The following is a 115,343-nucleotide window of genomic DNA, read 5'->3' as shown; positions in this document are numbered from 1 at the left end:
ACGTCAGGAACACCGCGGCGTACGTCAGCAGATGGATGTGGTACCAGGTGTCGTACGGCATCTTCCGCCGGACCGGGCCGATCGACACCACGCCGATGACCAGCAGCAGACCGGTGCCGATCGCCGCCTTGCCCATGTCGGGAAGCTGGTTGATGGAGTCGATCGTCTGCTGGACGATGTCACCGAGCGACTTGCCGGCCTGGAGCGCGTACCCCCACATGATGAGGAACACGTGCGCGAACGTCAGACTCAGCGTGTACCGGCCGCTCATCGCGTGCCAGCGCGCCACCCGGTCCGAGCCCACCCGGCGCTCCAGCGCCGGCACCCGGGCCATCTGCAGCACGACGAGCGCCATCAGATAGCCGGCGAGCAGACCGGTGATCCGCCCCGCGTTGAGAATCTTGCTGTCGTTGTCGGCGATGTTCGGCGTATTGCTCCACCACAGCCACAGCACGCCCGCCGCGCCCGCCCATACGGCGAGCAGCAACGGAACGGCGGGGGATCGGCGCGGGCGGATGCGGCGCATCGTCTGGCGGCGGGCGGCGCGTCCGCCTGCGATCGTGGTGGTCACGGTTCCTCCGTGGGGACTTGACCCTGGCGCCCAGAGATACGTGCCTCGACCGCTTTGTGTTCAGAGACCCGCCGAGTCCAGTGCGGACTGGAGTGACTGGCGGTAACCGTCACTCGTGTACGTCGCTCCCGAGACGGTGTCGATGTGCGCGCTCTGCGCCTTCAGCGCCTCGCTGCGCAGCTGGGGGAGGGCGTACGCGTTGATCTGCTGGTCGCGCGGATTGTCCTGGGGGTAGGTCACCGCCGTCACGTCCGTGATCTTCCCGTTCTGTACGGTGATCCGGACCTGGACCGGCCCCCAGCGGGTCTGCACCGGGTCGCCGGTGACGGTCGTGCCGCCCTTGCCCGGGGAGACCGAGCTGCCGGCGGAGGGCACCGGGGACGCCACCGCCGGCTCGGGTGCCGTGTGCGGCTTGAGCGCCAGCAGCATCACCACCGCGGAGACGGTGGTCGCGCTCGCCAGCATGATCCGGCGCAGGGGGCGGTTCTTCTTCAGCGGGTGCACGGCCACGACCTCACCACTCTCACGGCTCTCACAGCTCTCACGGTTCTCACGGCTCTCACAGCTCTCGCTGCTCTCACAGCTCGAACGACTCGTGGTGGATCCGCCGGTCCGGCACCCCGGCGGCGCGCAGGGCCTCGTACACGTCCCGGGCGAAGCCGTGCGGCCCGCACAGGTAGACGTCGTGCCCGGCCAGGTCCGGCACCGCCGCGCGCAGCGACCCGGCGCCCAGGTCCGGGCGCTGCCCCCCGGGCCCGTTGAGCGCGTACAGCACCCTCGCCCCGCGCCAGCGGGCGATCGCCTCCAGTTCCGAACCCAGCGCGAGGTCCTCCGCCGAACGCGCCCGGTACAGCACGGTGACCTCGCCGGGCAGCGTCTCGAACAGCGCCCGCAGCGGGGTGATGCCCACCCCCGCCCCGATCAGCAGCGCCTTCGGTGCCCCGCGCCGGTCGGCGGTCATCGCGCCGTACGGCCCCTCGGCCCACACGCGCGTGCCGGGCCGCAGCAGCGCCACGCGCGCGCTGTGTCCGCCGAGCGCCTTGACCGTGATCCGCATCCGCCCGGCCCGGGGCGGCGCCGACAGCGAGTACGGCGTCGAGGTCCACGCCAGGCCCGCCCCGAGGAACCGCCACCGGAAGAACTGCCCGGCCACCGCTCCGAGTGCGTCCAGCCGCCGCCCCCGCGCGACGACGGAGTACACACCGGGAGCCTCCCGCTGCACGGACTCCACCCGCAGCCGGTGCCGCAGGTTCAGCCGTACGGGGACCAGGACCCGGAACCACAGCACCAGCCCCGCCGCCCCGAGGTAGAGCGCGTACCAGGCGGCCGTGGCCACCGGCCTGCCGTTGAGGTCGTTGCCGAGGGCCAGCTGATGGCCGAAGGCGAGGAAGACGGCCGCGTAGGTGAGGAGGTGGACGTAGTACCAGAACTCGTAGCCGGTGCGACGGCGCACGGCCCGCGCCGAGGTCACCCCGACCGCGAGGAGGATCACCGTGCCGGCGGTCGCCTTCAGCATCTCGGGGTAGTCCAGGACCACCGTCAGCGTCTCGTGGACGATCGACCGGCCGTCCTGGGCCGCGTACCCGGCGAGGATCAGCGCGACGTGCGCCACCAGCAGGCAGATCGTGTAGCGGCCCGCCATCGCGTGCCAGCGCGCCACCCGGTCGGAGCCGATCCGCCGCTCCAGCAGCGGTACCCGCGCCATCAGGGCGACGACCACCGCGCAGGCGTACCCGCACAGCAGCCCGGCGATCCGCCCGGCCCCGGTCAGCCAGCCCGCCGCCCCGACGACCGAGCCGGTGCCGGACCACCACAGGGCGAGCACGGCGGCGGCCCCCGCCCACAGCACGGCGAGCACCGGGCCCGCGGGGGAGCGCGGGGGAACCGGCGCCACCGGGGGTGCCGCCCGCCGCTCGGACACGGTGGTCATGAGGAGCTCCTTTCGCCGGTCAGGGAGCCCACTGTGCGGGGCGAACCTCTCAGACCGCTCTGAGCGGCCGCCCGGCCCGGCCGACTCAGAGGAAACTCAGAGCGACCGCAGAGCCCGATCCGCCCGGCCGGGAGCGATCCTGGAAGCAGCCATGAACACCACCCGCTCCGGCCGCCCCGCGCTCACCCGCCCCGACGGCACCCCGCTGCGCGTCCTCGTCGTCGACGACGACCCCGACCTCGCCGAGGTCCTCTCCGGCGCCCTGCGCTACGAGGGCTGGCGGATCCGCACCGCCGGCGACGGCGCCTCGGCCCTCACGGCGGCCCGGGAGCTGCTGCCCGACGCGGTCGTGCTGGACGTGATGCTCCCCGACACCGACGGCTTCGCCGTGCTGCGCTCCCTGCACGCCGTGAAGCCGGACGTCTGCGTGCTGTTCCTCACCGCCCGGGACGCGGTGGAGGACCGGATCGCCGGCATCACGGCGGGCGGCGACGACTACGTCACCAAGCCCTTCAGCCTGGAGGAGGTCGTCGCCCGGCTGCGCGGACTGCTGCGCCGCGCCGGCATGGCCCGCCAGCAGGAGGAGGGCCCGAGGATGGTCGTCGGCGACCTGGTCATGGACGAGGAGGCCCGCGAGGTGACCCGCGCGGGCGAGCTGATCGAGCTCTCCCCGACCGAGTTCGAACTCCTGCGCTTCCTGATGCGCAACCCGCGCCGGGTACTCAGCAAGACCCAGATCCTCGACCGGGTGTGGTCCTACGACTTCGGCGGCCGCGCCCATGTCGTCGAGCTGTACATCTCCTACCTGCGCAAGAAGGTCGACGCGGGCCGCGAGCCGATGATCCACACCGTGCGCGGGGCCGGGTACGTGCTGAAACCGGCCGCGTCATGAGCCGTCTGCTGCCCCGCACCCTGCGTGCCCGCCTCACCGCCGGCCTCGTGGTCCTGCTGGCGCTCGGCTGCGCGGCGGTCGGCGTGGCCGCGGTCGTGGGCGTGAACGGCTTCCTCACCGGCCGCCTCGACGAACAGCTCGCCGAGGTCGGCAACCGCTTCCCGGCCAGCCTGGAACACGGCGGCGCGCCGCCCCCGGGCCACGACGACCACGACGGCGACGAGCACGGTGACACCCGCCGCCAGTCGGTGGGCACCCTTGGCGTCCGGCTGCTGGACGGCACGGTGACCAACGCCGCCGTGGTGCCGACCTCCGGTGCCGCGACCGCCGGCCCCACGGTCGCCCTGACCGCAGCCGACCGGCGCGCCCTCGCCGCCGTCCCGGTCGACGGCCGATCTCACACCGTCCACCTGTCCACGCTCGACGAGTACCGGGTCCGGGCCACCCGGGGCCTGGACGGGGACGTCCTGATCACCGGCCTTCCGCTGGAACCGGTGGAGTCGACGGTCCACCGCCTCGAACTGGTCGCGGGGATCGTCTTCGGCGTGACCCTGGTGATCGCCGGTGTGGCCGGAGCCCTCTGGGTCCGCTGGTCGCTCCGCCCGCTGAGCCGGGTCGCCGCGACGGCCACCAGGGTCAGCGAACTGCCCCTGGCCTCCGGCGAGGTGGCCCTGCCGCCACGGGCGCCCGAGCCGGACCCGCGCAGCGAGGTCGGACGGATGGCCGGGGCCTTCAACCGCATGCTGGGCCATGTCGAGGACGCCCTCACCAAACGCCACGCCAGCGAGGAGAGACTGCGCAGCTTCGCCGCCGACGCCAGCCACGAACTGCGCACCCCGGTCGCCTCGGTGCGCGGTCACGCCGAACTGGCCCTGCTCCACCCCGGCCCGGTCCCGCCGGAGGTGACCCGGGCGCTGGAACGCATCGCGGCCGAGTCCTCCCGGATGGGCGAGATGGTCGACGACCTGCTCCTGCTGGCCCGCCTGGACGCGGGCCGCCCGCTGGAGCGCCGCCCCGTGGACCTCACCCGGCTGGTCCTGGACGCGGTGACCGACGCGAGGGCGGCGGGCCCCGGCCACCGCTGGAGCCTGGACCTGCCCGAGGAGCCGGTCACGGTCACCGGCGACGCGCACCGCCTCCACCAGGTCCTCGCCAACCTCCTGGCCAACGCCCGCCTGCACACCCCCGAGGGCACCCAGGTCACGGTCACCCTGGAGACGGACCCCGCAGCGACACGCCTCCGCGTCCACGACGACGGCCCCGGCATCCCCGAGGACCTCCAGCCGAGGATCTTCGACCGCTTCACCCGAGCCGACCACCGCCGTACCAAGACGGGCACCGGCCTCGGCCTGTCGATCGTGTCAGCGGTGGCGCAGGCCCACGGGGGACGGGTGACCTTGACGAGCCGCCCCGGCTCGACGACGTTCACGGTCGAACTGGGGGCGACCGACATTCCCTAGGCTCACGGGGTCGGCGGCAGGGGCAGCGGCAGTCCGGGGAGGCCGTCGATGCTGCCGGCGATGTGCTCCTTCGCGCGGAAGTAGGCGTCCAGCGAGGCGTCGTCCTCCCGCGCGAACCGCCTCCCGTGCAGATCCCGGTCCTGTTCGTACGCCATGAGGGGCACCGCGTATCCGCAGGTGTCCCGGACCAGCTCGGCGTGGACGACGATGATCGCCCGCAGTCCGTGCGGGGTGGGGTCGATGCCGGGGAAGTGGCGCAGGAGTTCCTTGAAGCGGGGGTCGTCCCGGAACACCGGCTCCCCGCGGCCGTGCACCCGCACGATGTTCGGCGGCCCCTGGAACGCGCACCACATCAGGGTGATCCGCCCGTTCTCCCGCAGATGGGCGACGGTCTCCGCGTTGGATCCGGCGAAGTCGAGGTAGGCCACGGTGAGTTCGTCGATCACCGCGAACGAGCCCTTGAGGCCCTTGGGGGAGAGGTTGACCGTGCCGTCGCCGGACAGCGGAGCGGTCGCGGTGAAGAAGATCGGCTGCTCCTCGATGAAGGTGCGGAGCCTGCCGTCGATGCGCTCGTAGGTCTTTCCCATGGCTGACGATTATTCGGGAAAGCGTTCACCCGGGAAAGCGATCATCCGGGCGGTGAGCCCGGACATACGGCGGCAGCCGCCCCGGCCGGCGCTTCCTCGGGGCGGCCACCACACCTGTCACGTCACTTGTTCAACGTGCAGGCGGCCAGGACGTCCAGGCCGGTGGGCTTGGCGGCGGTACGGCCGATGGAGAGGGCGATACGGTCGATCGTCGACGCGCGCTTGTCCTTCAGCGGGCCGAGGATCGCGTTCTGCACGAAGTTCGGGCCACCCTGGCCGACCGTGTTCTTCAGGCGGGTGTTGGCCTCGTTGATCTGGGTCTGCAGCAGCGCGAGGTTGCGGTCCACCTCGGCCTTCGCGGTGGCGGGGATCGCCGGGAGCTTCGAGGCGACGTCCGGGCAGGTGATCGTGCCGACCGCGTTCGCGTTGCCCGCGTTGCCGTTGTTGTTGCCGGCGTTCGCGTTGTTACCCGCGTTCCCCTGGTTGCCCTTGTTGCCGGCGTTCCCCTTGTTGCCGTTGTTGCCCGCGTTCCCCTTGTTGCCGGCGTTGGCGTTGTTGCCCACGTTGCCGGCGGCCGCGCCGCCGCCCGCGTTCAGGGCGCAGGGCGCCAGGGCGTCCAGGCCGGTCGGCTTGGCCGCGGTGCGGCCGATCGCCGTGGCGATGCGGTTGACGGTCGCCACGCGCTTGTCCTTGAGGGGGCCGAGGATCGCGTTCTGGACGAAGTTCGGGCCGCCCTGGCCGACCGTGTTCTGGAGGCGGGTGTTGGCCTCGTTGATCTGGGTCTGCAGCAGCGCGAGGTTGCGGTCGACCTCGGCCTTCGCGGTGGCGGGGATCGCCGGGAGCTTCGAGGCGACGTCGGGGCACACGATCGTGCCGGGGCCGGCGGCCAGCGTCTGGGCGTTGGTGCTGCTGCTCTTGGACGACGACTCTCCGGCGAGGGCCTGGTTCACGACCACCGCACCGGTCAGGGCCAGAGCGGCGGCGCCGCCGATGATCGCCACACGACGCTTGTTGTACTTGGGAAGAGCCCTGGACATGCGGATGCCTCACTTGGGTCAGGAGTGGGTTTACAAACGCGGCGCCAGCGTTCAGCCGTGAGTACGGGCAAGCGGTTGCCGTTGTTCAAGGTGACTTCAAAAGTCTTGAGAACTCTTCCAAATTGACGAATCATGCAATGCACTGCATACTCATGCATGACCTTGAGTGCAGCGGTGAGGAGCAACGCAGTGAGCAGCAACAGCGGTGACGTCCGGCTCTGGGGCGGCCGGTTCGCCGACGGCCCCGCCGAGGCCCTGGCCAAGCTGTCCGCGTCCGTCCACTTCGACTGGCGGCTCGCGCCCTACGACATCGCCGGTTCGCGGGCCCACGCGCGCGTGCTGCACAAGGCGAACCTGCTCACCGAGGACGAGCTGACCCGCATGATCGCGGGCCTCGACCAGCTGGAGGCCGACGTCGCCGCCGGCACCTTCGTCGGCACCATCGCCGACGAGGACGTGCACACCGCGCTGGAGCGGGGCCTCCTGGAGCGCCTCGGCCCCGACCTCGGCGGCAAGCTGCGCGCCGGCCGCTCCCGCAACGACCAGGTCGCCACCCTCTTCCGCATGTACCTGCGCGACCACGCCCGGATCATCGGCGGCCTGGTCGCCGACCTCCAGGACGCGCTCATCGGCCTGGCGGAGGCCCACCCGGACGTGGCGATGCCCGGCCGCACCCACCTCCAGCACGCCCAGCCGGTCCTCTTCGCCCACCACGTCCTGGCCCACGTCCAGTCCCTCTCCCGGGACGCCGAACGGCTGCGCCAGTGGGACACGCGCACGGCCGTGTCGCCGTACGGCTCGGGCGCCCTGGCCGGCTCCTCCCTCGGCCTGGACCCGGAGGCGGTCGCGGCGGACCTCGGCTTCGAGCACGGCAGCGTCGGCAACTCCATCGACGGCACGGCCTCCCGTGACTTCGTGGCGGAGTTCGCCTTCATCACGGCGATGATCGGGGTGAACCTCTCCCGCATCGCCGAGGAGGTCATCATCTGGAACACGAAGGAGTTCTCCTTCGTGACCCTGCACGACGCCTTCTCCACCGGCTCCTCGATCATGCCGCAGAAGAAGAACCCGGACATCGCCGAGCTGGCGCGCGGCAAGTCCGGCCGTCTCATCGGCAACCTCACCGGCCTCCTGGCCACCCTGAAGGCGCTGCCCCTCGCCTACAACCGCGATCTCCAGGAGGACAAGGAGCCGGTCTTCGACTCCTGCGACCAGCTCGAGGTCCTGCTCCCCGCCTTCACCGGCATGATGGCCACCCTCACCGTCCACCGCGAGCGCATGGAGGAACTGGCCCCGGCCGGCTTCTCCCTCGCCACCGACATCGCCGAGTGGCTGGTCAAGCAGGGCGTCCCCTTCCGGGTCGCCCACGAGGTCGCCGGCGAGTGCGTCAAGGCGGCCGAGGCCGAGAACAAGGAACTGGACGAACTGACGGACGACCAGTTCGCGAAGATCTCCGCCCACCTGACGCCCGAGGTCCGCACGGTCCTCAACGTCCCCGGCGCGCTGGCCTCCCGCAACGGCCGGGGCGGCACCGCCCCGAGCGCGGTCGCCGTCCAGCTGGCCGAGGTGAAGGCGGACGTGGCGGCCCAGCACGCCTGGGCGACCGCCAAGAAGGCCTGAGCGCCGCCCGGCGAGGGGCGGGGGACCGCGCGCGCGGACCTGGCGCAGCCGCCCCCCGCCGACGCACCACCCGCCGAGCCCCGAGGTGAAGGTCGTCGCAGGCTAGGTTGGTCGGGAGCCGTACCGGACCCGACCGAACGGAGCCTGCGATGCCCTTCGCCCGACTGGCCACAGCGACCACCCCCACCTGCCACATCGGACTGGGCCTCGCCGCGGTCGGCCGCCCCGGCTACATCAACCTCGGACGGGACGAGGACCTGGGGGAGGACCGCAGCGTGGAGGCGCTGCGCACCCGCACCCACGACCTCCTCGACGCCGCCTACGCCCAAGGCGTCCGCTACGTCGACGCCGCCCGCTCCTACGGCCGCAGCGAGGAGTTCCTCGCCGACTGGCTCAAGGCGAGGCCGGACGCGGGCGACGTCGTCGTAGGCAGCAAATGGGGCTACACCTACACGGCCGGCTGGTCGACCGACGCCGAGACGCACGAGGTCAAGGACCACAGCGTGCGGACGTACGACCGTCAGCGCGCCGAGACCGCCCGCCTCCTCGGCGACCGCCTCGACCTCTACCAGATCCACTCGGTGACCCCGGACAGCCCCGCCCTCACCGACAAGGAACTCCACGCCAGGCTCGCGGAAGCCGCCGCCCAGGGCGTCACCGTCGGCTTCTCCACCAGCGGCCCCGCCCAGGCGGACGCGATCCGCGCCGCCCTCGCCGTCACGGTCGACGGCGAGCCCCTCTTCCGTACCGTCCAGTCGACGTACAACGCCCTGGAGACCTCGGCCGCCCCCGCCCTCGCCGAGGCCCATGACGCGGGTCTCACGGTGATCGTCAAGGAGGCCATGGCCAACGGCCGCCTCGCCGGCCCGTACGCCCCGGAGCCGCTGAGGACCGTGGCCGCCGAGGCGGGCCTCGGCTGCGACGCGGTCGCCCTCGCGCTGGTGCTGCGCACCCCGTGGGCCGGCGTGGTGCTCTCGGGTGCGGCCACCGCGGCCCAGCTCGCCTCCAACCTGCACGCGGCGGTCGTGGACCTGGACGAGGACCAGCTCTCCCGGCTCGCCGCGCTGACCGAGGACCCGCAGACGTACTGGAGCCACCGGGCCGCCCTGCCTTGGCACTGACCCGGCGACGCCGCTGCCGAAGGCGCCGACCCGCACCTTGACTCACGCCCCCTGCGTGAGTCATCCATGCCCTCAGTGAGACAATGATGTCTCAAATGGTCTATGGTTGTCTCATGGCCGTCGACCGTGACCACGTACTCCGCAGCGCCGCCGCCCTGCTGACCCGCAAGTCCACCGCCACCTTGGACGAGGTCGCCAAGGCCGCCGGGATCAGCCGCGCCACCCTGCACCGGCACTTCGCCGGCCGCGACGCGCTCGTGCGCGCCCTGGAGGCGCTCGGCATCGAGGAGTGCGAGACCGCGCTGGACGCGGCCCGGCTGGACGAGGGCCCGGCGAGCGACGCCGTGGAGCGTCTGGTGCGCGAGATCGAGCCCGCCGCCGGACTCCTCGCCTTCCTCTACACCGAGAACCAGCTGTTCGAGGGCGAGGAGGTGCACCAGGGCTGGACCCGCATCGACGACCGCATCTCCGCGCTGTTCCGGCGCGGACAGCTCACCGGCGAGTTCCGCATCGACCTCACGCCCGCCTGGCTCACCGAGGCGCTCTACGGCCTGCTGGCCTCCGCCGCCTGGCTGGTGCAGTCCGGCAAGGGCGCCCCCAGGGACTTCCGTCCCATGGTCGTGGGCCTGCTGCTCGGCGGCGCGCTACGACATCCCGCACAACCGAGAGAGGAATCATGACCAGCACCCTGCAGCCGGCGACCACGACCGAGGCGGTGAAGCGTCCGGACCGTTGGCTCGCGCTCTCCGTCCTCGTCCTCGCCGTGCTGCTGGTGGCCGTCGACGCGACCGTCCTCGGCCTCGCGACCCCGTACATCAGCGAGGACCTCCACCCCACCGGCACCCAGCTGCTGTGGATCGGCGACGTCTACTCCTTCGTCATCGCCGGCCTGCTGGTCTCCATGGGCAGCCTCGGCGACCGCATCGGCCGCAAGCGGATCCTGCTCGGCGGCGCCACGGCCTTCGGGCTGATCTCCGTCCTCAACGCCTACGCGACGACCCCCGAGCTGATGATCGCCGCCCGCGCCCTGCTCGGCGTGGCCGGCGCGACCCTGATGCCCGCCACCCTCGCCCTCATCCGCAACCTCTTCCACGACCCCCGCGAACGCAGCCTCGCCGTGGGCATCTGGGGCGCCACCGCCTCGGCGGGCACCGCCGTCGGCCCCATCGTGGGCGGGTTCCTCCTCGAACACTTCTGGTGGGGCTCGGTCTTCCTGATCAACCTGCCGGTGATGGTGGTCCTGGTCCTGGTCGGCCTCAAGACGCTCCCCGAGTCCAGGAACCCCGACCCGGGCCCCTGGGACCTGATCAGTGTGGCGCTGTCCCTGATCGGCATGATCGCCGTCGTGTACGCGGTGAAGGAGGCCGCGAGCCACGGCCTGACCCGGGAACCCCTGACGGCGGCCGCCCTCGGTCTCGCCGCGCTGTACGGCTTCGTACGCCGTCAGCTCACGCTGCCCGAGCCGCTGCTGGATATGCGCCTGTTCGGCAGGCGGGGCTTCAGCGGCGCGGTCCTGGCCGACATGCTGACCGTGCTCGGCATGTCCGGACTGGTCTTCTTCCTCTCCCAGTACCTGCAACTGGTGCAGGACCGACGCCCCTTGGAGGCGGGCCTGGCCGAACTCCCCGCCGCGGTGGGCGCGGTGACGGCCGGTCTGCTGGCGGGCCGCGCGGCGCGGCGCCTCTCGGTGCGCACGGTCGTCTCCGGCGGCCTTGCGGCCATCGGTCTGGCCCTCGCGGCCCTGACCCTGATCGACACCACGACCGGCTACCCGGTCCTCGGCGCGGCCCTCCTCGTGGTCGGTGCCGGCGCCGGCTTCTCCTTCACGGTGACCGCCGACGTCATCCTGTCCTCGGTTCCCAAGGACGAGGCGGGAGCGGCCTCCGCGGTCTCCGAGACGGCGTACGAACTCGGCGCGGCCCTCGGCATCGCCGTGCTCGGCTCGATCGTGACGGGCGTGTACCGGGGTTTCCCGTCCCCGACGGGCACACCGGAGGGTGCGCACGAATCGCTGGGCGGCGCCGTGGAAGCGGCGTCGAGGATGCCCGCGGCGGACGCGGAGGCGATGCTGACCTCGGCCCGCGAGGCCTTCGTCGACGGCCTGAGCCTGGCATCGGGAGTGGGTGCGGCGGTCCTGCTGGCGACGGCACTGGCGGCATGGTTCCTCCTGAAGGAACAGCGCCTCTAGAACGCCGGGCAGGGTTCGCGGGCCAGGGGCGCGGGGAACTGCGCGAACAACCCCACGCACCGGCACCCGACGACGAACCCCTACGCCGCCTTCGCCTTCGTCGCATACATGTCCACGTACTCCTGTCCCGACAACCGCATGACCTCGGTCATCACGGAATCGGTCACGGCCCGCAGCACGTACCGGTCCCGGTCCATCCCGTCATAACGGGAGAACTCCATCGCCTCACCGAAGCGGACCGTCACCCGCCCGGGCCGAGGCATCCCCGCCCCGCCCGGCTGCAACTTGTCCGTGCCGATCATCGCGAACGGGACGACGGGCGCCCCGGTCATCAGCGTCAGCCGCGCGATACCGGTGCGCCCCCGGTACAGCCTGCCGTCGGGGGAGCGGGTCCCCTCGGGGTAGATCCCGAAGACCTTCCCCTCCTCCAGCACCCGACGCCCGGTCATCAGCGCGGCCACACCCCCGCGGCCGCCGTCCCGGTCCACCGGGATCATGCCGACGCCGGTGAAGAACCACGCCATCAGCCGGCCCTTGAGGCTCTTGCCGGTGACGTACTCGTCCTTGCCGATGAAGAAGACCTGCCGGTCGCACACGAGCGGCAGGATCATCGAGTCGATGAAGGTCAGGTGGTTGCCGGCCAGGATGACCGGACCGTCGCCCGGGATGTGCTCCACGCCCTCGACCCGGGGGCGGAACATCAGGCGCATGACCGGTCCGAGCACTGCCTTGATGAGCGCGAAGCGGGACAACGGGCCCTCCGATGCCAAGGAAAAACGGTATGAGTCTGTGCAGGTGAGGACGATACTCGCGGCTCCCCGGGTGACGCACATCGGGTTCACCGAGGCCTTACGCACTGTTGACGTACGTTTACCTGGATGGCGGCACCGCCACCCGCCCGTCACCTGCGCGGAACGAGCGGGGCGACCGCGCGAAACGTCCCCTGCGGACCGCCTTCCCCCTCCCCGAGCGGGCATTCCGACGCCCCGTCACCTCAGGGTCCGCAGCCGCCATCCATCGTCACCCGCGTGTTGGGGCCGACGTCTCCCGACCGTCATGTCCACGCCCCTACGATCGGGCGCACGAAGGACCGACGGCAGGAGGGCCGCAATGGGATCGCAGGACGCGTGGGAGCCGAACGAGCGGATGACGACGGGCGGGACGACCGGACGCCGGGCGCTGCTCGGCGCGGCCGTGCTCGGTGCCACGGGAAGCGTCTTGGGCCTGGCCGGCACCGCCCGCGCCGCCGGGGCGGGCCGCCCCGGCAGAGGAGGGCTCCGCAGCCTCCCGGTGCCGACGATCATCGGCCACCGGGGCGCCAGCGGCTACCGCCCCGAACACACCTTCGGCTCCTACGAGCTGGCCCTCGACCTCGGCGCCGACATCGTCGAGGCCGGCGACCTGGTCCCCACCCGGGACGGCCATCTGGTCTGCCGCCACGAGCCCGAGATCGGCGGCACCACGGACGTCGCCGACCACAAGGAGTTCGCCGACCGCAGGACCACCAAGGTCCTCGACGGCGTCTCCACCACCGGGTGGTTCACCGAGGACTTCACGCTCGCCGAGCTGAAGACCCTGCGCGCGGTCGAGCGCATCCCGGCCAACCGCCCGCACAACACGCTCTACAACGGCCGCTGGGAGATCCCCACCTTCGAGGAAGTCCTGACGTGGCAGGACGAGCAGACCCGCAGGCGCGGCAAGCAGGTCTGGATCTACCCCGAGACCAAGCACCCCACCTACTTCCGCAAGCTGGGCCTCGGCCTGGAGGAGCGGGTGGCCAAGTTGCTGCACAAGCACGGCAAGGACCGGAAGAACTCGCCCGTCATCCTCCAGTCCTTCGAGCCGAGCAGCATCCAGCGCCTGAACAAGCTCGTCGACAACCCGCTCGTGGTCCTGCTGTCCGCCGCGAACACCCGCCCCTGGGACTTCGTCGAGGCGGGCGACCCGCGCACGGTCGCCGACCTGATCACCCGGACCGGGCTGCGCGAGATCGCCGGCTACGCCCAGGGCATCGGCCCCACCCTCGACCTGGTCATCCCGAAGGACGCGAGCGGCAACCTCACCACCCCCACCACCCTGGTGAAGGACGCCCACGCCGTCGGCCTGATCCTGCACCCGTACACCATGCGCAACGAGAACCCGTTCCTCCCGGCGAACTTCCGCAAGGGCACGGGCGCGGACGCCTACGGCGATGTCTTCGGCGCCTTCCGCGCCTACTTCGCGACCGGCATCGACGGGGTCTTCACCGACAACGCCGACACCGGCGTCCTGGCCCGTGAGGACTTCGTCAACGGCTGAGTCCCCGTTGGAGTGACATCCGGCCGTGCGGGCAACCAGCCCGCCCGCGCGGCCGCATCGTCCGGCACATGACGCACGACCCGCTCACCGGCCTGCTCACCGACCTGCGCCCCCTGCTCACCGCCGAGACCGCCGCCGAGGCCCACGCCACCGGCACCGAACCGGGAGACCTGGAACAGGCGGTCTGGCTCCGCCTCCTGGAGCGCCTCGCCACCGACGGCCCCCCGCTCGACCCGCCGGCCTGGCTGCGCCGGGCGGTGCGCGCGGAGGCCCGCCGCACCCGCCGCTCCGCCCGCTTCGAGCAGCCGTACGGGACCGAACCGGCCGACGACCGTGACCGCGGCCCCGAGCGGCTCGCCCTCGCCGCCGCCCGCCGCCGCGCCCTGCGCGAGGCGGTGCGCCGCCTCCCCGGCCGCTGCGCCCCTCTCCTCGAGGCGCTCCTGTCCCCCGAGGAGCCCACCTACCGGCAGATCGCCGGTGAGTTGGGTATCTCACAGGGCAGTATCGGCCCGGAACGTTCCAGATGTCTGGCATGTCTGAGGCGTTTGCTCGCACCGGAGGTTGCGGCCCGCCAAGTGCGGGGATAGGAGTGGAGGACCCCAGGCGATCAGGTGAGCGGGAGGCGTGCGCACATGGGCATGAGCGTGACCATCTCGGTGGCGACCGAGCAGGATGCCGAGCAGATCTTCGTGCTGCAGTACCTGTGTTTCCAGAGCGAAGCCGCGCTGTACGGCAACTACCGCATCGCCCCGCTCGTCCAGACCCTGGACTCGGTCAAGGAGGAACTCGCCTCCGACTGCGTCTACGTGGCACGGCTCGGAGACGAGGTGGTCGGCTCGGTCCGCGGTCACATCACCGAGGACGGTGCCGCCTCCATCGGCCGTCTCTGCGTCCACCCCCGCCTCCAGGGGCACGGCATCGGCGCCCGTCTCCTCCGCGCCGCCGAAGCGGCCCTCTCCGAGGAGCGCGGCGCCAAGAAGTTCCGCCTCCACACCGGCCACCGCAGCGAGGGCAACCTCCGCCTCTACCGGCGGGTCGGCTACGAGACGGTGGGCACGGCCGAGGGCACGGACGGCGTCCCGATGATCGTCCTGGAGAAGGCGGCCGGCGAGTACGCGGCTACGGCTTAGGGGCTGTCCGGGACCGGCGCAGCCAGTACAGCGCGGAGAGCGGCAGCAGTACGGGAATGAACACATAGCCCATCCCGTAATCGGACCAGACCGTCGCGTCCGGGAAGGCCGACGGCTCGATCAGGGTCCAGGTGCCGACCACCAGCACGCCCGCGAGTTCGGCGGCACAGCACAGCTGCGCCGCCCTGCGCGCCGTCTCCCCGCCCCGCACCAGCGAGTACGTGATGAACCCGTACACCAGGCCCGCCACCGCCGACAGCGTGTAGGCGAGCGGCGCCCGGTCGAACTCCGTGGCGATCTGGTACGCCGAGCGCGACACCGCCCCGACCACCATCACGCCGTAGAACCACACCAGCACCAGGCCGGGCCCGCCGATCAGCCGGGCCGGCTTCTCCTGAACGGCCGTCATCTCAGCCTCCCCAGATGTCGTAGAGCCGTACTTCCAGGACCGCGAGCACGACCGCCGACGCGGCGACCGTCACCGAGCCCCACCGCGTCCGTTCGGACAGCGACATGAGACCCGCAGCCGGCACGCACGCGACGGCGCCCAGCAGATACGCCACGAAGATCGTCGTGCCCTGCACCGGCTTCTGGCCCAGGGCCAGCAGCACGATGCCGACCGCCAGCTGCACCAGCGCCAGCACCGAGACCACGGCCATCCCGATGAAGTGCCAGTCCTTCGTCGGCTGGTCACGATGGGCCGCCCAGCCGCACCAGGCGGCGAGCAGCAGCGCGGCGACGCCGGTCACCAGCGTCAGGGCATCAAGCATGCAGCGACCTTATTACGCCGTAATCGGCACCCCGCGCCGGGCCCCGTGCCGTCCGTCGCCCGCCCGGGGCCGTCCACGGCCGTCCGCTACGTCGCCGGGTGTCCACGCTTGTCCAGCATGTGGACAGGCGTTTCCTGGTCAGTACCGTACGTCTGCTTTACTGATGCACATGACCACGACGAGCAGCCGCACCTTTGCGACCGAGGCGAACCTGACGCCCGGCGTGCGCTGTATGTGTCGCATGTGTCGAATGTGCGCCTGCTAGCGGGCCCCCGCACCCCCCCCGAGCCTCCGCTCCGCGCATCCGTCCTCCCCGGGAGTCCCCGGCCAAGGACGTGCCGCGTCCTGAACGAACGCATCCGTGCGCCCGGGCACACCCACGCCCGCGCACTCGACAGTGACGGAAAACCCACGTGATCACCACCACGGCCTTGACCAAGGTCTACCGCTCACGCGGCCGTGAGGTCACCGCCTTGGACGGCGTCGACCTGCACGTCCGCGAAGGCGAGGTGTACGGCGTCATCGGCCAGTCCGGCGCCGGCAAGTCCTCGCTGATCCGCTGCGTCAACCTCCTGGAGCGCCCCACCGCCGGCACGGTCACCGTCGCCGGCCAGGACCTCACCGCCCTCGCCGGCCGCGGACCACGGGCCGGCCGCGAACTGCGGCAGGCCCGCAGCCGGATCGGCATGGTGTTCCAGCACTTCAACCTGTTGTCCTCACGGACCGTCCAGGACAACGTCGAACTCCCGCTGGAGATCCTCGGCGTCTCGGGCAAGGAGCGCTCCCGCAAGGCGCTGGACCTGCTCGACCTCGTCGGACTCGCCGACAAGGCGCGGTCCTACCCGGCCCAGCTCTCCGGCGGCCAGAAGCAGCGCGTCGGTATCGCCCGCGCCCTCGCCGGCGACCCCAAGGTGCTGCTGTCCGACGAGGCGACCAGCGCCCTCGACCCGGAGACCACCCGCTCCATCCTCCAGCTGCTGCGCGACCTGAACCGGCAGCTCGGCCTCACCGTGCTGCTCATCACCCACGAGATGGACGTGGTCAAGTCGGTCTGCGACTCCGCCGCCCTCATGGAGCGCGGCCGGATCGTGGAGTCCGGCACGGTCGGCGAACTGCTCGCCACCCCCGGCTCCGAACTGGCCGCCGCCCTCTTCCCGGTCGGCGGCGAGGCCACCGGCGAGGACCGCACCGTGGTCGACGTCACCTTCCAGGGCGAGAGCGCCACCCGACCGGTCATCTCCCAGCTCTCGCGCACCTACAACATCGACATCTCCATCCTCGGCGCCGCCATCGACACCGTCGGCGGACTCCAGGTCGGCCGGATGCGCATCGAACTGCCCGGCCGCTACGAGGACAACGTCGTACCGATCGGCTTCCTGCGCGAACAGGGCCTGCAGATCGACGTACTGCTCGCGGAGGGCGCCAAGTGACCTGGTCGGAGACGCAGCCCCTGCTGGCGCAGGCCTGCTGGGACACCCTCTACATGGTCGGCTGGTCGACGCTCATAGCCGTCGCGGGCGGACTCCCGCTCGGTCTTCTCCTCGTCCTCACCGACAAGGGCGAACTCCTCCAGAACGTCGTCGCCAACAAGGTCGTCGGGCAGATCGTGAACATCGCCCGCTCGATGCCGTTCATCATCCTGATGGTGGCGCTCATGGGCTTCACCCGCACCGTCACCGGCACGACCATCGGCCGCGAGGCCGCCATCGTCCCGCTCGCCATCGGCGCCGTACCGTTCTTCGCCCGCCTGGTCGAGACGGCCGTCCGCGAAGTGGACGGCGGACTCGTCGAGGCCGTGCAGTCGATGGGCGGCAACACCTGGACCGTCGTCCGCAAGGTCCTCGTCCCCGAGTCGCTGCCCTCGCTCATCTCCTCCACGACCACCACGGTCGTCGCCCTCATCGGCTACTCCGCCATGGCCGGCACGGTCGGCGCCGGCGGCCTCGGCGACATCGCCATCCGCTACGGCTACCAGCGCTTCGAGACCGACCTGATGTGGATCACCGTCGCGATCCTCGCCGTCGTCATCTCCCTCATCCAGTTCGCCGGCGACTGGGTCGCCCGCTCCCTGCACCGCCGCGGCGGCCGCTCGGGCCCCGCCCCGAAGCTGCGGCTGCTCAGGACCCGGGAGCCGGCCGCCGCCGACGTCGGCAAGGTCGCCTGAGCGCACCCCCCCCGAACTCCCCGCACACCCACCGCGGGGCCGCACCACCCCTAGGAAAGGCACTTTTCGTGCGTAACACCGCCAAGATCACCACCGCCGTCCTCGCCGGAGCCCTCACCCTCGGGCTCACCGCCTGCGGCTCGGACAAGGACTCGGGAAGCGCCGGCGCCGACGCCCGGCTGACCGTCGCGGCCACTCCCACCCCGCAGGGCGAGATCCTCACCTACATCAAGGACCATCTCGCCAAGAAGGCCGGCCTCGACCTCGAGGTCAAGGAGTTCACCGACTACGTGACCCCCAACACGGCCGTCCAGCAGGGCGAGGTCGACGCCAACTACTTCCAGCACCAGCCGTACCTCACCGACTTCAACAAGAAGAACGGCACCGACATCGTCGCCGTGCCCGGTGCCACCGTGCACCTGGAGCCGCTCGGCCTGTACTCCCAGGGCGTCAAGAAGCTCGACGACCTCAAGAAGGGCGCCACCGTCGCCCTGCCGAACGACACCACCAACGAGGCCCGCGCGCTGAAGCTGCTGGAGGCCAACGGCCTGATCCAGCTGAAGTCCGGAGTCGGCTACGACGCCACCCCCAAGGACGTCACCGCCAACCCCAGGAAGCTCGTGTTCAAGGAGCTGGAGGCGGCCCAGCTGCCGCGCTCCCTGGCCGACGTCGACGCCGCGGTGATCAACGGCAACTACGCGCTGGAGGCCGACCTCAGCCCCGCCAAGGACGCCCTCGCCGCCGAGTCCGCCAAGGACAACCCGTACGCCAACTTCCTCGCCGTGAAGAAGGGCAACGAGGACGACCCGCGGATCCAGAAGCTCGCCGAGCTGCTCACCTCGCCCGAGGTGAAGAAGTTCATCGAGGACAAGTACGACGGCGCCGTCGTCCCCGCGTTCTGACCGTCCGCGCCGCACGCCACCGCAACCCACGGGGTCCGCTCCCTCACGAAGGGTGGGGACCCCGTGGTGCCGTCCGGCCCCTTCATGCTGCATGCTGGGCAGTTCAGCGGGTCCTGACGGTCCGGTAGGTACAGGACCGGTCGGGCACCGAGGTTTCGAAGGCTACGGAGCGGCTTCATGACGAGCACCTTCCCCACCATCTCCATCAGCACGGAGCGGTTGGTGCTGCGGCCCTTCGACGAGGACGACGTGCCCGCCCTGGCCGAGATGATGAACGACGAGCAGATCGGCGCCTGGACGGACGCCCCGCAGCCCTACAGCCGACAGGCGGCCCACCGCTGGATCACCGAGGACGCACCCGACGAACGCACCGCCGGACGCGGCCTCTCCCTCGCCGTCACCGAGTTCCTCACCCAGCGGCTCGTCGGCGTCATCCAGCTCGCCAGGACCGACTGGCACGTCCGGTCCACCGAACTGTCGTACATCGTCGCCTCCTGGGCCCGCGGCGAGGGCTACGCCTCCGAGGCCGCGCTCGCCACCGCCCAGTGGCTGTTCACCGACCAGAAGTTCGAGCGCATCGAGCTGCGCACGGCCGCCGACAACACCGCCTCCCAGCAGGTCGCGCAGAAGATCGGCTGTATCAGCGAGGGCGTCCTGCGCGGCGCCTGCATAGCGCGGGCCCGCGCCGAGGACGACACCTGGACCGAGGTGCGCACCGACTACATCGTGTGGAGCCTGCTGCCCGAGGACATCGAGGGCGCGGGCGACCAGCTCGCCGAGGGCGGCGGCTTCACCTCGTACACCGACTGGAACTGACCCCGGCCCGACGATCGGGCGCCGGCCCGCCCCGTCCGACCGGGTACCCTCACGGAGCCCGCTGCCTGCGCGAACCCCCGGGAGACTGAGGACGATGGCCGACCGCGTCACCGTGATCGGCTGGGACGGCTCGCCGCTGACCGCAGCGGCCCGCTCGGCACTCGGCGCCGCCACGCTCGTGGCCGGCGCCGCCCACCACCTGGAGCTGCCCGCGGTCCCGCCCGCCGCCGAACGCATCCGCCTGGGCAGCGTGTCCCTCGCCGCGCGCCGGATCGCCGGCCACCGGGGCACCGCGGTCGTCCTCGCCGACGGGGACCCGGGCTTCTTCGGCGTCGTACGCACCCTGCGCGCACCCGAGTTCGGCCTGGAGGTCGAGGTCGTCCCGGCCGTTTCCTCCGTCGCCACCGCCTTCGCCCGCGCCGGCATGCCCTGGGACGACGCCGAGGTCGTCGTCGCCCACCGGCGCACCCTGCGCCGCGCCGTCAACGTCTGCCGCGCCCACACCAAGGTCGCCGTCCTCACCTCGCCCGGCGCCGGCCCCGCCGAGCTCGGTCTGCTCCTGGAGGGCGTGCACCGCACCTTCGTGGTCTGCGAGGAACTCGGCACCGACCGCGAGCGGGTCAGCGTCCTCTCCTCCGACAAGGCCGTCGACCACACCTGGCGCGATCCCAACGTCGTCATCGTCCTCGGCGGCCCGGTGACCGTCGGCGACGGCGGCGGCTGGCTCGCCGGACGCGACCCGGCCGCCGGACCGCGCGGCTGGGCCCTGCCCGCCGAGGCCTACGGCGGCGACCTCGGCGAGGGCGAGTCGGACCTGCTGCGCGCGGCCCAACTCGCCCGGCTCGGACCCCGCGTCGGCGACCTCGTCTGGGACATCGGCTGCGGCAGCGGAGCCTTCGCCACCGAGGCCGCGCGGGCCGGCGCGGCCGTCCTCGCCGTCGACCGCGACCTGCACGCCTGCGCCCGTACCGACGCCGCCGCCCGCCGCCACGGCGTCCAGCTCCAGATCGTCCGCGGCACCGCCCCGCACGTCCTGGAGAACCTGCCCGAGCCGGACGTCGTCCGGGTCGGCGGCGGGGGAGCGGCCGTGGTCTCGGCCGTCGCCGACCGCCGCCCGCAGCGCATCGTGACCCACGCGGCGACCCGCGACGCCGCCGAACGCGTCGGCCGCGACCTCACCGAGCACGGCTACCTCGTCGAGTGCGCGCTCGTGCAGTCCGTCCAACTCGACACGCGGCGCTGGACGGAGACCGAACGGAGCGTCGCGTTCCTGCTCAGCGGGGTTCTTCCGGACCGCCGGACGTGACCCGATTCGCGCTCCCCGTGATCCTGTTGTCGTACCGCTCGCGGTAGGCTGAACGATCGTCGTACCGCTTCCGTTCGCCCGGCTGTTCGTCGGTCAATGTCCGGAAAACGCATCCCTTTTGGGGTGAGCCGTGGTACGGCAGAACCGGAGGGCGCGCAACGTGGCGCAGTCCACAGCGGAGCGACGGAGATCGACCTGTCGCGAGGCGACGACGGCCGGGACAATGCCACTGAATGGCTTTGTCGCTTTTTCGGGCGGTCGTTCGTGCCGCTGGGCACGGACGCTCGTTCTTCACTACGGGGCAACCGGTGCGCCGTTCCGGGTGAGCTGGTCGCAGGAGCACTAAACCGATGGGCGAGGGGTACGCATGACCGACACCGGCCAGGTCCCGGGCGAGGGGCTGCCGGAGAACGCAGGCACGGTGGAACAGCCGGGCGCCTCCGCGCACGGCGCGTACACCTACCTCTCCGAGACCACCGCCGAGGACGAAGACCTGTTGCTGCTGCCGGGCGCCCAGAGCGCCTGGGGCAACGAGGTGGCGCCGCCGGCGCCCGAGCCGGTCGTCGAGACGGTCCACGAGCCCGGCCCGCACGAGCTCTCCGGCCGCGACAGCGGCTCGGTCGACCTCGGTGGCGTACGGCTGCCCAGCCCCGCCGCGCCCCCGCAGCCGGCCCCGCGCCGGCCCCTCCACCTGGGCCCGCCCATCCCCGACGCCTCCGCCAGCCCCGTCCGCTCCCTCGCCGACCGCGGCCCGGCCGGCGCCCCCGTGCGCCAGCCGGCCCAGCCCGCCACCGGCTCCGAGTACCTGGACGTCCCGCCCCTGCGCGAGACGCCCCCGCAGGGGGCCGCGCCCTGGGGAGCCGCGACCCAGGCCCCTTCTCCCGCTCATGCCGCCGCTCCTGTCGCGGCCCCGGAACCCGCGGTGCTCGGAGTCGCCGACGCCGTCGTGGCGCGCGTGGCCACCGAGGCGATCGCCGCGCAGGGTGCACTCCAGGCCGAGGCCGCGTACGGCGGAAACGGCGGCGGCGCAGGCGACGTCGCGCCCCCGCCCCCCGCGGCACAGGTTCCCGGTGCCGCGACCGCGGATGCGGTGCGGATGCCCGCCCCGGCGGCACCGGCCGAGCCCGGCCCGTTCTCCCCGACCGCGTCCGGGGTCGTCGACCCCGGCCAGCTGCTCGGCGCCGCGCTGATCGCCGAGGGCGAGCAGGATGTCGCCGACGAGGTGGTGGAGACGGGGCCGGCCGAGCCGGTGGCCGCGCCGCCCGTCGAGGCGACGCCCGCCCCCGAGCCGCCCGCGCCCGCCGTCGCGGAAGCGGTTCCGGCCGAGGTGCAGGTGCAGGTGCAGGTGCCTGCGGCCAGCGAGACGGCGGTCGCGGCGGAGGTCGCCGAGGCGGCGGTCCAGGCTGCGCCGGAGCCGCAGGCACCCGAGGCGAGCGTGTCCGAGGCGGCCCCGGCTGCCGAGGCGGAGCAGGTCGCGGCGGTGAGCGAGGTTGTTGCCGAGGCCACCAGCGAGGGCGTTGCCGCGACCGTTGCCGAGGCCGTGACGGAGACCGTGACGGAGGCCGTACAGGCTCCGGAAGAGGCCGTATCCGACGTCGCGGAGATCGCGGAGGTCGCGGAGATCGCGGAGGTCGCGGAGGTCGCGGAAGCCACCGGCGCCGAAGTGGTCGAAGTTGCCGAGGTCGCGGAGGTGACCGCGCCCGAGCTGGACGAGACGCCCGCGGCGCCCGAGCCCGAGCCCGAGGCGGAGGAGGCGGAGGAGGCGAGCCCCGTCGAGACGGCGCAGCCGGCCGAAGCACCCGCACCCGAGGCCGAGACCGTCGGGACGGTGTCCGAGGGGCCGGTTCCGGACGCGCCCACGGGGCCGGAAGGGGTCCCCGCCCCGGTCGAGGCGCAGGTCGCCGAGGCCGCCGAGACCGTGGTCCAGGCTCCCGAACCGGCAGAGGCCCCGGCTGCGGCCGATGCCCCGGTTCCGGTCGAGGCCTCCGTTCCGGTCGAGCCGGTGCAGGAAGAAGCCCCAGTGGTGGAGCAGGACTCCCCGGCCACCGAGGCTCCCGCCGAGGCGGCGCAGCCCGCCGAAGCCGGCGTGACGCCCGCCGCCTCCCAGCCCGTCGAGGCACTCACCGCGCCCGCCGCCCCCACCGCGCCCGCCGAGGCCGAGGCGGCGCAGCCCGCGGAGCCGGTCGAGCCCGCCGTGAGCCTGCCCCCCACCCCCGAGGCACCGCAGCCGCAGCCCGAGCCCGTCGCAGAGGTCCAGCCCGCCGACGAGCAGGTGGAGACGGCCCCCGAGGAGGTGGAGACGGCCCCCGAGGAGGTGGAGACGGTCCCCGAGCAGATGGAGACGGCCCCCGAGCAGGCGGAGGAGGCCACCGCGCCGGCCCCGAACGCGCAGCCTGAGTCGCAGCCGGAACTGCAGCCCGCCTCACAGCCGGAACCGCAGGAAGCGGCCGCGGAGCAGACGGAAGCCGCCCCCGAGTCTCCGCTCGCCCCTGCCGTCGCCCATCAGTCGGACACCGCGTCTCAGCTCCCGGACGCCACGGCCCCCGCACAGGCCCGGGAACAGGAGACCCCGGCCGCCGTGGCCGTCGCGGCGACCCCGGCGGAGGCCCCCGCAGAGGCCCCCGCGGAGTCCCAGGCGGCCCCCGCGCACCCCGCCCCGCAGCCGGAGCAGCCCGCGGGCACGTGCGCACCGGTCGAGGGCACCGTGCCGACGGCTCCGCTCCTCGCCCCGGTCCCGCCGCAGGCCGCGCCCGTCCTCACGGAGGACCGGCAGCCCGCCGGGGCACCGGCGGAGGTGCCCCCCGTCGCCGTGACTCCCGAGCAGCCCGCCGCTCCCGTTCCCACCGTCCCCGCCCCCCGCGCGGCCGACCCCGCTCCCGCCCCGGTGACCCCGGACCCGGAGCCCCCGGCCGACGCGCAGGCCGACCCCGACCCCGAGGTCGCGCAGAGCCCGGAGGACCTGGAAACCAGGGCCGCCGACCAGGAAGAGAGCCCGGCCACCGTGGAAGAAGCCAGAGAGTCCACCGGCCCCGCCGCGCCCGCGTACGACGACGCCGAGCGCGAGGCCGTCCTGAAGGTCATGCGCGAGCGCCGCGACATCCGCAACGGCTTCCGCGGCGACCCCATCCCGCACGAAGTGCTCCTGCGCGTCCTGGAGGCCGCCCACACCGCGCCCTCCGTCGGCCACTCGCAGCCCTGGGACTTCGTCGTCATCCGCTCCGCCGACACGCGGCGCGCGATGCACGAACTGGCGATGCGTCAGCGCGACGCCTACGCCAAGTCCCTCCCCAAGGGCCGGGCCAAGCAGTTCAAGGAACTGAAGATCGAGGCCATCCTCGAGACCCCGGTGAACATCGTGGTCACCGCCGACCCGACACGCGGCGGCCGGCACACCCTGGGCCGGCACACCCAGCCACAGATGGCGCCGTACTCCTCCGCGCTCGCGGTGGAGAACCTCTGGCTCGCGGCGCGCGCCGAGGGCCTCGGCGTCGGCTGGGTCAGCTTCTTCGACGAGCGCGAGATGGTCCGCGCCCTCGGTCTGCCCGAGCACCTCGAAGTGGTCGCCTACCTCTGCGTCGGCTACGTCGACGAGTTCCCGTCCGAGCCCGAGCTGATGCAGGCCGGCTGGGCCAAGCGCCGCCCGCTCTCCTGGGTCGTGCACGAGGAGACGTACGGCCGTCGCGCGCTGCCCGGCGAGGACCCGCACGATCTGCTCGGCGAGACCGTCGCCAGCGTCCGCCCGCTGGACGCCAAGGCGCTCGGCGAAGCCTGGGAGCGGCAGAAGCGGATGACCAAACCCGCCGGGGCGCTCGGCATGCTGGAGATCATCTCCGCCCAGCTGTCGGGGCTGTCCCGGCAGTGCCCGCCGCCGATCCCGGAGCCCGCGGCCGTCGCGATCTTCGCGGGCGACCACGGCGTCCACGCCCAGGGCGTCACCCCCTGGCCCCAGGAGGTGACGGCCCAGATGGTCGCCAACTTCCTCGGCGGGGGAGCGGTCTGCAACGCCTTCGCGAGCCAGGTGGGCGCGGAGGTCTGCGTCGTGGACGTCGGTGTGGCCACCGACCTCCCGGCGACCCCCGGCCTCCTGCCCCGCAAGGTGCGTGCCGGCACGTCCGACATGACCACGGGCCCCGCGATGACCCGCGAGGAGGCCAAGCGGGCCATCGAGGTGGGCATCGAGACGGCCCGCGACCTGGTGGCGGCCGGCAACAAGGCCCTGCTGACAGGTGAGATGGGCATCGCCAACACGACCGCCTCGGCGGCGCTGATCTCCGTCTTCACCGGCGCGGACCCCTCCGAGGTCACCGGCCGCGGCACCGGCATCAACGACGAGACCCTCGCCCGCAAGACCGAGGTGGTCCGCCGTGCCCTCGAACTCCACCAGCCGGACCCGGCCGACCCGATCGGCGTCCTCGCCGCGATCGGCGGTTTCGAGCACGCGGCGATGGTCGGTCTCCTGCTCGGCGGCGCGTCCCTGCGGACACCGGTGATCCTGGACGGCGTCAGCGCCGGCGCGGCCGCCCTGGTCGCCCGCGCGATCGCCCCCGAGGTCCTCGCGGCCTGCATCGCGGGCCATCGCAGCGCGGAGCCGGGCCATGTGGCCGCCCTGAACAAGCTGGGCCTGCGCCCGCTGGTCGACCTGGACCTCCGTCTCGGCGAGGGCACCGGCGCCCTCCTGGCCCTTCCCCTGGTCCAGAGCACGGCCCGGGCCATGCACGAGGTGGCGACCTTCGACTCGGCGGGAGTCACCGAGAAGTAGGAGCGAGGAGCACCCGGGACGACGGTTCCGGGTGCTTTCTTGCTGAGCTGAGCCGAGGTGAGCTGAGGTGAGGTGAGGTGAGGTGAGGTGCCCGACGGGCACCTGACAGCGCGCCGCGGTGGTGCCCACGCTGCCCAGTCACCGGACACCTCAGCCGCCGAAACCCCGCCCGCTTAAAATCTGCACGTCAGGGCAACCGCCAAGCCCCGGAGGAGCCGCACCCTCATGGCCGAACACCCCGCCTACCCCGTAGGCCTCCGCCTCACCGGCCGCAGGGTCGTCGTCCTCGGCGCCGGGCAGGTCGCCCAGCGCCGCCTCCCCGCTCTCATCGCGGCGGGCGCGGACATCCACCTCGTGTCCCCCGAGGCGACCCCCTCCGTGGAGGCGATGGCGGACGCCGGCGAACTCACCTGGCACAGGCGCCCGTACGCCGAAGGCGACCTCGCGGACGCCTGGTACGCGCTGATCGCCACCGACGACCACGAGGCCAACACCCACGCCTCGGCCGAAGCGGAGCGCCACCGCGTGTGGTGCGTCCGCTCCGACGACGCCGACCGGGCGACCGCCTGGACCCCGGCCACCGGCACCAGCGAGGGCGTCACCGTCGCCGTCCTCACGACCGACGCCAAGGGCCGCGACCCCCGTCACACCGCCGCCATCCGGGACGCCGTCGTGGCGGGCCTGCGCGACGGCACGCTCGTCGCCCCCCACCACCGCACCCGCACCCCCGGCGTCGCCCTCGTCGGCGGCGGCCCCGGCGACCCCGACCTGATCACGGTCCGCGGCCGCCGCCTCCTCGCCGAGGCCGATGTCGTCATCGCCGACCGCCTCGGCCCGCGCGACCTCCTCGCCGAACTCCCCCCGCACGTCGAGGTGATCGACGCGGCGAAGATCCCGTACGGCCGTTACATGGCCCAGGAGGCCATCAACAACGCGCTGATCGAGCACGCGAAGCAGGGCAAGTCGGTGGTACGCCTCAAGGGCGGGGACCCTTATGTGTTCGGCCGCGGCATGGAGGAACTCCAGGCGCTCGCCGAGGCGGGCATCCCCTGCACGGTCGTCCCCGGCATCTCCAGCTCCATCTCCGTCCCGGGCGCGGCCGGCATCCCGGTCACCCACCGCGGCGTGGCCCACGAGTTCACCGTCGTCAGCGGTCATGTGGCCCCCGACGACGAGCGTTCCCTCGTCGACTGGGCGTCCCTGGCCAAGCTCACCGGCACCCTCGTCATCCTCATGGGCATCGACAAGATCGGGCGGATCGCCGAGACACTGGTCGCGCACGGCAAGCCGGCCGACACGCCCGTGGCCCTGGTCCAGGAGGGCACGACCGCCGCCCAGCGCCGCGTCGACGCGACCCTGGCGACGGTGGCCGAGACGGTGCGGACCCAGGAGGTCAAGCCGCCCGCGGTCGTCGTGATCGGCGAGGTGGTCGCCGTGGGCCCGCGCGCCTAGTCACCCCGGACCCCGGGCCGCCCCCGACCGAGCTTGGCGTAACCCTGGGTAACACAACTCGTTCACAGCCGTTGGCACGACACCCAGGACAAGGCAGTATCACCCTGTGGCCGATCTCATCACCGTTGACGACCCCGACGACCCGCGCCTGCGCGACTACACCGGCCTGACCGACGTCGAGCTGCGCCGCAAGCGCGAGCCCGCCGAGGGCCTGTTCATCGCGGAGGGCGAGAAGGTCATCAGACGGGCCAAGGATGCCGGGTACGAGATGCGCTCGATGCTGCTCTCCGCCAAGTGGGTGGACGTCATGCGCGATGTCATCGACGAGCTCCCGGCCCCGGTCTACGCCGTCAGCCCGGAGCTCGCCGAACGCGTCACCGGCTATCACGTGCACCGGGGCGCCCTCGCCTCCATGCAGCGCAAGCCGCTCCCGACGGCCGCCGAACTCCTGCAGACCGCCCGCCGGGTCGTGATCATGGAATCGGTCAACGACCACACGAACATCGGTGCGATCTTCCGCTCCGCCGCGGCCCTCGGCATGGACGCGGTCCTGCTCTCCCCGGACTGCGCCGACCCCCTCTACCGCCGCAGTGTGAAGGTCTCGATGGGGGCGGTGTTCTCCGTCCCGTACGCCCGGCTCGACACCTGGCCCAAGGGCCTGGAGTCGGTACGCGAGGCCGGCTTCACCCTCCTCGCCCTCACCCCGGACGAGAAGGCGCGCTCCCTCGACGAGGCCGCCCCGCACCGGATGGACAGGGTGGCCCTGATGCTGGGCGCCGAGGGGGACGGCCTGTCCACCCAGGCCCTGGTCGCCGCCGACGAATGGGTCCGCATCCCCATGTCGCACGGCGTCGACTCCCTCAACGTGGGCGCGGCGGCGGCGGTCGCCTTCTACGCCGTGGCGACGGGCCGCCCGCGCGTCTGAGGGGCCGCCGGTCCGCCAGGGGGTGTCTCGGACAGTCCCGCACCGCACCCACGGCGCCGGGCACTCCCTCTCGCCTTCCCCACGCCCCTAGTCCGCGTCGCCCCGGGGAGCGGAAACGTACCCCTGCGCGTGCGGTGGCTGCTGTCGTACGACGCCGTCCCCGCCGCCGAGGCCGCGGGCGGCCCCCTCGCAGCCCTGGACGACGGCGATGCCCAACGCGACCAGCAGTGTCACGACCACGAAGACGAACAGCCGCTGGCGCAGCAGTCGCGGATTGGCGGGCCGGCGCCCGGTACCCGTGTTCCTCGGCCCGGGCCGTCCGGCCCCACTGCGCGGAGCGGGCCGGCTGCCGCTGCCGGCGGGACGGCCGCCGCGCGAGGCGGGTACGGGACGGCTCCCGGAGCGTGACGATGGGGCGCCGCCGCCGCGAGAGGCGCTGCCGCCCCGGGACGGGGCTCCACCCCGAGAGGGGGCCGACCCCCGGGAGGGTGCTCCACCCCGAGGCGCAGGAGTGCCGCCCCCACCCCCGGTCCCGGATCCCGTGCCGTGCCCCGGCCCTTGTCCGGCGCCGGTCCCGGTGCCGGACGGGCCCGGCTGACGCAGGGTCCGCTCCGGATAGCTGGAGTGGCTGAGCCGGCCGGTGGGCCGGTCCGCCTCCGCCGCTCTCGGCACGGGCGGCCGGGCGTCGCCCGTCCCCTGAGCCTCGCGGGCGGCGATCTCCTTCAGCCGCAGCGAGAGATCGAGGGTGCTGGGCCGTTCCTCGGGGTCCTTGGCCAGACAGGCCCGGATCAGCGGGGCCAGCGCGTCGGCCACGCCGTGCAGCTGGGGCTCCTCGTGCACCACGCGGTAGAGCATCACCTCGGAACTGCCGTGCCCGAAGGGGGAGTCGGCCGTGGAGGCGTAGGCGAGGGTGGCACCGAGCGAGAAGACGTCCGTGGCCGGCGTGACGGCGGCCCCCCGCACCTGCTCGGGCGCGAGGAAGCCGGGCGAGCCGACGGCCGTACCGACATGGGTGAGGGTCGAGGCCCCGGTCGCCCACGCGATGCCGAAGTCGATGATGCGGGGGCCCTTGGGGGACAGCAGGATGTTGGACGGCTTGAGGTCCCGGTGGACGACCCCGGCCTCGTGGACGGCGACGAGCCCCTCCGACAGCGCGGCCCCGATCGCCGCCAGCTCGGCGGCCGGGACCGGCCCCTCGTCGTTGACCTTGTCGTGGAGGGAGGGCCCGGGAACGTACTGGGTGGCGAACCACGGCCGATCGGCGTCGAGATCGGCGGCGACCAGACGGGCCGTGCAGCCGCCCCGGATCCGCCGCGCGGCCGACACCTCACGCGCGAACCGCGACCGGAACTCCTGGTCCTCCGCCAGATCGGGCCGGATCACCTTCAGGGCGACGCGCTGCCCCTTCTTGTCGGAGCCCAGGTAGACGACGCCCATTCCGCCCGCACCGAGCCGTCGGTGAAGCCTGAACGAGCCGACGACGCGCGGGTCCTCGCGCCTCAGGCGCATCATCGCCATGTTCATCCCCGCTGCCCGGTCCGTGTGACGTGGCACAGCTTACGTTTCCACGGCCGTTCGCGCGCAGAGGCCGCGCCCTCCGGTCCCGATCGATTGTCCGCGCCGGGCGGGTGACATGAGGAAGGGTCAGAGAGCCTGGGAACAGGCGCCTCTTGGCCGCGCTGTGACCTCAACCACCGGTCGGGGAAGGGTGATTGGATCAGTGAAGGGGGACGGGAGGGAGCGGGCGGTGGGCGCCGCGGACGCGGTGCGCACCTACCGGGTGGTAGCCGGACGGGCGGGCCGCAGGGGGGAGACGGCGGTCCGCCGAGGGGCGGTGGAAGTGAGCGAAGTCACGGACACAGGGGAGAAACCGGCCCGCAGCGGGCACCCCCTCCGGGAAGACCCCGAGACCTGGGACCCGGTCTCCAACCAGGGGAGTACTCCCCACCTCGTGGCTCATCCTCCGGGAGGCCCGGCAATCGGTACGAGGGCATGACGTGCTCCGCCCGCCGCACACCTAGATTTGAGGTCAAGCGGCGGGTGCAGCACTCGTCCCCCGAGGTCAGACACCCGCCGCTGCCAGAACGACCAAGACGGTCAGGAGAGGGACCATGGCCCACACGGCACCGCGCACGCAGTTTCGCACCCGCACGCGCCGTACGGGCCGCCGCCACCCGCTGGTGGCGACGCTGATGGCCCTTCCCCTGGCGGCCCTGCTCCTCGTCGTGTTCGACGGCTGGGAGACGGTGGCCACACAGGCGTCGTCCGTGGGTGTGATGCTGGGGCGCTGAGCGGCGACCCCAGGCCCGGAAGAGCGGTCCGGGCGGGGACATCCATCCATGAAACCCCGTGGGGACGGGGGTGCGGCGGACGGCACAAGATGCCGGCGCAGCTGGGGAGCTGCGCCGGCATTGCTCTGCCCGGACACCGCCGGCATTGCTCTGCCCGGACACCGCCGGGGACGCGACCGGGTGACACCGTCGGGGGGACCCCGCCGGATGCGCTCCGACGCCCCTTCCCCGGCGCCCCCGCGGCTCGGCCTGGGGTGCTCGGCAGCACCCTGCCGGTCCGCTTCCCGGAGTCCCTGCGCTGCCCGGCCGAGCACGCACGCCGTTCGCCCTCCAGCCCCGCCGGATGCGCTCCGACGCCCCTTCCCCGGCGCCCCCGCGGCTCGGCCTGGGGTGCTCGGCAGCACCCTGCCGGTCCGCTTCCCGGAGTCCCTGCGCTGCCCGGCCGAGCACGCACGCCGTTCGCCCTCCAGCCCGGCCGGATCCCGCTCCCGGCGCGCCCGCCGCACGGTGGCCCTGCGCATCGACGGCTCCTTCGGCACCTGGCCGGCATCCGGCGCCCCGCCGAGCCGCGGGGGCACCGGGGGAGGGGACCCCACCGGATGCGCCCCGATGGCTACCCTCACCCGAAAGCCCCATGCTGCCCAGGGAGCCCCGTGACCGCCACCCCCTTGCTCGCCGCCCTCACCAGCCGGGCCAGGGCCACGGCGCACCCGGGCTCCCCGCATCCCCACCGCTGCCCCTGCCCCGACGCCACCCTCGCCGACCGCCCCGACGCCACCGTCGTACGTCACGCGGACACCGTCGCGAAGGCGCACGCCCCCGCCACTCTCGCCGCCGATCTCGCCCCGCGTCTGGCCCTGGCCGCCCGGCACCCGGCCCTTCTCCTCCCGCCCCTCACCCCGACGCCCGTCCCCCTGCACGGCCGCCTCGTCACCTTCTGGCCCTACGGCAGCCCCGTGGACCCCGACGACCCCGACTCCGCCCCCTGGGAGGAGGCCGCCACCCTGCTGGCCCGTCTCCACCGCAGCCCCGCCCCGCCCGGCCTCCCCCCGATGCGGGGCCCGGTCAAGGCCGCCCAGGCCGTGGCCCGCCTCCGGGCGGCCGCCCCGCCCGCCGCCGCCCTCGCCCCGGTCCTGCGCGCCTGGTCCACCCTCCCCGCCTGGGCCCGTGCCGAGGCCCCCCTGCCCGACACCGCCACCCTCTGCCACGGCGACCTCCACCTCGGCCAACTCGTCCGCCATCCCGCGCCCGACGGCCCCTGGCGCCTGATCGACGTGGACGACCTGGGCGGGGGAGTCCCCGCCTGGGACCTCGCCCGCCCCGCGGCCTGGTACGCCTGCGGCCTGCTGCCGCCCGAGGAGTGGACCCGTTTCCTGCGCGCGTACCGCACGGCCCGGGGCCCGGCGGTCCCGGCGGCCGGCGACCCGTGGCCCGCGCTCGACGTCCCCGCCCGCGCCCTCACGGTCCAGACAGCCGCCCGCGCGGTGACGAAGGCCGCGGCCGAGGGCCGGCCGCTGGACGAGGTCGAGAAGTCGCTCGTCGACGCGTGTGCCCGAATGGGTTCGGTACCTCCGCAGTTGCCGTGAAGCTCCGCGAAGTAGGGTGCAACCGACCCCAGCCGGACAGAGTCTGTCCTGGCGGGACGTGAAACAGGACCGACCGGCGAGGAGTTGAGCCGAATCATGCAGTGCCCCAAGTGTCACGGACAGATGCAGACGTACAACCGCAATGGTGTGCAGATCGAACAGTGCGCCAACTGCCGGGGGATCTTCCTCGACTACGGCGAGCTGGAGGCCCTGACCCGTCTGGAGTCCCAGTGGACCCAGCCGGCACCCCCGCCGCCGGCCCCGCAGGCGTACCCGCCCGCGCCGCCCGCTCCGGCCTGGGGCGCCCCGTACGGCGGCCACGGCGGTCATGGCGGCCACGGCGGTGGGCACCACGGCGGCCACCACCGCCACAAGAGCTTCGGCCACATGCTGTTCTCCAGCTGAGCCGGACCACCGGCGCCGCGCACACGACGAAGCCCCCGGCCGTACGAGACGGACGGGGGCTTGCCGGTGTGTGGACGATACTGGGATTGAACCAGTGACCTCTTCCGTGTCAGGGAAGCGCTCTCCCGCTGAGCTAATCGTCCTCGGGACCGCGACCACTCCGGGGAGCGGATCACGAACACTGCGTGCGCGATACTGGGATTGAACCAGTGACCTCTTCCGTGTCAGGGAAGCGCTCTCCCGCTGAGCTAATCGCGCGGGACGGATCCACTGCCTCGCGGCGAAGATCCAGTGGACGATACTGGGATTGAACCAGTGACCTCTTCCGTGTCAGGGAAGCGCTCTCCCGCTGAGCTAATCGTCCTTGGAGGTGGAGACGGGATTTGAACCCGTGTAGACGGCTTTGCAGGCCGTTGCCTCGCCTCTCGGCCACTCCACCAGGAGTGTCGGGGACCGGGAGTCCCCGCTTTCCTTCGAGCGGACGACGAGGCTCGAACTCGCGACCTCAACCTTGGCAAGGTTGCGCTCTACCAACTGAGCTACGTCCGCTTGTCGGTTCCGTTCCGCTCTCGCGGCCCGGCGACGAGTTGAACTCTAGCGGATTCCTGGGCCAGTACAAAAACGCGTTTGTGCAGCGTGCGCCCCTGCGGCCCCGCCCGGACCCGCGCCGGACACGTCCCGGTCGGCCCCGCGTCGTACCGCGGACCTGCTCGGGGTCGTACTGCGGACCTGCTCAGGGCCCCGCCGGGGACATCCCCGAACCGCCCCGTCGGCACCCGACCTAGACTCGACACCGTGCTCGACCTCTCTCCTCTCGCCCGCTTCGGCGGCCGTGTCGCCACCGGCCTCCTGGACGTCACCGACGACCCCGCCGCCCTCGACTCCACCGGTTTCTGGGCGGTCTGCGCGGACTTCGAGGGCCGTGTCGTCTGCGCCCGCTTCGCCGACGTGCGCGACGCACCGGTGCCGGCGCCCGTGCCGGGGGCGTGGCGCGGGCCCGCCGCGGGGGACTGGACGTCGTCGCTCGACCGCGCCGCGTACACCGCGGGGGTGCGCCGGATACGGGAGCACATCGCGGCCGGCGAGGTCTACCAGGCGAACCTCTGCCGTGTCCTCACGGCGCCGGTCGCGCCCGGCGCCGACGTCGACGCGCTGACCGCGCTGCTGGCCCGAGGCAACCCGGCACCCTTTGCAGGAACGATCCGCCTGCCCGGTCACGGCGTGGAGATCGCCACCGCCTCCCCCGAACTCTTCCTCCGCCGCGACGGACGCGTCGTCGAGTCCGGCCCCATCAAGGGCACCGGCCGCACCGAGGCCGACCTCCTCGACAAGGACTACGCCGAGAACGTGATGATCGTGGACCTCGTCCGCAACGACATCGGGCGCGTCTGCGCCACCGGCAGCGTCACCGTCCCCGACCTGTGCGCGGTCGAGAAGCACCCCGGACTCGTCCACCTCGTCTCCACGGTCCGCGGTGAACTGCGCGACGGCGCGGGCTGGCCCGACCTCCTCGACGCCGCCTTCCCGCCCGGCTCGGTCACCGGCGCCCCCAAGTCCAGCGCGCTGCGGATCATCGACGCGCTGGAGACGGCACCCCGCGGACCGTACTGCGGAGGCATCGGCTGGGTGGACGCCGACCGCGGCACCGCCGAGCTGGCCGTCGGCATCCGCACCTTCTGGATCGACCGCGCCGACGGCGTGCTGCGCTTCGGCACCGGCGCCGGCATCACCTGGGGCTCCGACCCCGAGGCGGAATGGCGGGAGACCGAACTGAAGGCGGCACGCCTGCTCGCGGTAGCGTCGGGCACGTACGAGGTGAGGGAAGGGACCCTGAGGTGAAGATCTGGCTCGACGGCACCCTGCAGGACAGCGAGGCCGCCCGCGTCTCCGTCTTCGACCACGGACTGACCGTGGGCGACGGCATCTTCGAGACCGTGAAGGCGACGCACGGGCGCCCCTTCGCCCTGACCCGCCACCTCGACCGGCTGACCCGCTCCGCGCGCGGCCTCGGTCTGCCGGACCCCGACCTCGACGAGGTCCGCGCGGCCTGCGCCGCCGTCCTGGAGGCGAACCCCATGCCGCTCGGCCGGCTGCGCCTCACCTACACCGGAGGCCACGGCCCCCTCGGCTCCGACCGCGGCGACCGGGGACCCACCCTCCTCGTCGCCCTCGGCGCGACCACCCGCCGCCCCGACTCCACCGCCGTGATCACGGTCCCCTGGACCCGCAACGAGCGCGGCGCGCTGACCGGCCTCAAGACGACCTCGTACGCCGAGAACGTCGTCGCCCTGGCCCGCGCGCACGAGGCCGGTGCCTCGGAGGCCCTCTTCGCCAACACCGTCGGACAGCTCTGCGAGGGCACCGGCTCGAACGTCTTCGTCGTCCTGGACGGCGAGATCCACACCCCGCCGCTCACCTCGGGCTGCCTCGCGGGCATCACCCGCCGGCTGACCGTGGAGTGGACCGGTGCCAAGGAGACCGACCTTCCGCTCGACGTGCTGGAGCACGCCGACGAGGTCTTCCTCACCTCCACCCTCCGCGACGTCCAGGCCGTCCACCGCGTCGACACCCGCGAACTCCCCGGAGCCCCGGGCCCGGTGACCGCCAAGGCGATGCGCGTCTTCGACGAGCGGGCCGGGGACGACCTCGACCCGTAGGGCAGGGGTCGGGGGCGGCGCCCGGACGGCGACGCACGGCGCGGACCGGCACCGCAGCCCGGAAAACGGGCTGACTCCGGGTCCCGCGCACGGGTAGAAACCCCCTGATGACCACGACCCTGCGGCCGACCGAGCCGCTTCAGCGCGCTGCCGACGGATCACTCTCCCGCCACTTCCGGGTGTGCGTGAACAGCCGCCCCGTCGGAGCGGTCCGGCTCTCCACCGATCCCCTCTTCGGGCTCGCCGTCGCCCACCTCGACGACCTGCACATCGAGGAGCCGGACCGCGGCCGGGGCCGGGGCGCGGTGGCCGCGCTCGCCGCCGAGGAGGTGGCCCGCGGCTGGGGCTGCCGGCAGATCGAGATCAGGGTGCCGGGCGACTCCGTGGCCGGGCTGCGGCTCGCGACGGCCCTCGGTTACGTCCACCGCAACCGCGGCATGGAGAAGCGGCTCGCCACCGTGGCGCCCGAACTGCCGCGGGGCAGCCGGGCCCGGCCCATGACGGAGGCCGAGTACGGACCCTGGGCGCAGCGCGGCAGCGAGGAGTACGCGCAGGACTGGATCGACCGGGGGGTGCCCGCCGAACCCGCCCGGGCCAAGGCACGCGCGGACTACGCGCGCTCGCTGCCGCAGGGCCTCGCGACGCGGGACGTCCTGATCAGCGTCCTGGAGCACGAGGGCGTCCCCGTCGGCGACCTCTGGCTGGCCTTCACCGGCGACAAGGCGTTCGTCCACAACGTCGAGGCCTACGAGGAGCATCGCGGCCGGGGCCACGGCCGCTCCCTGATGCTGCTGGCCGAGGCCCAGACACGGGCCGCCGGACGACCGGTGCTCGGCCTCAACGTCTTCGCCGGCAACGCCCCCGCCGAGCACCTCTACGCCTCACTGGGGTACGTCACCGTCGGCTACTCGATGTACAAGAACCTGCTCTGAGGGGCCGGCTCCCTCCGGTGATCCCGGACGGCCCGCCTCACGCGCTCCCGGCGAGCAGCCGGTCCGCGATCTCCTCGATGCGCTCGCGGAGCCCTTCCTGGCTCTTGCCGCCGTCGAGCCGCTCACCGCCGATGACATAGGTCGGGGTGCCGGTGACCCCGATCGCCTTGCCCTCGGCCTGGTCGGCGTCCACGATCAGGATGTGCCGGCCGTCGATCAGTGCCGTGTCGAACTCCTCGGCGTCCAGACCGAGTTCCCCGGCGATCTCGACCAGGAGAGGTTCCCCCCGACGGTCCAGTTCCTCGACCCGCTCCAGGACGGCCTCGACGTACGCCCAGCCCTTGCCCTGCTCCAGCGCCTCCTCGGCGGCCTGGGCGCCGGCGAAGGCGTGCCGGTGCTTCTCCAGCGGGAAGTGCCTCAGGCGCGGCTGGAGCCGGTCGCCGTACCGCTCACGCAGGGCGCGCAGATCGCCGAGGGCACTGCGGCAGTCCGGGCACTGCACCTCGCACCAGACGTCCAGGACGACGGCGGCAGGGGCGGACGCGGGCTCGGACACGGAGGCCGGGGAGGAGTCGCTCATGGCGCCAGTCTCCCAGTCGGCGCCCGCCCGCCCCAACCCGGACCTGCGGGGTGCCGACCGGCACCTGCGGAGGAGTCGACCCGGAGATGTCCCTGATGTCCCGCTCGGGGCATGGCCCGGGAGGGGGCCCGAGGTGCACGATGGAAGGGACGAAGCGCCTGCCTTCGGGAGGCGTGCCGTCATGGTGTCCCTGCCCGAGTGAGCCCCGCCTGGAGGACCGGATGATTGCCGAGACCGTCTGTTCCGCCGTCGCCGTGGCCGGCCTGGGCATCGCGGCGGTCACGGCCTATCGCAGGCGTTTCCTGTCGGCCGCCCGCATCGCCGCCTATGCGCTCGTGCCGCTCGGGCTCGTGATGACCGGTGTCGTCCAGTGGCTCGCCGACACCGCCTTCAGCCCGACCGCCTGGGCCGGTTTCGGGGTGCTCGGCTGTGCCTGGGCGCTGTTCGCGACCACCCGCGCGGTGGAGCGCCGCCGGGGCGGCGGCGGCACCAGGAAGGAGCGCAAGGCGGCGGCCCGCTCCGCCCGCCCCGACGCCGTGGCCTCCGGGGCCTCGGCACCCTCCCTGGGCCCGGCGGCCTCCCGCCCGGCGTCGCGCCCCACCGCCACCGACGACTTCAGCGACATCGAGGCGATTCTGAAGAAGCACGGCATATGAAGCCCGCAAGCCTCTGACTCCGCTCGAAACGACACAGTCGGCCCGTCCCCGCGCGGAAACGATCACGGCCTGAAACCGACGTCACGGAATACGGCGAACACCCGCTCAATCCGGGCGCGCTGATCGCGCGGAACGGCCTGCCTGCGCCATCATCGGCCCCGAGATGCTGGACACCAGACAAGGCGACCCCGCGCCGCCTCAGGACGAGCCCCGCGGGTGCCTCTTCGCCCTTTCCCAGCCACCGCTGATGATCTTCCTAGCGGTGATCGGGTGTCTTCTGCTCATTGCGTCGCTGCACGACCTGCTGCTGCTCTGAGCCGTACCCGCGGTACCCGGCGTCACCCGCCGGGCCCGCGTCGGCACCGAGACGCCCTGCGAGCAGGCCGTCCCTGACACCAGCCGTCCCCCACAGGGGTGTCTCCACGGTCTCCACCGGTCTCCACCGGTCTCCACCGGTCTTCTCAGCCGGCCGCTTCCTTGCGGCGGGCCCGGTAGGCGGCGACGTGGAGGCGGTTGCCGCAGGTGCGGCTGTCGCAGTAGCGGCGGGAGCGGTTGCGGGAGAGGTCGACGAAGGCGCGTCGGCAGTCGGGGGCCTCGCAGCGCCGCAGTCGTTCCTGTTCGCCGGACACCACGAAGAAGGCCAGCGCCATGCCGCAGTCGGCCGCGAGATGGTCGGCGACGGACGCACCCGGCGCGAAGTAGTGGACATGCCAGTCGTAGCCGTCGTGGTCGGTGAGCCGGGGCGTGGTGCCCGCCGCGGCGACCAGCTCATTGATCAGCCCGGCGGCCGTTCGCGCGTCACGGGCGGCGAAGATCCCCGCGAACCGCCCGCGGATCTTGCGCACCGCGGAGAGGTCGAACTCGGACAGCACCCCGACGTCACTGATGGCGTGCTTGTGTACGAACTCCGCGAGGGCGGCGACATCCGGCAGCGCGTCCGGGGTGGTCTCGTCCTCGGGCGCGGTGTTCACCAGATCCACCACGGCATCAAGCGCACACCGGGTGTCGTGGGTGATCAGCACGTTTCGCTCCCTGGCCTGGTGGTCGGGCGGGCGCCCGCCGATGCTGGCCGATGGTAGCCGCCCCGAGCGCGGAAGCCACGGGGCTCCCGCCGCGGACTGGCCGCCCAGGGGCCGGGACCGCCGCCCGGAGCGACTCCGGCGCCGCGCTTGGGGGGCCGCACGCGAGCGGGCCCCGGCCAGGTCCCGCACGCGCCGACGCCGCCCCACGGGGGACCGTGGCGCGGCGTCGACGTATTCCCTGTGCGGTTGTTTCAGCCCGAGCCGTCTCCCCGAGTGGACGGCGCCGGGCAGCTCGGTATGAGCCCCGCCCTAGCTTTCCGCCAGGATGTGCGAGAGCTCTTGATCGAGATCGAAGTGCCGGTGTTCCGTGCCGGGAGGCACGGCCGCGTCCGTCCGCTTCAGGAAGGACTCCAGGGCCCGCGCCGGGGCCTCGAGCAGGGCCTCGCCCTCGGGAGAACTGAGGGCGATGCAGACGACGCCCTGACCGTGGCTGCGTGACGGCCAGACACGGACGTCGCCGGTGCCGGTCGGCCGGTGCAGGCCTTCGGCGAGGAGGTCGCGGGCGAACACCCACTCGACGGTTTCCTCGGCTCCGGTGTGGAAGGTGGCGTGCACGGCGTAGGGGTCGGCCGTGTCGTACCGCAGGCCTGCGGGGACAGGCAGGGAGGACTCGCTCGACACAACGAGGCGCAGGTGCAGCTCGCAGCTGACCGTGGTGTTCATAAGCGCCAGGGCCTTTCGCTCAGTGTGCGCTCGGGGATTCGCACGTCGGCGAAATCGACATGCCACCTACGGTGGCGTTGTAAACCCCTCTGAGTGTTTTGCGTGTCTTTACGTAACTCTTCCGGCCGAGAGCCTGTTCGCGAAGTACCACCATTCCGGTGACTGGAATCTCTCGGGTAGGGTCTGGCTGTATGAATACGGGGAGTAACGAGCCTGGCGAGGTAGCCGTGGCGGCGAACGGAGCGAGGACGGGTGAGGCGGGGGAAGGGCCTCAGGACCAGGGGCTCGGCTCCCGGGCGCCCGAGTTCGTCAAGGCGCGCCGCCTGCTGCATCTGAGTTGGCAGGTCGGTGTCTTCGTGATCGGCCTGGCCGTGGTGGTGGCCGGCATCATCATGCTTCCGCTGCCCGGGCCCGGCTGGATCGTGATCTTCGGCGGTATGGCGATCTGGGCGACCGAGTTCGTCTGGGCCCAGCTGGTGCTGCGCTGGACCAAGCGCAAGGTCACCGAGGCGACCGCCCGCGCCCTGGACCCCAAGGTGCGCCGCCGCAACATCATCCTCACCTCGATCGGCCTGGTGATCATCGGCGTGCTCGTGGGTGTCTACGTGTGGAAGTTCGGTTTCGAGATGCCCTGGAACATCAAGGACCAGTGAGCGGCCGCGAGGGCGGGGGAGCCGGGCTGCCGTGGTCACAGGCAGCGCCTGACATGGGGTAATGTTCTTCCTGCGTCCGGGCGATTAGCTCAGTGGGAGAGCGCTTCGTTCACACCGAAGAGGTCACTGGTTCGAACCCAGTATCGCCCACCCCGGATCGTCGGCCCGTCTGCACCGAGCAGACGGGCCGACGTCGTCTCCGGCCACGCGAGCACCCCCCGGCGCATCCCGGCCGCCCCGTGCCTCCCTGCCCTGAGGCCGGCCGCGAGTGCGCCGGTCCAACGCGCACCGCACGTCAGGGGCCCGTCCTGCCGCCTGCGAAACATTCGGACGGCGTCAGCCCGCGCGGCTTCGGAGGACGTCAGTCCGGGCGGCGTCGGGCGGCCTCAGTCCGCACGGCTTCGGACGACGTCAGTCCGCGGGGCACGGCCTCGGCAGAACGACGCGGCCCTGTGAGACAGCCCAGCTCAGCGGCCGCTCAGCGGCAAGCAAGGCCGCCACGCTCACAGCCTGCGGCTCCTCCCGCTCCCCACCGTCCGGCGGACCAGGCCGCGTGCAACCAGCCCACCGGCCGCAGCCCCCTTCGCCCCCTGCCGCGGCCCGGCTCGGGCTGCTGCCCCGGGCAGGACCGGCCGGGGGTGGGCGTCGGAGTCTCGCGGCCCCGATGCTCGGCTGTGGCCCGCGGTGCATGGGCCCAGCCTTCACCCGTGCTCCTGTCTCGCGGGCCCGATGCTCGGCTGCGGCCCGCGCTCCTGTGGGGCACAATCCAGTTGCAGCTGAGCTTGGGCTCTTGCCCTGCGGCCCCGATGCTCGCCCGTGGCCGGCCCCGGGCCCGCGAGCCCGGGCCCCAGCGTGCCGTGCGCTCCTGCTCCGCAACCCCGACGCTGGGCTGTGGCCTGCGGTCCGGGGCGGGCAGAGTCCCAGGTGCTGCCGGGCTCGGGCTCCGCCTCGCGGTCCCCGATGCTTGCGCTGTGACCTGCGGAGCCGGAGGCTCCAGCCCCCAGCGGGCTCCTGCCTCGCGGTGATGGGGATTCGCGATTTCCCCCACAGCTGCTCTTCGTTCCCCACTCGGTTGCTGTGGGCAATGGGGGCCGGGGCCGCCGCTTGTGGAGTGTGCGGCCCGTGTCGGCCGGTCAAGGGCACCTGCGTCGGCGCTACGCGCTGGGCTTCGCCCACCCTGGACAGTCCGCCCCGTCCCTGGACCTGGCCGGATATCGGGCGGCCCCTCCCTTGCGGCGCCCGTCCGCAGGCCAGCGACCAGGTCTGTGCCACCCCCGAGCACGGGGTGGGGAGATTCAAAAGTCCCCATCGGCCCCGATGCTGCCGTCGCCTGCGGTGCAGCCGCCCTCCAGCCGGCCCCCAGTCGGGCTCCCGGTTCGCGGCCCTGATGCTCGGCTGCGGCCTGCGGCCTGCGGCCTGCGGCCTGCGGCCTGCGGCCCAGGGGCGGAAGGCCTCAGGTGCAGCCGGGCTCGGGCTCTTGCCCCGCGCCCCGATGTTCGGACGTCGCCTGCTGCCCAGGGGTACAGCCCCAGCCCCAGTCGGCCGCGGGCTCCTGCCCGCGCCTACGACGCTCACCCCTCGCCAGCGGCCCAGCGACCCCTCCCGGCCCCTCCCGGCACCGGCCCAAGGCCCGGCTCCCTCAGGCCCGCCCCGCAGCCCAGCCCTACCGCCACCCGGCCCCCTCCCTCTCCCCACCGCAACAAATACCCCCACCGCAACCGCACCCCCAACCCCCTCACGCCGCACCCCCAACCCCTGCACCCCCAACCCCCAACCCCCACACTCCCACCCCCAGGCGTGACCGTACGCAATCAGCCCTCCCTCCTCACCCTCTCTCACCCCCACCTCCCACCAGCCCCGCCCACCCCGCAGCCCACCCACTCACTACCTCCACAAGCCGCAAAAACCCCCGCCCGGCCCCCCACCTCCGCCCCTCCACTCCCCTCCACCCTCCTCCGCCACTTCCCCCAACCCGCCCTTCAACCCCGTCACCCCACCCCCTTCCTCCACCCCCACCCCCCACCTCTCCCCGCACCCACCCCTTACCTCCACCAGACAGATTCGCGCCTCCGAGGACATCCGCCTCCCACCCCGCCCCCCCGTCCAACATTCCGAACGCAACCCATCTCACCTGCAACGTCCGTACCACAAGCACAACTTGACGGTTCGTCGGACCCCTCCGCCACCCGGCCCCCGCGCAAGAAATTCCTGTCCGAATCATTGACGCTCCCTCACCCCCCTCGTACCTTTTGCCAGCAAACGCTTTCTTGAAACGATTCATGCAGCGGCCGCGATGCCGCGGGGAGGGCCCGACTGTGGGAACCAGCAGGAATGTTGAGAGGCGAACGATCCTGAAGGCGGCCGGGGCGACTGCGGCGACGCTGGGGGTGGCCGCGACGACCGGGTGCGGTGGCGGCAGCGGTGGTTCCGGGGGCGGGACCGTGACACTGCGTTACGCGTGGTGGGGCGGCGAGCCGCGCACCATCGCCATCAAGAAGAGCATCGCGCTCTTCGAGAAGAAGTACCCGAAGATCAAAATCAAGCCTGAATTCACCGACTACGCGGCGTTCTGGGAGAAGTTCCAGACCCAGGCCTCCGGTGGAAATCCACCGGACGTTTTCCAGAATGCGGTCGGTTTCCTGCGCAAGTACGACAAGCGCGGCGTTCTCATGGATCTCAAGTCCCAGGCGGACGCCGGGAACCTCAGCCTGGAGAACTTCCGCAACGGCGTCCTGGCGAACGGTCAGGTCGACGGCAAGCAGCTCGGCATTCCGGTCGGTGCCAACACCATGGCGCTCGTCATCGACCTCAACGCCTTCAAGAAGGCCGGTGTGGAGGCGAAGTTCGGCTGGACCTGGAACGACTACTTCGACGCGCTGCAGACGATCCAGGACAAGCTGAAGATCGCCGGTGACACCGGCTACTTCGGCATCATGTACCTCTACGACCTGTATCTGCGTCAGAACGGCAAGGCGTTCTTCACCGACTCCGCGCTCGGTTTCACCGAGGACGACCTGACGCAGTGGTGGGAGGACGGCTACAAGCGCGTGAAGGCCGGCCTCGTCGCCGACCCCAAGAAGATCGAGCAGGTCAGCCCCAAGTCGGGTCTCTCGGCCGGGCTCGCCGCCTGCGAGTTCACCTGGGACAACTTCTCCATCCGTTACGAGGGCGAGGGCGAGTCGGACTACGGGCTCGCGCCGATCCCCACCACCGACGGCAAGGACACCGGCCAGTACCTCGGCTCGCTGATGCTCAGCGGCTTCTCCGGGACCAAGCACCCCAAGGAGGTCGCCCAGTTCATCGACTTCATGGTCCACGACCCGGAGGTCGGCAAGATCATGGGCTACGACCGCGGCATCCTCTCCACCACCGAGCAGTACGACGCCTTCGTGCCCACCGACGACAACAACAAGGGCGTCAAGGCGTACGAGGAGGAGGTCGCCAAGGCCGGCGTGCTCGGGAAGATCACCCCGCACCCGTCCGGCGCCGATGTCGTCGAGTCGGCCTTCCTGCGCATCGGCGGCGAGGTCGCCCAGGGCAAGACCAAGCCGGCCGACGCCGCCAAGGCACTGTTCAGCGAGGCCAAGGCGGCGTTCGCGGGCTGAGGGGACGTACCACCATGACGCTCGTCAAGGAAGCGCCCGCGCGCCCGGCCGGGAAACGGTCCGCCGTTCCCGCCGCCGGGCGGCGCGGGCGGCGCCGGGAGAACCTCGCCGGTTATCTCTTCATGTCGCCGTGGATCGCGGGGTTCCTGCTGCTCACGGCGGGGCCGATGATCGCGTCGCTGTACTACGCCTTCACCAGCTACAACCTGTTCACGCCCCCCCAGTGGGTCGGGCTCGACAACTTCACGACGATGTTCCAGGACCCGCGCTGGCAGAAGTCGGTCGAGGTGACCCTGACGTACGTCGTCGTGGCCACCCCGCTGAAGCTGCTGCTGGCACTCGGTGTGGCGCTGCTGCTCGCACAGAAGCGGCGGGGGCAGGGCCTGTACCGGGCCGCGTTCTACCTGCCCTCGCTCATCGGCGCCAGCGTCTCCGTCGGGTTCGTGTGGCGGGCGCTGTTCTCGGACGACGCGATCGTGGACCGGACGCAGAAGATCTTCGGTCTGGACGTGGGAGGCTGGATCGGCAACCCGGACTACGTCCTCTACGCGCTGGTGGCCCTGAGCATCTGGCAGTTCGGTGCGCCGATGGTCATCTTCCTGGCCGGTCTCAAGCAGGTCCCGCAGGAGCTGTACGAGGCGGCCGAGATGGACGGGGCCGGCCCCTTCCGGCGGTTCTGGAACATCACGCTGCCGATGATCTCCCCGGTGCTGTTCTTCAACGTGCTGCTGGAGTCCATCCACGCGTTCCAGGTGTTCGGCTCCGCGTACGTCGTCTCCGACACCCGGTGCGGGCCCGCGGACGCCACTCTCGTCTACACCTGCTACCTCTACCAGAAGGGCTTCAAGGAGGCCCAGATGGGCTTCGCCTCCGCGATGGCCTGGACGCTGGTGGTCGCGGTGGCGCTCGTCACGGCGGTCCTGTTCTGGTCGCAGAAGAAGTGGGTGCACTACGAGGAGGCCGCCAAGTGACCACCGCCACCAGCCCTGTCGCGCGCCCCGCGAACGAGCGGCGGCGCGGCGGCTCGATCGCCTGGCACGTCGGCGCGCTCGCCGTCCTCGCGGTCGTCCTGTACCCGGTGATCTGGGTCCTCGGCGCCTCCTTCAAGCCGAGCAAGGACATCATCGCCAGCCTCGACCTGCTGCCCGCCGAACCGGTCTGGGCGAACTTCTCCGGCCTCGCCGACGGCATCTCCGGCATCTCCGTCAGCAGTTTCTTCGTGAACTCCCTGACGTACGCCGTCCTCGCCGTGGTCGGCGTCGTCCTGTCCAGCTCGCTGACCGCCTACGCCTTCGCCAAGATCCGGTTCGCCGGGCGGAACCTGCTGTTCACGCTGATGATCGGCACCCTGCTGCTGCCGTACCACGTCCTGCTCATCCCGCAGTACGTGCTGTTCCGCAAGCTGGAGCTGATCGACACCCTGGTGCCGCTCGTGGCGGGCAAGTTCCTGGCCGTGGAGGCGTTCTTCGTCTTCCTCATGGTGCAGTTCATGCGCGGGCTGCCGCGCGAGCTGGACGAGGCCGCCCGGCTCGACGGCTGCGGGCACCTGAGGATCTACTGGTCCATCGTGCTGCCCCTGTGCCGCCCCGCCCTGATCACCAGCGCCATCTTCACCTTCATCAACGCCTGGAACGACTTCATGGGGCCGTTGATCTACCTCAACACCCCGTCCAAGTACACCGTTTCGCTCGGTCTGATGATGTTCCGCGACCAGGAGGGCATCTCCGACTACGGCAGCATGATCGCGATGTCGCTGGTGGCCCTGGTACCGGTCATCGCCTTCTTCATGGCCTTCCAGCGCTACCTCATCGACGGCATGGCCACGTCCGGACTGAAGTGAGGCGACTCCCATGGCCCCAGCGCGTGTGAAGCCCCGCCGGACGGCCCTCCTCGGGGGCGAGCGCTTCGCGCTCTTCGCCGAGACGCTGCTCACCGGCGTGTGGATCGCCGTGGCCTGCCTCGGCGTCGTCACCTACCCCGCGGCCCTCGCGGCCGGCGCCCGGCACCTGCGGCGTCGTACCCGCCACGAGGACGGCGGGCTGCGGGAGTTCGCCGCCGACTTCCGCTCCGCCCTGCGTGGCGGCTGGTTCGTCGGAGTCGCCGGCTGGGCGGCGGCGGCCGCCGTCCGGGTGGACGTCCAGGCCGCGCGGGCCGGGCTCCCCGGCGGGCCGCTCGTCGCGGCCGTGGGGCTGTTCGCGCTGCTCGCTCTCGTGGTGACGGGGCTGCGTGCCGCGGCGGTGTGGGAGCCGGGCCGGTCCTGGCGCCCGCTGCTCGCCGAGGCGGCCCGGCGGACCGCGCGCGACCCGGCCGGGTCGTTCCTGCTCGTCGCCGGACTGGCCGTCGTGGTCCTGTCCGGCCGGCTGGTCGCCCCGCTGGCCGTCCCGGTGCTGGGGGCGGTCGTGGCCGCCGCCGTCGCGGTGGAGGAGCGCCGGGGCACCCGCTGAACGCCCGAGGCCGGCGCCCCTGCGGTGGCGCCGCGCCTCTCCCTGTCATGCCCCTGATCAGCCGTCCCCCGTCAGACTCGGGAAAGGAAAGACCATGTCTCCCATCCCCCGCAGGTCCCTCCTCAAGGCGGCGGCCGTCGCCGGCGCCGCCGCCCAGTTCTCCTGGGCGCTCGGCAGCGAGGACGCCGAGGCCGCGCCCCGGGCCGCGGCGGCCGACGCGGATCCGGTGACCCTGGACTGGCTGGAGGGCGGCGGTCTCGGCGCCGCCCCCGGCTCCACGCTCGGCGTGCCCTGGCCGATGGGCGCCTTCCGGGAGGACCAGACCTTCGCGCTGACGGACGCCGACGGCAAGGACGTGCCCGTGCAGTCCTGGCCGATCGCGTACTGGCCGGACGGCTCCCTCAAGTGGACCGCGCACGCCGTCAGCAAGGGCAGCGGCAAGCTCACCCTCGCGGCCGGCACCCCCGCCGCCCCCGACAAGAAGGTCACGGTCGACAGGAGCGGCGGCACGATCGACGTCTCCACCGGTGTCATCACGGTGCGGATCGGCAAGGACGGCGCCTCGCTCATCAAGTCCGTCCGACGCGGCTCCACCGAGATCGCCGGCAACGGGCGGCTCGTTCTGATCCGCCAGCCCGAGATCGAGGACGAGGACCAGGGCACGGTCAGGACCGAGCGCTTCGAGGGCGCCATCGGCGAGGTCACCGTCGAGCAGGACGGCCCGGTCCGCGCGGTCGTCCGCATCGACGGCAAGCACCGCAAGGGCAGCCGCAGCTGGCTGCCGTTCTCCGTCCGTCTGTACTTCTACGCGGGCGCCGACTCCTTCCGCATGGTCCACACGATCACCTACGACGGGAACCAGGAGCCCGGCAAGGCCTCCGGCGACTTCATCCGCGGGCTGGGGGTCCGCTTCACCGTGCCGATGCGCGACGCGTCGTACGACCGTCACATCCGCATCGGCGGCGAGGGCACCGGTCTGCTGAGGGAGGCGGTGAAGGGCGTCACCGGTCTGCGCCGCGACCCCGGTGCCGCCGTGCAGGCCGCCCAGTACGCGGGGCAGAAGCTGCCCGACCCCGCCACCTGGGACCAGCGGGTCACCACCCGTCTGCCGTACATCCCCGAGTGGGGCGACTACACCCTCTCCCAGCTCTCCGCCGACGGCTTCACCGTGCGCAAGCGCACCAAGAAGGGGCACGGCTGGATCGGCGCCGGCGGCGGCAGGCGGGCCTCCGGCTTCGGCTACGTCGGCGGGGCGAGCGGGGGACTCTCCTTCGGGCTCAGGGACTTCTGGGAGCGGCACCCCTCCCAGCTCGACATCCGAGACGCGCACACCGGGGCCGCCGAGGTCACCCTCTGGCTCTGGTCCCCCGAGGCCCAGCCCATGGACCTGCGCTTCTACCACGACGGCATGGGCCAGGACACCTTCGCCGAGCAGCTCGAAGGCCTCAACATCACCTACGAGGACTACGAGCCGGAATTCGGCACCCCCTACGGGATCGCCCGTACCTCCGAACTGCTGTTCTGGGCCAACGAGTCGACGCCGACGCCGGCGCGGCTCGCCGAACAGGTCGAGGCCGTACGGGTCCTCCCGCAGCTCGCCGCCCCGCCCCGGCAGCTCATCAAGGCGAAGGTGTTCGGCCCGGGTCTGTACGCCGAGCCCGACCGCTCCACCCCGGCCAAGGCGAGGATCGAGGACCACCTCGACTTCCTCTTCACCTACTACAAGGACCAGGTGGAGCAGCGCCGCTGGTACGGCTTCTGGGACTACGGCGACATCATGCACACCTACGACACGGTCCGTCACCAGTGGCGCTACGACATCGGCGGCTACGCCTGGGACAACTCCGAGCTGTCCCCGGACCTCTGGCTCTGGTTCGCGTATCTGCGCTCCGGCCGCGCGGACATCTTCCGCTTCGCCGAGGCGATGACGCGGCACACCGGCGAGGTGGACGTCTACCACATCGGCCGGTGGGCGGGCCTGGGCACCCGGCACGGCGTCCAGCACTACGCCGACAGCGCCAAGCAGCAGCGCATCGCCAACACCACCTACCGCCGCTACTACTACTTCCTCACGGCGGACGAACGCGTCGGCGACCTCATGCACGCCAACGTCGACTCCGACGAGACCTTCCTCGCCCTGGACCCGCTGCGCAAGATCCGCACCGAGCCGTACACCCCCGACCGGCACGCCCTGTCGATCGGCTTCGGCACCGACTGGAGCGGCCTGGTCTCGGCCTGGCTCACCGAGTGGGAGCGCAGGGGCCCCAAGTGGGAGAAGGCCAGGGCCCGCGTGCTGTCCACCATGGAGACGATCGCCGCCCAGCCCAACGGCTTCGTCCAGGGCAGCGGCCTGTACGACCTCGACACCGGGAAGTTCGCCGTGGCCACCACCCCGGTGGTCGGTGTCTCCCACCTGTCCGCCGTCTTCGGCCTCAACGAGCTGTGCGCCGAACTGATCCACCTGGTCGACATGCCGGCCTTCGACGCGGCCTACTTCGACTACTGCCGTTACTTCAACGCCACCAAGGCGGAGCAGGCGGCCCGCTACGGCTCCCACTTCGGCACCCTGCTGCTGTTCCAGGGCCACTCCCGCCTCGACGCGTACGCCGCCGTGCAGACCGGTGACGCGGCGCTCGCCCAGCGGGCGTGGACGAAGTTCTACAGCTCCGACGGCTACACGGAGTCCTCGCCGTGGCGGACGGAACCGGTGAGCGGCCCCGCCGCCCTGGTCGCGGGCAGCGAGGCCGCCTGGGTGTCCACCAACGACACCGCCCTCTACGGCCTCGCCGCCATCGAGAACCTGGCCCTCCTCGGCGACAGGATGCCGTAACCGGCGCTCAGTGCATCCGCCCCAGCACCTCCCGCACCTTCCGGACGTTCCGCAGCCGCTGCTCGTACGTCGCCCCGAGGGCGAGCAGCAGCAGTCCGGCCAGGGCGGGAGGCACCCAGCGGGGGAGCGCGTCGGCGGCCTGGACGAGATACGGGGCGAGTTCGTGCAGCGCGTCCAGGACCAGCACCGAGCCGCCCAGCACCAGGAGCGACTGGAGCCGGTGGCGGGCGCCCAGCAGGGTGACCAGCAGCGCGGCCGCGCCCAGCAGCAGAGGCCGCGTCCACTCCGGGTCGCTCCAGGCCGCGGCCAGGCTCGGCACGAGGGTGGCCGCGAGTCCGGGGCCGTACGCCGTCCAGGACGACGCCTCGGGGTCCCGGAGCCGGCGCAGGACGCCCACCAGCAGCGCGGGGGCCGTGACCGGCAGGGTGTACGCCTCCGGGACGCCGACGCGCCAGGCCGACAGGCGCACCCAGGCGGCCAGTACGAAGAGGACCACGGCCGCGTACCCGACACGGCGCCGGTCCGCACGCACGGCCGTGCCCGCGGCGATCACCGCGCACAGGGACAGCACCAGGGCGAGCAAGGGCAGGTCGGGGAGCGCCAGGCCGACGGCGACCAGGCCCGCCACGGCACCCGTGATCTCCACCGCGAGCGTGGTGGCGGGGTCGGCGGTGCGGGGCGCCAGCAGGGCCGCCGTCGCCGGGACCGCCAGGACCAGCAGGGCGATGTGCTCGGGGCGCCACCCGGCCGAGGCACCCACCGCGCAGGCCAGCGCCGTGGCGTAGCCGAGGGAGGCGGCGGCCGGCACCGGGCCGGCCCGTCCGCGCAGGGCGGCCGCCGCGAAGAGGGCGGTCAGCGAGGCAAGGACGGTCAGGGTGGCGGGCTCGGCGGCCAGGGACAGCAGGCCGAGGCTGAGCGAGGTCGCCGCGGCGAGACCGGCGGCCGTCGGCGTGCCCCGCCACAGGAGGGCCGCGACCAGCATCCCGAGCAGCGGCAGACCTGCCGCGTAGGGCAGTTCGAGCGCGGCCGGGAGGGCGATCGCCGCCGCCCACGCCGGCACGAGCGCGCAGGCACGCCACCGCGCGTCGCCGCGGACCGCGAGCAGCGCGGCGACCACGCCCAGGACCAGGGGAGCGGTGGCCGCGTGCGGCGGCCAGAACGCGTCGACCGTGACGGCCGTCCGCGCGTCCTTCGGCGCTCCCGCCCAGACACGGCCCAGCCACGCGGCCGGCCCCAGCAGCGCGACACCCGCCGCGGGCACCGCCCACAGCACGGCGCCGTCCTGCACGGCGTACGAGGCCAGCGCGAGCCCCCGGTGGACCGGCGCCGTGCCCCGGGCGACCGCGAGCAGCGCGATCCCGCAGGCCAGGCACGCGGGCACGACCCACGCGCCGGGCAGCGACACCCGCAGCACACTGCCGGCCGCGGCGACCAGGCACAGTCCGGCCGCCGTCGCCGTGCCCACGGCCGGCCCGGTCACCGGTGCGTACCGTGCGACACCCAGCGCGATCGCCGCCGCGAGCAGGAGGAGCGCCGCCGCACGGGCGGCGGCGGCCGGACCGGACGCGTCCAGCGCGAGCAGGGCGGACGCGAGCACACCGCAGCCGCCCACGGCGAGCGCGCACACCGGCGCGACCCGCCGCAGGGGGCGCGTCGACACCCGCAGCGCGACCACGGCGTCGCCCGCAGCCGTCAGCAGCAGCGCCGCCGTCACCGCGTACGTCCCGCCGTCCGCCGCCACCACCCAGAGGGGCAGCGGGAGTTGGCCGGCCAGGAGGGCGGCCGGACGGGGCAGCCGCAGCCCGCCGAGGGCCGTGCCGTACGCCGCCCAGAGCGCCACGAGCACCGTGGAGGCCAGAGCCGTGTACGTGACGCCGTCCGCCGTCGCGAACGCGGCCTCGTACAGCGCGTAGGCGTCCAGGACGGTGAGGGCGAGGCCGAGCCCCGCGACCGACTCGGCGGTCGAGCGCAGCCCGCGCCGCAGCAGCGCCACCGGCGCGCCCAGCACGGCCAGGGTGACCGCGCCCAGCACCAGGGAGCGGCCCGTGATGCCCAGATGACCCCAGCTGACCAGGGTGAACACCATCGCCGCCACGGTGAGCAGCACGCCGCCGAGCAGCAGCAGGACGTTCTGCACACCGGGTGCGGTGGCCTCCGGGCGGGGGGACGGGGACGGCGGGACGGGCAACGGCCGTACCGGCTGGAGCACGGAGACCAGCCAGGCCCGTCGGGCCAGCAACTGGGCGCGCCGGGCGTCCAGTCGGTACAGCTCGGCGTCGAGGATCCGTAGTTCCTCGGCCGGGGGCGGAAGGGACGTCATGCCAGGAGTGTGGGGCGCGTCACTTCCGCACGGCATGCGTGCGGGTACTCAGAACGTACTCAAATGCCGTCCCGCGGGCCCCGTACCGGCACACTCACCCCATGGACCGGACCCGCTACCGCTTCCTCAGCCTGTGGGCCCTGCCCGCGCCGCCCGCCGCCGTGTACGCCGCGCTGGAACGGATCGAGGACTATCCGCACTGGTGGCGCCAGGTCCGCGAGGTGAACCGGCTCGACGGCGCCACCGGGATCATCCGCATCCGCTCGTTCCTGCCGTACGACATCACCTTCACCGCGCGCGAGACGCGCCGCGACCCGGTGGCGGGCCTTCTGGAGATCGCGGTCTCCGGCGACATCGAGGGCTGGGCCCGCTGGACGCTCACCGCGGGCGGCCCCGGCACCCTCGCCCGCTACGAGCAGGTGGTAGAGGTGCACAAGCCGCTGCTGAGACGGTTCGCCCTGCCCGGCCGCCCGCTGTTTCGGGCCAATCACCGGCTGATGATGCGGGCCGGGCGGCGCGCACTGGCCGCCCGTCTGGAAGCGGTTTGAAGGAAGCGTCCGGGGACCTGTATTGTTCAGTGCGTTCCCGGGCGATTAGCTCAGTGGGAGAGCGCTTCGTTCACACCGAAGAGGTCACTGGTTCGAACCCAGTATCGCCCACCGGGAAAGAGCCGGTCCGCCTGTCGCGGACCGGCTCTTCGCGTATCCGCCCGCCCAGGGGGTGCAACACCCCCTGACTAGGCCGCTGCCGGCAGCTCCGGGCGGACCGGCCAGGACGTGTCCACCGTCTCCGGGTTCCCGCTGCGCGCGAACCACGCCTGCAGACCGCGCGCCTGCGCCGCGAACCACGTCGTCTGCAGCGCGTGCAGCTCCGCGGGGGAGAGCCGCTCCAGCCGCGCCGCGAAGCGCCGGCCCACGGCCCGCACGACCTCCAGCGCGGCCAGCGCGTCCGCCGCCGCGTCATGCGCGTCGGCCAGCGACACGCCGTAGTGCCCGCACAGGTCGGTCAGCGTGCGCCGGCCCTTGCGGTAGCGGTCCAGGTGCTTGTCCAGCACCCGGGGGTCCAGCACCCGCAGCGGCGCCGGTTCCAGCCAGTGCCCGAGCGACGAGGCCCGGTGCCGGCGCAGCTCGCGGTCCAGCAGGGTCAGATCGAACGGCGCGTTCATCACGACCAACGGCCGTCCCGCCGCCGCCTGTTCGGCGAGCAGCTCGGCTATCTCGAACATCACCGGCGCCGGCCAGCGGCCGTTGCGCTGGAGATGGTCGTCCGTCAGCCCGTGCACCGCCGTCGCCTCGGCGGGCACCGGCACGCCCGGGTTCACCAGCCAGCGGGTCACCCGCGGCCGTGCCCCCGGCGCGTCCTGGACGACGAGGGCGGCCGACACTATCCGGTCGGCCTCCACGTCGACGCCCGTCGTCTCCGTGTCGAATGCGGCCAGCGGGCCCTCGTACCAGTACGACATACCAACACAACCCCTCGTTCACCCACGGCAGCTGACGCACCGTCTTCTGCCCGTTTGGTGATACCCGGGCTGTTTGCGCCGTACGCCGGAAGGACACAACAGGAGTACGGGTCTTTGCAGTTCAGCGGCCCGCGGCGGGATTCTCACCGGGGTCCACCCGGCATGTCGTTCGGCCCGTTTCCGGGCATCTCTCTTGTCGTGGAAGGCAGTTGGTCATGGCGATAGCGCAGCCCGAGCGGGGCGGGCTGCTGCCCGAACAGACGGGCCCCCATCGCGGCACACTCGCCACCACCGCCTGCATGGAGACACTGCAGGTCGGGTACTTGCACGCGGTCGCGGCGGCCGCCGGCTGCTCGCTGTCCCAGCCGTTCCCGGACAACGGCATCGACTGGCACGTCAGTCACAGCGCACCCGGGCACACCGTGGACGACGAGGTCACCATCAAGGTGCAGCTCAAGGCCACTTACCAGATACCGCCCGGTCCGCCGGGCCGGTTCTTCTCCTTCACCCTCGACAACGACCACCTGCGCAAGCTCGCCCGCACCCCGGTGTCGGTGCACAAGATCCTGGTCGTGATGATCGTGCCCCGCTCGCAGGACCAGTGGCTGCGCGCCGGGCACGACCGCCTCGACCTGCGGCACTGCTGCTACTGGGTCAACCTGGCCGGCCACCCGATCACCGGGCGGACCCGGACCACCGTGCGGATACCGACCTCACGCATCTTCGACGACCGGGCCCTGTGCGAGATCATGACGCGGGTCGGGACGGGAGGCAGACCATGACCCACCGGCCCCTCGACGAGCCTCTGAGGGCGGTACGCCCGCACCCGGAGGTCTGCTGGGACCGGGCCCCCGAGCCCGGCGAGGTCGACCCGGCCGTCCTCGGCGCCCTGCTGCGCAGGCACGGCTGGCAGCGGCGCGGCGGCGCCGCCGGACGCTACGGCCGCTGGACCCCACCCGGGCCCGGCGCGAGCGGCACGAGTCTCCTCGTGCCCGAGAGCCGGGCCTTCCCCGACAGCGACGACCTGCTGGGCGAGGCCCTCCAGGCGCTCGCCCGCAGCGGCACGCCCTCCGCGCGCGAGGTGCTCGTCGCCCTCGCCGTGCCCAGCGACGAGATCCGCTGGTGGCGCGACACCCCGCACGGACCCGCCGGGGCCGCGCCCTGGACGGTCGAGGAACAACTGCGCGGCGCCGCCCGCCAGATGCTCCTCGCCGGCGCGCTCGCCACCCGCGCGCGGGCCGGCTACTACGGCGCCCGGCACCGCAGGGCCGCCTCCGCGCTGCTCGACCAGGTCCTGGTCGGCTCCGGGACGGGCGGCCGGCGGCTGACCGCCTTCGTGCCGGCCGCCTCGATCCGTCCGCTCGCCGTCCGCCTCCACCAGGCCCTCTACGCCGTCCGCGAGGCCATCGACTACCAGCGGGCCACCGGCGGCATGGACGCCTTCGACGGCGCCGTGGAGGCCGGTGCGAGCCGTGAGCTCACCGACGCGCTGATCGCCCTCGTCCGCGGCACCGAGGGCGCCCGGGTCGGGGTGGAGTGGTCACCGGCCGCCGGAGTGCCCGAGGACTGCGCCGCCACCGACGAGCCCGTCGAGTTCTCGCCCGGCGACCTGCCCGTGCTGCGCGAGGCCGGCGCCCGCTATCTGCGCGAGGAACCCGCCGTGTCCGTGCGGATCACCGGCACCGTGGTCCGGCTGCGCAGGTCGGGGCCGCGCGGCGAGGGCAGCGTACGGCTGCGGGTGCTCGCCGGCGCCGAGATCCCCCACGTCCGGATCACCCTCGACGAGGAGGACTACCGCACCGCCGGACAGGCCCACCTCGTCGGCCTGCCGGTGCGGGTGCAGGGGCGGCTGGAGAGCCGGGGCGGCTTCCGCCGGCTCACCGGTGCCTGCGGCGTCGTACCCGTCCAGGTCGACGACGCCGAACGGGACCGGCTGATGAAGTCCCTCCAGGAGCATCTCGACTTCTTCGAGGAGGCGTGCGGCGGGGAGTACGACGGGGACTGAGGCCGGTGCGGGCCGCGGGGCCCGGTATCTGTTTCGCGGTCGGCGGCTGCGGGTCGGTACGATCCCACTCATGCGCGCGCTCCCGGTATGGCGCCGCACCCCACCTGCAGTCAGGAGAGACCGGTGTCAGACGTCCGTGTGATCATCCAACGCGATTCCGAGCGGGAAGAGCGCACGGTGACGACGGGCACCACTGCCGCCGACCTCTTCGCCGGCGAGCGTTCCGTCATCGCCGCGCGCGTGGGCGGCGAGCTCAGGGACCTGTCGTACACGCTCTCCGACGGCGAGGAGGTCGAGGGCGTCGAGATCTCCTCCGAGGACGGCCTGAACATCCTGCGCCACTCCACCGCGCACGTCATGGCCCAGGCCGTGCAGGAGATCTTCCCCGAGGCCAAGCTCGGCATCGGCCCGCCGGTCAAGGACGGCTTCTACTACGACTTCGACGTCGAGAAGCCGTTCACGCCCGAGGACCTCAAGGCCGTCGAGAAGAAGATGCAGGAGATCCAGCGGCGCGGCCAGCGCTTCGCCCGCCGGGTCGTCACCGACGAGGCCGCCCGCGAGGAGCTCGCGGACGAGCCGTACAAGCTGGAGCTGATCGGCCTCAAGGGCTCCGCCTCCTCCGACGACGGCGCGGACGTCGAGGTCGGCGCCGGTGAGCTGACGATCTACGACAACCTCGACGCCAAGACCGGCGAGCTGTGCTGGAAGGACCTCTGCCGCGGTCCCCACCTGCCCTCCACCCGCCTCATCCCGGCGTTCAAGCTGATGCGCAACGCGGCCGCCTACTGGCGCGGCAGCGAGAAGAACCCCATGCTCCAGCGCATCTACGGCACCGCCTGGCCGTCCAAGGACGAGCTGAAGGCGTACCTCGACTTCCTCGCCGAGGCCGAGAAGCGCGACCACCGCAAGCTGGGCGCCGAACTCGACCTGTTCTCCATCCCCGAGCAGATCGGCTCCGGCCTCGCCGTCTTCCACCCCAAGGGCGGCATCGTCCGCCGGGTGATGGAGGACTACTCGCGCCGCCGCCACGAGGAGGAGGGCTACGAGTTCGTCTACACCCCGCACGCGACGAAGGGGAAGCTCTTCGAGACGTCCGGGCACCTGGACTGGTACGCCGACGGCATGTACCCGCCCATGCAGCTCGACGAGGGCGTGGACTACTACCTCAAGCCCATGAACTGCCCGATGCACAACCTGATCTTCGACGCGCGGGGCCGCTCCTACCGCGAGCTGCCGTTGCGCCTGTTCGAGTTCGGGACCGTGTACCGGTACGAGAAGTCGGGCGTGGTGCACGGCCTCACGCGCGCGCGGGGCTTCACCCAGGACGACGCGCACATCTACTGCACGCGTGAGCAGATGTCGGAGGAGCTCGACAAGACGCTCACCTTCGTCCTCGGCCTGCTGCGCGACTACGGCCTGACCGACTTCTACCTGGAGCTGTCCACCAAGGACCCGGAGAAGTTCGTCGGCTCCGACGAGGTCTGGGAGGAGGCCACCGAGACCCTCCGCCAGGTCGCCGAGAAGCAGGGCCTGCCTCTGGTGCCCGACCCGGGCGGCGCCGCGTTCTACGGCCCGAAGATCTCCGTGCAGACCAAGGACGCCATCGGCCGCACCTGGCAGATGTCGACCATCCAGCTCGACTTCAACCTGCCCGAGCGCTTCGACCTGGAGTACACCGGCCCCGACGGCGCCAAGCAGCGCCCGGTGATGATCCACCGCGCCCTGTTCGGCTCCATCGAGCGCTTCTTCGCCGTGCTCCTGGAGCACTACGCGGGCGCCTTCCCGGCCTGGCTGGCGCCGGTCCAGGCGCTCGGCATCCCGATCGGCGACGGGCACGTGGAGTACCTGGAGAAGTTCGCCGCGGCCGCCCGCAAGCAGGGGCTGCGCGTCGAGGTCGACTCCTCCTCCGACCGGATGCAGAAGAAGATCCGCAACGCCCAGAAGCAGAAGGTGCCCTTCATGGTCATCGCGGGCGACGAGGACATGTCGAACGGCTCGGTGTCCTTCCGCTACCGCGACGGCTCGCAGGAGAACGGCATCCCGTTCGACGAGGCCATCGCGAAGATCGCGAAGGTCGTCGAGGAGCGCGCGCAGGTCTGATCCGGCCGGACGCGGGCCCCCGGGGAGTTCAGCTCCCCGGGGGCCTCTCGTCGTCCGGGCGCTCCCCCTCCAGCGCGAACACCTGGACCAGCCACGACGCGAACGAGCCCGTCACCGCGCCCAGCAGCGCGAGCCCGCACGCCATGAGGCCCACCGCGATCGCCCGGCCGCCGGGCGTGACCGGGACGACATCGCCGTAGCCGACCGTGGTCAGCGTCGCGCAGGCCCACCACAGCGCGTCTCCGAAGCTGTGCATCTCGGTGCCCGGCGCCCCCCGCTCCCGGTCGTAGACGGCGAGCGAGCACGCGAAGCCGAGCAGCACCGTCGTCAGCCCGGCATACGTGATCACGCGCGCGTACAGCGACAGGCGGGGCTCCCCGTGCCGGTGCTGGACGACCTCGTACACCTTGACCACCCGCAGCGGGCGCAGCAGGGGCAGCACGACGACCACCGTGTCCAGCTTGTGCGTGGGGACGAACCGCAGCCCCTGTCCGCTGAGCCGCCAGCGCACCCCGTAGTCGGCGGCGAACAGGGCCCAGGTGAAGGAGAGCACCGCCTTGCACAGGTCCCGCCAGACGCCCGGCAGCCCCTGGGCGAGGACCAGGACCGCGTACATGGCGAGGAACAGCAGCGACGCGAAGGCGAGGGGGATCTCGGTGCGCTGCTCCCAGCGGGCCTGACGGCTGACTTCGTCCATCGGCCCAGCTTCGCCTGCCGGGCTTTTCCCGCAACCCCGGCGACACGCCGCGAACGGGCGAAGCCATATGCTGCCTTGCATGACGAGTGAGCCGGAGCAGCAGATCGGAGTGGGGACGCAGGACGCGTTCCAGCGCCTGTGGACGCCCCACCGGATGGCCTACATCCAGGGTGAGAACAAGCCGACCGGCCCGGGGGCCGGCGACGGCTGCCCGTTCTGCTCGATCCCGGCGAAATCCGACGAGGACGGGCTGATCGTCAAACGCGGCGAGCACGTCTACGCGGTGCTCAACCTCTACCCGTACAACGGCGGCCACCTGATGACCGTCCCCTACCGGCACGTCGCCGACTACACCGAGCTGACCGGACCGGAGACCGTCGAGCTGGCCGAGCTGACCAAGCAGGCGATGACGGCCCTGCGGAACGCGTCCGGCGCACACGGCTTCAACATCGGCATGAACCAGGGGACCGTGGCGGGTGCGGGCATCGCCGCCCATCTCCACCAGCACCTCGTGCCCCGCTGGGGCGGGGACACGAACTTCATGCCCGTGGTCGGCCACACGCGCGTCCTGCCGCAGCTGCTGGCGGACACCCGGAAGATGCTGGCCGACGCCTGGCCCCTGTGACGGTGAGCGCCGTACGGGGGCCGCGGCCCCCGTACGGCGCTCACGCGTCGTACGTGTCGGCCTTGCGCGGGGACACTTCCTGCACGCCGCCGCTCAGCACCGACGAGCGCGAGCTGAACTTCTCCAGGTCCACGTCGTGCTCCTTGAGGACCCGGAACGCGGCCCGGTGCACCGCGCGCAGCACCGGCGTGGCCGTGCGCAGCGCGTCGTCGGCCATGAAGCGGTGCCGCCAGGGCTGGTCGGCCCAGGCGTGCCGCAGGCCGAACGGCTCGGGCAGGCCGATCGAGCCGCCGAGCCACTTCAGCAGCGGCGGGTACCAGCTGATCGTGGCCCGCGCGGCCAGCCGGACCACCTCGTCGGTGGTGACGAGGGGCAGCTTGACCGTCCGCGTCTCCCAGAAGCGGACGGTCTTGGCGACCTCCTTGGTGGGGGCCTCCGGCTTGCTGCCGAACAGACCGTTGACCGGGCCCAGCGCATGGCCGGTCACCTCGATGCGCAGGGTCTCCTTGAGCACGGTCACGGTGACCATCATGGTGAGCACCAGGTCGCCGTTGTACAGATGGGGCCACTGGACGCCCAGGTAGTGCCGGTCGCCGCCGTCGAACTGATTGGCGTTGCAGATGTCCTCCACGGCCCTCGGCTTGACCTGGTAGGCCTCGACGTCGGTCCCCTCGGGCCGGGTGACCTCCTTGGCGCCCTCGCCGACATGCGTGACGATCCAGTGCCGCACCTGCGGCTCGGGGAAGCCACCGGTCTTCAGCCGCTGGCGGTGCAGCACGGTCAGTTCCTCGTGGATGGCCCGGACGACCGTCCAGCTGCGGAACTCGTGGACGCCCTTCACGGGGTCGACCGGTGTCAGCTCCTCCGCCAGGGACCACGCGCCCCAGCGGGTGCCCATGCCGAGTATGCCCTTGGGGCCGGCGTAGAAGACCGAGTTGGACTGCTGCTCGGCGCTGAGCCGGGCCAGGGACTGGCGCAGCTGCTCGGCCGCGGCCTGGTCGGGGCTGGTCGGCACCGCCTCGGGGACCTTCGCGCCGATGCTGCCGCCGGACAGCAGCCCGCCCCAGCGCTCGCGCAGGTCCACCGCCGTGCGCTCGCAGACCCTCTTGGCCAGGAACCAGCCGGCCACCGGGGCCACGACGCAGCCGCGGGTGTACCACCCCCAGAAGCCGGTGAACGGCATCCGGACCAGGAAGATCACGGCGAGGGCGGCGACCGCGACGAGCAGACCGGTGCCGAGTCCGGAGATCCGCTTGTTGTCCGTCTTCGCCATCCCGGCCCGCAGCTGGAAGACGAGCAGCCACACCAGCAGTCCGGGCAGGAAGAGCACCCCGCACAGCAGCATGATGCCGGTCAGCGTGATGTCGCGCTGGCGGCGGATGCGGGAGGCCGCGAGGCAGTGCTCGACGACGACCTGGGGCTCGCTGCCGAAGGACTGGATCAGCGGCTTGCGGCCGACGCCCAGCATGCGGTCGATCACCGCCTGGGAGTACGCCTCACCGAAGTTCGGCCGGAAGATCTTCGCCCACTTGCGGCCCTCGTTGACCGTCGACTGGTGCCATTCGTTGTCGGCCTTCTTGATCTCCTCCATCGGGGTGTCCCGGTACGCCGCCGAGGCGAGCGCGAGCGTCGGGCCCTGCCCCGCTCCGCCCGTCCGGGGCACCTGTGGCCCGAAGAAGTCCTCCACGGTCATTCCCGCCCCCACTCGCCGCGATCCCGCTCCTGCGGCCTTCCCGACTTCCGTACTCCGCACACCTGTTGATCAGGTCATCAGCGTATCCCCAGCCACCGACATCCGTCGGCGGACGACCGAAGCCGCCCGCCGAACCGGAGGAACACCTTCCCCTCTGTTCACTTGAGACTGACGCAGCCTCAACCGCTAACCGGCCGCCGCCTGTTGCCGGACCTTCTCGGCCACCTGCGCGGGCATCGGCTCGTGACGGGCGTACGCGCGGTGGAAGCGCGCCGTGCCGTGCGACAGCGAGCGCAGATCCACCGCGTACCGGCCGATCTCGATCTCGGGCACCTCGGCCCGCACGAGGGTGCGCCCGCCGGCCGTCTGCTCGGTGCCCAGGACCCGCCCGCGGCGCCCCGACAGATCGCTCATCACCGCGCCCACGTAGTCGTCCCCGACCAGCACGCTCACCTCGGCGACCGGCTCCAGCAGATGGATCCGCGCGTCGGCGGCCGCCTCGCGCAGCGCCAGCGCGCCCGCCGTCTGGAACGCGGCGTCGGAGGAGTCCACCGAATGCGCCTTCCCGTCGAGCAGCGTGATCCGCACGTCGACCAGCGGATGCCCGCCCACGACCCCCTTGGCCGCCTGCGCCCGCACGCCCTTCTCCACCGACGGGATGAACTGCCGCGGTACCGCGCCCCCGACGACCTTGTCCACGAACTCGATGCCCGCCCCGCCCGGCAGCGGCTCCACCTCGATCTCGCAGATCGCGTACTGCCCGTGCCCGCCGGACTGCTTCACGTGCCGCCCGCGCCCGGCCGACCGGTCGGCGAACGTCTCCCGCAGGGAGACCCGGTGCGGTACGACGTCCACCTGGACGCCGTAGCGGGCGCGCAGCCGCTCCAGGGCCACGTCCGCGTGCGCCTCGCCCAGGCACCACAGCACCACCTGGTGCGTGTCCTGGTTCTGCTCCAGGCGCATCGTCGGGTCCTCGGCGACCAGCCGGGCCAGGCCCTGCGAGAGCTTGTCCTCGTCGGGCTTGCTGTGCGCCTGGATGGCGAGCGGCAGCAGCGGGTCGGGCATCTGCCAGGGCTCCATCAGGAGCGGGTCGTCCTTCGCGGAGAGGGTGTCACCGGTCTCCGCGCGGCTGAGTTTCGCCACGCACGCGAGGTCGCCCGCGATGGCGTGCGTCAGCGCCCGCTGCTGCTTGCCGAACGGCGCGGACAGGGCACCGACGCGCTCGTCGACGTCGTGGTCCTCGTGCCCGCGGTCGGCCATGCCGTGCCCCGAGACGTGCACCGTCTCGTCGGGGCGCAGGGTGCCGGAGAAGACCCGCACCAGCGAGACCCGGCCGACGTAGGGGTCGGACGAGGTCTTCACCACCTCCGCGACCAGCGGCCCGGCGGGGTCGCACGGCGTCAGCTCGCGCGGCCTGCCGTCGACCGTGGTCACCTGGGGCGCCTCGCGCTCCAGGGGCGTGGGGAAGCCCCTGGTGATCAGCTCCAGCAGCTCGACCGTGCCGATCCCCTGCCGGGCGCCTTCGGCGGCGGGAGCGGCCGCCAGGACCGGGAAGAACGTGCCGCGCGCCACGGCCCGCTCCAGGTCCTCGATCAGCGTCTTGACGTCGACCTGCTCACCGCCGAGATAGCGGTCCATGAGGGTCTCGTCCTCGCTCTCGGCGATGATCCCCTCGATCAGCCGGTTGCGGGCCTCCTCCAGCTCCGCCAGCAGGTCCTCGCCCGGTTCGGACTCCTTGCGCTCGCCCGAGGAGTAGTCGAACAGCTTGCGCGAGAGCAGCCCGGTCAGCCCGGTCACGGGCGCGTGCCCGTCGGGCGCCTGCGGGCCGTGCAGCGGCAGGTACAGCGGGAGCACGGCGTCCGGGTCGTCGCCGCCGAACGCCTGGGCCAGCAGCGGGGTCAGCTCCTTGAAGTCCGCGCGGGCGGCCTCCAGGTGCGTGACGACGATGGCGCGCGGCATGCCGACCGCCGCGCACTCCTCCCACACCATGCGGGTCGAGCCGTCCACGCCGTCCGAGGCCGAGACGACGAAGAGGGCCGCGTCCGCGGCGCGCAGACCGGCCCTGAGTTCCCCGACGAAGTCGGCGTATCCGGGGGTGTCCAACAGGTTGATCTTGATGCCGTCCCACTCGACGGGCACCAGGGAGAGCTGTACCGAACGCTGCTGCCGGTGCTCGATCTCGTCGTAGTCCGAGAGGGTGCCGCCGTCCTCCACGCGGCCCGCCCGGTTCACCGCTCCCGCCGTCAGCGCGAGAGCCTCCACCAATGTCGTCTTGCCCGATCCGGAGTGGCCGACCAGCACCACATTCCGTACGGACGCGGGATGGTCGGCCGCCGTAGCCCTGCCGGCGGCTCCGGGGTGGGTGTGTGCCTTGTCGCCCATTTCTTGCCTCCCGTGCACGGTGAGGTCCTTGGGGGCGCGGGCACGACGGCCCCGCGTGCGATGGCGGCTCCGGCGACGCCCGCGGTCCTTCGAGCTTTCCACTCCCGTCACCCCGCGTCCATACGGCGGACCGCAACCCGGCGGGACGGCCGCGACCGGGCCGTGACCCGGATGCCGTCGTGCTGTGACACTGGGTGCGGGTGCCCGTCCGTCGCACACACACGCGCGTGACTACGATGGGCCAGCCGGTGGCCAGCAGGGGCCGCGCGGCCAACCGAACCTCGGGAAGGCCATGCTGAACAAGTACGCGCGTGCGTTCTTCACGCGTGTCCTCACGCCGTTCGCCGCGTTTCTGATCAGGCGGGGCGTCAGCCCCGACACGGTCACGCTGATCGGCACCGCCGGTGTGGTCGCGGGAGCGCTGGTCTTCTACCCCAGGGGAGAGTTCTTCTGGGGCACGGTCGTGATCACGCTCTTCGTGTTCTCCGACCTCGTCGACGGCAACATGGCCCGCCAGCTCGGCCGGTCCAGCCGCTGGGGCGCCTTCCTGGACTCCACCCTCGACCGCGTGGCCGACGGCGCGATCTTCGGCGGCTTCGCCCTCTGGTACGCGGGCCATGGCGACGACAACGTCCTGTGCGCCGTCTCGATCTTCTGTCTGGCCAGCGGCCAGGTGGTGTCGTACACCAAGGCCCGTGGCGAATCGATCGGCCTGCCGGTCGCCGTCAACGGGCTCGTCGAGCGGGCCGAGCGCCTGGTGGTCTCGCTGGTCGCGGCCGGGCTCGCGGGCCTGCACGCGTTCGGTGTGCCGGGCATCCAGTACCTGCTGCCCGTCGCCCTGTGGATCGTGGCCGTCGGCAGCCTGGTCACGCTGATCCAGCGGGTCGTCACGGTCCGGCGGGAGTCGGCCGAGGCGGAGGCCGCGGCGGCCACGGAGACCACCCAGGTCACGGTCACGGACACCGCGGAGACCACGCAGGGCGCCGACCCCACACAGACCCGGGGGAGCGAGGCCGCGAAGTGAGCCCCCAGGAGCGGCTGACCGACGCGCTGTACGGTCTCGGCTGGAGCAGCGTGAAGAAGCTCCCCGAGCCGGCCGCGGTACGCCTCGGGCAGACCGTCGCCGACCTGGCCTGGCGCAGGCGCGGCAAGGGCGTACGGCGACTGGAGAGCAACTACGCGCGCGTGGTGCCGGACGCGAGCCCCGAGCGGCTCGCCGAGCTCTCGCGCGCGGGCATGCGCTCGTACCTGCGCTACTGGATGGAGTCGTTCCGGCTGCCCGCGTGGAGCGAGGCGCGGATCAGGGCCGGCTTCGCCCCCAAGGACGTCCACCACCTCACCGACGGCATCGCCTCCGACCGGGGCGTCATCCTCGCCCTGCCCCACATGGCGAACTGGGACCTCGCCGGCGCCTGGGTCACCACCGAGCTCCGGACCCCGTTCACCACGGTCGCCGAACGTCTCAAGCCGGAGTCCCTGTACGACCGTTTCGTCGCCTATCGGGAGGGCCTCGGCATGGAGGTCCTGCCGCACAGCGGCGGCAGCGCCTTCGGCACCCTGGCCCGGCGGCTGCGCGACGGCGGGCTGGTCTGTCTGGTCGCCGAGCGCGACCTGTCCGCCTCGGGCGTCGCGGTGGACTTCTTCGGCGACACCGCGACGATGCCCGCGGGCCCGGCCCTGCTCGCCCAGCAGACCGACGCCCTGCTGCTCCCCGTCACGCTCTGGTACGACGACTCGCCCGTCATGCAGGGCCGCGTCCATCCCCCGATCGAGGTACCCCGGTCAGGTACCCGGGCCGAGAAGACGTCTGTCATGACACAGGCCCTGGCAGACGCCTTCGCCTCGGGCATCGCCGACCATCCGGAGGACTGGCACATGCTTCAGCGGTTGTGGCGCGCGGATCTCGACCCCGCGCGTCCCGGTCCCGGGGGGACCGCGTGAGGATCGGCATCGTCTGCCCGTACTCCTGGGACGTGCCGGGCGGCGTCCAGTTCCACATCCGCGACCTCGCCGAGTACTTCATCCGGCTCGGCCACGAGGTGTCCGTCCTCGCCCCGGCGGACGACGACACCCCGCTGCCGCCGTACGTCGTCTCGGCCGGCCGCGCGGTCCCGGTGCCGTACAACGGCTCGGTGGCCCGGCTCAACTTCGGCTTCCTCAGCGCCGCGCGCGTACGCCGCTGGCTGCACGACGGCTCCTTCGACGTCATCCACATCCACGAGCCGACGTCCCCCTCCCTCGGCCTGCTGACCTGCTGGGCGGCCCAGGGCCCCATCGTGGCGACCTTCCACACCTCCAACCCGCGCTCACGCGCGATGATCGCCGCGTACGCCATCCTCCAGGCCGCCCTGGAGAAGATCAGCGCGCGGATCGCGGTCAGCGAGTACGCCCGCCGCACGCTGGTGGAGCATCTCGGCGGGGACGCGGTCGTCATCCCCAACGGCGTCGACGTCGACTTCTTCGCCCAGGCCGAACCCAAGGCCGAGTGGCAGGGCGGGACGATCGGCTTCGTCGGCCGGATCGACGAGCCCCGCAAGGGCCTGCCGGTGCTGATGAAGGCGCTGCCGAGGATCTTCGCCGAGCGGCCCGGTACCCGGCTGCTGGTCGCCGGCCGCGGCGACGCGCAGGAGGCGGTGGCCGACCTCCCGAAGGAACTGCGCGCGCGCGTGGAGTTCCTCGGCATGGTCAGCGACGAGGACAAGGCCCGCTTCCTGCGCAGCGTCGACCTGTACGTCGCCCCCAACACCGGCGGCGAGAGCTTCGGCATCATCCTCGTCGAGGCCATGTCGGCCGGTGCCCCCGTCCTCGCCTCCGACCTGGACGCCTTCGCCCAGGTCCTCGACCAGGGCGCGGCGGGCGAGCTGTTCGCCAACGAGGACGCGGACGCGCTGGCCGAGGCGGCCGTACGGCTCCTGGGCGACCCGCAGCGCCGCGCCGAGCTGAGGGAGCGGGGCAGCGCCCACGTCCGCCGCTTCGACTGGTCGACCGTCGGCGCGGACATCCTGTCGGTGTACGAGACGGTCACCGCGGGCGCGGCGGCGGTGGCCGCCACCGACGACGACCGAAGCGGCCCGGGCCTCAGGGCCCGCCTGGGCCTGGCCCGCGACTGATCGCCCGGGGTGTCGGCGCGCGACCGTGCGGACGGTGCCCGAGGGGGTGCCGATAGCCTTGCCGACCGTGACCGCAACCCTCATCTGGGCCCTCGTCGTCCTCGTCGCGATCGGCCTGTACCTGAGCTGGACGGCGGGCCGCCTGGACCGCCTGCACTCCCGCATCGACGCCGCGCGCGCGGCGCTCGACGCACAGCTGCTCCGCCGGGCGTCCGTCGCCCAGGAGCTGGCCACCTCGGGGGTCCTCGACCCGGCCGCCTCGATCGTGCTGTACGAGGCGGCGCACGGCGCACGGCAGGCGGAGGAGGAGCAACGGGAGGTCGCCGAGAGCGAGCTGAGCCAGGCCCTGAGGGCCGTCTTCGCGGACGCCCAGCAGGTGGAGGCGGTGCGCGAGGCGCCCGGCGGAGAGGCGGCGACCCATGAGCTGACCGAGGCCGTGCGCCGGGTCCCCATGGCCCGCCGCTTCCACAACGACGCCGTCGGGGCCGCCCGCCGCCTGCGCGAGCACCGCAAGGTCCGCTGGTTCCGGCTGGCCGGCCACGCCCCGTTCCCGATGGCCTTCGAGATGGACGACGAGGCGCCCGCCGCCCTCGCCGACCGGGCGGCCTGACGCGGTCCTCGACGCGTCCGGGCCGAAAACGATCCACCGCCTTCCCATTGGCCCTTGCTGCGGACTGTTCCCCTCCCGTTTCCTCGGTGATTGCACAATCCCCTCTTCCCTTTCCAGTGAGGTCACCCGTGTCCACCACCGAGAACCAGGCTCCCGAGACCGGCACCGCGCGCGTGAAGCGCGGCATGGCCGAGCAGCTCAAGGGCGGCGTGATCATGGACGTCGTCACGCCGGAGCAGGCGAAGATCGCCGAGGACGCGGGCGCCGTCGCCGTCATGGCCCTGGAGCGGGTCCCGGCCGACATCCGCAAGGACGGCGGCGTGGCCCGGATGTCAGACCCCGACATGATCGAGGGCATCATCGAGGCCGTCTCGATCCCGGTCATGGCCAAGTCCCGCATCGGCCACTTCGTCGAGGCCCAGGTCCTTCAGTCTCTCGGCGTCGACTACATCGACGAGTCCGAGGTCCTCACCCCGGCCGACGAGGTCAACCACTCCGACAAGTGGGCCTTCACCACCCCGTTCGTCTGCGGCGCCACCAACCTGGGCGAGGCCCTGCGCCGGATCGCCGAGGGCGCCGCGATGATCCGCTCCAAGGGCGAGGCCGGCACCGGCAACGTCGTCGAGGCGGTCCGCCACCTGCGCCAGATCAAGAACGAGATCGCCCGGCTGCGCGGCTACGACAACAACGAGCTGTACGCCGCCGCCAAGGAGCTGCGCGCCCCGTACGAGCTGGTCAAGGAGGTCGCCGAGCTCGGCAAGCTCCCGGTCGTGCTGTTCTCCGCCGGTGGCGTGGCCACCCCCGCCGACGCCGCGCTGATGCGCCAGCTCGGCGCCGAGGGCGTCTTCGTCGGCTCCGGCATCTTCAAGTCCGGTGACCCGGCCAAGCGCGCCGCCGCCATCGTGAAGGCCACCACCTTCTACGACGACCCGAAGATCATCGCGGACGCGTCCCGCAACCTGGGCGAGGCCATGGTCGGCATCAACTGCGACACCCTCCCCGAGGCCGAGCGCTACGCCAACCGCGGCTGGTAGTCCCCGATGAGCACTCCTGTCATAGGCGTCCTGGCCCTCCAGGGCGACGTACGGGAGCACCTGATCGCCCTGGCCGCGGCCGATGCCGTGGCCAGGCCGGTCCGGCGCCCCGAGGAACTCGCCGAGGTGGACGGCCTGGTCGTCCCCGGCGGCGAGTCCACCACGATCTCCAAGCTGGCCGTCCTGTTCGGACTGATGGAGCCCCTCCGCGCGCGCGTGCGGGCCGGGATGCCCGTCTACGGCACCTGCGCCGGCCTGATCATGCTCGCCGACAAGATCCTCGACCCGCGCTCGGGCCAGGAGACGATCGGCGGCATCGACATGATCGTGCGCCGCAACGCCTTCGGCCGCCAGAACGAGTCCTTCGAGGCTGCGGTGGACGTGAGGGGCGTCCCCGGCGACCCCGTGGAGGGCGTCTTCATCCGCGCCCCCTGGGTGGAGTCCGTCGGTGCCGCCGCCGAAGTGCTCGCCGAGCACGACGGGCACATCGTCGCGGTCCGCCAGGGCAACGCGCTCGCCACGTCCTTCCACCCGGAACTGACGGGCGACCACCGCGTGCACTCCCTGTTCGTCGACATGGTGCGCGCGAACCGTGCGGCGGAGTCCTTGTAGGATCTCGGGGGGTCCCCCCGGGCGCTTGAGGCCTGGGGGAGTTCGTTATGGGATGGTTACGCGAAGGAGACAGGCAGATGTCCGGCCACTCTAAATGGGCTACGACGAAGCACAAGAAGGCCGTGATCGACGCCAAGCGCGGCAAGCTCTTCGCGAAGCTGATCAAGAACATCGAAGTCGCGGCGCGCATGGGCGGTGTCGACCTGGAGGGCAACCCGACCCTCTACGACGCCGTGCAGAAGGCCAAGAAGCAGTCGGTGCCGAACAAGAACATCGACTCCGCGATCAAGCGCGGCGGTGGTCTCGAGGCCGGCGGTGCCGACTACGAGACGATCATGTACGAGGGCTACGGCCCGAACGGTGTCGCGGTGCTCATCGAGTGCCTCACCGACAACCGCAACCGCGCCGCCTCCGACGTCCGCGTCGCCATGACCCGCAACGGCGGCTCCATGGCCGACCCGGGCTCGGTGTCGTACCTCTTCCACCGCAAGGGCGTCGTCATCGTCCCCAAGGGCGAGCTGGGCGAGGACGACGTCCTGGGCGCCGTCCTGGACGCGGGCGCCGAGGAGGTCAACGACCTCGGCGAGTCCTTCGAGGTGCTCAGCGAGGCCACCGACCTGGTCGCGGTCCGCACCGCCCTGCAGGAGGCCGGCATCGACTACGACTCGGCCGAGGCCAACTTCGTGCCGACCATGCAGGTCGAGCTGGACGAGGAGGGCGCGAAGAAGATCTTCAAGCTCATCGACGCCCTCGAGGACAGCGACGACGTGCAGAACGTCTTCGCCAACTTCGACGTCAGCGACGAGGTCATGGAGAAGGTCGACGCCTGAGCCCACGCTCACGCTCGAACGGGCCGACGGGACACACCCGTCGGCCCGTCGCGTTGTCAGTGGTACCGGATAGCCTGCACAAACAGATGGTCGAGGGGAGGGCGTGTGCGGGTACTGGGGGTGGACCCGGGACTGACCCGGTGCGGTGTCGGCGTCGTCGAGGGGGTGGCGGGCCGCCCGCTCACCATGCTCGGCGTGGGAGTCGTCCGCACCCCCGCCGACGCCGAGCTGGGCCGGCGCCTGGTGGCCGTCGAGCAGGGCATCGAACAGTGGCTCGACGAGTACCGCCCCGAGTTCGTCGCCGTGGAGCGGGTCTTCAGCCAGCACAACGTGCGCACGGTCATGGGCACCGCCCAGGCCAGCGCCGTCGCCATGCTGTGCGCCGCCCGCCGCGACATCCCCGTCGCCCTGCACACCCCCAGCGAGGTCAAGGCCGCCGTCACCGGCAGCGGCCGCGCCGACAAGGCCCAGGTCGGCGCCATGGTCACCCGGCTGCTCCGGCTCGCCGCGCCCCCCAGGCCCGCCGACGCCGCGGACGCCCTCGCACTCGCCATCTGCCACATCTGGCGCGCCCCCGCGCAGAACCGACTCCAGCAGGCCGTCGCCCTGCACACATCGAAAGGCCGTACGGGATGATCGCCTTCGTGAGCGGACCGATCGCCGCCCTCGCCCCCGACTCCGCGGTGGTCGAGGTGGGCGGCATCGGCATCGCCGTCCAGTGCACGCCGAACACCCTCGCCGGGCTGCGGACGGGCCGGCAGGCCAAACTGGCGACGTCCCTGGTGGTCCGCGAGGACTCCCTCACGCTGTACGGCTTCGTGGACGACGACGAGCGCCAGGTCTTCGAGCTGCTCCAGACCGCGAGCGGGGTCGGACCCCGGCTTGCGCAGGCCATGCTGTCGGTGCACACGCCCGACGCGTTGCGCCGAGCCGTCTCCACCGGTGACGAGAAAGCGCTGATCGCCGTGCCCGGCATCGGCAAGAGGGGCGCCCAGAAGCTGCTGCTGGAGCTGAAGGACCGTCTCGGCGAGCCGACCGGCGCCCCCGTGGTCGGCGCCCCGGTCACCCAGGGCTGGCGTGACCAGCTGCACGCCGCCCTGATCGGCCTGGGCTACGCCACCCGCGAGGCCGACGAGGCCGTGGCCGCCGTCGCCCCGCAGGCCGAGGCCGCCGACGGCACCCCGCAGGTCGGCCAGCTCCTCAAGGCCGCCCTCCAGACACTCAACCGCGCCCGCTGACCCCGCACCGCGCCCGCCGACCCACACCCCCCGAGGCACATCAATGAACTGGGACGACCCGACCGACACCGACGCCGAGCGGCTGGTGGGCTCCGTCGCCGACCGCGAGGACCAGGCCGTCGAGGCCGCCCTGCGCCCCAAGGACCTGGGTGAGTTCATCGGCCAGGAAAAGGTGCGTGAACAGCTCGACCTCGTACTGCGCGCCGCCCGCGCGCGCGGCGCCACGGCCGACCACGTGCTGCTCTCCGGCGCCCCCGGCCTCGGCAAGACCACCCTCTCGATGATCATCGCCGCCGAGATGGGCGCCCCCATCCGCATCACCTCCGGCCCCGCCATCCAGCACGCCGGCGACCTCGCCTCGATCCTCTCCTCCCTCCAGGAGGGCGAGGTCCTCTTCCTCGACGAGATCCACCGCATGTCCCGGCCCGCCGAGGAGATGCTCTACATGGCCATGGAGGACTTCCGCGTCGACGTCATCGTCGGCAAGGGCCCCGGCGCCACCGCCATCCCCCTCGAACTGCCCCCCTTCACCCTGGTCGGCGCCACCACCCGCGCGGGCCTGCTGCCGCCCCCGCTGCGCGACCGCTTCGGCTTCACCGCGCACATGGAGTTCTACGAGCCCGCCGAGCTCCAGCGCGTCGTCCACCGTTCGGCCCATCTGCTCGACGTCGAGATCGACACGGCCGGCGCCGCCGAGATCGCCGGCCGCTCCCGCGGCACGCCCCGGATCGCCAACCGCCTGCTGCGCCGGGTCCGCGACTACGCCCAGGTCAAGGCGGACGGTGTGGTCACCCGCGACATCGCCTCGGCGGCCCTCGCCGTCTACGAGGTCGACGCCCGTGGCCTCGACCGCCTCGACCGCGCGGTCCTCCAGGCGCTGCTGAAGCTGTTCGGCGGCGGGCCGGTCGGTCTCTCCACGCTCGCCGTCGCCGTGGGCGAGGAACGTGAGACCGTGGAAGAGGTGGCCGAACCGTTCCTCGTGCGTGAGGGCCTGCTCGCCCGCACCCCGCGGGGACGGGTGGCCACCCCGGCCGCCTGGGCACACCTGGGCCTCACCCCGCCCCGCACCGCCGCGGGAAACGGACAACAGGACCTGTTCGGGACCTGAGCGGTTCATCGGCGGGGGCAATGGCGAGGCCAGGAACCCAGGTGCCATGCTGAGCGTTGTTCCATGCACGCGGACTCGCTTAGACTCCGCCGATGCCGCCTTTGTCGGCAGCAACCAACCAACCCCCATCCATCAGGCCGCTCAGCCATCGCGGTCGCATGAAGGAAGTTCCGACCCGTGAGTCCTTTGACCCTCCTGCCGTTCATCGTGCTCATCGGGGCCATGTTCCTGATGACCCGGTCGGCCAAGAAGAAGCAGCAGCAGGCCGCCGACATGCGGAACCAGATGCAGCCCGGCAGTGGCATCCGCACGATCGGGGGCATGTACGCGACGGTCAAGGAGGTCAGTGACGACACGGTCCTCCTCGACGCGGGCCCGGGCGTGGAACTGCTCTTCGCGAAGAACGCGATCGGGGCCGTCCTGACCGACGACGAGTACAACCGCATCGTCCACGGCATCGAGCACGACCTGAAGTCCGACTCCGACGTCGTCCCCGACGACGCCTCCTCCCTCACCGACCCCGCCGACGCCGACGAGTCCGCCGACGAAGCTGCCGCCGCCTCCGACGACAAGTCCGTCGACCTCGGCAAGAAGGACCAGGCAGAGGAGAAGGCCGACGCGACCGAGGCCCCGAAGGCCGAGGCCGACGAGGAGCCGAAGAAGACCGACGGCGACTCCGACGCGAAGAAGTAGTCACGCCCCCGGGGCCACGGGTCACATCCGTGTGCCCCGGGGCGTGCGCATCTCGCACGGGATCCCGACTACATGTCATGGCCGCCGCCCTGACCCGGCGCGAGGCGGCCCGAGAGGGAGTACGAGAAGGTGGCAGCACCTAAGAAGGGCCGGAGCGCGAGCGCCCAGAGCAAGCCAGGGCGCTCGCTGGCCCTGATCCTGATCGCCATCGCGGCGCTCACCGGGGGCATGTTCGTCTCCGGTGACACCAAGCCGCGCCTTGGCATCGACCTGGCAGGCGGTACGAGTATCACGCTGCGGGCGGTCGCCGAGCCCGGCCAGGAATCCGCGATCAACCAGACCAATCTGAACACCGCGGTCGACATCATGAACCGCCGCGTCAACGGTCTGGGCGTCTCCGAGGCGGAAGTCCAGACCCAGGGCGATCGCAACATCATCGTGAACATCCCCAAGGGCACCAACTCCAAGGAGGCTCGCGACCAGGTCGGCACCACCGCCAAGCTCTACTTCCGCCCCGTCCTCGCCACTGACCTCTCCGGTGCGGCGGCGCCCACCCCGTCCGCCACCGGCTCGTCCAGCGGCAAGCCCACGGCGCCGGCGGACAAGGCGACCGGCAAGGGCGAGCCGTCCTCGTCACCGTCCGGCTCCTCGAAGCCCTCGCCCAGCGCCACCTCCCAGGGACGTGCGCTCACCGACGCGCTGAAGGCCGACTCCTCGCCCAGCCCCACCACGACGCCGGGCAAGGCGAGCTCGTCGCCCTCGGCGAGTGGCAGCGCCGCGGACACCAGCCGACTGCAGGCGCAGTACACCGCGCTCAACTGCGTGGACAAGGCCCAGCGTGCCACCGCGGGCAGGCTCGCCAAGCCGACCGACCCCACCGTGGCCTGCGGCCAGAACTCGCAGAAGCAGTGGCAGAAGTATCTCCTCGGCCCGGCCGAGGTCGACGGCACGGACGTCGACAAGGCCGAAGCCGTGTACGCGACCCAGGGCTCGATCGGGTGGAAGGTCACCATGACCTTCACCTCCAAGGGCTCCAAGAAGTTCGCCGCCATCACCGGCAAGCTGGCCCAGAACCAGTCGCCGCAGAACGAGTTCGCGATCGTCCTGGACGGCGAGGTCGTCTCCAACCCGTATGTCACCCAGTCGCTTTCCGGCACTGCCGAGATCTCCGGAAGCTTCAACCAGGAGGAGGCCAAGAACCTGGCCAACGTCCTGTCGTACGGCGCGCTGCCCCTCACCTTCAAGGAGGACAGCGTCACCACGGTGACCGCCGCGCTCGGTGGCGAGCAGCTGCACGCCGGTCTGCTGGCCGGTGCCATCGGTCTCGCCCTGGTCGTGATCTACCTGGTCCTCTACTACCGGGGGCTGTCGGTGGTGGCGATCGCGTCGCTGCTCGTCTCCGCGGCCTTGACCTATGTGCTCATGTCGCTGCTCGGAACGGCCGTTGGCTTCGCCCTGAATCTGCCCGCCGTCTGCGGAGCCATCGTCGCCATCGGCATCACGGCGGACTCGTTCATCGTGTACTTCGAACGCATCCGTGACGAGATCCGCGAGGGCCGCACCCTGCGTCCCGCCGTCGAGCGGGCCTGGCCGCGCGCCCGGCGCACCGTCCTGGTCTCGGACTTCGTGTCCTTCCTCGCCGCCGCGGTGCTGTTCATCGTCACCGTCGGCAAGGTCCAGGGCTTCGCGTTCACCCTCGGTCTGACCACCGTCCTCGACGTGGTCGTGGTCTTCTTCTTCACCAAGCCGCTGATGACACTGCTGGCCCGCCGGAAGTTCTTCGCGGACGGCCACAAGTGGTCGGGGCTCGACCCGAAGAGCCTCGGCGCCAAGCCGCCGCTTCGCCGTACCCGCCGTCCCGCCGGTCCTGCCGCCGGCCCCGTCGAGACGAAGGAGGCGTGAGCGTGTCGAAACTCGGCAACCTCGGCGCCCGACTGCACCGTGGCGAGGTCAGCTACGACTTCATCGGCCACCGCAAGATCTGGTACGGCATCTCGATCCTGATCACCATCACCGCCATCGTGGGCCTCGCGGTGCGCGGCCTGAACATGGGTATCGACTTCCAGGGCGGTGCGGTCTTCACCACCTCGAACACGGCCGTCTCGACGACGGCGGCCGAGAGGTACGCGGAAGAGGCGTCGGGCCATGACGCGGTCGTGCAGAAGCTCGGCACGGGCGGGCTGCGCATCCAGATCGCCGGAGTGGACACCGGCAAGTCCGACCAGATCAAGGATGCGCTCGCCAAGGACCTGAAGGTCGACTCGGAGAACATCAACGCCGACCTCGTCGGTCCCAGCTGGGGCGACCAGATCGCCAACAAGGCGTGGCAGGGCCTGGCGATCTTCATGGTCCTGGTCGTGATCTACCTGGCGATCGCCTTCGAGTGGCGCATGGCCATCGCGGCGCTCGTCGCCCTGATCCACGACATCACCATCACGGTCGGCATCTACGCCCTGGTGGGCTTCGAGGTCACCCCCGGCACGGTGATCGGTCTGCTGACCATCCTCGGTTACTCGCTGTACGACACGGTCGTCGTCTTCGACTCCCTCAAGGAGCAGACGAAGGACCTCACCAAGCAGACCCGCCTCACCTACAGCGAGGTCGCCAACCGCTCGATCAACGGCACCCTGGTCCGCTCCATCAACACCACGGTCGTCGCGCTGCTGCCGGTGGCAGGCCTGCTCTTCATCGGCGGTGGCTTCCTCGGCGCGGGCACGCTCAACGACATCTCCCTGTCGCTGTTCGTCGGCCTCGCGGCCGGTGCGTACTCCTCGATCTTCATCGCCACGCCGCTCGTCGCCGACCTCAAGGAGCGCGAGCCGCAGATGAAGGCCCTGAAGAAGCGCGTCCTCGCCAAGCGCGCCCAGGCCACCGCCGACGAAGAGGCGGCGGAGGCCCGCGGGACGTTCCACGACGACGAGGACGCCACCCCGGCCGTCGTCGGACCGCGCGACCAGACCGCCCCGCGCGGCGGCCGCCGCCGTGCCTCGGGGAAGCGCCGATGACCGAGATCAAGGAGCTGCTGCTCAGCCGTATCCGCGAGGTGGCGGACTACCCGGAGCCGGGGGTGATGTTCAAGGACATCACCCCGCTCCTGGCGGACCCGGCGGCGTTCACCGCGCTCACCGACGCCTTCGCCGAGATCGCCGACCGCACCGGCGCCACCAAGGTCGTCGGCCTGGAGGCTCGGGGCTTCATCCTGGGCGCCCCGGTCGCCGTCCGCGCCGGCCTCGGATTCATCCCCGTGCGCAAGGCGGGCAAGCTGCCCGGAGCCACCCTCAGCCAGGCCTACGACCTGGAGTACGGCTCGGCGGAGATCGAGGTGCACGCCGAGGACCTCACCTCCGGCGACCGCATCCTGATCGTCGACGACGTGCTGGCCACCGGCGGTACCGCCGAGGCCGCGATCCAGCTCATCCACCGCGCCGGCGCCGAGGTCGCGGGCGTGGCGATACTCATGGAGCTGGCGTTCCTGCAGGGCCGCGGCCGCCTGGAGACCGCCCTCGCGGGTGCGCCGCTCGAAGCGCTGATCACTGTCTGAGCAAGCGCCGACGCGACAAGGGAACGGGTCCTTCTCCGGAAGGGCCCGTTCCTTTTGTCATCATCAGTCCCACAAAGCTCAGAAGTTCCTCAAGTCACTAGCGAGGTCGAACAGCCATCCGATTGAGTACTGATCGTCGCTCATGACCAGGGCGATGAAAACGGAGGAAAGAGCTGTGATGATCTCGCGAAAGATCGCTACGGGGGCCGTAGCTCTCATGTCCATGGCAACGCTGGCCGTCGCCGTCTCACCCTCGAGTGCGGCACCTGTCGTCGAGGACGCTGTCGTCATCAACGACCCGCAGCCCCTGCCGGACGAGCAGGGCGGGGAGAACGAGGTCGCGGTCGAGGTGACCACCGCCAGCTGCGGCGACTGGAACAGGGCCGTGGGTGTCCCGCTCCGGTGGAGCCGGGAGCTCAACGACGGCTGCGGCCTCTTCGGCCGGCCGGGCCTCAAGGTGGGGTACTCCTGGAAGGCCGAGCGGGGACGGCCCTGCATCAAGGTCAAGGGTTTCGTGAACGGCCGGGTCAAGTGGTACGACGCCGGGTGCGGAGCCAGTGGCGAAGTGCGCAACGTCCCCTGGGGCAACGTGCTCGCCGAGAAGGGGATCAAGGTCAAGGGTGCCTCGCTGTTCGTGTGGCGCTGACACCCTGGCGGCCGTCAGCCCCTGAGGCCCTGACGCCCCTGAGGTCCTGACGCCACTGAGGTCCTGAAAGGAGAGGCCCCTCACCCGCCCGTCGCGGGGGAGGGGCCTCGCCGCCGTTCGCCTGCGCCACGATGCGTGAGGAATCCGGTGCACGCCTCCCGCGTTTCTTCGGTAGACGGCCCTCACATCGGCCTGAAGGCGATCCGGGGGCCCGGGATCGCTACGATGGGTCCTCCGGAGCCTGACCGGGGACCCGGATCGCGCACGAGGAGTCCTCTTGTCTGACGAGGCCCAGCACCTGACAGCCGCCAAGCCCGACTCCGCCTCGGCACCCGCGGCCAAGTCGGCGCAAGCCGACGCCGGCGGCCCGGTCGAGCACGACCGTTCCGCGCCCGTCGAGAGGCCGGCCGAGCAACCGCGCCCCAAGCCGACCCCGCCCGAGCGCCCCGCGACCGCACAGCCCCCCGCGCGCTCCGGCTCCTCCAACCGCGTCCGCGCACGTCTCGCCCGCCTCGGCGTCCAGCGCGCCAACCCCTACAACCCGGTCCTGGAGCCGCTGCTTCGCATAGTGCGCAGCAACGACCCCAAGGTCGAGACCGCGACGCTGCGCCAGATCGAGAAGGCCTACCAGGTCGCCGAGCGCTGGCACCGGGGCCAGAAGCGCAAGAGCGGCGACCCGTACATCACCCACCCCCTCGCGGTGACCACGATCCTCGCCGAGCTCGGCATGGACCCGGCCACGCTGATGGCGGGCCTGCTGCACGACACCGTCGAGGACACCGAGTACGGCCTCGACGACCTGCGCCGCGACTTCGGCGACGTCGTCGCCCTGCTCGTCGACGGCGTCACCAAGCTGGACAAGGTCAAGTTCGGCGAGGCCGCGCAGGCCGAGACCGTGCGCAAGATGGTCGTCGCCATGGCCAAGGACCCGCGCGTCCTGGTCATCAAGCTCGCCGACCGCCTGCACAACATGCGTACCATGCGCTACCTCAAGCGCGAGAAGCAGGAGAAGAAGGCGCGCGAGACCCTGGAGATCTACGCGCCCCTCGCCCACCGCCTCGGCATGAACACCATCAAGTGGGAGCTGGAGGACCTCGCCTTCGCGATCCTCTACCCCAAGATGTACGACGAGATCGTCCGGCTGGTGGCCGAGCGGGCACCGAAGCGGGACGAGTATCTGGCCATAGTGACCGACGAGGTCCAGTCGGACCTGCGCGCCGCCCGCATCAAGGCGACCGTCACCGGCCGCCCCAAGCACTACTACAGCGTCTACCAGAAGATGATCGTCCGCGGCCGGGACTTCGCGGAGATCTACGACCTGGTCGGCATCCGCGTCCTGGTGGACACCGTCCGCGACTGCTACGCGGCGCTGGGCACCGTCCACGCCCGCTGGAACCCGGTTCCGGGGCGGTTCAAGGACTACATCGCGATGCCCAAGTTCAACATGTACCAGTCGCTGCACACGACGGTCATCGGGCCCAACGGCAAGCCCGTCGAACTCCAGATCCGTACGTTCGACATGCACCGCCGCGCCGAGTACGGCATCGCCGCGCACTGGAAGTACAAGCAGGAGGCCGTCGCCGGAGCCTCCAAGGTGCGCACCGACGTGCCGAAGGCCGGCAAGGGCAAGGACGACCACCTCAACGACATGGCGTGGCTGCGCCAGCTCCTCGACTGGCAGAAGGAGACCGAGGACCCCAGCGAGTTCCTGGAGTCCCTGCGCTTCGACCTGTCCCGCAACGAGGTCTTCGTCTTCACCCCGAAGGGTGATGTCATCGCGCTGCCCGCGGGTGCCACCCCGGTCGACTTCGCGTACGCGGTCCACACGGAGGTCGGCCACCGCACCATAGGAGCCCGGGTCAACGGCAGGCTCGTACCGCTCGAATCGACGCTGGACAACGGCGACCTCGTCGAGGTCTTCACCTCCAAGGCCACCGGCGCGGGCCCCTCCCGCGACTGGCTGGGCTTCGTCAAGTCGCCCCGGGCCCGCAACAAGATCCGGGCCTGGTTCTCCAAGGAACGCCGCGACGAGGCGATCGAGCAGGGCAAGGACGCCATCGCGCGGGCCATGCGCAAGCAGAACCTGCCGATCCAGCGCATCCTGACCGGCGACTCCCTGGTCACCCTGGCGCACGAGATGCGCTACCCGGACATCTCCTCGCTGTACGCGGCGATCGGCGAGGGCCATGTGGCCGCGCAGAACGTCGTACAGAAGCTGGTGCAGGCGCTCGGCGGCGAGGAGGCGGCCACCGAGGAGATCGACGAGGCGGTCCCGCCGTCGCGCACCCGCGGCCGCAAGCGGCGCAGCAACCAGGACCCCGGGGTCGTGGTCAAGGGCGTCGACGACGTCTGGGTCAAGCTGGCCCGCTGCTGTACGCCCGTCCCCGGCGACCCGATCATCGGGTTCGTCACCCGCGGTAGTGGCGTATCGGTTCACCGCAGCGACTGCGTCAACGTGGAGTCACTGTCCCGGGAGCCGGAGCGCATCCTGGACGTCGAGTGGGCGCCCACGCAGTCCTCGGTCTTCCTCGTCGCCATCCAGGTCGAGGCCCTGGACCGCTCCCGGCTGCTGTCGGACGTGACCCGCGTGCTGTCCGACCAGCATGTCAACATCCTCTCCGCGGCCGTCCAGACCTCCCGCGACCGGGTCGCGACCTCCCGCTTCACCTTCGAGATGGGCGACCCGAAGCACCTCGGTCACGTCCTGAAGGCCGTACGGGGTGTGGAGGGCGTGTACGACGTCTACCGGGTTACCTCGGCCCGTCGGCCGTAGCGGCCGTAGCGGGCGCATGAGGAGGGCCCCCGTACACCGTGTACGGGGGCCCTCCTCATGTCGGCGGGGGCGGGTATCAGCCGCCGAACTCCTGCAGACCCTTCAGCGCCTGGTCCAGCAGGGCCTGGCGGCCCTCCAGCTCGCGCTCCAGCTTGTCGGCGCGGGAGGCGTTGCCCTGGGCGCGGGCCTGGTCGATCTGCGCCCGCAGCTTGTCCACCGCGGCCTGGAGCTGGCCGGTCAGACCCTCGGCACGCGCGCGTGCCTCCGGGTTGGTGCGGCGCCACTCGGCCTCCTCGGCCTCCTGGATCGCCCGCTCCACGGCGTGCATCCGGCCCTCGACCTTCGGCCGGGCGTCCCGCGGCACATGACCGACGGCCTCCCAGCGCTCGTTGATCGAGCGGAACGCGGCACGCGCCGCCTTCAAGTCGGTGACGGGGAGGATCTTCTCGGCCTCCTCGGCCAGCTCCTCCTTGAGCTTCAGATTCTCCGTCTGTTCGGCGTCCCGCTCGGCGAAGACCGAGCTGCGCGCCGCGAAGAACACGTCCTGGGCGCCGCGGAAGCGGTTCCACAGGTCGTCCTCGTGCTCGCGCTGGGCGCGGCCCGCGGCCTTCCAGTCGGCCATCAGCTCGCGGTAGCGGGCCGCCGTCGGACCCCAGTCCGTCGAACCCGACAGCGCCTCGGCCTCCGCGACCAGGCGCTCCTTGATCCGGCGGGCGTCCTCGCGCTGCGCGTCCAGCTGCGCGAAGTGGGCCTTGCGGCGCTTGGAGAACGCCGAGCGCGCGTGCGAGAACCGGTGCCAGAGCTCGTCGTCGGACTTGCGGTCCAGGCGCGGCAGACCCTTCCAGGTGTCCACCAGGGCCCGCAGCCGCTCGCCGGCCGCCCGCCACTGGTCGGACTGCGCGAGCTGCTCCGCCTCGGCGACCAGCTCCTCCTTGGCGTGCCGGGCCTCGTCGGACTGCTTGGCCCGCTGCTGCTTGCGCTCCTCGCGGCGCGACTCGACCGCCTGCACCAGCTTGTCCAGCCGGGTCCGCAGCGCGTCCAGGTCACCCACCACATGATGCGCGTCGACCTGCTCGCGGATGTGGTCGATGGCGACCTGGGCGTCCTTCGTCGACAGATCGGTCGTCTGCACTCGCTTCTCGAGGAGGCCGATCTCGACAACCAGGCCCTCGTACTTGCGCTCGAAGTAGGCCAAGGCCTCCTCGGGGGAGCCCGCCTGCCAGGAACCGACGACCTGCTCTCCGTCGGCCGTACGCACGTACACGGTCCCCGTCTCGTCGACGCGGCCCCACGGGTCGCTGCTCACAGCGCCTCCTCCACATGATGCCTCCGAGGGGCTACGGCGCCCCCGGGCATCGTCCACAGTTTCGTCACGGCCAACATAGGCGACCGGCGGGGCGCCTGTCCGCATCCAGCGCGACCGAATTCCGCAGTTGGCCGCCCTGGACGTCAGGACTTCGTGACCGTCGCCTTGTTGATCACCACGGTCGCGTTCGGGGCACCGTCACCGGCGCCGGTGTTCTCACCCGCGGCGGCGATCTTCTTCAGGACCTTCATGCCCTCGGCGGACACCGTACCGAACGGGGTGTAGCTCGGCGGGAGCGAACTGTCCTGGTAGACCAGGAAGAACTGGCTGCCGCCGGTGTGCGCCTGACCGGTGTTGGCCATGGCCACCGTGCCCGCCGGGTAGGTGTTGGCCTTGAGGCTCTTGTCCTTCAGGTTCTCGTCCGGGATGGTGTAGCCCGGACCGCCGCTGCCGCTGCCCGTGGGGTCGCCGCACTGCAGGACGTAGATCCCGTTGGTGGTCAGCCGGTGGCACTTCGTGTGGTCGAAGTAGCCCTTGCCGGCGAGGAAGTCGAAGGAGTTGACCGTGTGCGGGGCCGCGGCAGTCTTCAGCGCTATGTCGATGTCACCGCAGGTCGTGGCCAGCTTCATCGTGTAGTCGGCCGACTTGTCGATGGTGACCGCCGGCTCCTTCTTCCACGACAGCTTCTTCACCGAGCCGGCGGCGGCCTTCTCGCACGGGTCCTTCGCCGCGCTCGGCGACGCGGCCGGGCTCGCCTCCGCGCTCGTGTTCGACTTGTCGTCCTTGTCGTTCTTGAGCACGCCCGTCGTGTACAGCGTGAGGCTGCCGATCACGATCACGCCGAGCACCGACGCGATCACCGAGTTGCGCACGCGCGCCTTGCGTCGCGCGGCCGTGCGGCGCTGCTGCTGCCGCAAGAACTTCTCCCGGGCGAGCTGACGCTTGCGCTGTTCCTGGGTGACCACCGGATTCTCTCCTCGTGCGTCTCGTGACATCGACCGCTTGCGTGTGCCCCGTACCGTATATGGGTTCGCTGAGGAAACGGCAGCGCCGGTAGGCTCTGACAGCGGCTGTCGCCGCGCAGAAGCCTCCCGTAATCGACACAACCAAGGACGATCGTGCTCATTGCCGGGTTCCCCGCCGGGGCCTGGGGGACGAACTGTTATCTCGTCGCCCCCGCCGCCGGTGAGGAGTGCGTGATCATCGACCCGGGCCATCAGGCGGCCCCCGGAGTCGAGGAAGCGCTGAGGAAGCATCGGCTCAAGCCCGTCGCGGTCGTCCTGACACACGGCCACATCGACCATGTGGCCTCGGTCGTCCCGGTCTGCGGCGCGCACGACGTGCCGGCCTGGATCCACCCCGAGGACCGGTTCATGATGAGCGACCCCGAGAAGGCGCTCGGCCGGTCCGTCGGGATGCAGCTGATGGGCGAGCTGACCGTGGGGGAGCCGGACGACGTCCGCGAGCTGACCGACGGCGTCGAGCTGGACCTGGCGGGTCTGCGGTTCTCCGTCGCGCACGCGCCGGGCCATACCAAGGGGTCGGTGACCTTCCGGATGCCCGAGACGACCGAGATCCCCTCGGTCTTCTTCTCGGGGGATCTGCTGTTCGCCGGCTCCATCGGACGCACCGACCTGCCCGGCGGTGACATGGCCGAGATGCTCGACTCGCTGGCCCGCGTGTGCCTGCCGCTCGACGACTCGACCGTGGTCCTGTCCGGCCACGGCCCCCAGACGACCATCGGCCAGGAGCGCGCCACCAATCCGTATCTGCGGCAGGTGGCCGCCGGCGGCCAGGGAGCGTCCGACGCTCCCCGACGAGGAATGTGACGAGAGACTTCCGTGAGCACCTTTCAGGCCCCCAAGGGCACGTACGACCTGCTGCCGCCCGACTCCGCCCGCTACCTCGCGGTCCGCGAGGCGATCGCCGCACCGCTGCGCAACTCCGGCTACGGCTACATCGAGACGCCCGGCTTCGAGAGCGTGGAGCTCTTCGCCCGCGGTGTCGGTGAGTCCACCGACATCGTGACCAAGGAGATGTACGCCTTCGAGACCAAGGGCGGCGACAGGCTGGCCCTGCGCCCCGAGGGAACCGCCTCGGTCCTGCGCGCGGCGCTGGAGGCCAACCTCCACAAGACGGGCAACCTTCCCGTCAAGCTCTGGTACTCCGGCTCGTACTACCGCTACGAGCGCCCCCAGAAGGGCCGCTACCGCCACTTCTCCCAGGTCGGCGCCGAGGCCATCGGCGCGGAGGACCCGGCGCTGGACGCCGAGCTGATCATCCTGGCCGACCAGGCGTACCGCTCGCTGGGCCTGAGGAACTTCCGCATCCTGCTCAACAGCCTCGGCGACAAGGAGTGCCGTCCGGTGTACCGGGCCGCGCTCCAGGACTTCCTGCGCGGCCTGGACCTCGACGAGGACACCCTGCGCCGCGCCGACATCAACCCGCTGCGCGTCCTGGACGACAAGCGCGAGTCGGTCCAGAAGCAGCTCGGTGACGCCCCCCTCCTGCGGGACTACCTCTGCGACGCGTGCAAGGCGTACCACGAGGAGGTCCGTGAGCTGATCACGGCCGCCGGTGTCGCCTTCGAGGACGACCCGAAGCTGGTCCGCGGCCTGGACTACTACACCCGGACGACCTTCGAGTTCGTCCACGACGGTCTCGGCTCCCAGTCCGCGGTGGGCGGCGGCGGCCGCTACGACGGACTGTCGGAGATGATCGGCGGCCCGGCCCTGCCATCCGTCGGCTGGGCCCTCGGCGTCGACCGCACGGTCCTGGCGCTGGAGGCCGAGGGTGTCGCGCTCGACCTGCCGTCCCCCACCGCCGTCTACGCCGTCCCGCTCGGCGAGGAGGCCCGCCGGGTGCTGTTCGCCAAGGTCACGGAGCTGCGCAAGGTCGGTGTCGCGGCCGACTTCTCCTACGGTGCCAAGGGCCTCAAGGGCGCCATGAAGAACGCCAACCGCAGCGGCGCCCGCTACACGATCGTCGCCGGCGAGCGCGACCTCGCCGAGGGCGTCGTCCAGCTCAAGGACATGGAGTCCGGCGAGCAGACGGCGATCGGCGTGAACGAGATCGTGGCGGAGCTGGAGTCCAGGCTGGGCTGAGGCCCGCGCAGTGAGGGGTGTGCAGGGTCGCGCGGCCCCCGCACACCCCTCCCGTCGGGGTCGGTCGCTCCCGGGTGACGGTCTCGCGGACCGTCAACTCGGCGGACGTCCACCGCGAGTCGTTCGCCTGTGCTGTCGTGCCGTCGGGACGCGGCCGGAACCGTGCGGTCGGGGACCACCGGGCGGGCTTCCTTATGTCCATCGAACGGTGGATACCCGGCCGGGTGCGGCAGAATGGCCCCTGCCCGAAGATGGTCCAACTCTCAAACACGGATCGGCGTGATGAGCAAGACGACAGTCAAAGACGTCTCCACGGAGTCCGAGCCCGAGCCCGCCCGTGACGCCGCGGCCGCGCCCCGGACGGTGGGCGGCAGCCGTGCGTTCGCGATCCTGCTGCTGATCACCGGCGCGGCCGGTCTGCTCGCCGCGTGGGTCATCACGGTCGACAAGTTCAAACTGCTCGAGGCCAAGGTCGCGGGCACGACCTTCACCCCCGGGTGCAGCCTGAACCCGGTGGTCTCCTGCGGCAGCGTGATGGAGTCCAAGCAGGCCGCCGCCTTCGGCTTCCCCAACCCGATGCTCGGCCTGGTCTGCTACGGCATCGTCATCTGCGTCGGCATGAGCCTGCTGACCCGAGCCCGCTTCCCGCGCTGGTACTGGCTCACCTTCAACTTCGGCACGCTGTTCGGCGTCGCCTTCTGCACCTGGCTGCAGTTCCAGTCCCTTTACCGGATCAACGCCCTGTGCCTGTGGTGCTCGCTGGCCTGGGTCGCCACGATCACCATGTTCTGGTACGTGACCTCGTTCAACATCCGCAACAGCTTCCTGCCCGCCCCGCGCTGGCTGAAGAGCTTCTTCGGCGAGTTCACCTGGGTCGTGCCCGTGCTCCACATCGGCATCATCGGCATGCTGATCCTGACCCGCTGGTGGGAGTTCTGGACCAGCTGACGGTCCGGGCCGACGGTGCTGCCGGTGGTCCGGCCGACGGTCCGGGCCGTGTTGTCGGTGCGGTGATTTAGGGTTTCAGCGTGGAGCCCGACCTGTTCACCGCCGCAGCAGAAGAACGCCAGGAGAAGGACCCCGCCGGGAGCCCCCTGGCGGTCCGGATGCGCCCGCGCACCCTGGACGAGGTGGTGGGCCAGCAGCACCTGCTGAAGCCGGGCTCGCCCCTGCGCCGCCTGGTCGGCGAGGGCGCCAAGGGCCCGGCCGGGCCCTCCTCGGTCATCCTCTGGGGCCCGCCCGGCACCGGCAAGACCACCCTGGCGTACGTCGTGTCCAAGGCGACGAACAAGCGGTTCGTGGAGCTCTCCGCGATCACCGCCGGCGTCAAGGAGGTCCGCGCGGTCATCGACGGCGCCCGCCGTGCCACCGGGGGGTACGGCAAGGAGACCGTCCTCTTCCTCGACGAGATCCACCGCTTCAGCAAGGCCCAGCAGGACTCCCTCCTCCCGGCCGTCGAGAACCGCTGGGTCACCCTGATCGCGGCGACCACCGAGAACCCGTACTTCTCGGTGATCTCCCCGCTGCTCTCCCGCTCGCTGCTGCTGACCCTCGAACCGCTCACCGACGACGATCTGCGGGGGCTGCTGCACAGGGCCCTGACCGACGAGCGCGGCCTCAAGGGCGCCGTCACCCTCCCCGAGGACACCGAGGCGCACCTGCTGCGCATCGCCGGCGGCGACGCCCGCCGCGCGCTGACCGCCCTGGAGGCCGCCGCCGGGGCCGCCCTCGACCAGGACGAGAGCGCGATCAGCCTGACCACCCTGGAACAGACGGTCGACCGGGCGGCGGTGAAGTACGACCGCGACGGCGACCAGCACTACGACGTCGCCAGCGCGCTGATCAAGTCCATCAGGGGCTCCGACGTGGACGCCGCCCTGCACTACCTGGCCCGCATGATCGAGGCGGGGGAGGACCCCCGCTTCATCGCCCGTCGGCTGATGATCTCCGCCAGCGAGGACATCGGCCTCGCCGATCCGAACGCGCTCCCCACGGCCGTCGCCGCCGCCCAGGCCGTCGCCCTGATCGGCTTCCCCGAGGCCGCGCTCATCCTCAGCCACGCCACCATCGCCCTCGCCCTCGCCCCGAAGTCCAACTCCGCGACCACCGCGATCGGCGCCGCCCTGGACGACGTACGCAAGGGACTGGCCGGATCCGTGCCGCCGCATCTGCGCGACGGGCACTACAAGGGCGCCGCCAAGCTCGGCCACGCCCAGGGGTACGTGTATCCGCACGACCTGGCGGAGGGCATCGCCGCCCAGCAGTACGCCCCGGACCCGATCAAGGACCGCGAGTACTACACCCCCACCCGGCACGGCGCGGAGGCCCGGTACGCCGACGCCGTGGAGTGGACCAGGAAGCACCTCGGTCGAAAGCGGTCCTGAGCACCCTGTAAACTCGCTCGGAGCGCTGCGTCCCGCGCTGTCAGAACGGGACAGTCAGCCGGAACCGGTCCCCGGACCGGCTCCAGGAGCGTCGCGCACCGTCGATCGGTGTCGCGGGCAGCCCACCACCACCCGCCGCACGGCGGGAGCGGTCGGTGGGCCACTCGCGTGCTGCACGTTGTGCCCAGACCAGGGGAGCGGCTGCCCGGCGGGTCCCTCACGGACCTCATGGGTTTCCCCGGCTGCGGATGCGACCTCCCTTAACCCTGACAAGCCGAAAACCAGGAAATGAGAGACAAGTGGCGAACCAGTCCCGCCCCAAGGTCAAGAAGTCGCGTGCCCTCGGCATCGCGCTGACCCCGAAGGCCGTCAAGTACTTCGAGGCCCGCCCCTACCCGCCGGGTGAGCACGGCCGTGGCCGCAAGCAGAACTCGGACTACAAGGTCCGTCTGCTGGAGAAGCAGCGCCTGCGCGCGCAGTACGACCTCTCCGAGCGCCAGCTGGTCCGCGCCTACGAGCGTGCCTCCAAGGTGCAGGGCAAGACCGGTGAGGCCCTGATCATCGAGCTCGAGCGCCGTCTCGACGCGCTGGTGCTGCGTTCGGGCATCGCCCGCACCATCTACCAGGCCCGTCAGATGGTCGTGCACGGTCACATCGAGGTCAACGGCCAGAAGACCGACAAGCCCTCGTTCCGCGTCCGTCCCGACGACGTCGTGATGGTCCGCGAGCGCAGCCGCGAGAAGACCCTCTTCTCCATCGCCCGCGAGGGCGGCTTCGCCCCCGACGGCGAGACCCCGCGCTACCTCCAGGTGAACCTCAAGGCCCTGGCGTTCCGCCTGGACCGTGAGCCGAACCGCAAGGAGATCCCGGTCATCTGCGACGAGCAGCTCGTCGTCGAGTACTACGCCCGTTGATCCTCGAGCGGTCGTAGGGACTCCAGCGCCCGGGCCCGCCGTCTCCCCGGAGGCGGCGGGCTTTCGCATGCCCCGGTAATGCGGTACGGAGCCCCGCCCCCGGCGCGATAGGCTCGGCCCCGGAGATAGATCCCAACGCTGCAAAAGAGGTGCCAGGTGTCCGGTGGAGAGGTGGCCGGAATCCTGGTGGCCGTCTTCTGGGCGATCCTGGTCTCCTTCCTCGCCGTCGCGCTGGCGAGGCTGGCCCAGACGCTCAGGGCGACCACCAAGCTGGTCGCGGACGTGACCGACCAGGCCGTCCCGCTGCTGGCCGACGCCTCCGCGGCGGTGCGCTCCGCGCAGACCCAGATCGACCGGGTCGACGCCATCGCCTCCGACGTCCAGGAAGTCACGTCGAACGCCTCCGCGCTCTCCACGACCGTCGCCTCCACCTTCGGCGGCCCCCTGGTCAAGGTCGCCGCCTTCGGCTACGGCGTGCGCCGGGCGCTCGGCGGCCGCCGGGAGGACGTGCCCGCCCGGGAACCCCGGCGTACCGTGATCGTGGGCCGCACCGTCTCCCGGCGGGAGAAGCGCGGCGCCCGTGGAAAGAGGGACTGAGAGCCAGCCATGTTCCGCCGAACCTTCTGGTTCACCACCGGTGTCGCCGCCGGTGTCTGGGCCACCACCAAGGTCAACCGCAAGCTGAAGCAGCTCACCCCGGAGAGCCTCGCCGCGACCGCGGCCAACAAGGCCCTCGAGACGGGGGCGCGCCTGAAGGACCGTGCGGTGGGCTTCGCGCTCGACGTCCGCGACAACATGGCCCAGCGCGAGGCGGAGCTCCAGGACGCCCTCGGTATCGACGAGGACCCCGCGCTCCCCGCGCCCCGGCGGTTCGCCGCCATCGAGAACAGCACCCACCCGAGGTACGTCCAGACCACGACGTACCCGTACGACCGGAATGAGGACCACTGATGGAGTCGGCCGAGATTCGCCGCCGCTGGCTGAGCTTCTTCGAGGAGCGCGGGCACACCGTCGTCCCTTCGGCGTCGCTCATCGCGGACGACCCGACTCTGCTCCTCGTCCCCGCCGGCATGGTGCCCTTCAAGCCCTACTTCCTCGGTGAGGTCAAGCCGCCCTTCGCCCGCGCCACCAGCGTGCAGAAGTGCGTGCGCACCCCCGACATCGAAGAGGTCGGCAAGACCACCCGCCACGGCACGTTCTTCCAGATGTGCGGCAACTTCTCCTTCGGCGACTACTTCAAGGAAGGCGCCATCAAGTACGCCTGGGAGCTGCTCACCGGCGACCAGGACAAGGGCGGTTACGGTCTGGAGCCGGAGAAGCTCTGGATCACCGTGTACCAGGACGACGACGAGGCCGAGCGCATCTGGCACGAGGTCGTCGGCGTGCCGAAGGAGCGCATCCAGCGCCTCGGCATGAAGGACAACTACTGGTCCATGGGCGTCCCCGGCCCCTGCGGCCCCTGCTCCGAGATCAACTACGACCGCGGCCCCGAGTTCGGTGTCGAGGGCGGTCCCGCCGTCAACGACGAGCGGTACGTGGAGATCTGGAACCTCGTCTTCATGCAGTACGAGCGCGGCGAGGGCATCGGCAAGGACAACTTCGAGATCCTCGGCGAGCTGCCGAGCAAGAACATCGACACGGGCCTGGGCCTGGAGCGTCTCGCCATGATTCTGCAGGGCGTGCAGAACATGTACGAGATCGACACCTCCATGGCCGTCATCAAGAAGGCCACCGAGCTGACCGGCGTGGCCTACGGCGACGCCCACGACTCGGACGTCTCCCTGCGCGTGGTCACCGACCACATGCGCACCTCCGTGATGCTCATCGGCGACGGCGTCACGCCCGGCAACGAGGGCCGCGGTTACGTGCTGCGCCGCATCATGCGCCGCGCCATCCGCAACATGCGCCTCCTCGGCGCCACCGGCCCGGTCGTCAAGGACCTCATCGACACCGTCATCGGCATGATGGGCCAGCAGTACCCGGAGCTGGTCACCGACCGCGAGCGCATCGAGAACGTCGCCCTCGCCGAGGAGGCCCGCTTCCTCAAGACCCTCAACGCCGGTACGAACGTCCTCGACGGTGCCGTCGGCGAGACCAAGGCCGCCGGCTCCACCGTCCTCGCCGGCGACAAGGCGTTCCTGCTCCACGACACCTGGGGCTTCCCGATCGACCTCACCCTGGAGATGGCCGCCGAGCAGGGGCTGTCCGTGGACGAGGACGGCTTCCGCCGCCTGATGAAGGAGCAGCGGGAGCGCGCCAAGGCCGACGCCCAGGCCAAGAAGACGGGCCACGCCGGTGCCGGCGCCTACCGGGAGATCGCCGACAGGGCCGGCGAGACCGACTTCATCGGTTACTCCGACACCGAGGGCGAGTCCACGGTCGTCGGCATCCTCGTCGACGGCGTCTCCTCCCCGGCCGCCTCCGAGGGCGACGAGGTCGAGATCGTGCTGGACCGCACCCCGTTCTACGCCGAGGGCGGCGGTCAGATCGGTGACACCGGCCGGTTCAAGGTGGCCTCCGGTGCCGTCGTCGAGATCCGCGACACCCAGAAGCCGGTGCCGGGCGTGTACGTCCACAAGGGCGTCGTCCAGGTCGGCGAGGTGACCGTGGGCGACCTCGTCCACGCCACGATCGACTCGCGTCGGCGCACCGCCATCGCCCGCGCCCACTCGGCCACCCATCTCACCCACCAGGCCCTGCGCGACGCGCTCGGCCCCACGGCCGCCCAGGCCGGTTCCGAGAACCAGCCCGGCCGGTTCCGCTTCGACTTCGGCTCGCCGTCCGCCGTTCCCACGGCCGTGATGACCGATGTCGAGCAGAAGATCAACGAGGTTCTCTCCCGCGAACTCGACGTGCGCGCCGAGGTCATGGGCATCGACGAGGCGAAGAAGCAGGGCGCCATCGCCGAGTTCGGCGAGAAGTACGGCGAGCGGGTCCGCGTGGTGACCATCGGCGACTTCTCCAAGGAGCTGTGCGGCGGCACGCACGTCCACAACACGGCCCAGCTGGGCCTGGTGAAGCTGCTCGGCGAGTCGTCGATCGGCTCGGGTGTGCGCCGTATCGAGGCCCTCGTCGGCGTCGACGCCTACCACTTCCTCGCCCGTGAGCACACGGTCGTCGCCCAGCTCCAGGAGCTGATCAAGGGCCGTCCCGAGGAGCTCCCGGAGAAGGTCTCCGCCATGCTCGGCAAGCTGAAGGACGCCGAGAAGGAGATCGAGAAGTTCCGCGCGGAGAAGGTCCTCCAGGCCGCCGCCGGTCTCGCCGAGTCCGCCAGGGACGTGCACGGGGTCGCCGTGGTCACCGGGCAGGTCCCGGACGGCACGACCCCGGACGACCTGCGCCGGCTGGTCCTCGACGTGCGCGGCCGCATCCAGGGCGGACGGGCCGCCGTGGTCGCCCTGTTCACCGTGAACAACGGCAAGCCGCTCACGGTCATCGCCACCAACGAGGCCGCCCGCGAGCGCGGTCTGAAGGCCGGCGACCTGGTGCGTACGGCCGCCAAGACCCTCGGCGGCGGCGGTGGCGGCAAGCCGGACGTCGCCCAGGGCGGCGGCCAGAACCCGGGCGCGGTCGGCGAGGCCGTCGACGCGGTCGAGCGCCTCGTGGCCGACACGGCCAAGTGAGCGAGCCCATGCGCAGGGGCCGTCGACTCGCGATCGATGTCGGGGACGCCAGGATCGGGGTCGCCTCGTGCGACCCCGACGGGATCCTCGCCACCCCCGTGGAGACGGTCCCCGGCCGGGACCTCCCGGCGGCCCACCGGCGGCTCAGGCAACTCGTCGAGGAGTACGAGCCGATCGAGGTCGTCGTCGGTCTCCCTCGCTCCCTCAAGGGGGGCGAGGGCCCGGCCGCGGTAAAGGTTCGCGGCTTCGCGCAGGAGCTGGCGAAGGGCATCGCCCCGGTCTCCGTACGCCTGGTGGACGAGCGGATGACGACCGTGACGGCCAGTCAGGGACTGCGCGCATCCGGGGTGAAGGCGAAGAAGGGCCGGTCGGTGATCGACCAGGCAGCCGCTGTGATCATCCTTCAGCAGGCCCTGGAATCCGAACGGGTGTCAGGTAAAGCACCGGGCGAGGGCGTCGAAGTGGTCATGTGATCGCGATACGGTAACGTTCCGCGCGATGCGGCGGTGTTCGAACAGCCGCCGCACAGAGAGAGGCGGAACGGTGACGGACCTGGGAAGGCCGCGTGATCGCCGCCTCGCGGCTCTAGGGGATCGATGACTGAGTATGGCCGGGGCCCAGGCTCCGAACCGTGGCATCCCGAGGACCCGTTGTACGGGGACGGCGGATGGGACGGGCAGCAGCAGGCCCACCCGGGCCATCAGCCTGCCTACGGCGGCCAGCCGCAGCACCACCACTACCCGCAGCAGCCGCAGCAGCCGGGATACGGCGACTGGGGCAACGGACAGGCGCAGCAGTACGACCAGCACGCGTACGGTCAGCAGCAGTATCCGCAGCAGCCCTACGACCCGCAGCAGCCCTACGACCCCCAGCAGTACCAGCAGCAGTACGACCAGCAGGGGCCCGCGCAGGTCCCGGGCCAGGGGCAGCAGGGGTACCACGAGGGTTACCAGGAAGGGGGCTGGGACGGCACCGGCACGCACGCGCACATGCCGTACGCCGCCGACCCCGGTGACCCGTACGGACAGCAGCCCGCCGCGTACGGCGCCGAGCAGCCCGACTTCTACGGCACGCCCGACGCCTACCCGCCGCCGGAGCCCCCGGCCCGGCGGGTCACCGAGCCGGAGCCCGAGGGGGCGACGGAGCCGGAGGGCGAACGGAAGCCCGACTGGGACCCGGAACCCGACCAGGGCGAGCACGCTTTCTTCGCGGGCGGGGGCGCCGGCGACGAGGACGAGGACGACGACGAACCCGGCGGCCGCGGGGGCCGCAGGGGGCGCGGCGGCAAGGACCTCACGGCGGGCAAGCCGGGCAAGGGCAAGAAGAAGAGCCGCAACGGTGTCGCCTGCCTGGTCGTCGTACTGGTGCTCGCCGGCGGTATCGGCGGCGTCGGCTATGTCGGTTACCACTTCTACAAGAATCGTTACGGCGCACCCCCGGACTATTCGGGCAACGGTACGAATCAGTCGGTCAGTGTCCAGGTGCCCGAGGGGACGGGCGGCGCGGGCATTGGCCTGCTGCTGAAGGAAGCCGGGGTCGTCAAGAGCGTCGCCGCGTTCGTCTCCGCGGCCACGAACAATCCCAACGGGGACAAGATCCAGGCGGGCGCGTACATTCTGAAGAAGGAGATGTCCGCGAAGGCCGCCGTCGAGATGATGCTCGACGGGGACAGCCAGGCCAATGTGATGGTCGTGCCCGGCCAGCGCAATGTGAAGGTCTACGCGATCATCGACCAGAAACTCGACCTCACAGCGGGCACCACCCGCAAGGTCGCCGAGAAGGAGTGGAAAACCCTCGGACTGCCCAAGTGGGCGAACGACAACAGCAACATAAAGGACCCCCTGGAGGGCTTTCTCTTCCCGGGGACCTATCCCGCGGCCAAGGGCATGAAGCCCGAGGCGGTGCTGAAGACGATGGTGGCCAGCGCCACGAAGAAGTACGCGGCGTACGACCTGGAGGGCAAGGCCAAGTCGTTCAAGCTGGACAGCCCGCTCCAGATGGTCACGGTCGCGAGCCTGGTCCAGGCCGAGGGCAAGACCGAGGACGACTACCGCAAGATGGCGGAGGTGATCTACAACCGCCTCGACCGCGCGAACCCCGAGACGTACGGATTCCTGCAGTTCGACTCGACCTTCAACTACCTGAGGGGCGAAAGCAAGATCGACATCAGTGAGTCGGAGATCAACAGCAACAAGGACCCGTACAACACCTACACGAACAAGGGCCTGCCGCCCGGACCGATCGGCAACCCCGGTGATGTCGCCGTCAAGGCGATGCTGAATCCGACCGACGACGGCTGGTACTACTTCGTGGCGACGGACGGGGTGAGCAAGACCGAATTCGCCAAGACGCACGCGGAATTCCAGAAGCTCAAGGACAAGTTCAATGAGAGCACGGGCAACTGAAGCCCGCCGGGCCGCCGTTCTCGGCAGCCCCATCGCCCACTCCCTCTCCCCGGTGCTGCACCGCGCCGCCTACGAGGCGCTCGAACTCACCGACTGGACGTACGACCGCTTCGAGATCGACGAGGCCGCCCTGCCCGGCTTCGTCGACGGACTCGGCGGGGAGTGGGCCGGGCTGTCCCTGACCATGCCGCTCAAGCGGGCCGTGATCCCGCTGCTCGACGAGATCAGCGAGACGGCCGCCTCCGTGGACGCGGTCAACACCCTGGTGTTCACCGAGGACGGCCGCCGCGTCGGCGACAACACCGACATCCCCGGCATGGTCGCCGCGCTGCGCGAGCACGGCGTCGAACAGGTCGACTCGGCCGCGATCCTCGGCGCCGGCGCCACCGCGTCCTCCGCGCTCGCGGCGCTGGCCCGGGTCTGCTCCGGCGAGATCGTCGCCTACGTCCGCAGCGCGGCCCGCGCCGACGAGATGCGCCGGTGGGGCGAGCGCCTGGACGTCGACGTCCGCATCGCCGACTGGTCCGAGGCCGCCGACGCCCTGCGCTTCCCCCTCGTGATCGCCACCACCCCGGCCGGGGCGACCGACGCCCTGGCCGCCTCGGTGCCCGGGCGGCCCGCCACCCTCTTCGACGTGCTCTACGACCCCTGGCCGACCGAGCTGGCGGCCCGCTGGTCCATGTTCGGCGGCGCCGTCGTCAGCGGCCTCGACCTCCTCGTCCACCAGGCCGTGCTCCAGGTGGAACAGATGACCGGCATCACCCCGGCACCGCTGGAGGCGATGCGCAAGGCCGGAGAGCACGCGCTCGCCTCCCGGCAGACGGCCCGGCCGTGACCGCGGCCGGCGCGGGCGCCTGAGCCGTCCCGTCCGCCGCCGTTTCGTCCGCCCAATGGACCGCGCGCCCGATCCGTGCCCCGGACGTGGGAGGATCGAGGTGGCTGGCCGGAGCCGCGCACCCGGCCGGGCCGAGGACGTACGCGAGGACGCGCGTAGGGCAGTACCAGGGCGCGAGCACTGAGGAGCATCGTTGAGCAGGCTGCGTTGGCTGACCGCGGGAGAGTCCCACGGTCCCGCACTTGTCGCGACGCTGGAGGGCCTTCCCGCCGGCGTGCCGATCACCACGGAGATGGTGGCCGACCATCTCGCGCGGCGGCGGCTCGGCTACGGACGCGGCGCGCGGATGAAGTTCGAGCGCGACGAGGTCACCTTCCTCGGCGGCGTCCGGCACGGCCTCACCCTCGGCTCCCCGATCGCGATCATGGTGGGCAACACCGAGTGGCCCAAGTGGGAGCAGGTCATGTCGGCCGACCCGGTCGACCCCGAGATCCTCGCCGGCCTCGCCCGCAACGCCCCGCTGACCCGCCCCCGCCCCGGCCACGCCGACCTCGCGGGCATGCAGAAGTACGGCTTCGACGAGGCCCGCCCGATCCTGGAGCGCGCCTCCGCCCGCGAGACCGCCGCCCGCGTCGCCCTCGGCGCCGTCGCCCGCTCGTACCTCAAGGAGACGGCCGGCATCGAGATCGTCTCGCACGTGGTGGAGCTGGCGGCCGCCAAGGCCCCCTACGGCGTCCTGCCGACCCCCGCGGACGTGGCGAAGCTGGACGCCGACCCGGTGCGCTGCCTGGACGCGGACGCCTCGAAGGCGATGGTCGCGGAGATCGACCAGGCCCACAAGGACGGCGACACCCTCGGCGGCGTCGTCGAGGTCCTGGCGTACGACGTCCCCGTCGGCCTCGGCTCGCACGTGCACTGGGACCGTCGCCTCGACGCCCGGCTCGCCGCCGCGCTCATGGGCATCCAGGCCATCAAGGGCGTCGAGGTCGGCGACGGCTTCGGCCTCGCGCGCGTGCCCGGCTCCAAGGCCCACGACGAGATCCTCACCACCCCCGAGGGCATCCGCCGCTCCTCCGGCCGCTCCGGCGGCACCGAGGGCGGTCTGACCACCGGCGAGCTGCTGCGCGTGCGGGCCGCGATGAAGCCCATCGCCACCGTGCCGCGCGCCCTGCGGACGGTCGACGTGACCACCGGCGAGCAGGCCCAGGCCCACCACCAGCGCTCCGACGTGTGCGCGGTCCCCGCGGCCGGCATCGTCGCCGAGGCGATGGTGGCCCTCGTCCTCGCGGACGCGGTCGCGGAGAAGTTCGGCGGCGACAGCGTCCCCGAGACCCGCCGCAACGTCCGGTCCTACCTCGACCACCTGCACATCCGATGAGCGGGCCCCTGGTCGTCCTGGTCGGCCCGATGGGCGTCGGCAAGTCCACCGTCGGGCAGCTGCTCGCCGAGCGGCTCGGCGAGCGCTTCCGGGACACCGACGACGACATCGTCGCCGCGCAGGGCCGCAGCATCGCGGAGATCTTCGTCGACGAGGGCGAGGAGACGTTCCGCGCGATCGAGAAGCAGGCCGTGCGCCGGGCGCTCGCCGAGCACACGGGCGTCCTGGCCCTCGGCGGCGGCGCGATCCTCGACGCGGACAGCCGCGCCCTCCTCGCGGACCGGCGCGTGGTCTACCTGTCGATGGACGTCGAGGAGGCCGTCCAGCGCACCGGTCTCAACGCGGCCCGCCCGCTGCTCGCCGTCAACCCGCGCAAGCAGTGGCGCGAGCTGATGGAGGCCCGCCGCGGCCTGTACGAGGAGGTCGCCACCGCCGTGGTGGCGACGGACGGCCGTACCCCCGAAGAGGTCACCCAAGCCGCCCTGGACGCACTGGAGTTGAAGGAAGCATGAGCAGCAGTGAGGCGGTGACCCGGATCCGGGTCGGCGGCAGCGCGGGCTCCGAGCCGTACGAGGTCCTGGTGGGCCGTCAGCTCCTCGGTGAACTCGCCGGGCTGATCGGCCCCCGGGCCAAGCGCGTCGCCGTGATCCACCCCGAGGCCCTCGCCGAGACCGGTGACGCGCTCCGCGCCGACCTGGCCGGACAGGGCTACGACGCCGTCGCCATCCAGGTGCCCAACGCCGAGGAGGCCAAGACCGCCGAGGTCGCCGCGTACTGCTGGAAGGCGCTCGGCCAGTCCGGCTTCACCCGCACCGACGTCGTCGTCGGCGTCGGCGGCGGCGCCACCACGGACCTCGCCGGGTTCGTGGCCGCCACCTGGCTGCGCGGGGTGCGCTGGATCGCCGTACCGACCACCGTGCTCGCCATGGTGGACGCGGCCGTGGGCGGCAAGACCGGCATCAACACCGCCGAGGGCAAGAACCTCGTCGGCGCCTTCCACCCGCCGGCCGGGGTGCTGTGCGACCTGGCCGCGCTGGACTCCCTCCCGGTCCACGACTACGTCTCCGGGCTCGCCGAGATCATCAAGGCCGGCTTCATCGCCGACCCCGCGATCCTCGACCTCATCGAGTCCGACCCCGAGGCCGCCCGCACTCCGTCCGGCCCGCACACCGCCGAACTGATCGAACGCTCCATCAAGGTCAAGGCGGACGTCGTCTCCTCCGACCTCAAGGAGTCGGGTCTGCGGGAGATCCTCAACTACGGCCACACCCTCGCGCACGCCATCGAGAAGAACGAGCGCTACAAGTGGCGGCACGGCGCGGCCGTGTCCGTCGGCATGCACTTCGCCGCCGAACTGGGCCGCCTCGCGGGCCGCCTGGACGACGCGACGGCCGACCGCCACCGCACCATCCTGGAGTCCGTCGGCCTGCCCCTGCACTACCGCCACGACCAGTGGCCCAAGCTGCTGGAGACCATGAAGGTCGACAAGAAGTCGCGGGGCGACCTGCTGCGCTTCATCGTCCTCGACGGGCTCGCCAAGCCGACCGTCCTGGAGGGCCCCGACCCGGCCGTCCTGCTCGCCGCCTACGGCGAAGTCGGCCAGTAAGTCCCGAGGGACCCCTTCCGCCCGATTCCCCTTCCACACCGGGCACTTCGGACCGCCCCCGGCCGTTCACCAAACGACGGCCGGGGGCGGTACCGTTCAGAATCGAAAACGGGGGCGCACACCCCCGCAGCCAGCGCCCATTGCCTGTACGAGACGGAGTGGCACCGGATGCAGCACGCAGTGGGTTCTCCGCTGCCGCCGCCCCACCAGCCGGGGCACGGTCCGGCCGACGGCTGGTCGCCGGCCGCACAACACCCGGGCCCGCACCAGCCGGGCAGCCCCCCGCACCAGCCGGGCGGCGCCCCCCACCATCAGCCGGGCTACCTCGGCGCCCCGCCGCCCTCCGGGCCCGTCCCGCCCGCGCCCCGGCCTCCCGTACCCCCCGTGCCGCCGCCCCCGGCCCCGCAGCACGCGCCCGTGCCGCACGGCACCGACGTCACCGGTCATGTCCCGCTGCCGCCCGGCGGCCCCGTCGCGATGCCCGCGGTCGCGCCGACCGCACCCGGGCCGGACCTCGCGACCACCACCGTCGCGGTGCTGCTCATCGGCCCCGCGGGCGCCGGGAAGACCAGCGTCGCCAAGTTCTGGGCCGACCACCGCCGGGTGCCCACCGCCCACGTCAGCCTGGACGACGTCCGCGAATGGGTCCGCTCGGGCTTCGCCGACCCGCAGCGCGGCTGGAACGACCACTCGGAGGCCCAGTACCGCCTGGCCCGCCGCACCTGCGGCTTCGCCGCCCGCAACTTCCTCGCCAACGGCATCTCCTGCATCCTCGACGACGCGATCTTCCCCGACCGCCCGGTCGTCGGCCTCGGCGGCTGGAAGCGCCACGTCGGCCCCGGTCTCCTCCCGGTCGTCCTCCTCCCCGGCCTGGAGGTCGTCCTGGACCGCAACGCCCAGCGCTCCGGCAACCGCCGCCTCACCGACGAGGAGGTCGCCCGCATCCACGGCCGCATGGCCGGCTGGTACGGCTCCGGCCTCCCGATCATCGACAACTCCCACCTCGACGTCCCCTCGACCGCCAAGGTCCTCGACGACGTCCTCTCGAGGGCGATCGCCAGTCCGCCGAAGTGGTGAGGGACCACCCCCACCGGACCACGCACCCCACTCGGCCCTCCCAACCGGCACAAAACCCCCACCCCTCATACGCTCGACTCATGTCAGAGAGGTACGCGTCACGCCGCAAGCGACTGAGGGACCGCTGCAACGCCGGCGGCAGCACAGCCGCGCTCATCTCCCGCCCGGCCAATGTGAGGTACCTCGCGGGCGCCGCCCCCAGGGCGGCCGTCCTGCTGCTGGGCAGACGCGAGGAGGAGGACCTCCTCGTCTGCCCCGGCCCGCCCGACGACCGTCCCGAGGCCCGTCCCGACGAACGGCTCAGGACGCGCTCCCTGCCCCGCGCCGGCGGCGACCCCGCCGTCGCCGCCGCGGACATCCTCACCGCGGAGGGCGGCGACTCCCTCGCGGTCGAGGAGCACCACCTCACGGTGGCCCGCCACCGCGCCCTGCGCTCGGTCGCCCCCCGCCTGCGCCTCGCGGACCTCGGCAGTGCCGTCGAACAGCTCCGCGTCGTCAAGGACGAGGAGGAGATCTCCTGCCTCCGGGTCGGCGCCGAGATCGCCGACCAGGCCCTCGGCGAGCTGCTGGAGTCGATCCTCGTCGGCCGGACCGAGCGGCACCTCGCCCTCGAACTCGAGCGCCGGCTCGTCGACCACGGCGCCGACGGCCCCGCCTTCCCCACCTCGGTGGCCACCGGCCCGAACTCCGGCCGGCCGGGCCACCGCCCCACGGACCGACGGGTCGAGGAGGGCGACTTCCTCTCGGTCTGCCTCGGCGCCGCCTACCGCGGCTACCGCTGCGAGATCGGCCGTACCTTCGTCATCGGTACGTCCCCCGCCGACTGGCAGATCGAGCTGTACGACCTCGTCTTCGCAGCCCAGCGCGCCGGGCGGGAGTCCCTGGCCCCCGGTGCCGCCTACCGTGACGTGGACCGCGCCGCCCGCCAGGTACTGGACTCCGCGGGGTACGCACAGGGCCTCCCGGCGCTCACCGGGCACGGGGTCGGACTCGAAATCGACGAGGACCCGCAGTTGACTCCCGCGGCCATGGGTAAACTGGACGCTTGCGTGCCGGTCACCGTCGAACCGGGGGTCCACCTCCCGGGCCGGGGCGGTGTCCGGATCGATGACACGCTCGTCGTACGCCCCGAGGCGGACGGCGGACCCGAGCTACTCACCATCACGACCAAGGAGCTGCTCGCGCTGTAGAGGTGCGTGCCCCGGGGTCGTCCACGTCAGTCCAGGAGATTCCGCAACCGTGGCTTCCACGAACGACCTCAAGAACGGCCTGGTGCTCAAGCTCGAAGGCGGCCAGCTCTGGTCCGTCGTCGAGTTCCAGCACGTCAAGCCCGGCAAGGGCCCGGCCTTCGTGCGCACCAAGCTCAAGAACGTGCTGTCCGGCAAGGTGGTCGACAAGACCTTCAACGCCGGCGTCAAGGTCGAGACGGCCACTGTCGACAAGAGCGACATGCAGTTCTCGTACATGGACGGCGAGTACTTCGTCTTCATGGACATGGAGACCTACGACCAGCTGCACATCGACCGCAAGACCGTCGGCGACGCCGCGAACTTCCTGATCGAGGGTTTCGAGGCCACCGTCGCCCGGCACGAGGGCGAGGTGCTCTTCGTCGAGCTGCCGGCCGCCGTCGAGCTGACCGTCGCCGAGACCGAGCCGGGCCTCCAGGGCGACCGCTCCACCGGTGGCACCAAGCCCGCCACCCTGGAGACCGGTCACCAGATCCAGGTCCCGCTCTTCATCACCACCGGTGAGAAGATCAAGGTCGACACGCGCAGCAGCGACTACCTCGGCCGGGTGAACAGCTAACCGTGGCTGCCCGCAACACGGCCCGCAAGCGCGCCTTCCAGATCCTCTTCGAGGGCGACCAGCGCGGAGCCGACGTCCTCACGGTCCTCGCGGACTGGGTCCGGCACTCCCGGTCCGACACCCGGCAGCCGCCGGTGAGCGAGTACACGATGCAGCTGGTCGAGGGCTACGCGGACCACGTGAAGCGGATCGACGAGCTGATCGCGCAGTACTCCGTCGGCTGGACCCTCGACCGGATGCCGGTCGTCGACCGCAACATCCTGCGGCTCGGCGCCTACGAGCTGATCTGGGTCGACGAGACCCCGGACGCCGTCGTCATCGACGAGATGGTGCAGCTGGCGAAGGAGTTCTCCACGGACGACTCCCCGGCGTTCGTCAACGGCCTGCTCGCCCGGCTGAAGGAGCTCAAGCCGTCGCTCCGCCGGGACGGGGCATAGGCGGTCACGACCAACGCCGGAGGGCCCACAGCGCCTGCTGTGGGCCCTCCGGCGCTCGTACGGCCCAAAAAAGCCGGGGTGGCCGGAACCAACAGGTTCCGGCCACCCCGGCGGCACGTTTCTGCTGGGCCGCGGAGCGGCTCAGCCCTCCTCGTGGGAGACGGCGCGGCGCGCGTCCGCGTCCAGCACGCCCCAGCTGATCAGCTGCTCGGTCAGGACCGAGGGCGACTGGTCGTAGATGACGGCGAGGGTGCGCAGGTCGTCCTGGCGGATCGACAGCACCTTGCCGTTGTAGTCACCGCGCTGCGACTGGATCGTCGCCGCGTAGCGCTGGAGGGGACCCGCCTTCTCGACCGGCACGTGGGCCAGCCGCTCCAGGTCCAGGACCAGCTTCGGCGGCGGCTCGGCCGCCCCGCCCGGGGTGGTGCCCGGCAGCAGCTCCTGCACGGGGACGCCGTAGAAGTCCGCCAGCTCGGCGAGGCGCTGCACGGTCACGGCGCGGTCTCCGCGCTCGTACGAACCGACCACGACCGCCTTCCAGCGTCCCTGGGACTTCTCCTCGACACCGTGGAGGGAAAGGCCCTGCTGGGTGCGGATCGCCCGGAGCTTGGCCCCGAGCTGTTTGGCGTATTCGCTGGACATATAGCTCCCCGGCACTGGGTCGACGCGGCCGGCATGGGTTTCCGTACCGCGCGGCTGGTAACTCATTGTGAGGTTACGCAGCGTGATTCTTCTGCGTCAAGCCGAATGGTCCACACCGACTCTTCCGTGGTATCGATGGCCGATTACTCCATAGGGGTGATCAGGGCCGTCCCGACGGGCTGCTACGGTGGATGGCGCAAACCCGACGTCCTTTAAGGTCCGTCCCGTGAGGCGGAGAAGGAGGTCCGTTCCGTATGGACAGGCTCGACTCCCACACCTCCGACGCGCGGCCCGTGCTCGAAGGCCCCGACATCGCGCGGGTCCTGACCCGCATCGCCCACGAGATCGTCGAACGCGCCAAGGGCGCCGACGACGTGGTGCTCCTCGGCATCCCGACCCGCGGCGTCTTCCTCGCCCAGCGGCTCGCCGCCAAGCTCGAGGAGATCACCGACCGCAAGGTCCCGGTCGGCTCGCTCGACATCACCATGTACCGCGACGACCTGCGCATGCACCCGCCGCGTGCGCTGGCCCGCACCGAGATCCCCGGTGACGGCATCGACGGCAAGCTGGTCGTCCTCGTCGACGACGTGCTCTTCTCCGGCCGCACCATCCGCGCCGCCCTCGACGCCCTGAACGACATCGGGCGCCCGCGCGCGGTCCAGCTCGCGGTCCTCGTCGACCGCGGCCACCGCGAACTGCCCATCCGCGCCGACTACGTCGGCAAGAACCTCCCCACGTCGCTGCGGGAGACGGTCAAGGTCCAGCTCGCCGAGGAGGACGGTCGCGACACCGTGCTGCTCGGTGTGAAGCAGACCCCGTAGCGGACCGAGCCCGGCACGCCCCCTCGGCATGCCCTCGCCTGCCCGGAATCTCCCCAATTCGTGAACTGCCTTACGGAGCCTGACAGATGCAGCGTCATCTCATCTCGGCCGCCGACCTCTCCCGCGACGACGCCGTCCTGATCCTCGACACCGCCGAGGAGATGGCCCGGGTGGCCGACCGGCCCATCAAGAAACTGCCGACCCTGCGCGGCCGCACGATCGTCAACCTCTTCTTCGAGGACTCCACGCGCACGCGTATCTCGTTCGAGGCCGCCGAGAAGCGTCTCTCCGCGGACGTCATCAACTTCTCCGCCAAGGGCTCCAGCGTGTCCAAGGGCGAGTCCCTGAAGGACACCGCCCAGACGCTGGAGGCCATGGGCGTCGACGCCGTGGTCATCCGGCACGGTGCCTCCGGGGCGCCCTACCGCCTCGCCAACTCCGGCTGGATCGACGCCGCCGTCGTCAACGCGGGCGACGGCACCCACCAGCACCCCACCCAGGCCCTGCTCGACGCCTTCACCATGCGCCGGAGGCTGGTCGGCCGCGACGCCGGGCTCGGCCGGGACCTCGCCGGCAAGCGGATCACCCTCGTCGGCGACGTCCTGCACAGCCGGGTCGCCCGCTCCAACGTCGACCTGCTGCACACCCTCGGCGCCGAGGTCACCCTCGTCGCCCCGCCCACGCTGGTCCCGGTCGGCGTGGAGCACTGGCCCTGCGAGGTGTCGTACGACCTCGACGCCGTGCTGCCCAAGTCGGACGCCGTGATGATGCTCCGCGTCCAGCGCGAACGCATGAACGCCGCCTTCTTCCCGACCGAGCGCGAGTACTCGCGGCGCTACGGCCTCGACGGCGACCGCATGGCGCGGATGCCCGAGCACGCCATCGTGATGCACCCGGGCCCGATGGTCCGCGGCATGGAGATCACCGCCGAGGTCGCCGACTCCGACCGCTGCACCGTCGTCGAACAGGTCGCCAACGGCGTGTCGATCCGGATGGCCGTCCTCTATCTGCTCCTGGGCGGCAACGAACCCGCCGTCAGCCACGCCCGTACCACCGAGGAGAAGTAACAACCCATGAGCAAGATCCTGATCCGTGGTGCGAAGGTGCTCGGCGGCGAGTCGCAGGACGTCCTGATCGACGGCGCCGTCATCGCCGAGGTGGGCACCGGCCTGAGCGCCGAGGGCGCCGAGGTCGTCGAGGCCGCAGGCAAGGTGCTGCTGCCGGGCCTGGTCGACCTGCACACCCATCTGCGCGAGCCGGGCCGCGAGGACTCCGAGACCGTGCTGACCGGCACGCGCGCGGCGGCCTCCGGCGGCTACACCGCCGTGTTCGCCATGGCCAACACCTTCCCCGTGGCCGACACGGCCGGCGTGGTCGAGCAGGTCTACCGGCTCGGCCGGGAGCACGGCTACTGCGACGTACAGCCCATCGGCGCCGTCACCGTCGGCCTGGAGGGCCGCAAGCTCGCCGAGCTGGGCGCCATGCACGAGTCGGCCGCCGGCGTCACCGTCTTCTCCGACGACGGCAAGTGCGTCGACGACGCCGTGATCATGCGGCGCGCGCTGGAGTACGTGAAGGCCTTCGGCGGGGTCGTCGCCCAGCACGCGCAGGAGCCCCGGCTGACCGAGGGCGCCCAGATGAACGAGGGCGTCGTCTCCGCCGAGCTCGGCCTCGGCGGCTGGCCCGCGGTGGCCGAGGAATCGATCATCGCCCGGGACGTCCTGCTCGCCGAGCACGTCGGCTCCCGCGTCCACATCTGCCACCTGTCGACCGCCGGGTCGGTCGAGATCGTCCGCTGGGCCAAGTCCCGCGGCATCGACGTCACCGCCGAGGTCACCCCGCACCACCTGCTCCTCACCGACGAGCTGGTGCGGTCCTACAACCCCGTCTACAAGGTCAACCCGCCGCTGCGCACCGAGCGTGACGTGCGGGCCCTGCGCGAGGCCCTCGCCGACGGCACGATCGACATCGTCGCCACCGACCACGCCCCGCACCCGCACGAGGACAAGGACTGCGAGTGGGCCGCCGCCGCCATGGGCATGGTGGGCCTGGAGACCGCGCTGTCGGTGGTCCAGGAGACCATGGTGGAGACGGGCCTGCTGGACTGGGCCGGGGTCGCCGACCGCATGTCCGCCGCGCCCGCGCGCATCGGCCGCGCGCGCGGCCACGGGCGCCCCGTCTCGGCAGGTGAGCCCGCCAACCTCACGCTCGTCGACACGGCATACCGTGGGTCCGTCGACCCCGCGGGCTTCGCCTCGCGCAGCCGCAACACCCCGTACGAGGGGCGTGAGCTGCCGGGCCGTGTCACGCACACGTGGCTCCGGGGCAAGGCCACGCTCGTCGACGGGAAGCTCACGTGACATCTTCAGCACCCCTGGCGCCGGCCCTCACGGCCCTCGCGGCCGGGAAGGAATCGGCCCAGGTGACCGACTGGGCCGCGCGCATCGGCTGGGTGGTCGGCCTCGGACTCTTCGTCGCGCTCGTCTACTGGCTGATGCGCGAGGGCTGGAAGTGGCGGGGCACCCTCCAGGGCGACCTCCCGCCGCTTCCCGCCGCGCCGGACGAGCCCGGTGCGGCGAGACTGACGATGAGCGGCCGCTACCACGGCTCCACCACCGCGGGGCAGTGGCTCGACCGCATCGTGGCGCACGGCCTGGGCACCCGCAGCCGTGTCGAGCTGACGCTCACGGACGCGGGCCTGGACGTCGTACGCCCCGGCGCGACCGACTTCTTCGTCCCCGCCGGAGCACTGCGCGAGGCACTGCTCGGCAAGGGCATCGCCGGCAAGGTCCTCACCGAGGGCGGACTGCTGGTGGTGACCTGGCAGCACGGCGACAAGCTGATCGACTCCGGTTTCCGCTCGGACCACGCGGCCGAGCACACCGAGTGGGTCGAAGCCATCAACTCCATGATCAAGAACAACACGACGGAAGGCGCCGAACGATGACGACCTCCACCAGGGGAATCGCTTCTGCGAAGAAGGTGACTCCCGCCGTACTCGTCCTGGAGGACGGCCGGGTCTTCCGCGGCCGTGCTTACGGGGCCGTGGGGGAGACCTTCGGCGAAGCGGTGTTCTCCACCGGTATGACCGGCTACCAGGAGACCCTCACCGACCCGTCGTACGACCGCCAGATCGTGGTCGCGACCGCCCCCCAGATCGGCAACACCGGCTGGAACGACGAGGACGACGAGTCCAGCCGCATCTGGGTCTCCGGCTACGTCGTGCGCGACCCCGCGCGCGTGCCCTCCAACTGGCGCGCCCGGCGTTCCCTGGACGACGAACTGGTCGCCCAGGACATCGTCGGGATCTCCGGCATCGACACCCGCGCCCTCACCCGCCACCTCCGCGAGCGCGGCTCCATGCGGGCCGGCATCTTCTCCGGCGAGGCGGTCGGCGCCGAGACCGAGCTCCTCGCGCGCGTGCAGGCCCAGCCGCACATGAAGGGCGCCAGCCTCTTCGAGGAGGTCGCCACCAAGGAGACGTACGTCGTCCCCGCGATCGGCGAGAAGAGGTTCACCGTCGCCGCGGTCGACCTCGGCATCAAGGGCATGACCCCGCACCGCATGGCCGAGCGCGGCATCGAGGTGCACGTGCTGCCCGCCACCGCGACCGCGGACGACCTCTACGCCGTGAACCCCGACGGCGTGTTCTTCTCCAACGGCCCCGGCGACCCGGCCACCGCCGACGGCCCGGTCGCCCTCATGACCGCCGTCCTGGAGCGGAAGACCCCGCTCTTCGGCATCTGCTTCGGCAACCAGATCCTCGGCCGCGCCCTCGGCTTCGGCACCTACAAGCTGAAGTACGGCCACCGGGGCATCAACCAGCCGGTCCAGGACCGTACGACCGGCAAGGTCGAGGTCACCGCGCACAACCACGGTTTCGCCGTGGACGCGCCGCTCGACCGGGTGACCGAGACGCCCTTCGGCCGCGCCGAGGTCTCCCACGTCTGCCTCAACGACGACGTCGTGGAGGGGCTCCAGCTGCTCGACCAGCCGGGCTTCTCCGTCCAGTACCACCCCGAAGCGGCAGCCGGCCCGCACGACGCCGCCTACCTGTTCGACCGCTTCGTATCCCTGATGGAGGGCCAGCGTGCCTAAGCGCACCGATATCCAGTCCGTCCTGGTCATCGGCTCCGGCCCGATCGTCATCGGCCAGGCCGCCGAGTTCGACTACTCCGGAACCCAGGCGTGCCGCATCCTGCGGGCCGAGGGCCTCAGGGTCGTCCTGGTGAACTCCAACCCGGCGACGATCATGACCGACCCGGAGATCGCCGACGCCACCTACGTCGAGCCGATCACCCCCGAGTTCGTCGAGAAGATCATCGCCAAGGAGCGCCCCGACGCCCTCCTGCCCACCCTGGGCGGTCAGACGGCCCTCAACACCGCCATCTCGCTGCACGAGAACGGCGTCCTGGAGAAGTACGGCGTCGAGCTGATCGGCGCCAACGTGGAGGCCATCCACAAGGGCGAGGACCGCGACCTGTTCAAGGAGGTCGTGGAGGAGGTCCGCAAGAAGATCGGGCACGGCGAGTCCGCCCGCTCGGTCATCTGCCACACCATGGACGAGGTCCTCGCCGGCGTGGACACCCTCGGCGGCTACCCGGTCGTCGTGCGCCCCTCCTTCACCATGGGCGGCGCCGGCTCCGGCTTCGCCCACGACGAGGAGGAGCTGCGCCGCATCGCCGGGCAGGGCCTCACGCTCTCGCCGACCACCGAGGTACTCCTGGAGGAGTCCATCCTCGGCTGGAAGGAGTACGAGCTGGAGCTGATGCGCGACAAGCACGACAACGTCGTGGTCGTCTGCTCCATCGAGAACTTCGACCCCATGGGCGTGCACACCGGCGACTCGATCACCGTCGCGCCCGCGATGACGCTCACCGACCGCGAGTACCAGATCCTGCGCGACATCGGCATCGCCGTGATCCGCGAGGTCGGCGTGGACACCGGCGGCTGCAACATCCAGTTCGCGGTCAACCCCGAGGACGGCCGGGTCATCGTCATCGAGATGAACCCGCGCGTGTCGCGGTCCTCCGCGCTCGCCTCCAAGGCGACCGGTTTCCCGATCGCCAAGATCGCCGCCAAGCTCGCCGTCGGCTACACCCTCGACGAGATCCCCAACGACATCACGCAGGAGACCCCGGCCTCCTTCGAGCCCACGCTCGACTACGTGGTCGTCAAGGCGCCGCGGTTCGCGTTCGAGAAGTTCCCGCAGGCCGACTCCACGCTGACCACCACCATGAAGTCCGTCGGCGAGGCCATGGCCATCGGCCGCAACTTCACCGAGGCCTTCCAGAAGGCGCTGCGCTCGCTGGAGAAGAAGGGCAGCCAGTTCACCTTCGTCGGCGAGCCCGGGGACAAGGCCGCGCTCCTCGAAGAGGCCGTGCGCCCCACCGACGGCCGGATCAACACCGTCATGCAGGCCATCCGCGCGGGCGCCACCCCCGAGGAGGTCTTCGACTACACGAAGATCGACCCCTGGTTCGTCGACCAGCTCTTCCTCATCAAGGAGCTCGCGGACGAGCTGGCCGCCGCCGAGCGCCTGGACGCCGACCTGCTCGCCGAGGCCAAGCGGCACGGCTTCTCCGACCAGCAGATCGGCGAGATCCGCGGCCTGCGCGAGGACGTCGTCCGCGAGGTCCGGCACGCGCTGGGCGTCCGCCCGGTCTACAAGACGGTCGACACCTGCGCCGCCGAGTTCGCCGCGAAGACCCCGTACTTCTACTCCTCCTACGACGAGGAGACCGAGGTCGCGCCCCGCCAGAAGCCCGCGGTGATCATCCTGGGCTCCGGACCGAACCGCATCGGCCAGGGCATCGAGTTCGACTACTCGTGCGTCCACGCCTCCTTCGCCCTGTCCGACGCCGGGTACGAGACCGTGATGGTCAACTGCAACCCGGAGACCGTCTCCACCGACTACGACACCTCCGACCGCCTGTACTTCGAGCCGCTCACGCTCGAGGACGTGCTGGAGATCGTCCACGCGGAGGCGCAGGCCGGTCCGATCGCCGGTGTCGTCGTCCAGCTCGGCGGCCAGACCCCGCTGGGCCTCGCCCAGGCGCTGAAGGACAACGGCGTGCCGATCGTCGGCACCCCGCCCGAGGCGATCCACGCGGCCGAGGACCGGGGCGCCTTCGGACGCGTCCTCGCCGAGGCGGGCCTGCCGGCCCCCAAGCACGGCACCGCCACCACCTTCGCCGAGGCCAAGGCCATCGCGGACGAGATCGGCTACCCGGTCCTCGTCCGGCCGTCGTACGTCCTCGGCGGCCGCGGCATGGAGATCGTCTACGACGAGAGCCGGCTGTCCTCCTACATCGCCGAGTCGACCGAGATCAGCCCCACCCGGCCGGTCCTCGTCGACCGCTTCCTCGACGACGCCATCGAGATCGACGTCGACGCGCTCTACGACGGCGAGGAGCTGTACCTCGGCGGCGTCATGGAGCACATCGAGGAGGCCGGCATCCACTCCGGCGACTCGGCGTGCGCCCTGCCCCCGATCACCCTCGGCGGCTTCGACATCAAGCGCCTGCGCGCCTCCACCGAGGCCATCGCCCGGGGTGTCGGCGTACGCGGTCTGATCAACATCCAGTTCGCGATGGCCGGCGACATCCTGTACGTCCTGGAGGCCAACCCGCGCGCGTCCCGCACCGTCCCCTTCACCTCGAAGGCGACCGCGGTGCCGCTGGCGAAGGCCGCCGCCCGGATCTCGCTCGGCGCGACCATCGCCGAGCTGCGGGCCGAGGGGCTGCTGCCGGGCACCGGTGACGGCGGCGAGCTGCCGCTGGACGCGCCGATCTCCGTCAAGGAGGCCGTGATGCCGTGGACCCGCTTCCGCGACACCTCCGGCCGCGGCGTGGACACCGTCCTCGGCCCGGAGATGCGCTCCACCGGCGAGGTCATGGGCATCGACTCCGTCTTCGGCACGGCGTACGCCAAGTCGCAGGCTGGCGCCTACGGGCCGCTGCCCACCAAGGGCCGCGCGTTCATCTCGGTCGCCAACCGCGACAAGCGCTCGATGATCTTCCCGGCGCGCGAGCTGGTCGGCCACGGCTTCGAGCTGCTCGCCACCTCGGGCACCGCCGAGGTCCTCCGGCGCAACGGCATCAACGCCACGGTCGTGCGCAAGCAGTCCGAGGGCACCGGCCCGAACGGCGAGAAGACCATCGTCCAGCTCATCCACGACGGCGAGGTCGACCTCATCGTCAACACCCCGTACGGCACCGGCGGCCGCCTCGACGGCTACGAGATCCGTACGGCGGCCGTGGCCCGCTCCGTGCCCTGTCTGACGACGGTCCAGGCGCTCGCCGCGGCCGTCCAGGGCATCGACGCGCTCAACCACGGCGACGTGGGCGTCCGATCGCTCCAGGAACACGCGGAACACCTGACCGCGGCCCGCGACTAGCAGCCCTGAGGGGGACACCGGAAACGGTGTCCCCCTCTTCATGAGGGCTCTTCATGAGGGAACCATGTACAAGATCTTCTTCAATCTCGTCTTCAAGCGGATGGACGCCGAGCAGGCGCACCACCTGGCCTTCCGCTGGATCCGGCTGGCCGTCCGCGTCCCCGTGCTGCGCACCTTCGTGGCCGCCGCCCTCGCGCCCCGCCACAAGGAGCTGCGCACCGAGGCGTTCGGACTGCGGATGCACGGCCCCTTCGGGCTCGCCGCGGGCTTCGACAAGAACGCCGTCGCGATCGACGGCATGTCGATGCTGGGCTTCGACCACGTCGAGATCGGCACGGTCACCGGGGAGCCCCAGCCGGGCAACCCCAGGCAGCGGCTCTTCCGGCTGGTTCGGGACCGCGCGCTCATCAACCGCATGGGCTTCAACAACGAGGGCTCGCTCGCCGTCGCCGCGCGCCTGGCGACCCGTACGCCCGTCTTCCGGACGGTCGTGGGCGTCAACATCGGCAAGACCAAGGTCGTCCCCGAGGAGGAGGCCGTCGGCGACTACGTGAAGTCGACCGAGCGGCTCGCCCCGTACGCCGACTACCTCGTGGTCAACGTGTCCTCGCCCAACACGCCCGGGCTGCGCAACCTCCAGGCCACCGAGGCGCTGCGGCCGCTGCTGAGCGCCGTGCGCGAGGCCGCCGACCGCACGGTCACCTCGCGGCGCGTCCCGCTGCTGGTGAAGATCGCCCCGGACCTCGCCGACGAGGACGTGGACGCGGTCGCCGACCTCGCGGTGGAGCTGGGCCTGGACGGGATCATCGCCACCAACACGACCATCGCGCGCGAGGGGCTCGGGCTGCGGTCGGACCCCGCGCTGGTCCAGGAGACCGGCGGCCTGTCCGGGGCCCCGCTCAAGGCCCGCTCCCTGGAGGTGCTCAGGCGGCTCTACGCGCGCGTGGGCGACCGGATCACCCTGGTGGGCGTCGGCGGCATCGAGACCGCCGAGGACGTCTGGCAGCGCATCCTGGCCGGTGCCACGCTGGTCCAGGGGTACAGCGCCTTCATCTACGAGGGCCCTTTCTGGAGCCGCGCCCTCCACAAGGGGCTCGCCGCACGGCTGCGCACGAGCCCGTACGCCACCCTCGCCGACGCGGTCGGCGCCGACGTGAGGAAGACGGCATGACCCTCGAACCCTTCGGCGCGCGCCTGCGCCGGGCGATGGACGAGCGCGGCCCCCTGTGCGTCGGGATCGACCCGCACCGCTCCCTCCTGGTCGAGTGGGGGCTCGACGACGACGTGGCCGGTCTGGAGCGGTTCAGCCGCACGGTCGTCGAGGCGGTCGCCGGCCGGGTCGCCGTGCTGAAGCCGCAGAGCGCCTTCTTCGAGCGGTTCGGCTCGCGCGGGGTCGCCGTCCTGGAGAAGTCGGTCCGGGAGGCGCGGGCCGCCGGCGCCCTGGTGGTCATGGACGCCAAGCGCGGGGACATCGGCTCGACCATGGCCGCCTACGCCGAGTCCTTCCTGCACAAGGACGCGCCCCTGTTCTCCGACGCGCTGACCGTCTCCCCGTACCTCGGCTACGGCTCGCTCGGCCCGGCCGTCGCCCTGGCCCGGGAGAACGGCGCGGGGCTGTTCGTCCTGGCGCTCACCTCCAACCCGGAGGGCGGCGAGGTGCAGCACGCGGTGCGCTTCGACGGCCGGGACGTCGGCGCGACCATGCTGGCGCACCTGGCCGCGGAGAACGCGGGCGAGGAACCCCTGGGCTCCTTCGGGGCGGTCGTCGGGGCGACCCTGGGGGACCTGTCGTCCTACGACCTCGCCGTCAACGGGCCGCTCCTGGCGCCCGGCGTGGGGGCCCAGGGGGCGACTCCGACCGATCTTCCCCGGGTGTTCGGGAGCGTGCTGCGCAACGTCGTGCCGAACGTCAGCCGGGGAGTGTTGCGCCACGGTCCCCACGTGAGCGCGCTGCGTGACGCCGCGGACCGGTTCGCCGACGAGATCCGCGTCACGTTGGAGTCCTCCTGACGGCCGGTCCGGGGGCGTTTCAAACCTCCGACGAGTGCTTCGTGGCCTATTTGAGGCTGGATACATCCTCAAATCCGGGGCACTATGTCTTAAATATCCCGTCCTGACGGAGGCTGACCAGGACTTTTCCTCTGTTCTCGCTGACTCAGGCGGAGTTGGCCGCTAGTCTCCGAGCAGAGTGAACGGGCAGAGTGTGTTGCTCGTAGCTCCCTAGGTGTGGGGCGACTAGGTTCCTCACCGGTCCGTATCCGACAGTTCGACATCCGAGGTGACGTAGGCGTGGCTCTTCCGCCCCTTACCCCCGAACAGCGCGCAGCCGCGCTCGAAAAGGCCGCCGCGGCTCGCCGGGAGCGGGCCGAGGTCAAGAATCGACTCAAGCACTCCGGCGCCTCCCTGCACGAGGTCATCAAGCAGGGTCAGGAGAACGACGTCATCGGCAAGATGAAGGTCTCCGCCCTGCTCGAGTCCCTGCCGGGCGTGGGCAAGGTCCGCGCCAAGCAGATCATGGAGCGACTCGGCATCTCCGAGAGCCGCCGCGTACGCGGTCTCGGTTCCAACCAGATCGCCTCCCTGGAGCGTGAGTTCGGCAGCACCGGGTCCTGATCCCGGATACTGCCGGGAAGGGAGTCCCGGGCACTCCGGGATTGCTGGAATAATCGCTGCATGAGTGAACGTCCGCGGCTGACCGTGCTCTCCGGCCCCTCCGGGGTCGGCAAGAGCACGGTCGTCGCTCATATGCGCAAGGAACACCCCGGGGTCTGGCTCTCGGTGTCGGCGACGACCCGCAAGCCGCGCCCCGGTGAGCGGCACGGGGTCCACTACTTCTTCGTCACCGACGACGAGATGGACAAGCTGATCGCCAATGGCGAGCTCCTCGAGTGGGCCGAGTTCGCCGGGAACCGCTACGGGACGCCGCGAGGCGCCGTGCTGGAGCGGCTGGAGGCGGGCGAGCCCGTCCTCCTGGAGATCGACCTCCAGGGCGCCCGGCAGGTCCGGGAGTCCATGGCGGACGCCCAGCTGGTGTTCCTGGCTCCCCCCTCCTGGGAGGAGCTGGTGCGCAGACTCACCGGGCGGGGCACCGAGCCGCCCGAGGTCATCGAGCGACGGCTGGACGCCGCGAAGATCGAACTCGCGGCTGAGCCGGAGTTCGACGTGACCCTGGTCAACACCTCCGTCGAGGACGTGGCGCGTGAGCTGCTAGCCTTGATGGATGTCGTGTGATCGTGAAGGTCGCACTCACTGATCCTTTCCCATCCATCGGAAGGTAGAGCGTGTCCTCTTCCATCTCCGCGCCCGAGGGCATCATCAACCCGCCGATCGACGAGCTCCTCGAGGCCACCGACTCGAAGTACAGCCTCGTGATCTACGCGGCCAAGCGTGCCCGCCAGATCAACGCGTACTACTCGCAGCTCGGCGAGGGCCTCCTCGAGTACGTCGGTCCGCTCGTCGACACCCACGTGCACGAGAAGCCGCTCTCGATCGCGCTCCGCGAGATCAACGCGGGTCTGCTGACGTCCGAGGCCGTGGCGGACCCCGCGCAGTAAGGCGGTCCCACGGACGCAGTAGTAGTACTTTCAGCTTGCAGCTGACTTTTCCACAGGCCCGGCAGTGCTCCTGCCGGGCCTGTGGTGTGTGATGGAGTCGTGCGCCGGAGCCGCGGCGCGCTGTCGAGGTCCCGGGGAGAGACGGTGGACAAGCCCAAGGTCGTTCTGGGGGTCAGCGGCGGTATCGCCGCCTACAAGGCCTGTGAGCTGCTGCGAAGGCTCACGGAGTCCGGCCACGACGTACGGGTCGTGCCCACCGCCTCCGCCCTGCACTTCGTCGGCGCCGCCACCTGGTCCGCCCTCTCCGGCCACCCCGTCTCCACCGAGGTCTGGGACGACGTCCACGAGGTCCCGCACGTCCGCATCGGCCAGCACGCCGACCTGGTCGTGGTCGCCCCGGCCACCGCCGACCTGCTCGCCAAGGCCGCCCACGGCCTCGCCGACGACCTCCTCACCAACACCCTGCTCACGGCCCGCTGTCCCGTCGTCTTCGCCCCCGCGATGCACACCGAGATGTGGGAGCACCCGGCCACCCAGGAGAACGTGGCGACGCTGCGCCGCCGTGGCGCCGTCGTCGTCGAGCCCGCCGTCGGCCGGCTCACCGGCGTCGACACCGGCAAGGGGCGGCTGCCCGACCCCGCCGAGATCTTCGAGGTCTGCCGCCGGGTCCTGGCCCGGGGCGTGCGCGAACCCGACCTCGCCGGCCGCCATGTCGTGGTCAGCGCCGGCGGCACCCGTGAGCCCCTCGACCCGGTCCGTTTCCTCGGCAACCGCTCCTCCGGCAAGCAGGGGTACGCCCTCGCCCGCACCGCCGCCGCCCGCGGTGCCCGCGTCACCCTGATCGCGGCCAACACCGGGCTGCCCGACCCGGCGGGCGTCGACGTCATCCAGGTCGGGACCGCCGTACAGCTGCGGGAAGCCGTGCTCAAGGCGGCCGCCGACGCCGACGCGGTCGTGATGGCCGCCGCGGTCGCCGACTTCCGGCCCGAGACCTACGCCACCGGGAAAATCAAGAAGAAGGACGGACAGGATCCCGATCCGATCGTCCTCCTGCGTAATCCGGACATCCTCGCGGAGATCTCCGCCGACCGCGCCCGCCCCGGGCAGGTGGTCGTCGGTTTCGCCGCCGAGACGGACGACGTGCTCGCCAACGGCCGCGCGAAACTCCGCCGCAAGGGGTGCGACCTGCTGGTCGTGAACGAGGTGGGGGAGCGCAGGACCTTCGGCTCCGAGGAGAACGAAGCCGTCGTCCTGGGCGCCGACGGCACCGAGACCCCGGTACCGCACGGGCCCAAGGAGGCCTTGGCCGAAATCGTGTGGGACCTGGTGACGCCACGCCTGACCTGACTGTTTGATGCGCTCGCCGTTCCCTCGTACGCCGCTCGATTCGGGCGTGGCGACCCTGGCCAAGCGCGCTCGGCATTCGGCAGAATGCCCGTGCCGCAGGTCACAGCGCTCCCGAGAGGCGAGACGGGTGGGCCGGTGGCCGGGCTCGACGGATAAACTGTTCCCGGACGACGCCGGGCGCAGCTCCCGTCGCGTCCGCCAATGATCAGCCAGCAGCCGCTGCAACCCCAGGGAGCGTTGTGTCCCGTCGCCTGTTCACTTCGGAGTCCGTGACCGAGGGTCACCCCGACAAGATCGCTGACCAGATCAGTGACACCATCCTCGACGCACTCCTGCGCGAGGACCCGACGTCCCGCGTCGCCGTCGAGACCCTGATCACGACCGGTCTGGTGCACGTGGCCGGAGAGGTCACCACCAAGGCCTACGCGCCGATCCCGCAGCTCGTCCGCGAGAAGATCCTCGAGATCGGCTACGACTCGTCCAAGAAGGGCTTCGACGGCGCCTCCTGCGGTGTGTCGGTGTCCATCGGCTCGCAGTCCCCGGACATCGCGCAGGGTGTGGACACGGCGTACGAGTCCCGGGTCGAGGGCGACGACGACGAGCTCGACAAGCAGGGCGCCGGTGACCAGGGCCTGATGTTCGGCTACGCCTCGGACGAGACGCCGACCCTGATGCCGCTCCCGATCTTCCTGGCGCACCGCCTGTCGAAGCGCCTCTCGGACGTCCGCAAGAACGGGACCATCCCCTACCTGCGCCCCGACGGCAAGACCCAGGTCACCATCGAGTACGACGGCGACAAGGCCGTCCGCCTCGACACGGTCGTCGTCTCCTCGCAGCACGCGAGCGACATCGACCTGGACTCCCTGCTGGCGCCCGACATCCGCGAGTTCGTCGTGGAGCCCGAGCTGAAGGCCCTCCTGGACGACGGCATCAAGCTCGACACCGAGAACTACCGGCTGCTGGTCAACCCGACCGGCCGCTTCGAGATCGGCGGCCCGATGGGCGACGCCGGCCTCACCGGCCGCAAGATCATCATCGACACGTACGGCGGTTTCGCCCGCCACGGCGGCGGCGCCTTCTCCGGCAAGGACCCGTCCAAGGTGGACCGCTCGGCGGCGTACGCGATGCGCTGGGTCGCCAAGAACGTGGTCGCCGCAGGTCTGGCCGCGCGCTGCGAGGTCCAGGTCGCCTACGCGATCGGCAAGGCCGAGCCGGTCGGTCTGTTCGTCGAGACCTTCGGCACCCACAAGGTCGAGACCGAGAAGATCGAGAAGGCCATCGACGAGGTCTTCGACCTGCGCCCGGCCGCGATCATCCGCGACCTCGACCTGCTGCGCCCGATCTACGCCCAGACCGCCGCCTACGGCCACTTCGGCCGTGAGCTGCCCGAGTTCACCTGGGAGAAGACCGACCGCGTCGAGGCGCTGCGCAAGGCCGCGGGGCTGTAGGGCCGCACCTGCCGCACCCTCCGCACCAGGACGACACCGGCTCCCGGGTCCATCACAGCGATGGACCCGGGAGCCGGTCCCGTTTCCGCAGCGGGGCAGCCGTCGGCGTCTCGGGGTGCGGGCGCTGTCAGTGGGGTGCGGTAAGAATGCAGGGGTGAGCAGCGAGAACGGGCCGGGGGCCGGAGGCGGGGAGGGCGCGCCGCCGGAGCAGCTCGCGCTGATCCGGGAGACCGTGCGCAGGGCCAAGGAGCCGCGGGCCAAACCGCGGACCTGGCGGGGGGCCGCGCTGGCCGAGGAACTGCCGGTCGCACGGGTGCTCGTCGACAAGGGCGTGCTCCACCTCGACCGCTACTTCGACTACGCCGTGCCCGCCGAGCTGGACGCCGACGCCCAGCCGGGGGTGCGGGTGCGGGTGCGGTTCGGCGCGGGTCGCGGCCGGGTGCGCGAAGGACGGCGCGAGGGCGGGGGACTCATCGACGGGTTCCTCGTCGAGCGGCTGGCCTCCTCCGACTACTCCGGGCCGCTCGCGGCCCTCGCCCAGGTCGTGTCGCCCGAGCCGGTGCTCGGTCCGGAGCTGCTGGCCCTGGCCCGAGCCGTCGCCGACCGCTACGCCGGGAGCCTCGCCGACGTGCTCCAGCTCGCCGTACCGCCGCGCAACGCACGCGCCGAACAGCGGCCCTCGCCCGCTCCGCAGCCCCCGCCCCCGGCGCCGGAGGCCGGATCCTGGACCCGGTACGAACGCGGGGCCGCGTTCCTGGAGTCACTGGCCTCGGGCGGTGTGCCGCGCGCCGTGTGGAACGCCCTGCCCGGGCCCGGGTGGAGCGAGGAGCTGGCCCGGGCAGTCGCCGCGACGCTCGCCTCGGGGCGCGGGGCCCTGGTGGTCGTACCGGACGGGCGGGCCGCCGCACGGGTCGACGCGGCCCTGACGGCCCTGCTGGGGGAGGGCCGGCACGCGCTGCTCCAGGCGGACGCCGGGCCCGAGAAGCGCTACCGGGAGTGGCTCGGTGTCCGGCGCGGGAGCGTACGGGCCGTCGTCGGGACCCGGGCCGCGATGTTCGCCCCCGTGCGCGACCTCGGGCTGGTGGCCCTCTGGGACGACGGGGACGACAGCCACAGCGAGCAGCACGCGCCGCAGCCGCACGCGCGCGAGGTGCTGTTGCTGCGCGCCGCCCAGGACCGGTGCGGGTTCCTGATGGGCGGCTGGAGCTGCACGGTCGAGGGCGCGCAGCTCGTCGAGAGCGGGTGGGCGCGGCCGCTGGCCGCCGCGCGGGAGCAGGTGCGGCAGGTCGCGCCGCTGGTGCGGACCGTGGGGGACCAGGACCTGGCACGGGACGAGGCCGCGCGCGCCGCCCGGCTGCCGAGCCTCGCCTGGCAGACGGCCAGGGAGGGGCTGCGCCACGGGCCGGTGCTGGTCCAGGTGCCGCGGCGGGGTTACGTCCCCCGGATGGCGTGCGCGCAGTGCCGGG

General features: G+C 71.7%; 104 protein-coding genes and 7 tRNA genes (2 of these 111 cut by a window edge). 86 read left to right on the top strand and 25 right to left on the bottom strand.

Annotated features, from left to right (window positions below; translation table 11 throughout):
- From AQJ58_RS15310 to AQJ58_RS15300, 3 genes are all read right to left on the bottom strand, one after another.
- On the bottom strand, positions 1-571 hold the start of the coding sequence (locus AQJ58_RS15310; protein ID WP_067250232.1) for a ferredoxin reductase family protein. 812 nt of this gene lie to the left of the window's left edge; only the first 571 of its 1,383 coding nucleotides appear in the window; it begins with the start codon at positions 569-571; its stop codon lies off the left edge, out of view.
- Positions 572-631: 60 nt separating this feature from the next.
- Positions 632-1,075 (bottom strand): FMN-binding protein, encoded by a 444-nt coding sequence (locus AQJ58_RS15305; protein ID WP_067250904.1) that lies wholly within the window; start codon positions 1,073-1,075, stop codon positions 632-634.
- A 73-nt stretch (positions 1,076-1,148) separates the two neighbouring features.
- Entirely contained in the window at positions 1,149-2,501 is a 1,353-nt protein-coding gene (locus tag AQJ58_RS15300; RefSeq protein WP_067250229.1) for a ferredoxin reductase family protein, read from the bottom strand.
- Between the two features lie 151 nt (positions 2,502-2,652).
- On the opposite strand from AQJ58_RS15300, the gene AQJ58_RS15295 reads away from it, so the two are divergent.
- Together AQJ58_RS15295 and AQJ58_RS15290 are read left to right on the top strand one after the other, a co-directional pair.
- The gene (locus tag AQJ58_RS15295) at positions 2,653-3,393 is read left to right on the top strand and encodes a response regulator transcription factor (protein ID WP_067250226.1); all 741 of its coding nucleotides are present in this window, start codon (positions 2,653-2,655) and stop codon (positions 3,391-3,393) included.
- A complete protein-coding gene (locus tag AQJ58_RS15290; protein ID WP_067250223.1) occupies positions 3,390-4,853 on the top strand; it encodes a sensor histidine kinase in 1,464 nt (487 codons plus the stop codon). Before AQJ58_RS15295 ends, AQJ58_RS15290 begins: the two co-directional genes overlap by 4 nt.
- A gap of 2 nt (positions 4,854-4,855) precedes the next feature.
- On the opposite strand, the gene AQJ58_RS15285 is transcribed toward AQJ58_RS15290, so the two are convergent.
- Both AQJ58_RS15285 and AQJ58_RS15280 read right to left on the bottom strand, forming a co-directional pair.
- On the bottom strand, positions 4,856-5,440 hold the full coding sequence (locus AQJ58_RS15285; RefSeq protein ID WP_067250221.1) for a pyridoxamine 5'-phosphate oxidase family protein: 585 nt from the start codon (positions 5,438-5,440) through the stop codon (positions 4,856-4,858).
- Positions 5,441-5,562: 122 nt separating this feature from the next.
- Positions 5,563-6,477, bottom strand: a complete 915-nt coding sequence (locus AQJ58_RS15280; RefSeq protein WP_067250218.1) for a hypothetical protein — start codon at positions 6,475-6,477, stop codon at positions 5,563-5,565.
- A gap of 189 nt (positions 6,478-6,666) precedes the next feature.
- Here AQJ58_RS15280 and argH point away from each other — a divergent pair, with 189 nt between their 5' ends.
- From argH to AQJ58_RS15260, 4 genes are all read left to right on the top strand, one after another.
- Entirely contained in the window at positions 6,667-8,097 is a 1,431-nt protein-coding gene (gene argH, locus AQJ58_RS15275) for an argininosuccinate lyase (protein ID WP_067250215.1), read from the top strand.
- A 149-nt stretch (positions 8,098-8,246) separates the two neighbouring features.
- Positions 8,247-9,218: an aldo/keto reductase gene (locus tag AQJ58_RS15270; protein WP_067250213.1), complete on the top strand. Its 972-nt coding sequence runs from the start codon at positions 8,247-8,249 to the stop codon at positions 9,216-9,218.
- A gap of 113 nt (positions 9,219-9,331) precedes the next feature.
- Entirely contained in the window at positions 9,332-9,898 is a 567-nt protein-coding gene (locus AQJ58_RS15265; protein ID WP_067250210.1) for a TetR/AcrR family transcriptional regulator, read from the top strand.
- Positions 9,895-11,406 (top strand): MFS transporter, encoded by a 1,512-nt coding sequence (locus AQJ58_RS15260; protein WP_067250207.1) that lies wholly within the window; start codon positions 9,895-9,897, stop codon positions 11,404-11,406. Before AQJ58_RS15265 ends, AQJ58_RS15260 begins: the two co-directional genes overlap by 4 nt.
- A gap of 80 nt (positions 11,407-11,486) precedes the next feature.
- Here AQJ58_RS15260 and AQJ58_RS15255 read toward each other — a convergent pair whose 3' ends face one another.
- Positions 11,487-12,158 (bottom strand): lysophospholipid acyltransferase family protein, encoded by a 672-nt coding sequence (locus AQJ58_RS15255; protein WP_055631585.1) that lies wholly within the window; start codon positions 12,156-12,158, stop codon positions 11,487-11,489.
- A gap of 358 nt (positions 12,159-12,516) precedes the next feature.
- On the opposite strand from AQJ58_RS15255, the gene AQJ58_RS15250 reads away from it, so the two are divergent.
- The 3 genes from AQJ58_RS15250 (at position 12,517) to AQJ58_RS15240 (ending at position 14,834) form a co-directional block, all read left to right on the top strand.
- A complete protein-coding gene (locus tag AQJ58_RS15250) occupies positions 12,517-13,704 on the top strand; it encodes a glycerophosphodiester phosphodiesterase (protein ID WP_067250205.1) in 1,188 nt (395 codons plus the stop codon).
- 68 nt (positions 13,705-13,772) lie between these two features.
- Positions 13,773-14,291, top strand: coding sequence for a sigma-70 family RNA polymerase sigma factor (locus tag AQJ58_RS15245; RefSeq protein ID WP_067250202.1), 519 nt, complete (start codon positions 13,773-13,775; stop codon positions 14,289-14,291).
- A gap of 45 nt (positions 14,292-14,336) precedes the next feature.
- Positions 14,337-14,834 (top strand): GNAT family N-acetyltransferase, encoded by a 498-nt coding sequence (locus AQJ58_RS15240; RefSeq protein ID WP_067250199.1) that lies wholly within the window; start codon positions 14,337-14,339, stop codon positions 14,832-14,834.
- Here the strand turns inward: AQJ58_RS15240 and AQJ58_RS15235 are convergent.
- Complete coding sequence (locus AQJ58_RS15235) at positions 14,824-15,243, bottom strand: hypothetical protein (protein ID WP_067250196.1); 420 nt, start codon at positions 15,241-15,243, stop codon at positions 14,824-14,826. The genes AQJ58_RS15240 and AQJ58_RS15235 overlap by 11 nt on opposite strands.
- 1 nt (position 15,244) lies before the next feature.
- The gene (locus AQJ58_RS15230; protein WP_067250193.1) at positions 15,245-15,604 is read right to left on the bottom strand and encodes a hypothetical protein; all 360 of its coding nucleotides are present in this window, start codon (positions 15,602-15,604) and stop codon (positions 15,245-15,247) included.
- Between the two features lie 413 nt (positions 15,605-16,017).
- Here AQJ58_RS15230 and AQJ58_RS15225 point away from each other — a divergent pair, with 413 nt between their 5' ends.
- The 8 genes from AQJ58_RS15225 to AQJ58_RS15190 all read left to right on the top strand — a co-directional run bounded on the left by AQJ58_RS15225 (position 16,018) and on the right by AQJ58_RS15190 (position 27,928).
- Complete coding sequence (locus tag AQJ58_RS15225; RefSeq protein WP_067250190.1) at positions 16,018-17,034, top strand: methionine ABC transporter ATP-binding protein; 1,017 nt, start codon at positions 16,018-16,020, stop codon at positions 17,032-17,034.
- Positions 17,031-17,768, top strand: a complete 738-nt coding sequence (locus AQJ58_RS15220) for a methionine ABC transporter permease (RefSeq protein WP_067250188.1) — start codon at positions 17,031-17,033, stop codon at positions 17,766-17,768. Before AQJ58_RS15225 ends, AQJ58_RS15220 begins: the two co-directional genes overlap by 4 nt.
- Positions 17,769-17,836: 68 nt before the next feature.
- Complete coding sequence (locus tag AQJ58_RS15215; RefSeq protein ID WP_067250186.1) at positions 17,837-18,670, top strand: MetQ/NlpA family ABC transporter substrate-binding protein; 834 nt, start codon at positions 17,837-17,839, stop codon at positions 18,668-18,670.
- Between the two features lie 177 nt (positions 18,671-18,847).
- The gene (locus AQJ58_RS15210) at positions 18,848-19,486 is read left to right on the top strand and encodes a GNAT family N-acetyltransferase (RefSeq protein WP_067250183.1); all 639 of its coding nucleotides are present in this window, start codon (positions 18,848-18,850) and stop codon (positions 19,484-19,486) included.
- A gap of 94 nt (positions 19,487-19,580) precedes the next feature.
- Positions 19,581-20,792, top strand: coding sequence for a precorrin-6y C5,15-methyltransferase (decarboxylating) subunit CbiE (cbiE, locus tag AQJ58_RS15205; protein WP_067250181.1), 1,212 nt, complete (start codon positions 19,581-19,583; stop codon positions 20,790-20,792).
- Between the two features lie 367 nt (positions 20,793-21,159).
- Entirely contained in the window at positions 21,160-25,551 is a 4,392-nt protein-coding gene (gene cobT / locus AQJ58_RS15200) for a nicotinate-nucleotide--dimethylbenzimidazole phosphoribosyltransferase (protein WP_067250178.1), read from the top strand.
- Positions 25,552-25,776: 225 nt separating this feature from the next.
- On the top strand, positions 25,777-27,003 hold the full coding sequence (cobA, locus tag AQJ58_RS15195; RefSeq protein WP_067250174.1) for a uroporphyrinogen-III C-methyltransferase: 1,227 nt from the start codon (positions 25,777-25,779) through the stop codon (positions 27,001-27,003).
- Positions 27,004-27,109: 106 nt separating this feature from the next.
- Positions 27,110-27,928 carry a TrmH family RNA methyltransferase gene (locus AQJ58_RS15190; RefSeq protein WP_067250171.1) on the top strand — a complete coding sequence of 273 codons (819 nt, stop codon included), beginning with the start codon at positions 27,110-27,112 and terminating at the stop codon, positions 27,926-27,928.
- 87 nt (positions 27,929-28,015) lie between these two features.
- Here the strand turns inward: AQJ58_RS15190 and AQJ58_RS15185 are convergent, their stop codons facing one another.
- Positions 28,016-29,452, bottom strand: a complete 1,437-nt coding sequence (locus tag AQJ58_RS15185) for a serine/threonine-protein kinase (RefSeq protein ID WP_067250168.1) — start codon at positions 29,450-29,452, stop codon at positions 28,016-28,018.
- 196 nt (positions 29,453-29,648) lie between these two features.
- Between AQJ58_RS15185 and AQJ58_RS44410 the strand changes: the two genes are divergently transcribed.
- The 4 genes from AQJ58_RS44410 (at position 29,649) to AQJ58_RS15170 (ending at position 32,210) form a co-directional block, all read left to right on the top strand.
- A complete protein-coding gene (locus AQJ58_RS44410; protein ID WP_079078936.1) occupies positions 29,649-29,924 on the top strand; it encodes a hypothetical protein in 276 nt (91 codons plus the stop codon).
- 115 nt (positions 29,925-30,039) lie between these two features.
- Positions 30,040-30,219, top strand: a complete 180-nt coding sequence (locus tag AQJ58_RS15180; protein ID WP_067250166.1) for a hypothetical protein — start codon at positions 30,040-30,042, stop codon at positions 30,217-30,219.
- A gap of 653 nt (positions 30,220-30,872) precedes the next feature.
- Entirely contained in the window at positions 30,873-31,805 is a 933-nt protein-coding gene (locus tag AQJ58_RS15175; RefSeq protein WP_067250163.1) for a phosphotransferase family protein, read from the top strand.
- 96 nt (positions 31,806-31,901) lie between these two features.
- Positions 31,902-32,210: a TFIIB-type zinc ribbon-containing protein gene (locus AQJ58_RS15170; protein ID WP_079078934.1), complete on the top strand. Its 309-nt coding sequence runs from the start codon at positions 31,902-31,904 to the stop codon at positions 32,208-32,210.
- A gap of 71 nt (positions 32,211-32,281) precedes the next feature.
- On the opposite strand, the gene AQJ58_RS15165 is transcribed toward AQJ58_RS15170, so the two are convergent.
- The 5 genes from AQJ58_RS15165 to AQJ58_RS15145 form a co-directional block, all read right to left on the bottom strand.
- Positions 32,282-32,353: transfer RNA gene (locus AQJ58_RS15165), tRNA-Val, on the bottom strand.
- Between the two features lie 43 nt (positions 32,354-32,396).
- Positions 32,397-32,468, bottom strand: a tRNA-Val gene (locus AQJ58_RS15160).
- Between the two features lie 34 nt (positions 32,469-32,502).
- Positions 32,503-32,574, bottom strand: a tRNA-Val gene (locus AQJ58_RS15155).
- Position 32,575: 1 nt separating this feature from the next.
- A tRNA-Cys gene (locus AQJ58_RS15150) sits at positions 32,576-32,649 on the bottom strand.
- A 37-nt stretch (positions 32,650-32,686) separates the two neighbouring features.
- Positions 32,687-32,759: transfer RNA gene (locus AQJ58_RS15145), tRNA-Gly, on the bottom strand.
- A gap of 246 nt (positions 32,760-33,005) precedes the next feature.
- Here AQJ58_RS15145 and AQJ58_RS15140 point away from each other — a divergent pair.
- The 3 genes from AQJ58_RS15140 (at position 33,006) to AQJ58_RS15130 (ending at position 35,799) form a co-directional block, all read left to right on the top strand.
- Positions 33,006-34,049 carry a chorismate-binding protein gene (locus tag AQJ58_RS15140; protein ID WP_067250161.1) on the top strand — a complete coding sequence of 348 codons (1,044 nt, stop codon included), beginning with the start codon at positions 33,006-33,008 and terminating at the stop codon, positions 34,047-34,049.
- Positions 34,046-34,867: an aminotransferase class IV gene (locus tag AQJ58_RS15135; protein WP_067250158.1), complete on the top strand. Its 822-nt coding sequence runs from the start codon at positions 34,046-34,048 to the stop codon at positions 34,865-34,867. The genes AQJ58_RS15140 and AQJ58_RS15135 overlap by 4 nt, the downstream gene beginning before the upstream one ends.
- A gap of 107 nt (positions 34,868-34,974) precedes the next feature.
- On the top strand, positions 34,975-35,799 hold the full coding sequence (locus tag AQJ58_RS15130; protein WP_199844591.1) for a GNAT family N-acetyltransferase: 825 nt from the start codon (positions 34,975-34,977) through the stop codon (positions 35,797-35,799).
- 37 nt (positions 35,800-35,836) lie between these two features.
- Here AQJ58_RS15130 and AQJ58_RS15125 read toward each other — a convergent pair whose 3' ends face one another.
- Positions 35,837-36,379, bottom strand: coding sequence for a DsbA family protein (locus tag AQJ58_RS15125; protein WP_067250153.1), 543 nt, complete (start codon positions 36,377-36,379; stop codon positions 35,837-35,839).
- 221 nt (positions 36,380-36,600) lie between these two features.
- Here AQJ58_RS15125 and AQJ58_RS15120 point away from each other — a divergent pair, with 221 nt between their 5' ends.
- The gene (locus tag AQJ58_RS15120) at positions 36,601-37,035 is read left to right on the top strand and encodes a hypothetical protein (protein ID WP_067250150.1); all 435 of its coding nucleotides are present in this window, start codon (positions 36,601-36,603) and stop codon (positions 37,033-37,035) included.
- A 461-nt stretch (positions 37,036-37,496) separates the two neighbouring features.
- On the opposite strand, the gene AQJ58_RS15115 is transcribed toward AQJ58_RS15120, so the two are convergent.
- Together AQJ58_RS15115 and AQJ58_RS15110 are read right to left on the bottom strand one after the other, a co-directional pair.
- On the bottom strand, positions 37,497-38,057 hold the full coding sequence (locus AQJ58_RS15115; RefSeq protein WP_067250147.1) for a CGNR zinc finger domain-containing protein: 561 nt from the start codon (positions 38,055-38,057) through the stop codon (positions 37,497-37,499).
- Positions 38,058-38,366: 309 nt separating this feature from the next.
- Complete coding sequence (locus tag AQJ58_RS15110) at positions 38,367-38,780, bottom strand: SsgA family sporulation/cell division regulator (protein WP_004002642.1); 414 nt, start codon at positions 38,778-38,780, stop codon at positions 38,367-38,369.
- 191 nt (positions 38,781-38,971) lie between these two features.
- Here AQJ58_RS15110 and AQJ58_RS15105 point away from each other — a divergent pair, with 191 nt between their 5' ends.
- From AQJ58_RS15105 to AQJ58_RS15075, 7 genes are all read left to right on the top strand, one after another.
- The gene (locus tag AQJ58_RS15105; protein WP_067250145.1) at positions 38,972-39,433 is read left to right on the top strand and encodes a TIGR02611 family protein; all 462 of its coding nucleotides are present in this window, start codon (positions 38,972-38,974) and stop codon (positions 39,431-39,433) included.
- Positions 39,434-39,511: 78 nt separating this feature from the next.
- Positions 39,512-39,583 (top strand) — tRNA-Val (locus AQJ58_RS15100).
- A gap of 2,165 nt (positions 39,584-41,748) precedes the next feature.
- Positions 41,749-43,038 (top strand): ABC transporter substrate-binding protein, encoded by a 1,290-nt coding sequence (locus tag AQJ58_RS15095; RefSeq protein ID WP_067250143.1) that lies wholly within the window; start codon positions 41,749-41,751, stop codon positions 43,036-43,038.
- Between the two features lie 14 nt (positions 43,039-43,052).
- The gene (locus AQJ58_RS15090; protein WP_067250140.1) at positions 43,053-44,009 is read left to right on the top strand and encodes a carbohydrate ABC transporter permease; all 957 of its coding nucleotides are present in this window, start codon (positions 43,053-43,055) and stop codon (positions 44,007-44,009) included.
- Positions 44,006-44,878, top strand: coding sequence for a carbohydrate ABC transporter permease (locus AQJ58_RS15085; RefSeq protein ID WP_067250138.1), 873 nt, complete (start codon positions 44,006-44,008; stop codon positions 44,876-44,878). The genes AQJ58_RS15090 and AQJ58_RS15085 overlap by 4 nt, the downstream gene beginning before the upstream one ends.
- A 10-nt stretch (positions 44,879-44,888) precedes the next feature.
- On the top strand, positions 44,889-45,482 hold the full coding sequence (locus AQJ58_RS15080; protein WP_199844590.1) for a hypothetical protein: 594 nt from the start codon (positions 44,889-44,891) through the stop codon (positions 45,480-45,482).
- Between the two features lie 94 nt (positions 45,483-45,576).
- A complete protein-coding gene (locus AQJ58_RS15075; protein ID WP_067250133.1) occupies positions 45,577-48,312 on the top strand; it encodes an exo-rhamnogalacturonan lyase family protein in 2,736 nt (911 codons plus the stop codon).
- Between the two features lie 7 nt (positions 48,313-48,319).
- On the opposite strand, the gene AQJ58_RS15070 is transcribed toward AQJ58_RS15075, so the two are convergent.
- Positions 48,320-50,632 carry an SCO7613 C-terminal domain-containing membrane protein gene (locus AQJ58_RS15070; protein WP_234360055.1) on the bottom strand — a complete coding sequence of 771 codons (2,313 nt, stop codon included), beginning with the start codon at positions 50,630-50,632 and terminating at the stop codon, positions 48,320-48,322.
- Positions 50,633-50,733: 101 nt separating this feature from the next.
- Here AQJ58_RS15070 and AQJ58_RS15065 point away from each other — a divergent pair, with 101 nt between their 5' ends.
- Complete coding sequence (locus tag AQJ58_RS15065; protein ID WP_067250127.1) at positions 50,734-51,180, top strand: SRPBCC family protein; 447 nt, start codon at positions 50,734-50,736, stop codon at positions 51,178-51,180.
- A 39-nt stretch (positions 51,181-51,219) separates the two neighbouring features.
- Positions 51,220-51,291 (top strand) — tRNA-Val (locus tag AQJ58_RS15060).
- Between the two features lie 77 nt (positions 51,292-51,368).
- Here AQJ58_RS15060 and AQJ58_RS15055 read toward each other — a convergent pair.
- Positions 51,369-52,094 carry a 3'-5' exonuclease gene (locus AQJ58_RS15055; RefSeq protein WP_067250125.1) on the bottom strand — a complete coding sequence of 242 codons (726 nt, stop codon included), beginning with the start codon at positions 52,092-52,094 and terminating at the stop codon, positions 51,369-51,371.
- Between the two features lie 215 nt (positions 52,095-52,309).
- On the opposite strand from AQJ58_RS15055, the gene AQJ58_RS15050 reads away from it, so the two are divergent.
- The 3 genes from AQJ58_RS15050 (at position 52,310) to thrS (ending at position 56,199) form a co-directional block, all read left to right on the top strand.
- Positions 52,310-52,876 (top strand): DUF4365 domain-containing protein, encoded by a 567-nt coding sequence (locus AQJ58_RS15050; protein ID WP_055633424.1) that lies wholly within the window; start codon positions 52,310-52,312, stop codon positions 52,874-52,876.
- Positions 52,873-54,099, top strand: coding sequence for a hypothetical protein (locus tag AQJ58_RS15045; RefSeq protein WP_067250122.1), 1,227 nt, complete (start codon positions 52,873-52,875; stop codon positions 54,097-54,099). Before AQJ58_RS15050 ends, AQJ58_RS15045 begins: the two co-directional genes overlap by 4 nt.
- A 123-nt stretch (positions 54,100-54,222) precedes the next feature.
- Positions 54,223-56,199, top strand: a complete 1,977-nt coding sequence (gene thrS, locus AQJ58_RS15040) for a threonine--tRNA ligase (protein ID WP_067250120.1) — start codon at positions 54,223-54,225, stop codon at positions 56,197-56,199.
- Between the two features lie 28 nt (positions 56,200-56,227).
- On the opposite strand, the gene AQJ58_RS15035 is transcribed toward thrS, so the two are convergent.
- Entirely contained in the window at positions 56,228-56,896 is a 669-nt protein-coding gene (locus AQJ58_RS15035) for a potassium channel family protein (protein ID WP_067250117.1), read from the bottom strand.
- Between the two features lie 67 nt (positions 56,897-56,963).
- Here AQJ58_RS15035 and AQJ58_RS15030 point away from each other — a divergent pair, with 67 nt between their 5' ends.
- Positions 56,964-57,521: an HIT family protein gene (locus AQJ58_RS15030; protein WP_067250116.1), complete on the top strand. Its 558-nt coding sequence runs from the start codon at positions 56,964-56,966 to the stop codon at positions 57,519-57,521.
- A 40-nt stretch (positions 57,522-57,561) separates the two neighbouring features.
- Here the strand turns inward: AQJ58_RS15030 and AQJ58_RS15025 are convergent, their stop codons facing one another.
- A complete protein-coding gene (locus tag AQJ58_RS15025) occupies positions 57,562-59,214 on the bottom strand; it encodes a hypothetical protein (protein WP_067250113.1) in 1,653 nt (550 codons plus the stop codon).
- Positions 59,215-59,400: 186 nt separating this feature from the next.
- Positions 59,401-61,596, bottom strand: coding sequence for an elongation factor G-like protein EF-G2 (locus AQJ58_RS15020; protein ID WP_067250111.1), 2,196 nt, complete (start codon positions 61,594-61,596; stop codon positions 59,401-59,403).
- Between the two features lie 292 nt (positions 61,597-61,888).
- On the opposite strand from AQJ58_RS15020, the gene pgsA reads away from it, so the two are divergent.
- The 16 genes from pgsA (at position 61,889) to AQJ58_RS14940 (ending at position 77,791) form a co-directional block, all read left to right on the top strand.
- Positions 61,889-62,620: a phosphatidylinositol phosphate synthase gene (pgsA, locus tag AQJ58_RS15015; protein WP_067250108.1), complete on the top strand. Its 732-nt coding sequence runs from the start codon at positions 61,889-61,891 to the stop codon at positions 62,618-62,620.
- On the top strand, positions 62,617-63,537 hold the full coding sequence (locus AQJ58_RS15010) for a phosphatidylinositol mannoside acyltransferase (protein WP_067250106.1): 921 nt from the start codon (positions 62,617-62,619) through the stop codon (positions 63,535-63,537). Before pgsA ends, AQJ58_RS15010 begins: the two co-directional genes overlap by 4 nt.
- Positions 63,534-64,706, top strand: coding sequence for a glycosyltransferase family 4 protein (locus AQJ58_RS15005; protein ID WP_067250103.1), 1,173 nt, complete (start codon positions 63,534-63,536; stop codon positions 64,704-64,706). Before AQJ58_RS15010 ends, AQJ58_RS15005 begins: the two co-directional genes overlap by 4 nt.
- Before the next feature lie 67 nt (positions 64,707-64,773).
- Entirely contained in the window at positions 64,774-65,316 is a 543-nt protein-coding gene (locus AQJ58_RS15000) for a LemA family protein (protein WP_067250101.1), read from the top strand.
- Positions 65,317-65,444: 128 nt separating this feature from the next.
- Positions 65,445-66,350 carry a pyridoxal 5'-phosphate synthase lyase subunit PdxS gene (gene pdxS, locus AQJ58_RS14995; protein WP_067250098.1) on the top strand — a complete coding sequence of 302 codons (906 nt, stop codon included), beginning with the start codon at positions 65,445-65,447 and terminating at the stop codon, positions 66,348-66,350.
- A 6-nt stretch (positions 66,351-66,356) separates the two neighbouring features.
- Positions 66,357-66,962: a pyridoxal 5'-phosphate synthase glutaminase subunit PdxT gene (gene pdxT, locus AQJ58_RS14990; RefSeq protein WP_067250095.1), complete on the top strand. Its 606-nt coding sequence runs from the start codon at positions 66,357-66,359 to the stop codon at positions 66,960-66,962.
- Between the two features lie 77 nt (positions 66,963-67,039).
- Positions 67,040-67,792, top strand: a complete 753-nt coding sequence (locus AQJ58_RS14985; RefSeq protein ID WP_067250093.1) for a YebC/PmpR family DNA-binding transcriptional regulator — start codon at positions 67,040-67,042, stop codon at positions 67,790-67,792.
- A 105-nt stretch (positions 67,793-67,897) separates the two neighbouring features.
- A complete protein-coding gene (ruvC, locus tag AQJ58_RS14980) occupies positions 67,898-68,428 on the top strand; it encodes a crossover junction endodeoxyribonuclease RuvC (protein ID WP_067250091.1) in 531 nt (176 codons plus the stop codon).
- The gene (gene ruvA / locus AQJ58_RS14975) at positions 68,425-69,030 is read left to right on the top strand and encodes a Holliday junction branch migration protein RuvA (protein ID WP_067250089.1); all 606 of its coding nucleotides are present in this window, start codon (positions 68,425-68,427) and stop codon (positions 69,028-69,030) included. Before ruvC ends, ruvA begins: the two co-directional genes overlap by 4 nt.
- Positions 69,031-69,073: 43 nt before the next feature.
- Entirely contained in the window at positions 69,074-70,138 is a 1,065-nt protein-coding gene (gene ruvB, locus AQJ58_RS14970) for a Holliday junction branch migration DNA helicase RuvB (protein WP_067250086.1), read from the top strand.
- 177 nt (positions 70,139-70,315) lie between these two features.
- Entirely contained in the window at positions 70,316-70,831 is a 516-nt protein-coding gene (gene yajC, locus AQJ58_RS14965) for a preprotein translocase subunit YajC (protein ID WP_079078931.1), read from the top strand.
- 129 nt (positions 70,832-70,960) lie between these two features.
- A complete protein-coding gene (secD, locus tag AQJ58_RS14960; protein WP_079078930.1) occupies positions 70,961-72,733 on the top strand; it encodes a protein translocase subunit SecD in 1,773 nt (590 codons plus the stop codon).
- Positions 72,734-72,735: 2 nt separating this feature from the next.
- Positions 72,736-73,836: a protein translocase subunit SecF gene (secF, locus tag AQJ58_RS14955; RefSeq protein WP_067250080.1), complete on the top strand. Its 1,101-nt coding sequence runs from the start codon at positions 72,736-72,738 to the stop codon at positions 73,834-73,836.
- Entirely contained in the window at positions 73,833-74,372 is a 540-nt protein-coding gene (locus AQJ58_RS14950; protein ID WP_067250078.1) for an adenine phosphoribosyltransferase, read from the top strand. The genes secF and AQJ58_RS14950 overlap by 4 nt, the downstream gene beginning before the upstream one ends.
- Before the next feature lie 217 nt (positions 74,373-74,589).
- Complete coding sequence (locus AQJ58_RS14945; protein ID WP_159056247.1) at positions 74,590-75,018, top strand: hypothetical protein; 429 nt, start codon at positions 74,590-74,592, stop codon at positions 75,016-75,018.
- Between the two features lie 277 nt (positions 75,019-75,295).
- Positions 75,296-77,791, top strand: coding sequence for a RelA/SpoT family protein (locus tag AQJ58_RS14940; protein ID WP_067250074.1), 2,496 nt, complete (start codon positions 75,296-75,298; stop codon positions 77,789-77,791).
- A gap of 76 nt (positions 77,792-77,867) precedes the next feature.
- On the opposite strand, the gene AQJ58_RS14935 is transcribed toward AQJ58_RS14940, so the two are convergent.
- Both AQJ58_RS14935 and AQJ58_RS14930 read right to left on the bottom strand, forming a co-directional pair.
- Positions 77,868-79,097, bottom strand: coding sequence for a DUF349 domain-containing protein (locus AQJ58_RS14935; RefSeq protein WP_067250071.1), 1,230 nt, complete (start codon positions 79,095-79,097; stop codon positions 77,868-77,870).
- Between the two features lie 143 nt (positions 79,098-79,240).
- Positions 79,241-80,062: a peptidylprolyl isomerase gene (locus tag AQJ58_RS14930; RefSeq protein WP_067250068.1), complete on the bottom strand. Its 822-nt coding sequence runs from the start codon at positions 80,060-80,062 to the stop codon at positions 79,241-79,243.
- Positions 80,063-80,215: 153 nt separating this feature from the next.
- On the opposite strand from AQJ58_RS14930, the gene AQJ58_RS14925 reads away from it, so the two are divergent.
- The 18 genes from AQJ58_RS14925 to nusB all read left to right on the top strand — a co-directional run bounded on the left by AQJ58_RS14925 (position 80,216) and on the right by nusB (position 98,666).
- Positions 80,216-80,926, top strand: a complete 711-nt coding sequence (locus AQJ58_RS14925; RefSeq protein WP_067250066.1) for an MBL fold metallo-hydrolase — start codon at positions 80,216-80,218, stop codon at positions 80,924-80,926.
- Between the two features lie 12 nt (positions 80,927-80,938).
- On the top strand, positions 80,939-82,201 hold the full coding sequence (hisS, locus tag AQJ58_RS14920; protein WP_067250064.1) for a histidine--tRNA ligase: 1,263 nt from the start codon (positions 80,939-80,941) through the stop codon (positions 82,199-82,201).
- Between the two features lie 282 nt (positions 82,202-82,483).
- Positions 82,484-83,149, top strand: a complete 666-nt coding sequence (locus AQJ58_RS14915; RefSeq protein ID WP_067250061.1) for a vitamin K epoxide reductase family protein — start codon at positions 82,484-82,486, stop codon at positions 83,147-83,149.
- A gap of 80 nt (positions 83,150-83,229) precedes the next feature.
- A complete protein-coding gene (locus AQJ58_RS14910; protein ID WP_067250059.1) occupies positions 83,230-84,585 on the top strand; it encodes a replication-associated recombination protein A in 1,356 nt (451 codons plus the stop codon).
- 299 nt (positions 84,586-84,884) lie between these two features.
- Positions 84,885-85,499 carry a 30S ribosomal protein S4 gene (rpsD, locus tag AQJ58_RS14905; protein WP_055633391.1) on the top strand — a complete coding sequence of 205 codons (615 nt, stop codon included), beginning with the start codon at positions 84,885-84,887 and terminating at the stop codon, positions 85,497-85,499.
- Positions 85,500-85,655: 156 nt separating this feature from the next.
- Entirely contained in the window at positions 85,656-86,096 is a 441-nt protein-coding gene (locus AQJ58_RS14900; RefSeq protein ID WP_067250056.1) for a DUF948 domain-containing protein, read from the top strand.
- Between the two features lie 9 nt (positions 86,097-86,105).
- Positions 86,106-86,450, top strand: a complete 345-nt coding sequence (locus AQJ58_RS14895; RefSeq protein WP_067250053.1) for a hypothetical protein — start codon at positions 86,106-86,108, stop codon at positions 86,448-86,450.
- Positions 86,450-89,122 carry an alanine--tRNA ligase gene (gene alaS, locus AQJ58_RS14890; protein ID WP_067250051.1) on the top strand — a complete coding sequence of 891 codons (2,673 nt, stop codon included), beginning with the start codon at positions 86,450-86,452 and terminating at the stop codon, positions 89,120-89,122. Before AQJ58_RS14895 ends, alaS begins: the two co-directional genes overlap by 1 nt.
- A gap of 8 nt (positions 89,123-89,130) precedes the next feature.
- Positions 89,131-89,595, top strand: coding sequence for a Holliday junction resolvase RuvX (ruvX, locus tag AQJ58_RS14885; protein ID WP_067250897.1), 465 nt, complete (start codon positions 89,131-89,133; stop codon positions 89,593-89,595).
- A 123-nt stretch (positions 89,596-89,718) separates the two neighbouring features.
- A complete protein-coding gene (gene mltG, locus AQJ58_RS14880) occupies positions 89,719-91,527 on the top strand; it encodes an endolytic transglycosylase MltG (protein ID WP_079078929.1) in 1,809 nt (602 codons plus the stop codon).
- A complete protein-coding gene (locus AQJ58_RS14875; protein ID WP_067250046.1) occupies positions 91,508-92,362 on the top strand; it encodes a shikimate dehydrogenase in 855 nt (284 codons plus the stop codon). Before mltG ends, AQJ58_RS14875 begins: the two co-directional genes overlap by 20 nt.
- 193 nt (positions 92,363-92,555) lie before the next feature.
- Positions 92,556-93,740 carry a chorismate synthase gene (gene aroC / locus AQJ58_RS14870; RefSeq protein ID WP_067250043.1) on the top strand — a complete coding sequence of 395 codons (1,185 nt, stop codon included), beginning with the start codon at positions 92,556-92,558 and terminating at the stop codon, positions 93,738-93,740.
- Positions 93,737-94,252 carry a shikimate kinase gene (locus AQJ58_RS14865; protein ID WP_067250040.1) on the top strand — a complete coding sequence of 172 codons (516 nt, stop codon included), beginning with the start codon at positions 93,737-93,739 and terminating at the stop codon, positions 94,250-94,252. Before aroC ends, AQJ58_RS14865 begins: the two co-directional genes overlap by 4 nt.
- Positions 94,249-95,346: a 3-dehydroquinate synthase gene (aroB, locus tag AQJ58_RS14860; RefSeq protein ID WP_067250037.1), complete on the top strand. Its 1,098-nt coding sequence runs from the start codon at positions 94,249-94,251 to the stop codon at positions 95,344-95,346. The genes AQJ58_RS14865 and aroB overlap by 4 nt, the downstream gene beginning before the upstream one ends.
- 168 nt (positions 95,347-95,514) lie before the next feature.
- Entirely contained in the window at positions 95,515-96,423 is a 909-nt protein-coding gene (locus AQJ58_RS14855) for a Pro-rich N-terminal domain-containing protein (protein ID WP_067250034.1), read from the top strand.
- A gap of 80 nt (positions 96,424-96,503) precedes the next feature.
- Complete coding sequence (locus tag AQJ58_RS14850; RefSeq protein WP_067250032.1) at positions 96,504-97,613, top strand: aminopeptidase P family protein; 1,110 nt, start codon at positions 96,504-96,506, stop codon at positions 97,611-97,613.
- Positions 97,614-97,662: 49 nt separating this feature from the next.
- Complete coding sequence (gene efp / locus AQJ58_RS14845) at positions 97,663-98,229, top strand: elongation factor P (RefSeq protein WP_067250029.1); 567 nt, start codon at positions 97,663-97,665, stop codon at positions 98,227-98,229.
- Positions 98,230-98,231: 2 nt separating this feature from the next.
- On the top strand, positions 98,232-98,666 hold the full coding sequence (gene nusB, locus AQJ58_RS14840) for a transcription antitermination factor NusB (protein WP_067250027.1): 435 nt from the start codon (positions 98,232-98,234) through the stop codon (positions 98,664-98,666).
- Between the two features lie 141 nt (positions 98,667-98,807).
- Here nusB and bldD read toward each other — a convergent pair whose 3' ends face one another.
- The gene (gene bldD / locus AQJ58_RS14835; RefSeq protein WP_020128858.1) at positions 98,808-99,308 is read right to left on the bottom strand and encodes a transcriptional regulator BldD; all 501 of its coding nucleotides are present in this window, start codon (positions 99,306-99,308) and stop codon (positions 98,808-98,810) included.
- Between the two features lie 254 nt (positions 99,309-99,562).
- Here bldD and pyrR point away from each other — a divergent pair, with 254 nt between their 5' ends.
- The 14 genes from pyrR to AQJ58_RS14765 form a co-directional block, all read left to right on the top strand.
- Positions 99,563-100,129, top strand: coding sequence for a bifunctional pyr operon transcriptional regulator/uracil phosphoribosyltransferase PyrR (pyrR, locus tag AQJ58_RS14830; RefSeq protein WP_067250024.1), 567 nt, complete (start codon positions 99,563-99,565; stop codon positions 100,127-100,129).
- 86 nt (positions 100,130-100,215) lie between these two features.
- Positions 100,216-101,196, top strand: coding sequence for an aspartate carbamoyltransferase catalytic subunit (locus tag AQJ58_RS14825; protein WP_067250022.1), 981 nt, complete (start codon positions 100,216-100,218; stop codon positions 101,194-101,196).
- 6 nt (positions 101,197-101,202) lie between these two features.
- A complete protein-coding gene (locus AQJ58_RS14820; protein ID WP_067250021.1) occupies positions 101,203-102,489 on the top strand; it encodes a dihydroorotase in 1,287 nt (428 codons plus the stop codon).
- Positions 102,486-103,076: a PH-like domain-containing protein gene (locus tag AQJ58_RS14815; protein ID WP_234360054.1), complete on the top strand. Its 591-nt coding sequence runs from the start codon at positions 102,486-102,488 to the stop codon at positions 103,074-103,076. The genes AQJ58_RS14820 and AQJ58_RS14815 overlap by 4 nt, the downstream gene beginning before the upstream one ends.
- Positions 103,073-104,227 carry a glutamine-hydrolyzing carbamoyl-phosphate synthase small subunit gene (gene carA / locus AQJ58_RS14810; RefSeq protein ID WP_067250015.1) on the top strand — a complete coding sequence of 385 codons (1,155 nt, stop codon included), beginning with the start codon at positions 103,073-103,075 and terminating at the stop codon, positions 104,225-104,227. The genes AQJ58_RS14815 and carA overlap by 4 nt, the downstream gene beginning before the upstream one ends.
- A complete protein-coding gene (gene carB, locus AQJ58_RS14805) occupies positions 104,220-107,528 on the top strand; it encodes a carbamoyl-phosphate synthase large subunit (RefSeq protein WP_067250012.1) in 3,309 nt (1,102 codons plus the stop codon). The genes carA and carB overlap by 8 nt, the downstream gene beginning before the upstream one ends.
- Positions 107,529-107,592: 64 nt before the next feature.
- The gene (locus AQJ58_RS14800) at positions 107,593-108,699 is read left to right on the top strand and encodes a quinone-dependent dihydroorotate dehydrogenase (protein ID WP_067250010.1); all 1,107 of its coding nucleotides are present in this window, start codon (positions 107,593-107,595) and stop codon (positions 108,697-108,699) included.
- A complete protein-coding gene (pyrF, locus tag AQJ58_RS14795; RefSeq protein ID WP_067250008.1) occupies positions 108,696-109,538 on the top strand; it encodes an orotidine-5'-phosphate decarboxylase in 843 nt (280 codons plus the stop codon). The genes AQJ58_RS14800 and pyrF overlap by 4 nt, the downstream gene beginning before the upstream one ends.
- Positions 109,539-109,817: 279 nt before the next feature.
- On the top strand, positions 109,818-110,141 hold the full coding sequence (locus AQJ58_RS14790; RefSeq protein ID WP_003977346.1) for an integration host factor: 324 nt from the start codon (positions 109,818-109,820) through the stop codon (positions 110,139-110,141).
- Positions 110,142-110,201: 60 nt separating this feature from the next.
- The gene (gene gmk, locus AQJ58_RS14785) at positions 110,202-110,759 is read left to right on the top strand and encodes a guanylate kinase (protein WP_067250005.1); all 558 of its coding nucleotides are present in this window, start codon (positions 110,202-110,204) and stop codon (positions 110,757-110,759) included.
- Between the two features lie 50 nt (positions 110,760-110,809).
- Positions 110,810-111,082 (top strand): DNA-directed RNA polymerase subunit omega, encoded by a 273-nt coding sequence (gene rpoZ, locus AQJ58_RS14780; protein ID WP_067250001.1) that lies wholly within the window; start codon positions 110,810-110,812, stop codon positions 111,080-111,082.
- 144 nt (positions 111,083-111,226) lie between these two features.
- Positions 111,227-112,429, top strand: a complete 1,203-nt coding sequence (coaBC, locus tag AQJ58_RS14775) for a bifunctional phosphopantothenoylcysteine decarboxylase/phosphopantothenate--cysteine ligase CoaBC (protein WP_067249999.1) — start codon at positions 111,227-111,229, stop codon at positions 112,427-112,429.
- Between the two features lie 239 nt (positions 112,430-112,668).
- On the top strand, positions 112,669-113,877 hold the full coding sequence (gene metK, locus AQJ58_RS14770) for a methionine adenosyltransferase (protein WP_067249997.1): 1,209 nt from the start codon (positions 112,669-112,671) through the stop codon (positions 113,875-113,877).
- 154 nt (positions 113,878-114,031) lie between these two features.
- A protein-coding gene (locus AQJ58_RS14765; RefSeq protein WP_067249996.1) for a primosomal protein N' crosses the window boundary here: on the top strand, positions 114,032-115,343 show its 5' portion. The gene runs 842 nt beyond the window's last position; only the first 1,312 of its 2,154 coding nucleotides appear in the window; it begins with the start codon at positions 114,032-114,034; the stop codon falls past the right edge of the window.

Origin of the sequence: Streptomyces sp. DSM 15324 (genome assembly GCF_001514285.1) — a bacterium.
In the GTDB taxonomy this organism is placed as follows: domain Bacteria; phylum Actinomycetota; class Actinomycetes; order Streptomycetales; family Streptomycetaceae; genus Streptomyces.
Note: the sequence above shows the minus strand (reverse complement) of the source record. Positions and strands in the feature narration are given on the sequence as shown.

Excerpts from the sequence above, each read along its gene's own strand:
- AQJ58_RS15210 (WP_067250183.1), top strand. The coding sequence starts at position 18,848 with ATGACGAGCACCTTCCCCACCATCTCCATCAGCACGGAGCGGTTGGTG.
- AQJ58_RS15300 (WP_067250229.1), bottom strand. The coding sequence starts at position 2,501 with ATGACCACCGTGTCCGAGCGGCGGGCGGCACCCCCGGTGGCGCCGGTT.
- cobT (WP_067250178.1), top strand. The coding sequence starts at position 21,160 with ATGACCGACACCGGCCAGGTCCCGGGCGAGGGGCTGCCGGAGAACGCA.
- AQJ58_RS15265 (WP_067250210.1), top strand. The coding sequence starts at position 9,332 with ATGGCCGTCGACCGTGACCACGTACTCCGCAGCGCCGCCGCCCTGCTG.
- cobA (WP_067250174.1), top strand. The coding sequence starts at position 25,777 with ATGGCCGAACACCCCGCCTACCCCGTAGGCCTCCGCCTCACCGGCCGC.
- pyrR (WP_067250024.1), top strand. The coding sequence starts at position 99,563 with ATGGACAGGCTCGACTCCCACACCTCCGACGCGCGGCCCGTGCTCGAA.
- AQJ58_RS14825 (WP_067250022.1), top strand. The coding sequence starts at position 100,216 with ATGCAGCGTCATCTCATCTCGGCCGCCGACCTCTCCCGCGACGACGCC.
- AQJ58_RS15130 (WP_199844591.1), top strand. The coding sequence starts at position 34,975 with ATGACCACGACCCTGCGGCCGACCGAGCCGCTTCAGCGCGCTGCCGAC.
- ruvB (WP_067250086.1), top strand. The coding sequence starts at position 69,074 with ATGAACTGGGACGACCCGACCGACACCGACGCCGAGCGGCTGGTGGGC.
- AQJ58_RS15110 (WP_004002642.1), bottom strand. The coding sequence starts at position 38,780 with ATGAACACCACGGTCAGCTGCGAGCTGCACCTGCGCCTCGTTGTGTCG.
- AQJ58_RS14865 (WP_067250040.1), top strand. The coding sequence starts at position 93,737 with ATGAGCGGGCCCCTGGTCGTCCTGGTCGGCCCGATGGGCGTCGGCAAG.
- AQJ58_RS15285 (WP_067250221.1), bottom strand. The coding sequence starts at position 5,440 with ATGGGAAAGACCTACGAGCGCATCGACGGCAGGCTCCGCACCTTCATC.
- AQJ58_RS15245 (WP_067250202.1), top strand. The coding sequence starts at position 13,773 with ATGACGCACGACCCGCTCACCGGCCTGCTCACCGACCTGCGCCCCCTG.
- pdxT (WP_067250095.1), top strand. The coding sequence starts at position 66,357 with ATGAGCACTCCTGTCATAGGCGTCCTGGCCCTCCAGGGCGACGTACGG.
- AQJ58_RS15125 (WP_067250153.1), bottom strand. The coding sequence starts at position 36,379 with ATGAGCGACTCCTCCCCGGCCTCCGTGTCCGAGCCCGCGTCCGCCCCT.
- AQJ58_RS15035 (WP_067250117.1), bottom strand. The coding sequence starts at position 56,896 with ATGGACGAAGTCAGCCGTCAGGCCCGCTGGGAGCAGCGCACCGAGATC.
- ruvA (WP_067250089.1), top strand. The coding sequence starts at position 68,425 with ATGATCGCCTTCGTGAGCGGACCGATCGCCGCCCTCGCCCCCGACTCC.
- bldD (WP_020128858.1), bottom strand. The coding sequence starts at position 99,308 with ATGTCCAGCGAATACGCCAAACAGCTCGGGGCCAAGCTCCGGGCGATC.
- alaS (WP_067250051.1), top strand. The coding sequence starts at position 86,450 with ATGGAGTCGGCCGAGATTCGCCGCCGCTGGCTGAGCTTCTTCGAGGAG.
- AQJ58_RS15185 (WP_067250168.1), bottom strand. The coding sequence starts at position 29,452 with ATGAACATGGCGATGATGCGCCTGAGGCGCGAGGACCCGCGCGTCGTC.
- AQJ58_RS15240 (WP_067250199.1), top strand. The coding sequence starts at position 14,337 with ATGGGCATGAGCGTGACCATCTCGGTGGCGACCGAGCAGGATGCCGAG.
- cbiE (WP_067250181.1), top strand. The coding sequence starts at position 19,581 with ATGGCCGACCGCGTCACCGTGATCGGCTGGGACGGCTCGCCGCTGACC.
- AQJ58_RS15170 (WP_079078934.1), top strand. The coding sequence starts at position 31,902 with ATGCAGTGCCCCAAGTGTCACGGACAGATGCAGACGTACAACCGCAAT.
- AQJ58_RS15025 (WP_067250113.1), bottom strand. The coding sequence starts at position 59,214 with ATGACCGTGGAGGACTTCTTCGGGCCACAGGTGCCCCGGACGGGCGGA.
- AQJ58_RS15045 (WP_067250122.1), top strand. The coding sequence starts at position 52,873 with ATGACCCACCGGCCCCTCGACGAGCCTCTGAGGGCGGTACGCCCGCAC.
- AQJ58_RS15105 (WP_067250145.1), top strand. The coding sequence starts at position 38,972 with ATGAATACGGGGAGTAACGAGCCTGGCGAGGTAGCCGTGGCGGCGAAC.
- aroB (WP_067250037.1), top strand. The coding sequence starts at position 94,249 with ATGAGCAGCAGTGAGGCGGTGACCCGGATCCGGGTCGGCGGCAGCGCG.
- AQJ58_RS15235 (WP_067250196.1), bottom strand. The coding sequence starts at position 15,243 with ATGACGGCCGTTCAGGAGAAGCCGGCCCGGCTGATCGGCGGGCCCGGC.
- carA (WP_067250015.1), top strand. The coding sequence starts at position 103,073 with ATGACGACCTCCACCAGGGGAATCGCTTCTGCGAAGAAGGTGACTCCC.
- AQJ58_RS15065 (WP_067250127.1), top strand. The coding sequence starts at position 50,734 with ATGGACCGGACCCGCTACCGCTTCCTCAGCCTGTGGGCCCTGCCCGCG.
- AQJ58_RS15070 (WP_234360055.1), bottom strand. The coding sequence starts at position 50,632 with ATGACGTCCCTTCCGCCCCCGGCCGAGGAACTACGGATCCTCGACGCC.
- pgsA (WP_067250108.1), top strand. The coding sequence starts at position 61,889 with ATGCTGAACAAGTACGCGCGTGCGTTCTTCACGCGTGTCCTCACGCCG.
- AQJ58_RS14875 (WP_067250046.1), top strand. The coding sequence starts at position 91,508 with ATGAGAGCACGGGCAACTGAAGCCCGCCGGGCCGCCGTTCTCGGCAGC.
- AQJ58_RS15280 (WP_067250218.1), bottom strand. The coding sequence starts at position 6,477 with ATGTCCAGGGCTCTTCCCAAGTACAACAAGCGTCGTGTGGCGATCATC.
- AQJ58_RS14945 (WP_159056247.1), top strand. The coding sequence starts at position 74,590 with ATGTCCATGGCAACGCTGGCCGTCGCCGTCTCACCCTCGAGTGCGGCA.
- AQJ58_RS15230 (WP_067250193.1), bottom strand. The coding sequence starts at position 15,604 with ATGCTTGATGCCCTGACGCTGGTGACCGGCGTCGCCGCGCTGCTGCTC.
- mltG (WP_079078929.1), top strand. The coding sequence starts at position 89,719 with ATGACTGAGTATGGCCGGGGCCCAGGCTCCGAACCGTGGCATCCCGAG.
- AQJ58_RS14895 (WP_067250053.1), top strand. The coding sequence starts at position 86,106 with ATGTTCCGCCGAACCTTCTGGTTCACCACCGGTGTCGCCGCCGGTGTC.
- AQJ58_RS15270 (WP_067250213.1), top strand. The coding sequence starts at position 8,247 with ATGCCCTTCGCCCGACTGGCCACAGCGACCACCCCCACCTGCCACATC.
- ruvX (WP_067250897.1), top strand. The coding sequence starts at position 89,131 with ATGCGCAGGGGCCGTCGACTCGCGATCGATGTCGGGGACGCCAGGATC.
- AQJ58_RS15050 (WP_055633424.1), top strand. The coding sequence starts at position 52,310 with ATGGCGATAGCGCAGCCCGAGCGGGGCGGGCTGCTGCCCGAACAGACG.
- AQJ58_RS14915 (WP_067250061.1), top strand. The coding sequence starts at position 82,484 with ATGAGCAAGACGACAGTCAAAGACGTCTCCACGGAGTCCGAGCCCGAG.
- gmk (WP_067250005.1), top strand. The coding sequence starts at position 110,202 with ATGAGTGAACGTCCGCGGCTGACCGTGCTCTCCGGCCCCTCCGGGGTC.
- pyrF (WP_067250008.1), top strand. The coding sequence starts at position 108,696 with ATGACCCTCGAACCCTTCGGCGCGCGCCTGCGCCGGGCGATGGACGAG.
- AQJ58_RS15295 (WP_067250226.1), top strand. The coding sequence starts at position 2,653 with ATGAACACCACCCGCTCCGGCCGCCCCGCGCTCACCCGCCCCGACGGC.
- AQJ58_RS15030 (WP_067250116.1), top strand. The coding sequence starts at position 56,964 with ATGCTGCCTTGCATGACGAGTGAGCCGGAGCAGCAGATCGGAGTGGGG.
- AQJ58_RS15250 (WP_067250205.1), top strand. The coding sequence starts at position 12,517 with ATGGGATCGCAGGACGCGTGGGAGCCGAACGAGCGGATGACGACGGGC.
- AQJ58_RS15290 (WP_067250223.1), top strand. The coding sequence starts at position 3,390 with ATGAGCCGTCTGCTGCCCCGCACCCTGCGTGCCCGCCTCACCGCCGGC.
- AQJ58_RS15120 (WP_067250150.1), top strand. The coding sequence starts at position 36,601 with ATGATTGCCGAGACCGTCTGTTCCGCCGTCGCCGTGGCCGGCCTGGGC.
- AQJ58_RS15090 (WP_067250140.1), top strand. The coding sequence starts at position 43,053 with ATGACGCTCGTCAAGGAAGCGCCCGCGCGCCCGGCCGGGAAACGGTCC.
- AQJ58_RS14850 (WP_067250032.1), top strand. The coding sequence starts at position 96,504 with ATGTCAGAGAGGTACGCGTCACGCCGCAAGCGACTGAGGGACCGCTGC.
- AQJ58_RS14985 (WP_067250093.1), top strand. The coding sequence starts at position 67,040 with ATGTCCGGCCACTCTAAATGGGCTACGACGAAGCACAAGAAGGCCGTG.
- AQJ58_RS15260 (WP_067250207.1), top strand. The coding sequence starts at position 9,895 with ATGACCAGCACCCTGCAGCCGGCGACCACGACCGAGGCGGTGAAGCGT.
- AQJ58_RS14855 (WP_067250034.1), top strand. The coding sequence starts at position 95,515 with ATGCAGCACGCAGTGGGTTCTCCGCTGCCGCCGCCCCACCAGCCGGGG.
- AQJ58_RS14800 (WP_067250010.1), top strand. The coding sequence starts at position 107,593 with ATGTACAAGATCTTCTTCAATCTCGTCTTCAAGCGGATGGACGCCGAG.
- AQJ58_RS15080 (WP_199844590.1), top strand. The coding sequence starts at position 44,889 with ATGGCCCCAGCGCGTGTGAAGCCCCGCCGGACGGCCCTCCTCGGGGGC.
- AQJ58_RS14820 (WP_067250021.1), top strand. The coding sequence starts at position 101,203 with ATGAGCAAGATCCTGATCCGTGGTGCGAAGGTGCTCGGCGGCGAGTCG.
- AQJ58_RS15075 (WP_067250133.1), top strand. The coding sequence starts at position 45,577 with ATGTCTCCCATCCCCCGCAGGTCCCTCCTCAAGGCGGCGGCCGTCGCC.
- AQJ58_RS15180 (WP_067250166.1), top strand. The coding sequence starts at position 30,040 with ATGGCCCACACGGCACCGCGCACGCAGTTTCGCACCCGCACGCGCCGT.
- AQJ58_RS15055 (WP_067250125.1), bottom strand. The coding sequence starts at position 52,094 with ATGTCGTACTGGTACGAGGGCCCGCTGGCCGCATTCGACACGGAGACG.
- AQJ58_RS15020 (WP_067250111.1), bottom strand. The coding sequence starts at position 61,596 with ATGGGCGACAAGGCACACACCCACCCCGGAGCCGCCGGCAGGGCTACG.
- AQJ58_RS14950 (WP_067250078.1), top strand. The coding sequence starts at position 73,833 with ATGACCGAGATCAAGGAGCTGCTGCTCAGCCGTATCCGCGAGGTGGCG.